The 115,343-nt window shown below is 38.1% G+C and carries 112 protein-coding genes and 2 riboswitches (1 of these 114 running past the window's edge); of the genes, 28 read left to right on the forward strand and 84 right to left on the reverse strand.

Translation table 11 applies throughout. The annotated features are described in order from the left end of the window. Window positions 1-346 precede the first annotated feature (346 nt). Window positions 347-988: a hypothetical protein gene (locus tag JIN86_RS05500; protein WP_202341419.1), complete on the forward strand. Its 642-nt coding sequence runs from the start codon at window positions 347-349 to the stop codon at window positions 986-988. Window positions 989-1,002: 14 nt separating this feature from the next. After that, window positions 1,003-1,488 carry an RlpA-like double-psi beta-barrel domain-containing protein gene (locus JIN86_RS05505; RefSeq protein WP_202341420.1) on the forward strand — a complete coding sequence of 162 codons (486 nt, stop codon included), beginning with the start codon at window positions 1,003-1,005 and terminating at the stop codon, window positions 1,486-1,488. A gap of 97 nt (window positions 1,489-1,585) precedes the next feature. Here the strand turns inward: JIN86_RS05505 and JIN86_RS05510 are convergent, their stop codons facing one another. From JIN86_RS05510 to JIN86_RS05585, 16 genes are all read right to left on the reverse strand, one after another. Further along, window positions 1,586-2,659 (reverse strand): hypothetical protein, encoded by a 1,074-nt coding sequence (locus JIN86_RS05510; RefSeq protein ID WP_202341421.1) that lies wholly within the window; start codon window positions 2,657-2,659, stop codon window positions 1,586-1,588. A 199-nt stretch (window positions 2,660-2,858) separates the two neighbouring features. Continuing rightward, window positions 2,859-3,998 (reverse strand): hypothetical protein, encoded by a 1,140-nt coding sequence (locus JIN86_RS05515; protein ID WP_237497151.1) that lies wholly within the window; start codon window positions 3,996-3,998, stop codon window positions 2,859-2,861. Between the two features lie 731 nt (window positions 3,999-4,729). After that, window positions 4,730-5,785, reverse strand: a complete 1,056-nt coding sequence (locus JIN86_RS05520; protein WP_202341423.1) for a hypothetical protein — start codon at window positions 5,783-5,785, stop codon at window positions 4,730-4,732. 584 nt (window positions 5,786-6,369) lie between these two features. Beyond that, window positions 6,370-6,576 carry a hypothetical protein gene (locus JIN86_RS05525; RefSeq protein ID WP_202341424.1) on the reverse strand — a complete coding sequence of 69 codons (207 nt, stop codon included), beginning with the start codon at window positions 6,574-6,576 and terminating at the stop codon, window positions 6,370-6,372. A 258-nt stretch (window positions 6,577-6,834) separates the two neighbouring features. Continuing rightward, entirely contained in the window at window positions 6,835-7,092 is a 258-nt protein-coding gene (locus tag JIN86_RS05530) for a hypothetical protein (RefSeq protein ID WP_202341425.1), read from the reverse strand. 10 nt (window positions 7,093-7,102) lie between these two features. Next, entirely contained in the window at window positions 7,103-7,429 is a 327-nt protein-coding gene (locus JIN86_RS05535; protein WP_202341426.1) for a hypothetical protein, read from the reverse strand. A gap of 25 nt (window positions 7,430-7,454) precedes the next feature. Next, the gene (locus tag JIN86_RS05540) at window positions 7,455-7,949 is read right to left on the reverse strand and encodes a hypothetical protein (RefSeq protein ID WP_202341427.1); all 495 of its coding nucleotides are present in this window, start codon (window positions 7,947-7,949) and stop codon (window positions 7,455-7,457) included. Window positions 7,950-7,973: 24 nt separating this feature from the next. Then, entirely contained in the window at window positions 7,974-8,147 is a 174-nt protein-coding gene (locus JIN86_RS05545; protein WP_202341428.1) for a hypothetical protein, read from the reverse strand. Window positions 8,148-8,180: 33 nt separating this feature from the next. Next, window positions 8,181-8,564 (reverse strand): hypothetical protein, encoded by a 384-nt coding sequence (locus JIN86_RS05550; protein WP_202341429.1) that lies wholly within the window; start codon window positions 8,562-8,564, stop codon window positions 8,181-8,183. Between the two features lie 32 nt (window positions 8,565-8,596). Continuing rightward, window positions 8,597-9,025, reverse strand: a complete 429-nt coding sequence (locus JIN86_RS05555) for an ArpU family phage packaging/lysis transcriptional regulator (RefSeq protein ID WP_202341430.1) — start codon at window positions 9,023-9,025, stop codon at window positions 8,597-8,599. Between the two features lie 94 nt (window positions 9,026-9,119). Further along, window positions 9,120-9,326, reverse strand: a complete 207-nt coding sequence (locus tag JIN86_RS05560) for a hypothetical protein (RefSeq protein ID WP_004231497.1) — start codon at window positions 9,324-9,326, stop codon at window positions 9,120-9,122. A 112-nt stretch (window positions 9,327-9,438) separates the two neighbouring features. Continuing rightward, window positions 9,439-9,594 (reverse strand): DUF6906 family protein, encoded by a 156-nt coding sequence (locus tag JIN86_RS05565; protein WP_202341431.1) that lies wholly within the window; start codon window positions 9,592-9,594, stop codon window positions 9,439-9,441. Window positions 9,595-9,608: 14 nt separating this feature from the next. After that, complete coding sequence (locus tag JIN86_RS05570; protein ID WP_237497152.1) at window positions 9,609-10,223, reverse strand: Rha family transcriptional regulator; 615 nt, start codon at window positions 10,221-10,223, stop codon at window positions 9,609-9,611. A 21-nt stretch (window positions 10,224-10,244) separates the two neighbouring features. Further along, window positions 10,245-10,616, reverse strand: coding sequence for a hypothetical protein (locus tag JIN86_RS05575; RefSeq protein ID WP_202341432.1), 372 nt, complete (start codon window positions 10,614-10,616; stop codon window positions 10,245-10,247). Between the two features lie 643 nt (window positions 10,617-11,259). Further along, window positions 11,260-11,454 carry a hypothetical protein gene (locus JIN86_RS05580; RefSeq protein ID WP_202341433.1) on the reverse strand — a complete coding sequence of 65 codons (195 nt, stop codon included), beginning with the start codon at window positions 11,452-11,454 and terminating at the stop codon, window positions 11,260-11,262. Window positions 11,455-11,564: 110 nt separating this feature from the next. Further along, entirely contained in the window at window positions 11,565-11,741 is a 177-nt protein-coding gene (locus JIN86_RS05585; RefSeq protein WP_202341434.1) for a hypothetical protein, read from the reverse strand. A gap of 156 nt (window positions 11,742-11,897) precedes the next feature. Between JIN86_RS05585 and JIN86_RS05590 the strand changes: the two genes are divergently transcribed. The 3 genes from JIN86_RS05590 (at window position 11,898) to JIN86_RS05600 (ending at window position 14,592) form a co-directional block, all read left to right on the forward strand. Next, window positions 11,898-12,395 carry a helix-turn-helix domain-containing protein gene (locus JIN86_RS05590; protein WP_202341435.1) on the forward strand — a complete coding sequence of 166 codons (498 nt, stop codon included), beginning with the start codon at window positions 11,898-11,900 and terminating at the stop codon, window positions 12,393-12,395. 19 nt (window positions 12,396-12,414) lie between these two features. Beyond that, entirely contained in the window at window positions 12,415-12,606 is a 192-nt protein-coding gene (locus tag JIN86_RS05595) for a hypothetical protein (protein ID WP_202341436.1), read from the forward strand. Window positions 12,607-12,726: 120 nt separating this feature from the next. After that, window positions 12,727-14,592 carry a recombinase family protein gene (locus JIN86_RS05600; protein WP_202341437.1) on the forward strand — a complete coding sequence of 622 codons (1,866 nt, stop codon included), beginning with the start codon at window positions 12,727-12,729 and terminating at the stop codon, window positions 14,590-14,592. Between the two features lie 10 nt (window positions 14,593-14,602). On the opposite strand, the gene JIN86_RS05605 is transcribed toward JIN86_RS05600, so the two are convergent. The 3 genes from JIN86_RS05605 to JIN86_RS05615 form a co-directional block, all read right to left on the reverse strand. Continuing rightward, on the reverse strand, window positions 14,603-16,897 hold the full coding sequence (locus tag JIN86_RS05605; protein WP_202341438.1) for a DEAD/DEAH box helicase: 2,295 nt from the start codon (window positions 16,895-16,897) through the stop codon (window positions 14,603-14,605). After that, window positions 16,872-17,255, reverse strand: a complete 384-nt coding sequence (locus tag JIN86_RS05610) for a YppE family protein (RefSeq protein ID WP_004225569.1) — start codon at window positions 17,253-17,255, stop codon at window positions 16,872-16,874. Before JIN86_RS05610 ends, JIN86_RS05605 begins: the two co-directional genes overlap by 26 nt. 207 nt (window positions 17,256-17,462) lie before the next feature. Further along, window positions 17,463-17,660 (reverse strand): hypothetical protein, encoded by a 198-nt coding sequence (locus JIN86_RS05615; protein WP_004225568.1) that lies wholly within the window; start codon window positions 17,658-17,660, stop codon window positions 17,463-17,465. Between the two features lie 381 nt (window positions 17,661-18,041). Between JIN86_RS05615 and recU the strand changes: the two genes are divergently transcribed. Beyond that, on the forward strand, window positions 18,042-18,686 hold the full coding sequence (recU, locus tag JIN86_RS05620; RefSeq protein WP_004225567.1) for a Holliday junction resolvase RecU: 645 nt from the start codon (window positions 18,042-18,044) through the stop codon (window positions 18,684-18,686). 2 nt (window positions 18,687-18,688) lie between these two features. Then, on the forward strand, window positions 18,689-21,382 hold the full coding sequence (locus tag JIN86_RS05625; protein ID WP_202341439.1) for a penicillin-binding protein 1A: 2,694 nt from the start codon (window positions 18,689-18,691) through the stop codon (window positions 21,380-21,382). A 158-nt stretch (window positions 21,383-21,540) separates the two neighbouring features. Here the strand turns inward: JIN86_RS05625 and JIN86_RS05630 are convergent, their stop codons facing one another. The 7 genes from JIN86_RS05630 to JIN86_RS05660 form a co-directional block, all read right to left on the reverse strand. Beyond that, window positions 21,541-21,855 carry a YpoC family protein gene (locus tag JIN86_RS05630; RefSeq protein ID WP_004232838.1) on the reverse strand — a complete coding sequence of 105 codons (315 nt, stop codon included), beginning with the start codon at window positions 21,853-21,855 and terminating at the stop codon, window positions 21,541-21,543. Further along, a complete protein-coding gene (gene nth, locus JIN86_RS05635; protein ID WP_202341440.1) occupies window positions 21,852-22,514 on the reverse strand; it encodes an endonuclease III in 663 nt (220 codons plus the stop codon). Before nth ends, JIN86_RS05630 begins: the two co-directional genes overlap by 4 nt. A 12-nt stretch (window positions 22,515-22,526) precedes the next feature. Further along, window positions 22,527-23,255, reverse strand: a complete 729-nt coding sequence (locus tag JIN86_RS05640; protein ID WP_004232835.1) for a DnaD domain-containing protein — start codon at window positions 23,253-23,255, stop codon at window positions 22,527-22,529. 77 nt (window positions 23,256-23,332) lie between these two features. Then, window positions 23,333-24,628 carry an asparagine--tRNA ligase gene (gene asnS, locus JIN86_RS05645; RefSeq protein ID WP_004232833.1) on the reverse strand — a complete coding sequence of 432 codons (1,296 nt, stop codon included), beginning with the start codon at window positions 24,626-24,628 and terminating at the stop codon, window positions 23,333-23,335. A 28-nt stretch (window positions 24,629-24,656) separates the two neighbouring features. Next, window positions 24,657-25,850 carry a pyridoxal phosphate-dependent aminotransferase gene (locus JIN86_RS05650; RefSeq protein ID WP_004232831.1) on the reverse strand — a complete coding sequence of 398 codons (1,194 nt, stop codon included), beginning with the start codon at window positions 25,848-25,850 and terminating at the stop codon, window positions 24,657-24,659. A gap of 16 nt (window positions 25,851-25,866) precedes the next feature. After that, window positions 25,867-26,349, reverse strand: coding sequence for a cell wall elongation regulator TseB-like domain-containing protein (locus JIN86_RS05655; RefSeq protein WP_016994292.1), 483 nt, complete (start codon window positions 26,347-26,349; stop codon window positions 25,867-25,869). A gap of 318 nt (window positions 26,350-26,667) precedes the next feature. Further along, window positions 26,668-28,092 (reverse strand): tetratricopeptide repeat-containing diguanylate cyclase, encoded by a 1,425-nt coding sequence (locus JIN86_RS05660; protein WP_202341441.1) that lies wholly within the window; start codon window positions 28,090-28,092, stop codon window positions 26,668-26,670. 320 nt (window positions 28,093-28,412) lie between these two features. Between JIN86_RS05660 and JIN86_RS05665 the strand changes: the two genes are divergently transcribed. Then, on the forward strand, window positions 28,413-30,287 hold the full coding sequence (locus tag JIN86_RS05665) for a multicopper oxidase family protein (protein WP_202341675.1): 1,875 nt from the start codon (window positions 28,413-28,415) through the stop codon (window positions 30,285-30,287). A 61-nt stretch (window positions 30,288-30,348) separates the two neighbouring features. Here JIN86_RS05665 and JIN86_RS05670 read toward each other — a convergent pair whose 3' ends face one another. Then, window positions 30,349-31,599: an MFS transporter gene (locus JIN86_RS05670; protein WP_202341442.1), complete on the reverse strand. Its 1,251-nt coding sequence runs from the start codon at window positions 31,597-31,599 to the stop codon at window positions 30,349-30,351. A gap of 366 nt (window positions 31,600-31,965) precedes the next feature. Beyond that, the gene (locus JIN86_RS05675) at window positions 31,966-32,574 is read right to left on the reverse strand and encodes an ankyrin repeat domain-containing protein (protein ID WP_202341443.1); all 609 of its coding nucleotides are present in this window, start codon (window positions 32,572-32,574) and stop codon (window positions 31,966-31,968) included. A gap of 214 nt (window positions 32,575-32,788) precedes the next feature. Here JIN86_RS05675 and JIN86_RS05680 point away from each other — a divergent pair, with 214 nt between their 5' ends. From JIN86_RS05680 to JIN86_RS05695, 4 genes are all read left to right on the forward strand, one after another. Beyond that, window positions 32,789-34,507: a PucR family transcriptional regulator gene (locus JIN86_RS05680; protein WP_202341444.1), complete on the forward strand. Its 1,719-nt coding sequence runs from the start codon at window positions 32,789-32,791 to the stop codon at window positions 34,505-34,507. A 131-nt stretch (window positions 34,508-34,638) separates the two neighbouring features. After that, window positions 34,639-36,396, forward strand: coding sequence for an ABC transporter ATP-binding protein (locus tag JIN86_RS05685; protein WP_004232813.1), 1,758 nt, complete (start codon window positions 34,639-34,641; stop codon window positions 36,394-36,396). A 14-nt stretch (window positions 36,397-36,410) separates the two neighbouring features. Next, window positions 36,411-37,088: a response regulator transcription factor gene (locus JIN86_RS05690; protein ID WP_004232806.1), complete on the forward strand. Its 678-nt coding sequence runs from the start codon at window positions 36,411-36,413 to the stop codon at window positions 37,086-37,088. Next, complete coding sequence (locus JIN86_RS05695) at window positions 37,085-38,158, forward strand: sensor histidine kinase (protein WP_202341445.1); 1,074 nt, start codon at window positions 37,085-37,087, stop codon at window positions 38,156-38,158. Before JIN86_RS05690 ends, JIN86_RS05695 begins: the two co-directional genes overlap by 4 nt. Window positions 38,159-38,182: 24 nt before the next feature. On the opposite strand, the gene JIN86_RS05700 is transcribed toward JIN86_RS05695, so the two are convergent. Next, window positions 38,183-38,770: an NAD(P)H-dependent oxidoreductase gene (locus JIN86_RS05700; protein WP_004232802.1), complete on the reverse strand. Its 588-nt coding sequence runs from the start codon at window positions 38,768-38,770 to the stop codon at window positions 38,183-38,185. 121 nt (window positions 38,771-38,891) lie between these two features. Between JIN86_RS05700 and JIN86_RS05705 the strand changes: the two genes are divergently transcribed. Next, window positions 38,892-39,329, forward strand: coding sequence for a MarR family winged helix-turn-helix transcriptional regulator (locus JIN86_RS05705; RefSeq protein WP_202341446.1), 438 nt, complete (start codon window positions 38,892-38,894; stop codon window positions 39,327-39,329). Window positions 39,330-39,743: 414 nt separating this feature from the next. Further along, window positions 39,744-40,550 (forward strand): YqcI/YcgG family protein, encoded by an 807-nt coding sequence (locus JIN86_RS05710; protein WP_202341447.1) that lies wholly within the window; start codon window positions 39,744-39,746, stop codon window positions 40,548-40,550. Here JIN86_RS05710 and JIN86_RS05715 read toward each other — a convergent pair. From JIN86_RS05715 to JIN86_RS05730, 4 genes are all read right to left on the reverse strand, one after another. Continuing rightward, a complete protein-coding gene (locus JIN86_RS05715) occupies window positions 40,497-41,810 on the reverse strand; it encodes an amino acid permease (RefSeq protein ID WP_202341448.1) in 1,314 nt (437 codons plus the stop codon). The two genes, JIN86_RS05710 and JIN86_RS05715, sit on opposite strands and share 54 nt — an antisense overlap. Before the next feature lie 16 nt (window positions 41,811-41,826). Continuing rightward, a complete protein-coding gene (locus JIN86_RS05720; RefSeq protein ID WP_202341449.1) occupies window positions 41,827-42,762 on the reverse strand; it encodes an arginine deiminase family protein in 936 nt (311 codons plus the stop codon). 473 nt (window positions 42,763-43,235) lie between these two features. Beyond that, window positions 43,236-44,264, reverse strand: coding sequence for a spore photoproduct lyase (gene splB, locus JIN86_RS05725; protein ID WP_036219626.1), 1,029 nt, complete (start codon window positions 44,262-44,264; stop codon window positions 43,236-43,238). A gap of 12 nt (window positions 44,265-44,276) precedes the next feature. Continuing rightward, window positions 44,277-44,501: a transcriptional regulator SplA domain-containing protein gene (locus tag JIN86_RS05730; RefSeq protein ID WP_004232790.1), complete on the reverse strand. Its 225-nt coding sequence runs from the start codon at window positions 44,499-44,501 to the stop codon at window positions 44,277-44,279. A 415-nt stretch (window positions 44,502-44,916) separates the two neighbouring features. On the opposite strand from JIN86_RS05730, the gene JIN86_RS05735 reads away from it, so the two are divergent. After that, on the forward strand, window positions 44,917-48,018 hold the full coding sequence (locus JIN86_RS05735; protein ID WP_202341450.1) for a copper amine oxidase N-terminal domain-containing protein: 3,102 nt from the start codon (window positions 44,917-44,919) through the stop codon (window positions 48,016-48,018). Window positions 48,019-48,137: 119 nt separating this feature from the next. Here JIN86_RS05735 and JIN86_RS05740 read toward each other — a convergent pair whose 3' ends face one another. The 7 genes from JIN86_RS05740 to ribE form a co-directional block, all read right to left on the reverse strand. Next, window positions 48,138-48,983: a GNAT family N-acetyltransferase gene (locus tag JIN86_RS05740; RefSeq protein ID WP_202341451.1), complete on the reverse strand. Its 846-nt coding sequence runs from the start codon at window positions 48,981-48,983 to the stop codon at window positions 48,138-48,140. A gap of 13 nt (window positions 48,984-48,996) precedes the next feature. Beyond that, window positions 48,997-49,545, reverse strand: a complete 549-nt coding sequence (locus tag JIN86_RS05745; protein ID WP_202341452.1) for a histidine phosphatase family protein — start codon at window positions 49,543-49,545, stop codon at window positions 48,997-48,999. Between the two features lie 97 nt (window positions 49,546-49,642). Then, window positions 49,643-50,950: an ATP-binding protein gene (locus JIN86_RS05750; RefSeq protein WP_004232783.1), complete on the reverse strand. Its 1,308-nt coding sequence runs from the start codon at window positions 50,948-50,950 to the stop codon at window positions 49,643-49,645. 302 nt (window positions 50,951-51,252) lie between these two features. After that, complete coding sequence (locus tag JIN86_RS05755) at window positions 51,253-52,698, reverse strand: spore germination protein (RefSeq protein WP_004232782.1); 1,446 nt, start codon at window positions 52,696-52,698, stop codon at window positions 51,253-51,255. A gap of 138 nt (window positions 52,699-52,836) precedes the next feature. Beyond that, the gene (gene ribH / locus JIN86_RS05760) at window positions 52,837-53,319 is read right to left on the reverse strand and encodes a 6,7-dimethyl-8-ribityllumazine synthase (RefSeq protein ID WP_004232781.1); all 483 of its coding nucleotides are present in this window, start codon (window positions 53,317-53,319) and stop codon (window positions 52,837-52,839) included. A 15-nt stretch (window positions 53,320-53,334) separates the two neighbouring features. Next, window positions 53,335-53,964: a 3,4-dihydroxy-2-butanone-4-phosphate synthase gene (gene ribB / locus JIN86_RS05765; protein WP_004232780.1), complete on the reverse strand. Its 630-nt coding sequence runs from the start codon at window positions 53,962-53,964 to the stop codon at window positions 53,335-53,337. A 24-nt stretch (window positions 53,965-53,988) separates the two neighbouring features. Then, entirely contained in the window at window positions 53,989-54,627 is a 639-nt protein-coding gene (gene ribE / locus JIN86_RS05770; RefSeq protein WP_004232779.1) for a riboflavin synthase, read from the reverse strand. 206 nt (window positions 54,628-54,833) lie between these two features. Further along, a riboswitch (FMN riboswitch) is annotated at window positions 54,834-54,959 on the reverse strand. Between the two features lie 116 nt (window positions 54,960-55,075). After that, window positions 55,076-55,201, reverse strand: a riboswitch (FMN riboswitch). Between the two features lie 220 nt (window positions 55,202-55,421). Between ribE and JIN86_RS05775 the strand changes: the two genes are divergently transcribed. From JIN86_RS05775 to JIN86_RS05785, 3 genes are all read left to right on the forward strand, one after another. Further along, window positions 55,422-56,546: a YibE/F family protein gene (locus JIN86_RS05775; RefSeq protein WP_202341453.1), complete on the forward strand. Its 1,125-nt coding sequence runs from the start codon at window positions 55,422-55,424 to the stop codon at window positions 56,544-56,546. Then, on the forward strand, window positions 56,543-57,319 hold the full coding sequence (locus JIN86_RS05780) for a YibE/F family protein (RefSeq protein WP_004232773.1): 777 nt from the start codon (window positions 56,543-56,545) through the stop codon (window positions 57,317-57,319). The genes JIN86_RS05775 and JIN86_RS05780 overlap by 4 nt, the downstream gene beginning before the upstream one ends. Window positions 57,320-57,560: 241 nt before the next feature. Further along, on the forward strand, window positions 57,561-58,178 hold the full coding sequence (locus JIN86_RS05785; RefSeq protein WP_004232771.1) for an HAD-IA family hydrolase: 618 nt from the start codon (window positions 57,561-57,563) through the stop codon (window positions 58,176-58,178). Between the two features lie 46 nt (window positions 58,179-58,224). Here JIN86_RS05785 and JIN86_RS05790 read toward each other — a convergent pair whose 3' ends face one another. The 4 genes from JIN86_RS05790 to JIN86_RS05805 all read right to left on the reverse strand — a co-directional run bounded on the left by JIN86_RS05790 (window position 58,225) and on the right by JIN86_RS05805 (window position 61,894). After that, a complete protein-coding gene (locus tag JIN86_RS05790; protein WP_009374105.1) occupies window positions 58,225-59,049 on the reverse strand; it encodes a methyl-accepting chemotaxis protein in 825 nt (274 codons plus the stop codon). A 98-nt stretch (window positions 59,050-59,147) separates the two neighbouring features. Further along, window positions 59,148-60,122 (reverse strand): VanW family protein, encoded by a 975-nt coding sequence (locus JIN86_RS05795; RefSeq protein WP_009374106.1) that lies wholly within the window; start codon window positions 60,120-60,122, stop codon window positions 59,148-59,150. Between the two features lie 303 nt (window positions 60,123-60,425). After that, window positions 60,426-61,034, reverse strand: a complete 609-nt coding sequence (locus tag JIN86_RS05800) for a CAP domain-containing protein (protein WP_202341454.1) — start codon at window positions 61,032-61,034, stop codon at window positions 60,426-60,428. Between the two features lie 230 nt (window positions 61,035-61,264). Then, the gene (locus tag JIN86_RS05805) at window positions 61,265-61,894 is read right to left on the reverse strand and encodes a transmembrane-type terpene cyclase (RefSeq protein ID WP_004232764.1); all 630 of its coding nucleotides are present in this window, start codon (window positions 61,892-61,894) and stop codon (window positions 61,265-61,267) included. A 159-nt stretch (window positions 61,895-62,053) separates the two neighbouring features. On the opposite strand from JIN86_RS05805, the gene pgeF reads away from it, so the two are divergent. Continuing rightward, the gene (gene pgeF, locus JIN86_RS05810) at window positions 62,054-62,818 is read left to right on the forward strand and encodes a peptidoglycan editing factor PgeF (protein ID WP_202341455.1); all 765 of its coding nucleotides are present in this window, start codon (window positions 62,054-62,056) and stop codon (window positions 62,816-62,818) included. Between the two features lie 36 nt (window positions 62,819-62,854). Here pgeF and JIN86_RS05815 read toward each other — a convergent pair whose 3' ends face one another. From JIN86_RS05815 to JIN86_RS05860, 10 genes are all read right to left on the reverse strand, one after another. Next, window positions 62,855-63,967 (reverse strand): Ger(x)C family spore germination protein, encoded by a 1,113-nt coding sequence (locus JIN86_RS05815; RefSeq protein WP_202341456.1) that lies wholly within the window; start codon window positions 63,965-63,967, stop codon window positions 62,855-62,857. After that, window positions 63,964-65,046: a GerAB/ArcD/ProY family transporter gene (locus tag JIN86_RS05820; protein WP_202341457.1), complete on the reverse strand. Its 1,083-nt coding sequence runs from the start codon at window positions 65,044-65,046 to the stop codon at window positions 63,964-63,966. Before JIN86_RS05820 ends, JIN86_RS05815 begins: the two co-directional genes overlap by 4 nt. A 28-nt stretch (window positions 65,047-65,074) precedes the next feature. After that, on the reverse strand, window positions 65,075-66,469 hold the full coding sequence (locus JIN86_RS05825; protein ID WP_004232757.1) for a spore germination protein: 1,395 nt from the start codon (window positions 66,467-66,469) through the stop codon (window positions 65,075-65,077). Between the two features lie 153 nt (window positions 66,470-66,622). Continuing rightward, window positions 66,623-67,996, reverse strand: coding sequence for an amino acid permease (locus JIN86_RS05830; RefSeq protein WP_202341458.1), 1,374 nt, complete (start codon window positions 67,994-67,996; stop codon window positions 66,623-66,625). A 256-nt stretch (window positions 67,997-68,252) separates the two neighbouring features. Next, entirely contained in the window at window positions 68,253-68,462 is a 210-nt protein-coding gene (locus JIN86_RS05835) for a hypothetical protein (protein ID WP_004232753.1), read from the reverse strand. A 45-nt stretch (window positions 68,463-68,507) separates the two neighbouring features. Next, complete coding sequence (locus JIN86_RS05840) at window positions 68,508-70,022, reverse strand: NCS1 family transporter (RefSeq protein WP_202341459.1); 1,515 nt, start codon at window positions 70,020-70,022, stop codon at window positions 68,508-68,510. A 124-nt stretch (window positions 70,023-70,146) separates the two neighbouring features. Then, entirely contained in the window at window positions 70,147-71,409 is a 1,263-nt protein-coding gene (gene preA / locus JIN86_RS05845) for an NAD-dependent dihydropyrimidine dehydrogenase subunit PreA (protein WP_004232749.1), read from the reverse strand. A gap of 639 nt (window positions 71,410-72,048) precedes the next feature. Beyond that, window positions 72,049-73,416: an NAD(P)-dependent oxidoreductase gene (locus JIN86_RS05850; RefSeq protein ID WP_202341460.1), complete on the reverse strand. Its 1,368-nt coding sequence runs from the start codon at window positions 73,414-73,416 to the stop codon at window positions 72,049-72,051. 98 nt (window positions 73,417-73,514) lie between these two features. Further along, window positions 73,515-74,918, reverse strand: coding sequence for a dihydropyrimidinase (hydA, locus tag JIN86_RS05855; protein WP_048389890.1), 1,404 nt, complete (start codon window positions 74,916-74,918; stop codon window positions 73,515-73,517). A gap of 44 nt (window positions 74,919-74,962) precedes the next feature. Further along, the gene (locus JIN86_RS05860) at window positions 74,963-76,207 is read right to left on the reverse strand and encodes a Zn-dependent hydrolase (RefSeq protein WP_009370856.1); all 1,245 of its coding nucleotides are present in this window, start codon (window positions 76,205-76,207) and stop codon (window positions 74,963-74,965) included. Window positions 76,208-76,347: 140 nt separating this feature from the next. Between JIN86_RS05860 and JIN86_RS05865 the strand changes: the two genes are divergently transcribed. The 3 genes from JIN86_RS05865 to JIN86_RS05875 all read left to right on the forward strand — a co-directional run bounded on the left by JIN86_RS05865 (window position 76,348) and on the right by JIN86_RS05875 (window position 80,585). Continuing rightward, window positions 76,348-77,517: a PucR family transcriptional regulator gene (locus JIN86_RS05865; RefSeq protein WP_202341461.1), complete on the forward strand. Its 1,170-nt coding sequence runs from the start codon at window positions 76,348-76,350 to the stop codon at window positions 77,515-77,517. A 172-nt stretch (window positions 77,518-77,689) separates the two neighbouring features. After that, window positions 77,690-79,051 (forward strand): aspartate aminotransferase family protein, encoded by a 1,362-nt coding sequence (locus JIN86_RS05870; protein WP_004232740.1) that lies wholly within the window; start codon window positions 77,690-77,692, stop codon window positions 79,049-79,051. Between the two features lie 13 nt (window positions 79,052-79,064). Continuing rightward, entirely contained in the window at window positions 79,065-80,585 is a 1,521-nt protein-coding gene (locus tag JIN86_RS05875; RefSeq protein ID WP_202341462.1) for a CoA-acylating methylmalonate-semialdehyde dehydrogenase, read from the forward strand. A 92-nt stretch (window positions 80,586-80,677) separates the two neighbouring features. Here JIN86_RS05875 and JIN86_RS05880 read toward each other — a convergent pair whose 3' ends face one another. From JIN86_RS05880 to JIN86_RS05900, 5 genes are all read right to left on the reverse strand, one after another. After that, complete coding sequence (locus JIN86_RS05880) at window positions 80,678-80,995, reverse strand: DUF378 domain-containing protein (RefSeq protein WP_004232735.1); 318 nt, start codon at window positions 80,993-80,995, stop codon at window positions 80,678-80,680. A 182-nt stretch (window positions 80,996-81,177) separates the two neighbouring features. Further along, on the reverse strand, window positions 81,178-81,663 hold the full coding sequence (locus tag JIN86_RS05885) for a methylated-DNA--[protein]-cysteine S-methyltransferase (RefSeq protein ID WP_004232732.1): 486 nt from the start codon (window positions 81,661-81,663) through the stop codon (window positions 81,178-81,180). Continuing rightward, window positions 81,650-82,564 (reverse strand): DNA-3-methyladenine glycosylase family protein, encoded by a 915-nt coding sequence (locus tag JIN86_RS05890; RefSeq protein ID WP_004232731.1) that lies wholly within the window; start codon window positions 82,562-82,564, stop codon window positions 81,650-81,652. The genes JIN86_RS05885 and JIN86_RS05890 overlap by 14 nt, the downstream gene beginning before the upstream one ends. Window positions 82,565-82,578: 14 nt before the next feature. After that, the gene (locus JIN86_RS05895; RefSeq protein ID WP_009370851.1) at window positions 82,579-83,136 is read right to left on the reverse strand and encodes a bifunctional transcriptional activator/DNA repair enzyme AdaA; all 558 of its coding nucleotides are present in this window, start codon (window positions 83,134-83,136) and stop codon (window positions 82,579-82,581) included. A 25-nt stretch (window positions 83,137-83,161) separates the two neighbouring features. Further along, window positions 83,162-83,929: an isocitrate lyase/PEP mutase family protein gene (locus tag JIN86_RS05900; RefSeq protein ID WP_202341463.1), complete on the reverse strand. Its 768-nt coding sequence runs from the start codon at window positions 83,927-83,929 to the stop codon at window positions 83,162-83,164. Between the two features lie 504 nt (window positions 83,930-84,433). On the opposite strand from JIN86_RS05900, the gene JIN86_RS23940 reads away from it, so the two are divergent. After that, window positions 84,434-84,604, forward strand: coding sequence for a GGDEF domain-containing protein (locus tag JIN86_RS23940; RefSeq protein ID WP_152412431.1), 171 nt, complete (start codon window positions 84,434-84,436; stop codon window positions 84,602-84,604). A gap of 145 nt (window positions 84,605-84,749) precedes the next feature. Here the strand turns inward: JIN86_RS23940 and JIN86_RS05910 are convergent, their stop codons facing one another. Beyond that, on the reverse strand, window positions 84,750-86,048 hold the full coding sequence (locus JIN86_RS05910) for an MFS transporter (RefSeq protein WP_048389869.1): 1,299 nt from the start codon (window positions 86,046-86,048) through the stop codon (window positions 84,750-84,752). A gap of 22 nt (window positions 86,049-86,070) precedes the next feature. Next, window positions 86,071-88,104 (reverse strand): CocE/NonD family hydrolase, encoded by a 2,034-nt coding sequence (locus JIN86_RS05915; protein WP_202341464.1) that lies wholly within the window; start codon window positions 88,102-88,104, stop codon window positions 86,071-86,073. 320 nt (window positions 88,105-88,424) lie between these two features. Here JIN86_RS05915 and JIN86_RS05920 point away from each other — a divergent pair, with 320 nt between their 5' ends. Next, a complete protein-coding gene (locus JIN86_RS05920; protein WP_202341676.1) occupies window positions 88,425-89,075 on the forward strand; it encodes a TetR/AcrR family transcriptional regulator in 651 nt (216 codons plus the stop codon). A gap of 80 nt (window positions 89,076-89,155) precedes the next feature. Here JIN86_RS05920 and dinG read toward each other — a convergent pair whose 3' ends face one another. The 5 genes from dinG to panB form a co-directional block, all read right to left on the reverse strand. Then, entirely contained in the window at window positions 89,156-91,927 is a 2,772-nt protein-coding gene (gene dinG, locus JIN86_RS05925) for an ATP-dependent DNA helicase DinG (RefSeq protein ID WP_202341465.1), read from the reverse strand. A 177-nt stretch (window positions 91,928-92,104) separates the two neighbouring features. Further along, window positions 92,105-94,231, reverse strand: coding sequence for a 5'-nucleotidase C-terminal domain-containing protein (locus JIN86_RS05930; RefSeq protein WP_009370843.1), 2,127 nt, complete (start codon window positions 94,229-94,231; stop codon window positions 92,105-92,107). Window positions 94,232-94,458: 227 nt separating this feature from the next. Beyond that, window positions 94,459-94,842, reverse strand: a complete 384-nt coding sequence (panD, locus tag JIN86_RS05935; RefSeq protein ID WP_009370842.1) for an aspartate 1-decarboxylase — start codon at window positions 94,840-94,842, stop codon at window positions 94,459-94,461. Between the two features lies 1 nt (window position 94,843). Further along, entirely contained in the window at window positions 94,844-95,698 is an 855-nt protein-coding gene (panC, locus tag JIN86_RS05940; protein WP_036218973.1) for a pantoate--beta-alanine ligase, read from the reverse strand. Next, window positions 95,698-96,534: a 3-methyl-2-oxobutanoate hydroxymethyltransferase gene (gene panB / locus JIN86_RS05945; protein ID WP_009370840.1), complete on the reverse strand. Its 837-nt coding sequence runs from the start codon at window positions 96,532-96,534 to the stop codon at window positions 95,698-95,700. The genes panC and panB overlap by 1 nt, the downstream gene beginning before the upstream one ends. Before the next feature lie 426 nt (window positions 96,535-96,960). On the opposite strand from panB, the gene JIN86_RS05950 reads away from it, so the two are divergent. Genes JIN86_RS05950 through JIN86_RS05960 form a run of 3 tightly spaced genes read left to right on the forward strand, consistent with a single transcriptional unit; the run spans window position 96,961 to window position 98,716 of the window. Then, the gene (locus tag JIN86_RS05950) at window positions 96,961-97,281 is read left to right on the forward strand and encodes a PadR family transcriptional regulator (protein WP_004232706.1); all 321 of its coding nucleotides are present in this window, start codon (window positions 96,961-96,963) and stop codon (window positions 97,279-97,281) included. Then, complete coding sequence (locus JIN86_RS05955) at window positions 97,274-97,879, forward strand: DUF1700 domain-containing protein (protein ID WP_009370838.1); 606 nt, start codon at window positions 97,274-97,276, stop codon at window positions 97,877-97,879. The genes JIN86_RS05950 and JIN86_RS05955 overlap by 8 nt, the downstream gene beginning before the upstream one ends. Beyond that, window positions 97,880-98,716, forward strand: a complete 837-nt coding sequence (locus tag JIN86_RS05960; RefSeq protein ID WP_202341466.1) for a DUF4097 family beta strand repeat-containing protein — start codon at window positions 97,880-97,882, stop codon at window positions 98,714-98,716. Window positions 98,717-99,255: 539 nt separating this feature from the next. Here the strand turns inward: JIN86_RS05960 and JIN86_RS05965 are convergent. The 6 genes from JIN86_RS05965 to JIN86_RS05990 all read right to left on the reverse strand — a co-directional run bounded on the left by JIN86_RS05965 (window position 99,256) and on the right by JIN86_RS05990 (window position 104,288). Then, window positions 99,256-100,239 (reverse strand): biotin--[acetyl-CoA-carboxylase] ligase, encoded by a 984-nt coding sequence (locus JIN86_RS05965; RefSeq protein ID WP_009370837.1) that lies wholly within the window; start codon window positions 100,237-100,239, stop codon window positions 99,256-99,258. Window positions 100,240-100,393: 154 nt separating this feature from the next. Further along, entirely contained in the window at window positions 100,394-101,566 is a 1,173-nt protein-coding gene (locus JIN86_RS05970) for a CCA tRNA nucleotidyltransferase (RefSeq protein WP_202341467.1), read from the reverse strand. After that, window positions 101,553-102,698 (reverse strand): N-acetyl-alpha-D-glucosaminyl L-malate synthase BshA, encoded by a 1,146-nt coding sequence (bshA, locus tag JIN86_RS05975; RefSeq protein ID WP_004232695.1) that lies wholly within the window; start codon window positions 102,696-102,698, stop codon window positions 101,553-101,555. The genes JIN86_RS05970 and bshA overlap by 14 nt, the downstream gene beginning before the upstream one ends. Before the next feature lie 33 nt (window positions 102,699-102,731). After that, window positions 102,732-103,136 carry a methylglyoxal synthase gene (gene mgsA, locus JIN86_RS05980; protein WP_004232690.1) on the reverse strand — a complete coding sequence of 135 codons (405 nt, stop codon included), beginning with the start codon at window positions 103,134-103,136 and terminating at the stop codon, window positions 102,732-102,734. A 19-nt stretch (window positions 103,137-103,155) separates the two neighbouring features. Then, window positions 103,156-103,953 (reverse strand): 4-hydroxy-tetrahydrodipicolinate reductase, encoded by a 798-nt coding sequence (gene dapB / locus JIN86_RS05985; RefSeq protein ID WP_004232679.1) that lies wholly within the window; start codon window positions 103,951-103,953, stop codon window positions 103,156-103,158. After that, on the reverse strand, window positions 103,953-104,288 hold the full coding sequence (locus JIN86_RS05990) for a nucleotide pyrophosphohydrolase (protein WP_004232678.1): 336 nt from the start codon (window positions 104,286-104,288) through the stop codon (window positions 103,953-103,955). The genes dapB and JIN86_RS05990 overlap by 1 nt, the downstream gene beginning before the upstream one ends. 115 nt (window positions 104,289-104,403) lie before the next feature. Here JIN86_RS05990 and JIN86_RS05995 point away from each other — a divergent pair, with 115 nt between their 5' ends. After that, window positions 104,404-105,273 carry a YitT family protein gene (locus tag JIN86_RS05995; RefSeq protein ID WP_004232676.1) on the forward strand — a complete coding sequence of 290 codons (870 nt, stop codon included), beginning with the start codon at window positions 104,404-104,406 and terminating at the stop codon, window positions 105,271-105,273. A gap of 56 nt (window positions 105,274-105,329) precedes the next feature. Here the strand turns inward: JIN86_RS05995 and JIN86_RS06000 are convergent, their stop codons facing one another. From JIN86_RS06000 to aroH, 12 genes are all read right to left on the reverse strand, one after another. Further along, window positions 105,330-106,010 carry a zinc metallopeptidase gene (locus JIN86_RS06000; RefSeq protein WP_225341019.1) on the reverse strand — a complete coding sequence of 227 codons (681 nt, stop codon included), beginning with the start codon at window positions 106,008-106,010 and terminating at the stop codon, window positions 105,330-105,332. A gap of 54 nt (window positions 106,011-106,064) precedes the next feature. Beyond that, the gene (gene lhaT, locus JIN86_RS06005) at window positions 106,065-106,661 is read right to left on the reverse strand and encodes a lipoprotein heptaprenylglyceryl N-acetyltransferase LhaT (RefSeq protein WP_202341468.1); all 597 of its coding nucleotides are present in this window, start codon (window positions 106,659-106,661) and stop codon (window positions 106,065-106,067) included. A 263-nt stretch (window positions 106,662-106,924) separates the two neighbouring features. Beyond that, entirely contained in the window at window positions 106,925-107,692 is a 768-nt protein-coding gene (locus tag JIN86_RS06010) for a menaquinol-cytochrome c reductase cytochrome b/c subunit (RefSeq protein ID WP_004232669.1), read from the reverse strand. Between the two features lie 41 nt (window positions 107,693-107,733). Further along, a complete protein-coding gene (gene qcrB, locus JIN86_RS06015) occupies window positions 107,734-108,408 on the reverse strand; it encodes a menaquinol-cytochrome c reductase cytochrome b subunit (RefSeq protein ID WP_004232663.1) in 675 nt (224 codons plus the stop codon). Between the two features lie 19 nt (window positions 108,409-108,427). Then, complete coding sequence (locus JIN86_RS06020; RefSeq protein WP_004232660.1) at window positions 108,428-108,934, reverse strand: QcrA and Rieske domain-containing protein; 507 nt, start codon at window positions 108,932-108,934, stop codon at window positions 108,428-108,430. Window positions 108,935-109,088: 154 nt separating this feature from the next. Continuing rightward, window positions 109,089-109,538, reverse strand: a complete 450-nt coding sequence (locus tag JIN86_RS06025) for a DUF2487 family protein (protein ID WP_004232658.1) — start codon at window positions 109,536-109,538, stop codon at window positions 109,089-109,091. 141 nt (window positions 109,539-109,679) lie between these two features. Further along, window positions 109,680-110,237, reverse strand: coding sequence for a ReoY family proteolytic degradation factor (locus tag JIN86_RS06030; RefSeq protein ID WP_004232655.1), 558 nt, complete (start codon window positions 110,235-110,237; stop codon window positions 109,680-109,682). A gap of 14 nt (window positions 110,238-110,251) precedes the next feature. After that, on the reverse strand, window positions 110,252-111,520 hold the full coding sequence (locus JIN86_RS06035; protein WP_202341469.1) for a tetratricopeptide repeat protein: 1,269 nt from the start codon (window positions 111,518-111,520) through the stop codon (window positions 110,252-110,254). Window positions 111,521-111,616: 96 nt separating this feature from the next. Continuing rightward, window positions 111,617-112,903: a 3-phosphoshikimate 1-carboxyvinyltransferase gene (aroA, locus tag JIN86_RS06040; protein ID WP_004232653.1), complete on the reverse strand. Its 1,287-nt coding sequence runs from the start codon at window positions 112,901-112,903 to the stop codon at window positions 111,617-111,619. Between the two features lie 59 nt (window positions 112,904-112,962). Further along, window positions 112,963-114,060 carry a prephenate dehydrogenase gene (locus JIN86_RS06045; protein WP_004232652.1) on the reverse strand — a complete coding sequence of 366 codons (1,098 nt, stop codon included), beginning with the start codon at window positions 114,058-114,060 and terminating at the stop codon, window positions 112,963-112,965. Then, the gene (hisC, locus tag JIN86_RS06050) at window positions 114,057-115,157 is read right to left on the reverse strand and encodes a histidinol-phosphate transaminase (RefSeq protein WP_202341470.1); all 1,101 of its coding nucleotides are present in this window, start codon (window positions 115,155-115,157) and stop codon (window positions 114,057-114,059) included. Before hisC ends, JIN86_RS06045 begins: the two co-directional genes overlap by 4 nt. 18 nt (window positions 115,158-115,175) lie before the next feature. Next, window positions 115,176-115,343, reverse strand: the final stretch of a protein-coding gene (gene aroH / locus JIN86_RS06055) for a chorismate mutase (protein ID WP_202341471.1). The gene runs 201 nt beyond the window's last position; only the last 168 of its 369 coding nucleotides appear in the window; its start codon lies off the right edge, out of view; it ends in the stop codon at window positions 115,176-115,178.

The following is a 115,343-nucleotide window of genomic DNA, read 5'->3' on the forward strand; positions in this document are numbered from 1 at the left end:
AATTCTTGAACTAAACTGCCCCGTTAGTTTAAGTGAAAAGCTTCAAAATCTTTTACTCAATAATTCAACAATAATATCCAATTTTATTGAAAAGGTTTATCAATAATCTGGCCCTTTAATTAAAAAAAGCGCTGATTCTTGTTCCAGAATCGCGCCCTATTCTTGAATAAAGTACAATCCATAAATGGAATAGTGCCCAGTTATAGAATAACAACATACAATGTTTTGGAGTTGTTCATTAGTATTTCATTAGTTGTTAATGCCACTCTATGGAAGGAATTTGAAATTATTTGTAGAAATTACTCTTATACCAACTAAAATTGATTTTCTTTAGAAGGAGGAATTAATGAAGAAATTTTTTTTACTTCTTTTCATTTGTATATTTTTAGCTAGTTGTCAACAAAGTAAAGACCACGATACAACGTTAGATTCGAACAAAAAATCTGAAGTTGCTTTTTCTCCTGACATGGAAATGGGTTTAACGTTAAAAGAAGCAATTGAGATTGCCCAAAAAGAGGCACTTCAGTGGAACAAAGAAGCAATGTTATATAGTGGAAATAGTGTTGACAAAGATACAACGCCAACAGGAATGGAAGGCAGAAGAAAGTACTGGAGCATTGAATTTGGTATACCGAATAAAAAAGACTATTATTTAGTAACTATCCAAAACGGAAAGGTACTAGATAAAGTGCATGTTTCTAATGAATTAAACGCTATGCCTAAAAGTCATTTTATTTCTAGTGTTGAAGAATTTAAGTATGATACACCAGAATTACTAAAAAGGGCTCAAAAAATCACCAAAATTTATCCAGGAGACACTTTTGCTAAGGGATATAATTTTAGTTTTACTAAAGACTCGCAAAAAAACATTCCAATTGTGATGGTTATCGGATGGGACCAGTCCAAGGAAAATATGATTTATTTATTGTTCAACGCAGAAACAGGTGAGCTAGAAGAAGAATTTGAAAGAGAACAATATAAAAACTAAAAGGGGTTGTATTCATGAAGAAAAATACAGTTATCTCGATACTTACTTGTTTTATATTTATTTTTACATTTTCACCGAAAACACAGGCCATCGAAACACAAGATATCGATACACCAGACTTCGAAACACCGGACATCGAAACACAAGCGCTCTCTGAACATATTGCAGGTGTAGTAACTGGTTATACAGGAAATAAAATAGGGCATGGTGGAGCAAGTTATCCAAACGAACAGTATATGACTGTTGCTGTTCATCAAAAATCAACATCAAACCATGATCCAATATTTCCTTTTGGTTCTACTATACTCACAAAAAATGCTTTATATGTAGAAGGTTATGGTAATAAAACTATTTTTAAAGTAACGGACACAGGTGATTTAAATAGAAAAAGAGATTTATATTGGTTTGATGTGTATTTTGGTCTCAAAAATGCTACTAATGATAAAAACGCAAATGAATTTGGAGAAAAAAATAAAAATATTGCTTACACAGCATATTAATGCATGAAAATAAAAATCACACACACTAGACTTGTCTGATGTGTGTGATTTTTTTGTTTTGAGTGCTTTTATAATCAATTCTTTTAATGTAAATTAACTATAAGCTGCTATTTATCTCAATTACTTCTACTGGAACTTGTTTCGGTTTAATATTTAACCAATTCATAAATTTTTTAGGATACTTATGTTTGTTTTCCTCAAACTTTACATCTAGACCACAAAACTCTAATATTTCGTTTACATTTTTTTGATATTTCAAGGCACTATTATCATGAACAGGAGGGCATAACCAAAGTTCCCTACCATGCTGATCTCTTAATATGACTTGGTAAACCTTATCATTACCAAAAAAATCTTTTGTGAAATATCCATGCTCAATAGCAGACTCTCTATTATTAAACAGGATAATATCACTAGGATTGGGAACAATCGATGAATATTCATATAAGAACTTTGTTTTATCATCCATATAAGACACGTAATTCTCTTCATCTTGCAAACAAACTATTTTTCCTTTGTGATAATATAAAGTAGCTTTACATTCTGATTTTCTCGTAATTGCACTTTCAATAGGATAAACTTCAAATTCTCCTTTTTCATTTTTAAAATACTTAACTATGTCATAATCACTATCTTTTACACATTTGGACTTGTCTGATGGTATACCAAGTTTCTCAAGTACTTTTTGTGAGTTAGATGGTCCTACTCCGCCATAACCACAATTCAAATTAGTAAACCAAGCTTCATCGCCATTTATATCTCTTATTATAAATCTTGCTGATTTCAAACTTTTTAAATCGGACAAATCATTTTCTGATACCAGGTAAAACCCATCAAGTATTGCATCAAAATCATCAAAATAAACAAAAATATGAGTTATCTCATCCAAATTATTTATAACTTCATCAATCTTACTCATGGCATCTGTTACTGAACCATGATTAATCAGAACAGGTATTTTTTTCTTCGTTTCAATTGCTCCATTTTTAAGTTTTACAATATCACTCCGCAAAAATAAATTGCCCTGACTTGATTGGTGGATTGGCTCAATGCCATTACTCTTTACCACGCTTAATAATCTTTGTTTGGATATTTCAAGCATTTCAGCTGCTTTAGCAGATGTTATCAGCTGTTGTTCTAATAACATTTTTAGTGGTTTATTGTTAGCCATAAAAAAACTCCTCCTTTTTACGAACATAAATAAGAACAATAATTATATTTATAATTAATTTACATCTAAATCGTGGAGAAGTAAAACATTTCCTATATATCCATTAATTCTTTATGAGTACCATTAAAAAACACGCTCCTGGCATTGGCTGGGACTTGGTCCAGCTCTGACCTCTGGGGCGTGATTGTAAACACTACCATTAAAAAAGTGAAAAAGTTTGTTGTTGCAACTCCTCGGATTCATTACTTCTATCTTCCTCACGGTAAGGATTCACATAGAAAATACAATCCACTATATTTGATGATTCATCCATAATAAGATTTCCTTTATCCACTTGTTTCTTCAAGGCCAATAATACATCAAAATATATGAAGGGGCGATGCATAGTGCCTACAAAAAAATGCTTATTAAAGCCAAAATCATTAGCCATAATATGACTAATTGCTACCGCGCTATGTTGACCGTTCAATACAAGTGAATATGCTACTTCATCGAAAGTAGCATTATAGCCGAGCTGTGCTTTTACAGATTCAATTAGTTTATCTTCTATCATCTTTTTTTCTAGTGACAATTTTTCTATACGATCGTTTTCCTGCTGCTGTCTTTTGATTTCAATTTCGCGTTGAGCCTTTCTTCCAGCCTCTAAAGTGGCCTCAATTTTTTTCTTTTCCTGAAGTAATTCTTTAATTCGTCTTCTTTCTTTCTGGCGCTCTTCAAGGTCAACTTCACGCTGAATTTTACGTTGTTCTTCCTCTAATACTTCCATTTGTTTTTCAAAATATTTATTTAAGCTATTGATTTGTCTATCTAAAAATGGAATATTCATTTCAAAATGCTTTTTAATGCTTCCAGAAACTACTGTTTTATCAGGGATTCTATTGTAGTATTCGTGGTAGTACACATTATTATTTAATTTCCATAAAAGTTCATCTAGTTCATAATCAATTTTATCTAACTCATTTATAACGCCTTCTATTTCATTCACTTCAATATTTAAAAATGCACTCAAATGATCCTTCCCATATTGAATTTTTGTCCGAGTTACTTGATGTTCAACGGTAAACATATATCGTAGTCGTCGACCACAGGCGCATCGCCCATCTAGATTACCTGGACCAAAATCATTGTAATCGGATATCAACCAATCTACGACATTCATCTCATTTTCTTGAAGGGTTATATCTATGGACTTGAGTGCTGTGATTTTTTCCTCTCTCATAACGTTTTCAAATACTGTCCGTCTACTACGTTTCATTTCGTTTTCTAAAAAATTCCGTTGTTCTATAGTTAATACTGATAGCTGTTGCTCTCTTTCCTCTGTAGAAAGCTTTTTATACATAAACATCCCTACTCTCTTTAGCTTAAAAGTGGAACGAATAAGTTCTTGAATGTCACTGTGACTATGTAGAACCAGTTCATTATCCATATTATTACTTATTTTATATATATTACTTACATTATAACAAATAAAATTACGCTTTGTTCTATCGCTACTGGTGGAGAAACAGTATTTTTTTGATTATCTTATTAAGAAATAATGGCCATTATTTATAACTTAAAGGTTTTCATTCTTTCTTTGATAGAGAGAAAAACATAACCAACTTCAACATCATCATCACCGATGAGGAAAGTATAATAGAAAAAATAATAGAGAAAAAACAGCACATAGTAATTAATATAGTATTCATATATTAATAGAGAGCAATTACTAAGCTGGCAAAGCCAATGATAGCAAGGCCTTGACGACTTATTAATTTTTGGAAATGGTTTATCCTCTAAAAATGACGAAAAAGATTGGTTTATTCACACAATCACTTCAATTAATCACGAAATTAGCAATCTTCAAGATAAGTCATCCACATAACTAAATGGATTTAATTTTCAAAAGTCGACTATTCCACAGCTCGAATTGGATTGAAATGCCATCAAAAAAGGTAGGCTCCTGGATATTCTCCTGGTCCTACCAACAAATTTTCTATTCGTCTATTTTTTAAAGATATACATGGTAAAGATACATGTATGCCTGCATGACAAATAGCCCTTTCTGAATACTTTTTTCAGAAAAGGCTCTTATTGAAACTGCTCGGGTACATCCCAATTTGCATCTTTGTACGAGCTGGCGATGAGATAGCGTAACGGCTGCTCTTCTTGGAAAATACATTTTGTCTGAAGCCGTAGGGTCTTGCGGAAGTACGCCCCTAGAACTTGAATATTACCAGTTTGACGTTCAAGCTCTCGCACACTTGCGCTTAATATGTCGGCCATGACAGCTTTCACTGTAGACATTGCGTTTTCATTCGCTTCCACCGCATAATACATTGGCGTAATGATTTCTTGCTTACAAGCATACTTCATATCCTGTAACTCATTGCTTGTATAACATACACTGCTAGATCTTAATAAAGAAGATAATGTATTGTGTGCAGATGCCTGGAATTGGTCGAACTTGGCATCGTGCTTCCTTTCTCTGAAGACATTTTCTACAAATGCCAATTCAAATAAACCTTCTATCTCTTGTTTAACCTGGATCAAACTATTCTTGCCATAGAATACACGTTTCAACCACTCATTAAACACCCTCTTAGACTGTTTTAATTTATTGAATAACGTAATTTTCTTACGTTTTAACCATTGTTTACTCTTACGTTTAGATTCTCTATATAAGCCATTTATAAGGTCCAATAAGCCTAATAAACCACGTACATCACGGGCTTTAATAAAACCTCTTAAAAAGCCACTTCTAAAAATTGCTTTGGGTACAAGAAAATACCCAGGTATCTTAGTATTTACTGCAGTTGGCACATAAGCAGCTACTACTGGCAATTGAATATATGTACGACCATTTATACGGTCAATATGTAATAAACCAATGTCAAAAAGGCGGTGATAACCATTATGTATTGAGCTATAAGGAAGATCATGTTTTTCGCATTCTTCCTTTAAATTCAAATCTTGCTCCAAGATAAGCCCTGCCTCATCACAAAGTGAGCGTAGTAATATGTAAGTAACTAAAGAAGAAGCAGTCAGTTTTTTTTCTGAGCCATATACATACTCATATTCATAACGTTTTAAATACTTTAATTCTTGATCAAAAAACTGCAGTCCATCTACTACTCTTTCATTCATCTTCCTGCTCCTCCTTCCACTATTAGTCTTTAAACATAATTCCTAAAAATAACAGTATAATTAAAATTAATAAGATTCCAATACCGCACAATATTAGCAACGATATTATATTGATTAGTGAGTCAGTATGTTCAATTTCTCTATCCACTGATAATTTATAAATGAACATAAGCTCCCTCCTTGTACTGTGCAATATCTTTCTATTGTTCAGTGAGGTTCATTGTTATCATGACAAGAAAACCTCTAAATATTAGTTAACAAAAAAACTTATTCTATGTTAACATATTATAAATACCATTATTTGGAGGTGTTTTTTTGACTGACAAGAATAGAACATTACTTTGCTCAATTAGTAGTTTGGCATTATTTACTGTAGGGGCATATAGAATCTTTACAAACAACTTAGAAACGATGTCCATACTAGTAGCATACATTTTTTTGGTTAACGGTTTGATAGGTTTTGTTTCCAGTGTTGTAATGATGTCTCGAGTTGAACGAACTTAGCGTTGCTTTTGTGTAACGCTTTTTTTAATGCTACTGAACAATACCTTCTAAGTGTTCAGTAACTTTGATGGTTGTACAGATTAAAATAAGAAAATATTTTTAGCAAGCAATGCACCAGCAACTGCTTTAATTACCATTCTGTCGTACTTGTCTTGAGCTTCCTCGATATTACGCATTAAGTCGAATAAATCATCTGTTTCTAAATTTGCTACTTCTTCGGCTTTTTTCTCATTTGTAAGCTCCGTATTTTCTGCTAAAAATAGGTTAAGTTTCGGACCGTATTTCATTTACTTAGCTCCCTTCCTCTACCCTTTAAAATCCCCAGCATTACGCCAAGCAATAATAAAAGCAATAACTGAAAATGTATAAAATGCTGTTGCAACCGGATGTAACCAATCACCACTAGTGAAAAACTCCATATTCCACCTTCTTTTGCATTATTTAATTAAAAACCCAATGAGGAACACTAAATAACTTAATGTTCCTGGTTCAGCTTTTAATCTTTCAAATAAACATCGGCAATTTTATAAAAAATAGCCGATAAACTAAAAAATTGATAATTCATGCGCTCTCATAATCTGCACTTCTCCAGCAAAATCGACCCTATACTGATTTTTAGGTAAAATCTCCACAATCTCGCCAGGCTTCTTTAAAACAATTGGGCAGTAAGCTGCCTCATAATCACTTTCTTGTGTAATGGCAGCATGTACCTTGTCACCAACTGTAAATGTAGGTTGATCATTTTCTAACAAATCATATATTGTGACTTGTCCTAATGCTTCCATCGCTTCAAAATGGCTCATTACATTCACCTCACCCCATTAATCCAAAGATATTTCGATAAAGTTCTCTTTCTGCTAAATAATGATTGTGTCGTAATTTTTTTTGATGATCTTGTAGTATCATCTCCATTTTCTCTTTGAAGGTTACTACTCTAGGAAACAAGTTATTTTGATTATTTGGAGCAGGTAGAAATAGTTGTAATTCTCTACAACCCGTCCCCATTTCTCCACTGAACCAAAACACGGAGTTGTTAATTTTTACCATATGAAAGGCTGCACCTTTACCCATTTTTCCTATGACAAGGGTATTGTGAGTCCTATTAAAACAATCAATAAAATGTAGCTGTCCATTGCTCATATGAGTAGCCTCCTCTTTTACAGCATCATAAAGTGTTGCTTAATATGCAGTTAACAAAAATATAAAGAATATGCATTTCCATAACGTCCAATGGATCATCGTCTTTTCTATGACGATATAGGTAGTCTGATAAACAAATAAGCGCCCCATAATAATCATGGTTCGTCATGGCACATACAGATCGTTGTAAATCGTCAGAGCGTTCAAAGTCTTTTAATACATCGAGAGAGGGCAAAATAGCTGATTCAAATTGAATAATGGATATTTCAATTAATTGCTTCATAATGGAAATGAGATGGATAATGACCTCTTGATTGGTAGAAGTCTCTTTCAAATTTCCAATTAATAAGTCGCTGTACTCTCTACGAGTTATAAGTACGTCATTTGGCGTTCGTTCTAAAAACGATTTTATGTACGCTACATCAGCTATTGAAGGATGGTAGATTCTCTCATCATCCAGCCATTGATACGTCATAATCTGATTTTCTTGTATTGGACTACGAAAAAATCGTTGAAACATAGCTACGCTCCTTTTGTTGCTGCATCACCGAAGTTTTACTTTTAACCATTTAGAAAAAATAACAATAATAATCGGTAACAGTAAGCAAATGAAAATCGATAAACCATTAATTATGAGATCATGTAAATTAGGGAAATAATGTCCTAATATTAGTGACATCGAGAAGCTTCCCACCAACAGATAAATTATTAATCCCATGCTATGGCACTCCCTATTTGAGCTACCTCACTTCTACATATTTTCTTCCTCAAAATAATCAAATTCATCAATTGGATACCAGTTATCACCGATTTCAATTTTTTTTATTGTCGTTGATTCAGGGAAAGGTCCAATAAAAGATAAGGCTGATTTTTCTTTTACAACAAGATTTTCTAACAGCGTATTTTCCTCTATGTTCCAATGGTTATATTCATAGGAGGAAATCGTCATTTTGTAATAAACCTTATTGGTATCGTCTGCAAGAATTGCATATGCTCCATCATCTTGTTTTTCCAATTGGAGAAACGTTGCTGATATTTTTTCTTCTTTTTCTTCTTTTTCTTCTTCCTCTTCACATCCACTAAGAAAAAATAGCGAGGATAACCCCAAGATCATTAGGCTTGCTTTTATTTTCATATATTCCACCCTTTATAAATGTTTACTTGTCGTCAATACTCACTTCGGATAATCGAATCATCAGCAAGTTGAAGTCCTAACCAATAAAGTGCATCCTTTTTTAAACGATAATAAGCAGTACGACCTAAATTCAGTTCTGTGTAAACTAAGTCGTCACTTAGATATTTACCATCTGAGCTTTTCGACAAATATTTAAGCTGAATCAGCTTACGATGTAACTCTGGCAGAGACTCTAAATTGGAATGAAAGGCTTCCACCCATTCAGCTGCTGAAGCTTTTTTAATTGCCACCGTTTCTGTAGAGCTATGAAAACCATTCGAGTGCATTGGTGTATCAGTCCATCGACTAGTCATGCTAGGTAAATGGCTAGCATTAGCCTGTAACTCCATTTCAAAATACTTTTGCAAACATTTGTCAATTACCCATTTGATTAACTCTTCTTTATCTTCTCGTTTAGCCATTTCAACAGTGACAGCCCTCCTTGAAAAAATAAAAGTAAGTGAAAAACTAAACATTGTACGCTAGTTCTTCACTCTTATATGTAGTGCTTGGCTATTACCAACCCTTAAAACATGCATCAAAAAGGGATTGTCCATATCTCGATAAACTACTCTTCTTGATTGCTGCTGTTTGTTGCACAACTGTTGTCAAATCCCCATGTTTTCTAAGCTTAGATACAACAAAACCCACTTTATGGACCATTCCATCTGAAAATGACATAGTCATTAATGAAACAAGAGTACCTTTTTTTGATTCAGGCATATTATTAACTCTCCCAACTTTTTATTTTTTATATTAGATATAAATAAAAACAACAAATTAAAATAATGAGAAAACATATTACATCTAACATCTCCCTCACACCTTTCCGTTTCTAAGGCGCAGGAATAACACGTGCATTTCCAGAAATGCGCTCGATTATTACCCATTCAACATTTGTTTTTTTACTCAGTAGCCAATCATTCGGCTCTAATCCCAATGATTGAAGATGCTGGCGTTGAGAAACTGTTAGCTTTTTCCCATTCTTCATTGAACACCCCTCCTTTACTCGGAAAACACAACATCCCGAACCTCTTTAATATTTTGTGGACTCTCCAATTTTGGTGATTCCCAACTATTAATAACTGCTAGTGCTTCAACAAATGAACTTCTTGGAATATCTTTATAAGACAACACTTGAAATTGCTGCTTTAGTTCCTTATATAAAGTAGTAAAATATTTTCTCTTAGCATAAGGTGATAGATTTGGATAAATAATAGATAATCTCTCTTTTACCGCACGACTTATAGCTTGTTGTTCACTAAAGATTAATGTATTTTGTCGATCAGCTAGTAATTGATGTGTATGGTTAAATGCAGCTATGTAAAGCTCTTTAAATTGCATTGCCTTTTCACCTGTATAACCCATAGCCAAAATAACAAATCCATCAAATGTTAAGACATACATTGGCATTTTTCGACCTTGTCCATTTACATAATCCGCCTCTCCAATGTTGGCGAGACGAAAAGCTTCTGAGCATTTCAAGTTACGTATATCGCGTAAAACCTTGTCATGCCCTTTTTGAAAGACCTCTGAAATGATCCGACTATCTGTAAAAGCTTTATTATCATTCACGAAAACAATTCCTTGATGACCTTCCAGCAATTGTTGTAGAGTCAAAATTAATGCCCCTTTCTATAGTTAAACTGTTTCTCTTTGTCTACCATCTACGCTCCACATTTCTATCCCATCGATAGTGACTTTATAGTGTTCAATTAGCCAATTTTCATTTGTTGTATCTTTAAACCAGGGCTGCTGCTGGTCTTTAGTTGTAATGGCGTAGAAAGCTTCTTTTGTAAGCAAAACATTGCCAATTTTATTATTTTGATCTTTAGAAATACTGATAATGCCTATTCTTAGAGCTTCCGTCTGAAGATCCTGTTGTATTCTCACAAAACGCGGATTGAGGTTGAAAAAATAGACATCTTGATAGGTCTTAAAATGATCCTCGAAATCTTGCTGTACCTGTAAAACCATATCGATAAATGATCTAATTTGGTTTAACCTTTGCATCAATATTCCTCCCTTTAAAATTGAATAGTCCTCAACAATCATAGGGTACATTCTGTATTTTCCTAGGACCCTCATTATCCATCACCAATTTTTGATATTTAAAAAAAATTTAATGTCCTATTCTCTAAAACAATTTTTATTTATTCCATTCATTACATCAATTTCATCAGTTTCCTTTTACTAACCTGCTATCGAAAATACCTCTTCTCTAAGCAATAAAGGAATCTCTCCCACGTTTTTTAATATTTAACTTGTAATTTCAACATGAGAATAAAGCCCAAATAAAATTGCCGTAAACGGGAGAGAGTAGACACTCTCACTGCCTCTTGATATAATGTTTTGTATCTATAGTCTTTTTTGATAACTGTTTAATCGTTAGAGCGATTAAGCAGTTTTTTTATTGCTCAGTTGTATATGCATTTAGCTGGATCACCTGGGCTTTCCACCCTCTACGATTTAACTTAACAGCAAGGGAAAACTTCAAACCTCTAATTATATTAACCTCCGTATCTATCATATATTTCGTAGCATATGCCTTTTGTAATTCATCTAACCTGTACATTTAAATCTCCCTTTTTTCTATAAGCTACCAGAACAATTCCATATACCTTTTGAATGGGAGGAACAAGAGAAACCAAAAAATTTAAGACAGAGTATCACCTACATATTCTGTAGTTTCTTCCCACAAAGCTTTAATCGTCTTCTTACCCTCACCCCAATCGCGTAATAAAGAAATTGCCTTTTCAGCATCAAGACGTGAAAGTTCTGCTAATTTAGCGGGTAAATTCGCATGTTGACGAATACGCTCTGGAGGGATTGGACAATTTGATTTTGTCATAATTGGATCACCTCCTTTAGAATGGTCTGACGTTGCTACCGTCACAAAGCTATAAGGACCTATGTACCGTCATCGACACGGTATCACAGCACTCCGTATAAATAATTTTCTTACGCAGTTTCATTCTGTTGCTCTTTATCTTTTCTCCCCACTACCTGCATAGTCACCATTGCACCTTTAATCAATGTTGCAAATGTCTGTTGCTGTTCTGGCGTCAACATTTTCAAATATGCGCTTACTTGCTCAACCGCTTCTTTTTCTTTTACAGCAATTATTCGATCACTCATTTCACTCACTCCTTTCAAATTCAATAAAACCTATTAAACAACTCATTGAGTTAAACATAAATTACTTTGAGTTAAAAGTCAATATATTTTAGCTTCAAAATATTGCATTGAGTTAAAAAGTGATATACGATAACCATAAGAAAGGGGTGATATTATTTGAACGAGCGTATGAGATACCTAAGAAAGACTCTTGGTTTCAATCAAAAAGAAATGGGCGACAAAATAAAACTTTCGCAAACACATATTTCTTCTTTAGAAAATGGAGCTAGGGACGCAACAGATAGAATAATTTCTGATATTTGTAGAGAATTCAACGTTAATGAACAATGGTTGCGAACAGGCGAAGGTGAAATGTTTATTCAACCAGAAACTTTTTCATTAGATGAGTACGCACAAAAAAGCCAGCTCTCTGAATTAGAGCTGGACATTATTAAAAGCTATATGGATTTAAACAAAGATGTGCGTCAAGCGATTCTCAAAACAGCACAACAACTTTTTGCAAAACACTCTGAAATAGCCTCTACTGTTGAGGAAAATAATGATCAAGTTGATATTGAAGCAGAATTGGAACGTTATCGACAAGAGTTGGAAGCAGAGAAAAAAGCTCGAATGTTATCAGCTTCACAAAAGCAAAAAAAAGACTTAATAGGATGAAAGGTGAATGAAGGCGTAGATGGATGATGATAAATTGTTACAGCTATTTAACCAACTAACTCAGAGTAATAAAGATTATGTACTTAACATCGTTGAATCTCTATTAAAAAATCAAGATTTATTCAAAGATTTTGTGCCGGATTCTCAAAGAGAAAAAATCATCCAAGAAGAGGAAATAAAAAGAGTAAAAGTATTATTAAATTTAGATTGAATACTTAAACACTTTATGATGATCACACTATCAAAATCATTAATATTTTGCGCAAAATAGTAATTACAGAAAAGAGCAGGCTCATTTGTCTAGCTCTTTTCTTATGAAAGGAGTACCCATATGACTATAAGAGAAACTGAACCAAGAACTTCACTTAGGGCAGCTATCTATATTCGTGTATCTATTAAAAATTTACAAGAAGATCGTTATAGTTTATCTGCTCAAACAACTGAACTAACACGCTATGCAGAAAGTCAAGGTTGGGAAATCGTTGATATTTTTAAAGATACAGATTCAGGTACAAAATTAAAAAAGCCAGGTCTCGAATCACTATTAGATTATGTAGAAGACGGGAAAATAGATGTTGTATTAGTAATTGAACAAGACCGTTTATCCCGACTTGATGCAGTATCTTGGCATTTTTTAAAAAATGTATTACGCGAAAACAATGTAAAAATCGCAGAGCCTGGGCATATTATGGACTTATCAAATGTGGATGATGAATTTTATTCAGATCTAAAAAATATTTTTGCTCATAGAAATAGACGCGACATTATAAGAAAGATGATGCGTGGTAAGCGACAATTTACGCGCGAAGGGAAAGTTTGGGGAAAGCAGCCAGATGGCTATATTCATGTAAAAGAAACTAGCTCTGTTGTTGTTGATGAAAACCGCTCCTGGATCATCCCTTATATAGATGATTTATTATTAGAACAAGGTATAAGTGCCACAGGTGTTGCCTCTTGTTTAAATCAGCTATGTAAAACGCCAACAGGTAAGGAATGGACGGTCAATCAAGTCCTTCAGAGATATAAGAATAAAGCGTATCACGGTGTACTCGAAAAAACTTTTAGTAATGGTGAAACAATAACAGTAGAAGATGTTTATCCAAAGCTACGTTCACTTGAAACATTTGAAGCAATCACTCAAAGGTTAAAAGAAAATTATAAGACAAAACCAGCAGAATCACATTTTTTGCGCAATGTCATCATTACATGCGCATCATGCAATCGTCTAGTAAGTGTGAATAAAACTTCCTCCCATTCAAGAAAGAAAGACAAAACGTATCCTGTATTCACATTGAGGCATCTCAATGAATCAACACATGATGATTGCGAAGCAAAGCCTTATGTAAATACTAAACGTATTAAAAATAGCCTAATAACTGCGGTAAAGTCTATTCTAATAGACGAAAAAACAGCAAAGAAATATATAGATGCTGAATTTGATGATAAGGAGCTTGATAAAATCAAAAAACAATTATCCGAATTGAATAAACAAAAAAATGATGTGAATTCAAAAATGGATAAAATTTTAAAACTTTATCTTGATGGTAAATGGTCAGAAGAAGTATTGGATAAGGAACGAGATCAACTAGATAGCCGACTTAAACATATTGAAAATTCTATAGATGATTTAAAACGCAAGTATGAATTAGTGAAGACTAGCCAATTCAATTATGATGTTGTTGTTGAATTTTTATCAATTGCTGCACATTTTGATAGTTTATTAGAAGAATCCGAACAACAAAGACTTATTGGTTCTATCTTTCCTACCGCAACATTAGATGTTTCTAATAATTTATTAATTATGCACGCTAGGTTGCCACAACAAGTCACACTGGACATTCGCATTGATATTGAAACAATGGAAGCTGTTAAAGAAAGAGAAATGTATGCGGCTGCCAGAGAAAAATATAATGCAATTCAAACATACCTAAACAAAAATAAGGGTGCTTCGCTTGAGCGTATACAGAAACATTTCCACAGTAATTACAGCACACTTATAAAGTATCAAGAATGGTTTGGCCCATTTAAGCATTTAGCGCCTAATAGATTGGGACCTGAAATGCGCCAGAAAAGAATAAAAACAATAAAAAAAGCCCTACAATCACATCCAAATGCAACAGGGCGTCAACTCGAAAAAATCACAGGAATAAACAGAAAAATGATATACAAGCTTATACGCGAAGAAAAATTGCGTTGAAGGCGTACCCTCAACGCTCCTTTTCATTATTTAGTTGGGACACTAAATAGCTTAACAATTTTATAACGTACCCTTTTGATTCATTCAAGCTGTCTTGAACGCCAATGCAGGATGGGCAACCTGCTTCACAGGGACAACTTGATACATGTTGTAGTGTTTTGTCCAAAAGTTCCTCCCATAAATCGTATACTTTTTCACTTAAACCAATACCACCAGGATACTTGTCATATACAAAAAATGTTGGTAGCTCATTATGTGTTGCCTTTATTTGTGGCACGACAGCTACATCACTACTATCACATCGAATGAAAATCGGAATAAAAGCATTAATGGCATAAGCAGCACCGACCATAGCTCCATCTAACTCTGCTTCTGTCCATTTTGTTGGAGCATCAAATGATAGCCAAGATGAGCTAGTATGCATTTCATCAGGTGGTAAATGGATTGTTCCCGACCCGATATTGTCCTGTTTTCCACCGAACTTTATCTTCTTGAAAATCGTTGCTTGTGCTACTAAGCCAACATCGCCAAAGCAGATTGTACCACCTGCATATGAACGGTTACGATCTTCCTCTAAAACTTTCATTTCAACTGCTAGATTGGCATCTGTATAGTAATCTACATCTACTTCACGCACATAGGCTTTCTTTTCCTCCCAGTCAAGCTTCTCTACTTGGAACTGAATACCTTGGTGCAAGTAAATGGCTTCTTCATGCAAGAGTGTCATGGCACTATGTCGATCCATTTCACCAATAACCTTTGTCTGTGCAGGAATGGTAAGATCAATAATGACTACATTTTCTTGTGACGCTGAACGTAAGCTAATATCATGCGCCGGGAAACGATCACTCATCCAATGCCATTTATCACTCGTCTTAAAAACTACCCCTTCCTCTGCTAAATACGCCAACAATTCCTGTATGTCATATTCTCCATACGTATCGCCTGTTGAAAAAGGTAGCTCGAAGGCAGCACATTTCAAATGATCCATTAAAATCAGCATATTTTCTGGATAAATACGTGCTTCCTCTGGTGTACTGCCTAGTAAAAATAGTGGATGATTGACCACATACTGGTCCAACGCGGAAGATTGCGCAACATAAATAATCAATGCTTCATCCTGACGTCTCCCTGCACGTCCTGCTTGCTGCCAAGCACTCGCAATATTTCCTGGGTAACCTGTCATAATACATGCTTGTAATTGACCGATATCGACACCTAATTCTAATGCATTGGTGCTAACTACTGTTTGGATGGTCCCATCACGCAAGCCTTTTTCAATGACACGTCGCTCAGATGGCAGATACCCGCCTCGATAGCCACGTACAGATTCATCGAGCAGCTTATTACGTGTAAGTTCCTTTAAATAGGTTACAATCATTTCTACTCGTACCCGGCTTTTGGCAAAAATAATGGATTGAATGCCAGCCGTGTACAACCTTTTAGCTAAATCACTTACTTCTAATACAGCACTTCTACGTACGCCAAATGTTTTATGAATAATCGGCGGATTGTAAAAAAGAAAGGTTTTCTTACCAACTGGAGCGCCCGAATCAGCAATGAGCATGTGTGATTCATTCGTAAGCAGCTCAGCAAGCTCTTGGGGATTTTTAATGGTAGCCGATGTACAAATAAATACAGGTTTACTCCCATAAAACTCACAAATTCTTTTTAATCTCCGAATAACATGTGCCACATGGGAACCAAACACACCTTTGTATGTATGCAATTCATCAATCACAATATATTGTAGATTTTCAAAAAGTGAAACCCATTTTGTATGATGTGGCAAAATCCCCGAATGAAGCATATCAGGATTCGTCATCACGATATGCCCTGCCTTACGAACCTTTTGCCTAATGCCAGGAGCTGTATCTCCATCATAGGTATAGCTTAGAATCTCCTCACCGCTTTGCTCAATGAGTTCATTCAAATCATTTTTCTGGTCCTGTGCCAGTGCCTTTGTTGGAAATAAATAAATGGCACGTGCATTTTTATCTTCCATTATTTTTTGTAGCACTGGCAGATGATAGCAATAGGATTTACCTGAAGCAGTTGGCGTAACTGCTGTAAAAGACGTACCACGCTGTGCCAAATCAAATGCCTCTCGCTGATGTGTATAGAGCTGCTCAATACCTCTTGCCTGTAGGGCTTTCATTAAAGAAGGATGTAAATTCCTAGGAAATGGTGCATAGTTAGCTGGACGCCCCTCTAATGTTTGCCAATGTAAGATTCGCTCTTTAAGTTCTTCATCATATCTCCACTCATGTAAAAGCTCACTAATCGTTCGTTTCTTCGATAGCATCCTTTTCTCCCTCCTTAACTAATCGTTCAAATATTTTCAATGTATAGGAAGTAGAATGAATGGCATCTAAAAAACGTTTTTTACTTGTTTCTTTATAAAAAGATTGCACAACAAATTGCTCCATCGATTCAACGGCTGAAGCAATTTGTTGCGTATGCATGTATTTCGGTCGATTTTTTTGAATCCATTTATTGGCTTCTTGCTGCCATTCCTTCAAAAGTTGATGGATTACATCTGCATGTGGCTTTACCTCTTGAAAAAAATCAGGTGTTCGATCTTCCTCACGCATTTGCCAAAAACGTGAAACGCACTGATCACATTCATCTATTAATTTGGATGTTTGCTGGATAACTAACAATTTTGCACCTCATCTCTCAACAATTACACATAGCAAATATATTTCGTAGTGACGGCATATACATGGAAAGTATGTCTTGTCCAGCACGCCAGCTATGGAAATATCACTGTTTATGACACCTATTTACCACACCTTTGTGGATAATAATGTATCAATCTTCATGCTATTGCGTTAGTTCAATTGCTTATGAGATAAGTGTACCAAAGTCTATGATTTTTCACTACTAATAGGCGAACAAGCATTCTTTACTTGCCAGTTCTTTTCTGCTAAGCTTACTTTCTGGCTAACCGCTTTAAGTTGCATAAAAAAATGCAAACTATGAGCATTGTTTTCCAGTGACACTCTCGTGAAAAGTAATTGATTGACCAGATCTAACTGCGCAACTAATTGTTCTAACTTGTTCAAAATAACGCCTCCTTTGCTTTAACTTTAGTATTCCTCGTATGTATAGAATTACCTTCAGGCGTGACAAAATAAGCGTAAGTTAGCTGAAAGAAGAAGATTTTCGATAAATTTTTAATAGTGAACCTCTGACAAAAAAAATCGTCAGGAATGAAAGGTCACTGTGTGAGTATATTTTCATCCCAATGACCTACTTAAATTTATCAGTTATTTTGACGATTCTAGTAAGAATAAAGCTGGCGATTTTTCGACGCAAATTATTCCTACTTACCATTTGTTTTCTACTATTCTAGTAACAATTTCATGAATGATGGAGGTAGAGAACAGCTATGAAAACATGGTAAACTAGTGGATAGAAAAGCAGTAAGGTAAAGGGTGAGTTTAATGACAATTCGTTATCCAAACGGGAAATTGTATACCCCAAATGCTTCTGTACAGAAAACAGAAAAAAAGAGCAAAAACAAAGATTTATCTTTTAGTAATCGAGGGAAGACGCTAGAAGATGAAATTAATGAAGCAAACGACTATTATATAAAAAGGCGACTTGCTATCATTCATAAGAAACCTGTTCCTGTGCAAATCGTCAAAGTAGAGTACCCTTCACGAAGTGCTGCTGTCATTCGTGAAGCTTATTTTCGAACACCCTCTACAACCGACTACAATGGTGTTTGGAAAGGGCATTATATCGATTTTGATGCAAAGGAAACTGCTTCCAAAACAAGTTTCCCCTTAAAAAATATTCATGAGCATCAAATGACACATATGCAGCAAGTGACGGAACAAAATGGTGTGGCTTTTATTATCGTTCGTTTTTCGGCTTTTGAACGATATTTTATTGTGCCATATAAAGTTTTACAAAAGGCCTGGCAAGCAATGGAAAATGGCAATCGTAAATCGATACCCTTTTCGATCATCGAAGAAGAGGCATATGAAATTCCTACGAGCTATTATCCGCGTATCGATTATTTACCCATTATCCAACAATTGATTGATGCAAAATGCTACGGGTCTGAAAGTGAGGAGAAATAAGAATGACTGAACGTCGTCGAACACGTGGAGAGCATCAAAAAGCTCTCGCTGAAAAAAATAAAAATAAAAATAAAAAAACGAAACCAGCCTCATCCGCTAAGTCATGGTTTAAACGCATTTTTTTAACAGTCTTAGCAATCGGTGTAGCAGGTTTAATTGGAGGAGCTGCATTATTTGCCTTCTATGCAAGCACGGCTCCAGAGCTCGATGAAGAATTACTGAAAGATCCTGTTTCTTCAGAGTTCTACGATAAAAACGGTGAATTATTTGCAACAATCGGTGCTGAAAACCGTAAATATATAAAATATGAAGATATACCTGAAGATATGATCAATGCGATTCTGGCTACAGAAGATGTACGCTTTTTTGAGCATCATGGTATGGATTTTTATCGTCTAGGCGGTGCAATCCTTGCAAACTTCCGTGATGGCTTTGGTGCGCAAGGTGCATCAACTTTAACACAACAAGTAGTCAAAAACTCATTTTTACAAAACGAGAAGAAATTAAAGCGTAAAGCACAGGAAGCATGGCTTGCCTTCCAATTAGAGCGTAAGTATACAAAAGAAGAAATTTTTGAAATGTACTTCAACAAAATGCTTATGTCAGGTCGTATCTATGGCTTCGGCACAGCCGCACAATACTTCTATGGTAAAGAATTAAAAGATTTAACATTAGATGAAGAAGCATTATTAGCAGGGCTAGTGCAAAGACCAAATGCGTATAATCCATTAAAAAACCCTGAGCTTGCAAAAAAACGACGTAATACCGTTTTAGGATTAATGTATCAACACGGAAAAATTTCTAAAGCCGAAATGGAAGAAGCAAAAAAAGCAGAAGTTCAATCAGGTTTAGCGGATGATGCAACACGTCAATCATTTGCAGGTTCCAAATATGATGCCTTCCTGGATATTGTTATTAATGAATTAGAAAATAATGGTGACGGTTCGGCAATGGCAGAAGGAATCAAAGTCTATACGACACTTGATCCAAATGCTCAACAAGTTGTAGAAAATGTCATGAATGATGATAGTAATTTCCCAACTGAAGAAATTCAGTCAGGTGTGGCGGTCGTTGATACAAAAACTGGTGCCATTCAAGCCGTTGGTGGCGGTCGTAAATATGGTGCAGAACGTGGCTGGAATTATGCCGAGGACTTAACAAATAATCAACCAGGTTCCACAATGAAACCGTTAGTCGACTATGGGCCAGCAATTGAATATTTAAAATGGTCTACAGGTCAAACACTTGTCGACGAACCAATGAACTATACAGGCACAAAGCAAACAATCACAAACTGGGATGGCAGATATATGGGTGCTATGACTGCACGTAAAGCATTATATGCTTCACGAAACGTTCCAGCTGTTAAAGCATTACAGGAGGTTGGCACAGAAAAAGCCAAGGAATTTGTTGGACGTTTAGGGATAGAAACAGAAAACCTCTATGAGTCCGATGCAATTGGTGGTGGTGCTATTACTATCTCTCCTATTCAAATGGCAGCTTCCTATGCTGCTTTCGGTAATAACGGGGTCTATACAGATCCGCATTCGATTACAAAAATTGTTTATCGTGATGGTAAAACGTCTAAAAACTATACACCTGAGTCTAAAGTGGCTATGAATGATTATACGGCTTACATGGTAACAGACATGCTACGTGATGTAGTCGGCAATAAGCCTGATGCCTCAGGAACTGCAGCCAATGTGCCTGGCTTAGATATCGCAGGTAAAACAGGTACAACTAACTATTCAGCAGAAGACTTTAACAAATATAATTTACCGAATACAAGTGTGCCAGATTCATGGTTTGCTGGTTACACAACTAACTATTCCATCGCTATATGGAGTGGCTATGAAAAACACTTTGATCCAATTACAACCTGGGAAGAACGTCGATTACCACAAAACCTATTTAAGACAATTATGCAAGAAATTTCAGCAAATGTTGAGACAGCTAGCTTCAAAAAGCCAAGTACTGTTGTAGAAGCAACGGTGGAAGTAGGCTCTAATCCTTTAAGATTGGCAAGTGACTATACACCTAGCGAACTACGTCAAACAGAGTTATTCGTTCGCGGAACTGAACCAACAGAGGTTTCTGAGGTCTATGAGGCGCCAGAGCTATCTACACCTTATAATGTTTCAGCAAGCTTAGATTTAGGAGCACAGTCGATCAATATTTCTTGGGAACATGATGCCATCCTAAATCCAGAAACCGATGAACCATTACCAACTTCATTTGAAGTTTCTGCCACACGTGAAGGTGGAGAAACGGTTATCCTTGGCACAGCAGACACGAAAGGCTTAACTGTTGCTAACACGCTTGAAGATGGTAACTATACAATCTCTGTCGTAGCCATTGTAGACGGCACACGCAGTGAGCCTGGGACAACAACCTTCCAGATTACAAGTACCCCTGAGGAAGATTTGGAAACGGAAGATCCAGATAAACCAGATATCGATTTACCGATTGATCCTGGTCAAGAGGACAATGATCAAGGTAATAACAATAATGGCAATGGCGATAACAGCAATAACAACAATAATAATGGTAATAACGGGAATGGCAATGGGCATGGAAATAACGGAAATGGAAATAACGGCAACGGTGGAAACAATGGCAATAATGATGGAAATCAGCAGCCAACACCTCCTACCGAGCCTACCAACCCAAATGAAGAAGACCAAAGCTCAGAATAAAGAAAAAAACCGAGAAGCAGTGAATGAACTGCTTCTCGGTTTTTTTATTGATGAAGGCTCTGAGGCTATCCGTCAGTTTTGCGATCTATCCACCACTCTACACGATCTATCCGCCACTTTTCGCGTCCTATCCTTTATCTTATACTTATCCATCCACTTTAGCTTTTACTAGCTTGAATTCGCAGTCGTGCTGTGCGCTTTTTCGTTTCTTTAAATAGCTCATCTAGTTGACGATAGCATGCATATTGACCTGGCTTAGCTTTAATAAAGGCTAGTCGCTCAACACCATTAATCGGTAGCACTTCATCGCCTGCAGCTTGCACAAGTTGTTCAAATAGCTCGATGGCATCTTCCATTAGCCCTTTTGCCAGTCCATTTCTTGCATCATGTGCTTTATGGATAGCGGCTTGTAGAGAAGTCCATTGGGCAAACCATGCATCTACTTTTTCTTTTGCAATGGCTTCACTATTCACGCTTCCTTCACCAGGCCTTTCTTTAAACGCTTTTGCCCTTCACGACAATCGTTGAGTAAAGGGCAAGTACGGCATCCAGGATTTTGGGCCTTACAATGATAACGTCCAAAGAAAATTAATTGGTGATGCGTTTTTGACCATTTCTCCATTGGCGTTTTCTTCATAATCGTTTCTTCCACTTCAAGCACCGAATCTTTCCATCGACAGAGCCCTAGGCGTTTGGATACCCGCTCCACATGGGTATCCACTGCAAGTGCTGGAATATCGAAGGCTACTGAAAGCACAACATTGGCCGTTTTTCGTCCTACACCTGGTAATGTCACCAAGGCTTCACGTGTTGCAGGGATTTCACCACCATACTCATCTAGTAAACGTTGACATAGAGCCTGAATGTTCTTCGCCTTATTGCGATAAAGACCAATAGAACGAATATCCTGTTGCAATTCCTCTAAAGAAACAGCTAAATAATCTTCTGGTGTTTTATATTTTTGAAATAAGGTTTTCGTTACTTTATTGACTAGTACATCTGTACATTGTGCAGATAATAATGTCGCAATCGTTAGCTCAAAAGCATTGTCATGGATGAGCTCACAATGTGCATCGGGAAACATTCGATCCATTTCTTCTAGACAATGCCCCCACTGTTTTTTCGTTAACAAACTGGATGCCCCCTATTCTCTTTCTTCCAACCAATTATAAAAAGGAACTCTTCCCGTTGATTGCGTTTCTTGTTGAACTGTTCGAGCTGGTGCTCTGTTAAATGTCTGTTTCTCACGGAACTGTTCACTTTGCTTTTGTGCGGCTTGTGGTGTCGTAATATTTTTCTTTTTCCATTCTAATAAAATACGATCAATATAACGAATACTCAGTTTCCCAGCAAAGACAGCCTCCTTTAGCGCCTCTTTGATGAGTGCGGGACTATGCTTGTCCTCATCAAGCCAGCATCCAATTTTTTCAAGTTCTAAAGGAGATAAAAGACGCCCCATTTCCTCTTCAAAAAGACGGAATATCTCCCCTTCTTCTTGTTGAAGTGTCACTGCCGTTTGTTGCTGCTCTTTCATATCGATCATTTGTAAAATGCGCTCCCATAGCGGGTATACGGAATACTTTTCATATAGTTTGCCGCCCGCGTCGACATCTCGTGTAATTTCAAGAAAACCCTTTTGCATTAATCGCTGTAAACGGGATGTGATGTCATTATCAGACATTGTGAGACGATTCTTTAGATCGTTAGGTGTTGGGAAGTCATTCTCCTCCATCTGAAAGGCCAATAAGTGCATGACAATCAGTGCCTCTTCATCCTCCATATTTAACTCCTTATAAAACTGAAAAAAAAGCTGAGGAATGGGAATCATTCTCTGCTCAGTCCATGTACGGAGTCGATGATTATTTACATTCATTATTCTCCAGACTCCTTCTTTAAGTAAGTAGAAAAGCCGCGTAGATAGTTCACTACGCGACTTTTGAATTGATTAGCTTATGGATATAAGCGGTTTAGTAAACGTGGGAATGGAATTGTTTCACGGATATGCTCTGTGCCTGAAATCCATGCTACAGTTCTCTCTAACCCTAGACCAAAACCTGAATGTGGGACAGAGCCATGCTTGCGAAGCTCTAAATACCAAGCATAGGCATCTAAAGATAGGTTATGCTCTTCCAGACGTGATTTTAATAAATCGTAGTCATGGATTCGCTCAGAACCACCAATAATTTCTCCATAACCCTCTGGTGCAATTAAATCAGCACATAATACAACATCATCACGATCTGGGTGTGGTTGCATATAGAACGGTTTAATGCCTACTGGGTAACAAGTAATAAATACTGGTTTGTCAAATGAATTCGCAATCGCTGTTTCATGTGGCGCACCAAAATCATCGCCCCACTCAATATCGTCGAAGCCTTGTTCATGTAAAAGCTTAATCGCATCATCATAAGAAATTCGAGGGAATGGCGCTTTAATGTTTTCAAGTGTTGATGTATCACGGCCAAGTCGCTCAAGATCTAATTTGCAGTTTGCAAGTACAGATTGTACGATGTGCGCTACATATTGCTCTTGTACTTCTAAATTTTCTTCAAATTCTACGAATGCCATTTCAGGCTCAATCATCCAAAACTCGATTAAATGGCGCCGAGTCTTAGATTTTTCAGCACGGAAAGTTGGACCGAATGAGAATACTTTTCCTAAAGCCATCGCAGCAGCTTCCATGTAAAGCTGACCAGATTGAGATAGATAAGCATCTTCATCAAAATATTTTGTATGGAACAGCTCTGAAGTACCTTCAGGCGCAGAACCTGTTAAAATTGGTGGGTCCATTTTTGTAAAACCGTTGTTGTTGAAAAATTCGTATGTAGCGCGAATAATTTCATTACGAATTTTCATAATGGCATGTTGTTTACGGGAGCGCAGCCATAAATGACGGTTATCCATTAAGAATTCTGGACCATGTTCTTTTGGTGTGATTGGGAAATCTGTTGCTGCATGTAGTACCTCGATACCAGTAATAGCAAGCTCACAGCCAAAGCTTGAACGTTCGTCAGCTTTCACCTCACCAATCACATACATAGAAGTTTCTTGTGTCATCCCTTTTGCCGTAGCAAAAATTTCTTCGCCTACTTCTTCTTTCACTACAACGCCCTGTACAAAGCCAGAGCCATCACGAAGCTGTAGGAACGCGATTTTTCCGCTTGAACGTTTATTGGCTAACCAAGCGCCAATTTTGACTGTTTCACCGATATGCTGTGGCATATCTTTAATCATAATTTTTTTCATAGAAATCCTCCAAAGTTGACTAGAAGGATTAGTCTTGCCATTTTGATTTTACGAATGTATCAATACGACGGACTGCCTCTTCTAATAAGTCTAAAGATGTAGCATAAGATAATCGCATAGTAGTTGGTGTACCGAAGCCAGAGCCTGGAATCACTGCTACGTTTGCTTCTGTTAAAATATCCGCAGCAAATGCATCTACTGAATCATAGCCAGTGTGAGCCATCGCTTCTGCTACGTCTGGTAATAGGTAGAATGCACCCTGTGGCTTTAATACATGGAAGCCAGGAATAGCACTTAACTGTGGGTAAATTTTTTCAAGACGAGATTCAAATGCCTGACGCATTTCCTCTACCGCATCCTGAGAGCCATTATACGCCTCCACAGTTGCATATTGTGCTGTTGTTGTCGCATTAGATGTTGAGTGTGACGCAAGGTCAGTCATTGCTTTAATAATGTCTGCGTCACCTGCAGCATATCCAATACGCCAGCCTGTCATAGAGTGAGATTTTGCCACACCATTCACAACGATTGTACGTGCTTTCACTGCATCAGAAAGTTGTGCAATTGAAAAATGCTCAATACCATTGTATACAAGCTTCTCATAAATTTCATCTGACACGATTAAAATATCTTTTTCTTCTGCAACAGCAGCAAGTTCTGCAAGCTCTTCACGAGAATAAATCATCCCTGATGGGTTACTAGGAGAATTAATAATCACTGCTTTTGTCTTGTCTGTCACAGCTGCTCTCAGTTGATCCGCTGTAATTTTATAGCTTTGTTCACGTGTACCTTCAACATAAACTGGTACGCCGCCAGCTAATTTCACTTGTTCTGGATAAGACACCCAATAAGGAATAGGAATAATAACCTCGTCGCCTTCATTTAAAATCACTTGGAATAGCGTGTATAAAATATGCTTTGCCCCTACACCAACAATGATTTCATTTGGCTGATAAGTAAGGTTATTGTCGCGTTGAAGCTTATCAATAATGGCTTTTTTCAGAACTGGAAGTCCGCCAGCAGGTGTATATTTTGTATACCCTTTTTCCATTGAATCAATGGCAGCATTTAAAATATTTTGAGGTGTATTAAAGTCTGGTTCACCAGCTCCAAGACCAATCACATCAATACCTTGCTCTTTCAATGCTTTTGCTTTTGCAGTAATCGCTAATGTTGAAGATGGTGTTAAAGTTTTTACACGTGTTGCTAATAAATTTTTCATTCGGGATCTACTCCTCTTATAAATTCGTAATGCGCTTCCACCAGTCGCCATCCTTAAACAGAATATAGACATAGTTGAGCTGGTCGTGGTCGTTCAGATACGTAATTTCCCAAACTGCGCCAGGCTCCTCATAGCCTAATTTCATGTGGAGGACTTTTTGTACATTTCCTTCATTTTTAAAAACCGATAATGCTTGCTTTTCCGTAATACCATCTTCTAATAACACTTCCTGAATGGAATCCTCGTCTAGATTCGTCGGAACAAAGACAGCTTTTTTATCACCGTATTCGTCTACCCCGAACACAGTAACATACGAATGTTTGCCATTATATGTGTAGGACTCCGATACAATTGCGAGGGCTTTGGCATCGAGTGCCAACTGTTCAGCCTGCTCTTCAATTGAACGGAACGGAGCCTCGGCTTTCCAGAGTACTAAAATACTAATGACAAGTGACAACGAAACAATAAAGACAGAAATGAAAATTAACCAGTTTTTCATCTATTCACCTTATGTTTCACATCGAGCTGTTTTGGCATAACACATAGCTGATGCATGTGTGTGTCTATAACTGTGTAACCATTCATTTTGCTTTCCATTTTGTCAACCTGCTTTCTTTCCTCATACCACAACATTATACAACAATTTTGTGCTGTCGTGTTTCTTAATTTCATATATTGTACGTTGCTAGAACAACGTTTTCAAATGATGACTATAGTAAATTTCATTCCACCTCATAGAAGCCTCGTTTTGGGCATAAAAAACATGGTCCAATCACAAGAAAAATTCCTATTTAACTATGTAAATAGGAACCTGTCATTATGATAATTCGTATAGCACACAGCTAGCACGGCCATTCGCTTTTGCTTGGTATAAACAGCTATCTGCTTGCTCAAATAGCTCCTTGTATTGATAGTTTTTCTGATTATTCACACAAGCACCCATACTAACCCTTAAAGGATAACTTTGCTGTTCTTGTTCGAGCTTTAATGAGAGCAAATAGGCATGTGTGTTATGGACCAATGTTTGGATATAGTCCTTTTGCGAATGCCTGAAACAAAGGATAAATTCATCTCCGCCATAGCGAATAATTTTCACATCTTGATCCAGTAAAAAATCCTTCAAGCTGTTAGCTAAAAGCTGTAAAATCATATCTCCAAATAAATGACCATGCGTGTCGTTAAATAGTTTAAAATAATCGATATCCAAAACCGTAATACATACATAGGATTGCGTTGTTTCGGCTGCATTGAGCCATTCCTGTAGCTCATAGTCTAAAAAATGTCGATTTAAAACACCAGTTAATGGATCATAATGTGCTTTTTTCTCAAGCTTTTCCTTTTGACGCTTAAATTCCAAGTTCATTACTTGTTGTAATAAATTTGCAACACTCATTTTTTCTGTGAGATCAATATATTCACGCTGTACATCAAAAATTTCATCTCGCCAATCCAATTGATACAATACATTTAACAGTAAGCGCATCACTTTTTTTGTTATCGGCTTATCTCCATAAGATTGGGCAAGACCTATGGCTTGTTTATAATAGAATACGGCTTCCTCAAGCTTTTGCTGTTTTTCAAATAAAAAACCGTAGCCAAACAATGCCGCTACTTTTTCTCGTTTATGATGATGAATAATTGCAGAGGATAACGTACTGTCCAGCAATGCCTTCCCCTTTTTAAAATCCCCTTCTAAAATATACACATCTGCTAAATTATTATTAATACGAATATCATGTAATTTTGCTAGCTCAGGCATTGTTCTAGCAAGAAATTTATTATATTCTCTAGCTAATAGCCCTGCTTGAAGTGCTTCCTTTGTACAACCCTTCTCTACCTCTAAATAGCACAGATTATTATGACAGCGAACAAGCATGACAGGATCTTGTAGCTCCTGTGCATAGGCGATAGATTTCTTCGTCATTTCCACCGTTTTTTCACGGATGCCCACTAAATCATAGATTAATGACATCACTAAATGATAATGCATTAAATCTTTTGTCGTACCATAATTTTGACAAATGGCCTCATAATCATGAATAAGATTGACCATGCTTAATGTGTCACCTAAAGAATGATGAACTAATATTTTTTGATAGTACAAATCCATGACATATGCATAGTTATTGCTCTCTAATGCGACTAAAAGACCTTGATCAGCAAGCTTTAGTGCTTTCGTTAAATACCCCTTTGTGCGCATCTCCATTATCGTTTTATTTAATTCTTCTAATGTTAATTCCACCGTTTCATCACTTCTCCATGCCCCATATCATCCAGTTTACTTTGTGCTTTCTCAATTATAAGACATATTTATCCACTTCGTCCCCTTTTTCGTAAGATACCAACTATTACCTACAACGCAAAAATCTCTTGTGATGATTGTTTTAAAATCTTACATCTGTTTGCTTGAAAGTGAATATCTTATCCCATCATAATATGTAGTTAAATTTTTTATGTCTTTACACATTTTTCTCCATTTTTGTCCTCGTTACCTGTTGTTTTTACCCATATGATGAGTTTATTAGCTATTTTAGTATCGAAAAGGGACGTGATGTTGTGAGTATGCAAATTAACCCTTCTGATCCAGCAACGATTCCAAAATTTGTAGATGAACTTCCAAAACCAATGATCGCCAAACCAAAATATAGCAGAGGGCAACAGAAGAATGATTATTACGAATTGGTCATGATGGAAGGCCAGCATCGTTTTCATAAGCATTTTCCAAACTCATTAATTTGGGGCTATAATGGGCTTTACCCAGGGCCAACCATAGAAGCTTCAAAAGATAAAACGATCTATGTGAAATACAAAAATCAGCTGCCCTTACAGCACTTTTTGCCAGTAGATTTTACGCTTCATGCTGCAAACGATTCACAAGAAGTAAGAACAGTTACTCACCTACATGGTGCCAATGTGGATTGGCAGAGTGATGGTCATCCTGAAGCATGGTACACAAAAGACTATCGGCATACTGGTCCAAAATTTAATAAGGAAATACATGAATATACGAATCATCAGCCTGGCACTACCATGTGGTATCATGACCATGCCATGGCTTTAACACGTTTAAATGTTTATGCAGGATTAGCAGGCTTTTATTTACTAAGGGATGCCCTTGAGGAACGCTCTAATTTACCATGTGGAGACTATGAATATCCGATTTTGATACAAGATAAATCGTTTAATGAGGATGGCTCATTGTTTTATCCTGACGAACCACCATTTCCTGTGCCTGTTCACCCCTCTATCACACCAGGCTTTGTTGGCAATACGATCGTGGTTAACGGAAAACTATGGCCTTTTTTAGATGTTGAACCACGTAAATATAGATTTCGTTTACTAAATGGCTCTAATCGACGAGGCTATGTCATCAGTCTTTCCAATGATCAACCAATGTTTCAAATTGGTACAGATGGCGGTTTCTTATCAGCACCACAACTTATCCAATCTGTCGAGTTGCTGCCAGCTGAACGCACGGATGTCATTATCGATTTTTCAAGCTGTGCTGGACAGGAGATTACCTTACTTAATACTGATACCGATTTCAGTGATGAACATACAAACGTGATTATGCAGTTTCGAGTAATTTTACCTTTGAAATGTGAAGATACAAGTGAAATCCCAGAAAGACTTGCCGTTTCTATGGATCTACATCCACACCATGCACATATTGAAAGACAACTGCCATTGACGGCGACTACCGATGAATTTGGGCGACCAATGTTGCTATTAAATGATCGTATGTACCATGATCCAGCAACGGAAAAACCTTCTTTAGATAGTGTTGAAATCTGGAACTTTATTAATGCTACACCCTTTATCCACCCTATTCACCTACATCTCATTCAATTTAAAATTTTGGAACGAAGGCCGTTTGATTTAGATATCTATCAAAATGAAGGCATCGTACAATTTACAGGGCCGCCTGAAGAACCAAGAGACTATGAGCGAGGTTGGAAGGACACGGTGAAGGCTGACGCTGGAAAGGTTACAAAAATTATTATGCATTGGAAAGATCATGTTGGGAATTATATGTGGCATTGTCATTTCCTTGAGCATGAGGATCATGATATGATGCGACCCATTCTCGTTATGAAAGACGTCCATGCTGTTCAGCAGCCTCATGCAGCAGTAGAACATCCAGTAACACATCAAGAATCAACAGCTCCCACAAATCCTACAAGTACTACAAGTACTACAAGTACTACAAGTACTACAAGTACTACCCATCATAGCGAATCTTCAGCACCACTATTAAATGAGGTAGAACACTCAGTACTCGAGGAAGAAAAGGAAGCCTTACCTAATGAAGAGGAATCCATTACTATTCATATAGGAGATAATACACGACATATGCCAACGCTACTGTTGCCAACCCTTGCTACCAATACTCCTACCAACAGGCAAAGACCTCGTCGTAGAACCAGAAGATTTTAGCTAGATATCGCTTTACAAAGAAAACTACCAATGAAAAGGTGGTTTTCTTTGTTCTAGCAATTTACTTGGCCTCCAATCGCCATATTCTTTTCGTTACGAAAGCTAATAATAATACACACACAGAGATCATAAGGACTGGTATATAGATGTTGGCTTGAAAGTACTCAAATAGCAACCCATACCCCATCTGTCCAAGTGGTGCCATACACTGTGATACTGCCATCATAATCGCCATGACCTTCCCCAACTGTTCATTTGGTGTTTCTTTTTGGACAAGGGTCATTACGTAAATGGAAATGATCGTCATCATCATGGCAATGATAAGAGTACAGCCAATAAATAAGCTATACGAGGGATAATAGCCAATTTGAAGGGCGCGAGGGAGCACAGCCATAGCCATGGGAATCACCAAAAAGGCTGACACCAAGACCCAAATATAGAGGGTGTGAATACGCAGCTTTTTTGCAAAGTACCCCATCGTTAACGCGCCTAAAATTGTCGCAAAATCAATAATCCCCATTCCTATTCCATACAATGTATCACTACTGTTCATCGTGACACGGAGAATAATAGGCACACCAACGATAAAAAGTGGGGTCAATAGTAAATTCAATAAAGCAGCAAGTAGCGTACATTTTAAAATAAATGTTTGCTTCATCACATAAGTAAAACCCTCTTTCATGTCTTTGATTAAAGTCGGTACCAAATGACCATCATAGCTACGTTTCACAAAGGGGATTGTCATAAACATTTCTACAATAGCCGTAAAGAAAAATAATAAACCACTTACAATGACGAGAAGTTTGAGGCCAATCATTCCATATAAAATCCCCCCTAGCACAGGTGCTGTCACCCCCGCTAATGCCTGGACCCCATTGACGATCCCATTAGCCTGCTCAAGCTTTTGCTCACTAACCAATAGCGGAATACTAGCCATTACAGCTGGCGTGTACATCGCACTAATGAATGAAAGAAGCACCATAACCAACCCAATCCATAGCACAGAATGATTGTCTGTTAGTAATACAATAAAAAAAATCAATACAATGCCACTACTGACAAAATCAAATAGGACCATTAAATTTCGCCGATTAAAACGATCTGCTATTGCGCCACCAAATGGTGTAAGTAAAACAGGTAGGCTTGAAATAGCAAAAAGCACAGCAAAAAGATCTGCCCGTCCTGTTATATCTAAAACAAAAAGTGAAAGAGCAAACCTTAAAAGTGCAGAGCCTAAAATAGAAATAATTTGCCCAACTACCATAATGATAAAATCTTTCGAAAAGCTTTTTTCTTTGACTAGCATTTCCATATGAAAAACACCCCTTATTATCTTTAGACCGACAGTCGGTCATTTAATATGTTAAAAAATTGTAGGTACAAGTTGAGGTTTTACAGCTTCTTGAACTTGCCCTACAAATTAGACTGACTGTCGGTTTATAAATAGTATATGTGAACTCTCCAAAAAAAGGAACATATTTTTATATCTTCCTTTTTGTTCATCCTATTTGCTTTTAAAGTAATGTTTAATTTGCTCAATCATAGCCGTTGTTGTCAGACTAACATAGCAATCTACACTGAAAATAATGGTTAGGCTTCAGCTTGGAGCATCATTTGAAAATCATCACCTGATTTGGCATGTATCATATGTACACTCTCTTTATGTGTAGGAGTACTACTATTTCGCGCCTGCTTCTAGTAGAATTTTTTCAATTTCAGTAAATCCTTTTTCTTTAGCCATTGTTAATGGTGTCACACCATATTGATCCACTAATTGTGTATCTGCTCCATGTTCTACTAATAGACGAACTATTTCTTGTTGCTTTTCTCCCCCATCATTGAGGAGAATGGCTTCAATCAATGGTGTCCAGCCACAAATATTTGTATGGTTGACATTGATGTCTGTAGTTGTTACAAGTTCACGAACTACCTCTACAAACCCCTTCTCACTTGCTGGATGAATCCCTACACCGCCAAAGCGTGTTAAACGCTCTAAATCTGTGTTTGCTTGTAGCATTATTTTCACAAGCTCTAACTTTCCATTTAAACATCCATACAAAAATGGGTTCAAACAAATTTGATCTTGAAGGTCAAAATCTGCCCCTTCCTGAATCAAAAATCTTACTGTTTCTAATTGATCACTCATTGCAGCAAGTAAAATTGCTGTACGTTTGCGCTTATTTTGAGAATTAATATCCACACCTTGTTGTAAATAACCTTTCAGAGCGTTAATATCACCTGCTTCAGCTGCAGTTAAAAATTCTGAGACCACATTTATATCTACCAATTTCATTCCTCCATTTCTCTGACCTATTGTTCATTTCGACTAAAAAGTAATAAACCGCGAGAATGTTACTACTTTCACATTTCCGTCTTACAAGCTTTATTTTATTCTTTTATCCCGTAGATATCATTGTTTAGCAAAACCAAAAAGAATGTAGATCATTTAGGCAATATGTACAATGTTTTGTGATAAGATTATGGCGAAGGAGTGAAATCATTTGCTAACAATTAAAGATATATTAGAGATAAAAGCACTGGAAGGAATTAAAATTGTTGCTGGAGAGCAAGGAATTCACAATGAAATTGCACTTGTGAATATTATCGAAAATCCCGATGCATTTGATTGGCTGACGCCGAATGAATTACTGTTAACGACTGGTTACATCTTCCAAGATGATGAAGCCTTACAAAATAAAATCATCCAAGAAATCTCTAAAATCAATTGTGCAGGCCTTGTTATCAAAATGAGGCGCTATTTACAAAAGACGCCTCAAAACATGATCGATATTGCCAATCAGCATGGATTGCCGTTATTAGAGTTACCTTATAATTACACCCTTTCCAAGGTCATCTCGATTATCAATGAAAAGGCATCTGGCCGTTATGATCTATTAAATAGAAAATCTCTGGACATGCACAATACGCTATTTAAGGTGGCACTTGAAGGAGGAGGCATCGAATCTATTTCCTCTAAATTAGCTGAAACAATTAATAACCCGATTATTTTTTTAGATAATGACTGGAATTTACTGCATTATACAGATCTTGATACGAATCCTGTGCCACTTGCCTATGGGATCAACCTAAAGAAGAATCGTCCAACATTTTCAAAGGATTTTATTGATACCATTCCAAATGATCTCAATGAAATGCAAAAATCCATTACACGAATCTATCAATTAGAAGATCTAGCAGTAACCTGTAGAATTCTCCCTGTCGCAGTGGCCAACTATATTTATGGCTATATTGTCATTTGGCAAACTGTACGGGATCTGAATGAGTTTGATTTCATCGTTTTAGAGCAAGCCTCCACGATTGTGGCACTAGAAAGGATAAAACAGAAGGAAATTGAGGGTGTACGTTTAAAGATTAAACAAGAGTTTTTTGATGATTTATTGACTGGAAAAATCACTTCGCTTGAAACGCTACAAACACTATGTGATCTCCACGGCTTAAAGATCAACCATAAATATTATTGCATCGTCATCTCGATTAGCCATGAAAATTTTCAAAACCACCATGATGTAATCTCTAGAAAATACGAAACCGATAATATTGCAAAAAAATGTATGAATTTAATTTATGAGCACTCTAGCACAATTAATGGGGAATTTGCATGCCTTTATCGCAATAACCAAATCATTATATTAGTTGGACAGCAAGACGACAAACAAGATTTCACGATCAATGAAACTAAGCAATACGCAGAAAACATTCTCCAATTATTAGTACAACAACATACGCAAACCTCCTTCTTAATTGGAATTGGCAAAGAATATAAACATATACGTTTTGTCCATAAAAGCTTTGCAGAGGCACATGAAGCTCTTCGTCTTATGCACCGCTTCGAAGAGCGTGGAGCAGTGGCTCATTATGCAGATCACTCCATTTATCATTTTTTAGATTCAAATATTAATGAAGTGCAGCTAAAGGACTTTTTCTTAGAAAGCTTGGGTTCTGTCTTTGAGCACGATCTATTACATGGGACAAGCTATCTACTAACATTAGAAAATTACTTTATCAATCATATGAATATAAGTGAAACAGCCAAGGAAATGTTTATCCATCGCAACACGTTAATTTATCGGATTGAAAAGATTAAAGAAATCTTAAAAACCGATTTAAAAAGCTATGAGGAGCTGTTACAAATCCAGCTAGCCTTAAGAATCTATCGCTTGCTTGGTAAGTCTTTATACCACGATGAATTCGCAAACTAGTATCAAAAGGTGGTGATCGCATCACCTTTCTTGATGACCATTCATTTCATATTCAGTTCATAAACGCATGCTATAGTAAAGCCATAGAAACAAAATACATTGTTTTCAGACAATGAAGGAGGCTTATTTCTTTGCAAGAAACATCAAATGATATGTCTAAACAAAAAGATTGGCGCCGTTTTATACAATTAGTAAAACGTGCCGAACCACCGATTTGGCTACTTGTCATCGCTTTAGTGATGAGTTTAGCAACGACAGGTGTAGGGTTTATTGTTCCATTATTTACAAAACAATTAGTGGATGGCTTTTCGTTAGAATCGCTTAATTATTGGCAAATCATTATACTGGGTATTGCCTTTATCGCACAGGCTATTGCCAATGGATTATCCATCTATTATTTAAATCGAGTTGGACATCATGTTGTGGCGAAATTACGCGACCAGCTATGGCGAAAGCTGTTGCATTTACCAATCCCCTATTATGATGAACATGATACAGGCGAAACATTGAGCCGTGTTACGAATGACACAGGGGTGGTTAAAGAGCTGATAACAGAGCATTTAGCAAACTGTTTATCTGGCGTTATCTCCATAATAGGTTCTATCATCATTCTTCTATTTTTAGATTGGAAAATGACATTAGTCATGCTGATTGCCGTACCACTGGCTATGGTGATCTTAATGCTGCTAGGGCGACGCATGTTTGTGATTTCAAAAGGGATGCAAGATGAAACAGCGAAATTTACGTCTGTATTAAATCAAGTATTACCTGAAACGCGCCTAGTCAAGGCTTCAAATGCTGAGCAAATTGAATATGAGCGTGGAAAAAAGGGCATTACGAATCTCTTTACATTCGGCTTAAAAGAAGCAAAAATCCACGCACTGATTTCCCCGCTGATTTCATTCGTTCTGATGTCCGTGCTTGTAGCTATTATTGGCTATGGTGGTGTTCGTGTTTCCTCTGGAGAGCTGACGGCTGGCGATATGGTGGCATTTATTTTATATTTAATCCAAATCATTATGCCAATGACGCAATTAACGATGTTCTTTACCCAGCTCCAAAAAGCCATGGGTGCTACAGAACGAATTAGTGCATTACTTGAATACGAGGAAGAACATATTGAAGAAGGCTTAACTGTAGAAAAAGTAGATCAACCCATTTATGTTAAAAATGTTGATTTTTCTTATGGTGAGGAACCCATTTTATCCGATATTAATTTCACAATTGAGCCAGGCAAAGTAACAGCCATTGTGGGTCCAAGTGGTGGCGGTAAAACAACTACATTTTCTCTGCTCGAACGATATTATCAGCCAACAAACGGTAGTATCATGCTAGGAGATACACCTATCGAAACATTCTCACTCCACTCTTGGCGCAGTCAAATCGGCTATGTAGCGCAGGAAAGTGCCCTGCTATCAGGAACGATTCGAGAAAATATTTGCTATGGTATTGACCGTGAAGTGCAAGATGATGAGCTAGAAAAAGTGGCTAAAATGGCCTATGCGGATCAATTTATTAACGAACTTCCAGACAAGTTTGACACTGAAGTTGGAGAACGAGGCATCAAGCTTTCAGGAGGACAACGTCAGCGTATCTCTATCGCAAGAGCGCTATTACGTAATCCGCAAATATTAATGCTGGATGAAGCAACATCAAGCTTAGATAGTAAATCAGAAATTTATGTACAAAAAGCATTAGACAACTTAATGCAAGGACGCACAACACTAGTCATTGCGCACCGTTTATCGACAGTGGTAGATGCCGATCAAATATTGTTTATTGAGAAAGGGCATATTACAGGCTGTGGTACACACGAAACACTCTTTGAAACACATGCTATGTATCGTGAGTTTGCCATGCAGCAATTACGCATTAAAGACGTTGAATAAAGGGGTTTGTTGAGATGACAAAACTATTAGTCGTGGATGATGATGCACATATTCGAGAATTGGTAAAAGTGTTTCTGCAAAATGAGGGCTTAGAAGTGATAGAGGCTATCGATGGTGTCGATGCATTGTCTAAATTAGACACTGAGAAAATCGATATGGTCGTGATGGATATTATGATGCCCAACATGGATGGCTGGGCATTATGCGAGGAAATACGTTCATTCAATACAGATCTACCAATCCTTATGCTAACAGCTAAAGGAGAAACCTCTCAAAAAATCAAGGGCTTTCATTTAGGGACAGATGATTACCTTGTAAAGCCATTCGAGCCTGCCGAGCTAATCGTACGTGTTAAGTCTATTTTAAAAAGATATCGTATCTCCCTTTCTCAAGTTGTAGAGGCTGGTCATGTCAAATTAAATCGCCATACACATGAAGTGGAAATGAACGGCGAGATGATTCTACTTCGTCTGAAGGAGTTCGAGCTATTATTTACACTTGCAAGCTATGTTGGCAAAACCTTTTCCCGTGAACAATTAATCGAAGAAATCTGGGGCTACGACTATGAGGGAGATGAACGAACAGTTGATGTCCATATCAAAAGAATACGAGAACGCTTTCCACAGGAGGCGAGCGGCATTGCCATTCGCACCATTCGTGGTCTAGGTTACCGCCTGGAACTAGGCACATGAGAAAACGAAGATTCTTGTTAAGATTAGTGATGGTCTTTTGCCTGCTTCTTGTAGCAAACACCGTTTTCGCTTTTATTTCCTATCATGTAACTACGTGGCTATATGGTCGGTTAGGGGTAGAGCCTCAGGGATTTTGGCTACAACTAGCAACAGTGATTGGTGTATTTGCACTCTTTGCCTGTTCAGCAGCCATTATCTTTTTCATCGGACTAAATCGACAACGCAACTATTGGGACACGATTGTAGATGCATTAAGCCGTATGGCAAAGGGTGATTTTGATGTTCAGCTGGATTTAAGAGCAGATGAGGAGGATCAATTTGGGCAATTGATTCATGGTATTAATCATATGGCCGTTGAGTTAGGTGAACTGGAAAGAATGCGTCAGGAGTTCATTTCCAACGTCTCCCATGAGATTCAATCCCCTTTAACGTCTATTAATGGCTTTGCAAAGGCGCTGAAAAATATTAATCTACCTGAAGAAAAACGTCAGCATTATTTAGCTATAATCGAATTAGAAAGTAATCGTTTATCAAAAATTAGCGACAATTTGCTCAAGCTAACTTCCTTAGAATCGCAGCATCATCCATTTGAACCTATAACTTATCGACTCGATAAACAATTACGTAATGTAGTGTTGGCACTGGAACCGAATTGGTTAGCCAAACAGATTGACTTTGATCTCGATCTTGATAACCTGAGCATCACTGCAGATGAGGATTTGATGAATCAAGTCTGGATGAATTTGCTGACAAACAGTATTAAGTTTACACCTACCAATGGAACCATCACATTATCTATGAAAAAGCAATTCCACACGATAATGGTGATGGTTCAAGACACTGGTATTGGCTTAACAGAAGAACAACAAAAGCATATTTTCGAAAGATTTTATAAGGCCGATCACTCGCGAACTGCTGGAAATGGCGGTAGCGGATTAGGGCTAGCCATCGTCAAAAAAATAATTGAGATGCATCATGGAACCATTGCTGTAGAAAGCAAAAAAGCAGAATATACAAGATTTTTGATTACTGTCCCCATCAACAGTACGCCAACTCGTGCAAACGACTAACACCGTCTGCATGAGTTATTTTTTCTAGTAAGCTACTTTGCTAAAGTATCGATATACTTTATTTAGTTTTTGCTGTTGCTTCCCCTTTTTACTTTCCATATTACCAAACTCAAAAAACTTCACTTTTTTCATTCCAACAAACTTAAACAACGCCCTTTTCATTAAAATTTTATGTGCATTGTTCAACCATAAAAATGGATAATTGGTTGGCCCCTTCATCGTGGACACACAGACTACAGACTTCCCTTTTAAAAGACCCTCTGGAAATAACCCCTTTGTATCTCGATAAGCAAAATTTGCTGCAAATAATTGGTCGATATACCCTAACAGCATGGCTGGCGGTCTCCCCCACCAGATTGGATAAACAAATACAATTTGATCAGCCCAAGAGAGCTGTTGGCGGTATTTTTCCATTTTCGGATCCCGATACATATCACGACGTCGTTTATGTTCATGGAAAATTAAGCGTGGATCAAACTCTTCTTCATATAAATCGAGTATCTGAATCTCCTCAATGGCAGGATTTTCTCGACACCCCTTTATCACTTCTTGTAAAAAAGCATAATTTAAACTTTTATGGTTGGGATATGTATAAACAATTAACGTTTTCATTGTGTGCCTCCTTATTACTTATCATTTGATAACAAAATAATAGTTCATTTCATTTTAGTTGTCAAATGATAATTGTTTTAAGACAAGTTATTTGTTATCTTGACAGTAAGAGGTGATCCCATTGAATAAAAGTGCTTTATTTCATCAGTTTGTAGCATTTACAGCCACAATCCATCAAGTGACACATGATCTCACACAAAATGTTACCGCTGCGAATCTCACACCGCTACACTATAAAATTCTTGAATATATTAAAGTAAGCCAACCTGTCACACCAACCGAAATCAGTGAATGTCAGCATATGTCCTTACCCAACACTAGCCGTGAACTTCGGAAATTGCAGGAACGGCAGCTAATCGAAAAATTTAGCGACACAGCCGATCGTAGAAAACAGTATGTCCGTTTGTCCAAAGAAGGTGAAAAAATGATGGAGGAAGCGTTTGCCTGTATAGAAGAACGCTTTTTACAGCTTATTCACCACGCAACACAGGATGATCTAAAGGACATCCAGCATGCTCTAACCATTTTAGAGGAAAAGGTTTTTCATCAAAACGACTAAGACTATACTTCTTTGATCACTATTGGCGTAGCAGGGGACGAGATCTTTTTTTGACTGAATTGCTCTTTCTTTGGTTTGAAGTGATCATTTTTTATTCAAAACTGCTCTTTCTCTGGCTAGAGTGCTCACTTTTGAACCGCTACCGCTCTTAAAGTGCTCGCTTCTTATTCAAAGCCGCTCTTTTCTTGGCTTGTAGCTCTCTCTTTTAAATTGCTCATCTCCTTGCTCGAAGTGACCACTTCTAAACCAAAAACTGCTCATTCTTCTTCATGGAATTATTTTTCTTTTCACGCAAAAAGGTTAGCCATAATTTGACTTGAATCATTAAAAATCTTTAGTGTCACGCACCACAGATTGGTAACCACTTTGTCTTTTCTTTAATAGTATAAAGGTGAGTAGAAGGAGGAGTCTCAAGTGGAAGTAGTAGTATTTGATCGGGAGTGGATTGAAGAACAGTTTGAAACACTTCCATTATGGCAACAGTCGGCCTATACAGATTTTGCTGCCACGATTGCGGATGAAGCGAATACGTTTCCGTGTATACCAGCAAGAATGGGCTTTTTATCAAACCATTTGCGCTATAGTTTTATCGGGGATCCACGGGAAGAGCAATCGGTTAAAATGTTAGCACAATGCTTAAAGGACTATACGAAAGCGTCACGAACTTTCGGGAAGTATACAACTCTTACTGTGTTCTTTCATACCCCTCACGATATGCAAGATAGCTTTGAGGTGGCAGATTATCAGCAGTTATTTTGGTCCATATTAAATAATTTAACCAATTTGGATGAGATGAATTGGCCTGAGGGAATACCAATGGAGCCTACTCACCATGAATGGGAGTTTTGCTTTCATGGTGAACCCTATTTTATCTCTTGTGCAACACCAGCTCATAAATTGCGGAAGAGTCGTCATTTTTCCACTTTATTAATGGCCATTCAACCACGTTGGATCTTCGATGATATAAACGACACAACAGCCTTTGGGCGAAAAATCAAAAAGCTCATTCGTCAGCGGATTGCAGACTACGACACAGTCCCAGGACATCCAGATTTAAAATGGTATGGGCAAGAAGATAGTTATGAATGGAAACAATACTTCTTAAGTGATGATAACCATAGTCCATCTAAATGTCCTTTTTTAAGGATGTCTCAGGCAAATGGTTCATTACGTAATGTTTTTTTGCCTTTTCACAACAATCCAGGTCGCCACACTGATTAAGACTATAAAGAGCAGGCTCACGTAAAAACCGAGTCTGCTTGTTTTTTCACCTAAAGTTCCAGATACCGTCACAGCAATGAGCAACATCCCCATACCATTCTTTACATGCCCCCACTTTGTTAACTCCATGAGCTTCCAGTAGGTCACTAAAATAAAAAGCCAATTATAGATCAACATTAAACCCGCCGCTGTAATCAAATATTCAAAGATTTTTTCTGGCATCAAAAAACCAATTACAATTGTGATTACTAGTCCACTCGTTAAAAATAAAAGGGCTGGAAAAGGAACTTTCATTTTTCCTTTCTTTGCAAGTACTGCCGGTGCATCATGATCCTCTGCAAGTGTAGTGAGAATGGTGACCACCGCATAAAGCGAGGCCACCATTGTTGAAAAACCAGCAATGATTAGCACACCATTAAATATATCTGCCACATAAGGGATATGGTATCCTTGAAGCGCTGTAATAAAAGGACTTTCATCGATCGAAAAGTCTTTCCACGTAACGAGTGCTAATGCAAGGGCGATGGCCATGATGAAAATAACGGTAATCACGATCAGCATAATTCTCCCCGCTTTTGGCGCCTCTTTTGGATTTTTCAAATCGATGACCATTAAACCCATCACTTCAATTCCTCCGTAGGCATAAAAGGCATAAAGTAATCCGAGCCAAATACCTTTTAGTCCTTGTGAAAAAAATGCTTCATAATTAGCCTGAAGTGAAGCCATTGTAGTAGATGGTGTACCTCTCATGATGATGACCACTGCTACAATAATGAACATAACGATGGCAGCTGCCTTTAAGGCACCGAAGATATTTTGGAAATTTTCAAAGCCCTTCATGCCTGTGAGAATAACTACTAAACCAATAGCAGCATAAATCGAGGCAGCAACCCACAGGGGCAGCGCCGGAAACCAAAATTTCGTAAAAATGCCGAGCGCCATCAGCTGGCTTCCCATGATTAATAGCTCAGAAATTAAGTACACCCAGCCATTGCTAAATCCTGCCCAGCGTCCAAAGGCTTGCTTGGCATAGGTACGAAATGAGCCTTTATCTGGGTTTTCCACAGACATTTTAACAAGTGCATCATACACGATATACGTACAAATGGCTGCTAATAAAAAAGGAATTAATACCGCAGGCCCACTTTTATGAATGGCCATACTTGTCCCAAGAAAAAAACCCGTTCCTAAAGTACAACCTATACCAAGAAGCGAAAGCTGCCACCAGGCCATACTTCCTTTAGCTGATTTTGAAGTCATTGTTCTCAACCCTTCGTTACGTTCTTACCAATGGCAATGTCATACATCGAATGCCACCACCGCCTTTTTCAAGCTCAGTGACATCAACTTCAAGCAAGTTTTTATTCTTCAGTAGTGGATGCGCCAATAATTGTTGTGGCTTTGCCTGCTTACTTATTATGATTGTTTCTGGATTCAGGTTAATAAAGTTGATGTCTGGAATGGTCTTATACGAGTCAAGCCAGTAAACATCCAAACCATGACGCTTTAAAAATGACTCTACCATATCAAAACGATTGCTTTGAACTGTTAATACCTGAACAGGATAATGGCGTACAAAGCTTTTAGCAACAACCAGATTCGCGTTTACAACATTACAATTCATATCTAAATGCAGCGTATCATTGCTTTTCGGTAAATCAATTACGGCAATTTCAGAAAACCCCTCCTGAAAAATGCTTTCCTTTAAGCTTTCGATAGCTTCTATCGATGTTCTCATTCCAAGATTAATAAGCACAGCATCTTTATTTAAAATTAACAAATCTCCGCATTCGAAGGAATGAAGCGGTTGCAAATTAGTTTTCCATTGTTGTGGAAACCATTTTTCTAATAGTGAATGTGCAAGAGGGTACTCTGGTTTTCTAAGTGAGCTTCCAGCATTTCCAAGTAAAAGTCGATTCCCAATGACACAGGCTAGGTCACGCACAAAATAACGATTAAGCAGCTGTTCACTTAATAGCTGCTGATCATGAGCTAGTTCCCTTGCATAATCAAGTACATGTACCCCTGCGTTTTCGAATGTTGTCTTGAATGCCATGAAATTATCCATTGCCTTCTGATGGTTGACTGCATCACTCCAACCAACCTGCTCTGCTATTGTTAAATCCGTTACATCTACGACGGAAGGTGCACAAAGCATCACCACTTTCAGTTCTCCATGTTCTGACCAACAATTTAGTTGAAATGAATCCATTCAAGTATTCTCTCCTTCTTCACAACAATCTCTGTTAGCGTTACCATTGACTTTCAGATTATACAAGGACCATAATCAAGAAAATTTCCCCAATTAAATGTAGGTATTAAACAATCGTTTGACCTGGTTTGGTGGTCTATTACTGTAAAAAAGATAGAAGGGAGGATGGGGACTTCCTGGTAGTTTGATGAAATTAGGCAAGGGCTTAAAGAATACTGTTAAAAGGACTAGCCATTACGGATTTACAGTTACTAGGTGGTTTTTCACGTACTAATTGTTACCTTAAAGTCAACAGTACGCCGTTACCGCAATTTTTCTATACAAGAGATGGACTCGATCATTTAGTGATTGATTACAATGAATCAGAGACACGGCAATATTTATGTCTTCTCCATTTACCAAACGATTTAAAAGACCATCGATATATCACATAATTAATTTAGAGAGAAAACAAGCCGTTCTCTCTCTAATTGTCATGTAAAATATTCTAATTTTGCTTGAGGGAAAAATTTCTGCATATAACCATACAAATGCTCTTTTATATCTTCCTCTTCCTCTTTTTGATAGATATATTTACCAATGCCGTATTTACCCCATTTATATCGTCTTACCGTCTCGTCGAGCTCTAGCTTTGTCATTGGATAATTTTTTTCAATCACTCGTTTTGCAGGTTTTGTAAAGCGATGTTGAATAAATTCAAAGGTGATGTCATCGCGCACATCCTTTGGCAATTCAGCATCCAATCGCTCAAACATACGATAATAGCCCTCCTGCCAGCCATCATGAAGATAGATTGGCGCAACAATAAATCCGAGTGGGTATCCAGCTCTTGCCACTTTCCCCGCTGCCTCAATGCGCTTTTCCAATGGTGATGTACCTGGCTCAAAGTGCTTAATCACATAATCAGCATTGACACTAAAACGAAACCTTGTACGACCATTATGCTTGGCATCTAATAAATGATCCACATGATGGAATTTTGTTACAAATCGTAACTGACCTAGCTCACTTTGTCCAAAATGCTCAATGGCTCGCTTTAAGGTATGTGTAAGATGATCAATCCCTACAATGTCAGAAGTACAGGATGCCTCAAAGCGAGTGATGTCAGGTGCTCGTTCTGCCATATAGTGGTCGGCCTGTTCTAGGATTTCATCGACATTGACATACGTCCGAATATAAGGTTTGCTACCCATAGTTGTTTGTAAATAGCAATAATGACAATGTCCCATACAGCCAGTCGCAAATGGGATGGCATATTCCGCTGAGGGCTTAGATGTATCAAACTTTAATGTTTTTCGAATACCCACTACTAAGGTCGATTTTGCTACCCGATACTTTTGAAAATCATTGTCTCCAGGAAGGTTTCTCACTTGATTATGGGAAGTTGTATAGCGAATTTCAATTCCCATCTGCTCAAACTTCTCTTTTAGCTCCTGACCTAATGGATACTGGAGGGCATCTGGCTCAAAATAAACAAGCTGAGGGGTAAATGGCTTCATCATGTGAGTCCTCCCTTAATGAAAATACTGGTGATAGGCCTGTTCAGCCGCCATCTCGCTTGCAAAAATTACCATGTCATTTGTGATTGGATAATATGTTTCAAATAAAAATAGAGCTAGCTCCTCTGGTTTTTCTGGATGATAAACGACTGCCGCTTCCTGTATATTCGTTACATCTTGAATATGTGGATTGCGGTAAAAAATATAAACAATATCACCCACATCAAATGGTTGTTGCATCTCTTCACCTTCCTCTGCCTTTCCATTAGTTTGGTGAAAGTGTACAAAAAATATGTCATAAAAAATTTAGTTGGTAAAATACAATACATTTTCGGTTATTTTTTAATAAAATAGCAAGCTAGTGATGGTATAAACAATTATGAGCAAGAAAATTGCCACTACCTAAGCATTGTAACGTCCTTCAATTTAACCTGCTTTATTCAACTCTCCTGCGTCGAATAGTGCGACGATATCCACTCAAAATCCCCTAACTCTTTTCAGTCCAGTTATAAGGAAAGAAAGCCAGAAAAAGTATCCATACTGCGTGTGGTTAAATTTCCCTCAAAAGGCAAAAGGGTGAAACTTTTATGCTGCTCATACGTTAAATTAGGTGTCATGCTAAGTCAATCAAATGGCATGCAGAAGGGTGGAATTTATGAAAAAAATATGGACTTTACTTTTTACTGCGATACTTATTGTACCGTTATTATTGCAGCCGGCAACCGCACAAGCGGCAAAAGCCATTACAATTAATGTGGATGGGGTTCAATTAAAAACCGATCAGCCACCAGCGATGATTCAAGGACGTGTTATGTTGCCACTTAGAGCGATCTTTGAAGCATTGAATGCAAGCGTAAACTGGGACCAAAAGACTCAAACAGTCACAGGGATAAAAGGTGATACAACGGTAGTTCTCAAGATTAAATCAAAGACAGCTACTATTAATAACCAGACCGTAACGCTTGATGTACCAGCACAGGTATTAAAAGGTAGAACAATGGTGCCAGTTCGCTTCGTCAGTGAAGCACTTGGTCAGGATGTTGATTGGAACTCGGAAAAGCAGCAAGTATCTATTAAAACTGACAAAGACACTCCAAGTAATAATAGTATTGCTCCAGTGAGCAATGTGTCAGTTCGAGATGTGAATGATCAGGGAGATGGGCGTGATCTTGAGGTTAACTTCACTAAATCGTCTACAGAATCATACGTAGATCATTATCGGGTTATGGTTGTGAAGGCTTCTAAAAGTTTTAATGTTTCATCAGCTCTGAAAGTCTCCTCTTCCAATTATTCGGTGGTATCGACTTCAAATTCGAATCGTGCCGTAACTTTATCGCAAAGCTCACGAGATGTGGACGGAGACTACATAAAAAATGATCAGTCTTATGTGGTTTATATACTTGCCATTGGCAAAGGTTCTTATTCTAGCGTATTATCAACTTCTTCTCCGAAGATTACACTAACAAACATGTCTACTGTTACTGCGGTAACAAATGTGAAGATTAGCGATATTAACGATTTTGGCGATGGACGTGATGTCTCAGTTAGCTTTACTCGTCCACAAAATGATAGCAATACTTCCAATTACCGTGTGTTTATAGTAAAGACCAAGGATGCTAACAATTTTAGTCTTACCACTGCGAATAATTTATCCAGCAATTATTATACAACAGTGGAAAAATCAGGAAGCAACGACAGTACGTTGATAGCAACTCTGTCCTCCTCAACACGAGATACTTCAGGTGACTTTATAAAGCATAACGAATCCTACACAGCGTTCGTTATGTCTGTAAGTAATACGAATTCGGGCATGAATAAACTCTCGCCTGCTTCATTATCAGTAACGCTTACTGTATCTACTCCGACTATTACACAAGTTGATGATGTTAATGATTTTGGTGATGGACGCGATTTGAGAGTTAGCTTCAACAAAGTGTCTGATGAATCTAATGTTAACTCTTACCGAATTTTTGTTGTAAGAGCTAACAACTATACGAACTTTACATTGACAAAAGCCAACAGTTTATCTAACACTTATTACACACAAGTGAACAAAACAGGCAACAATATTACTCAGGTACTCTCTGCAGGGGCAAAAGATACTGACGGTTATACCATTCAAAATGGCGTTAGCTATCGTGTATTTATTATGGCAGTAAATAACAACTCTGCAAATAATGTGCTATCTTCAGCCTCCAATACGATTTCGCTGCTTAGCAACAATGTGGGTGCAGTGTCGAATATTATTGCCAGCGATGTGAGCGATTATGGTACCGGTCGCGACCTCTTTGTGTCATTCAATAAAGCTGTTGATGAGACACCTATTAATCACTATCGAATTATGGTGGTACCAACAGCAAATTACAATAGTTTTAGTCTGACGGATGCTAATAGCGTATCCAGCAGCAATTACACGACTATTAACAAAACTGGGAAATCCACATATGAGCAAGCGTTATCTGAAAATACTCGGGATGTACGCGGAAATTCTATTAAAGAAGGTACGAACTACCGTATCTATGTATTGACGGTTGCCAATGGAAATACCATAGGAAACAATGCGCTAACTGCCGCAACATCTACGATTACACTAACTAAAAACTTCACTGTGCAAGCTGTAACTAATCTAAATGTTGCAGATATAGATGATAAAGGGGATGGCCGTGATGTGCAAGTAACATTCACGAAGCCTACGGATGAATCGAATGTTAATCATTATCGGATTCTAATGGTACCAACTGCATATTACAGTAGCTTTAATCTTTCACAAGCCAATAGTAGCTCTTATTACATCACAGAAGGCAAAGGTGGAAATTTAGTAGCAAATAGAACATTGGATGGGATTAGGGATGTACGAGGTAATTTTATTACAGAAGGAACTAGCTATCGCGTCTATGTACTGACTGTTGCAAATGGTAACTCTTCAAATGCCTATGCACTATCCTCTCCTTCATCTGTGATTACAATTAGTAAAAGCAAAGCTGTTCAGGCAGTAAGCAATATTAATGTAAGCGATGTTGGTGATTCTGGAGATGGTCGAGATCTACAGATATCGTTTACAAAACCTTCTGATGAATCAAATATAGATAGTTACCGTATTCTAGTTGTACCCGCATCAAAGGCAAATGACTTTGATCTGAACACGGCTATTAGAGCAACTAATTATACAGGTTGGGGTAAAGGCCAGTATAGTATGAAATTGGGAGCTACTAGTAAAGATACAGACGGTAGACTTATAACGAATGGCGAAGAATATCGCGTATATATATTGTCTGTAGGTAGTGGAAATTCTAAGGAAATGTATAGCTTATCCTACCCATCTTCCTACATTGCTTTGGAAGACCTTTCAGCCTCTGGATCAGTGGAGAAAGTGACACTTAGTATTTTGAATAAGGGATATAAATATAACGATATAAACATTAGCTTTGATGTCAAAAATAGTCAAAGCGTAACGGAGTATAGAGTGTTTATGTTACCTAAGGATAAAGCAGATAGTTTCAAATTGGAGGATGCTATTAAAAGTACACATAGTACTAGAATTTTTCCGAATAGCCTTCCCAACGTTAGCCAAGCGCTAAGCACACCTTTAGATGCATTTGGTAATCAACTTGATTCATCTACAGAATATGTTGCTAAGGTTCTGATTTTGGCGAAAGGAACTTATTCGCTATCAAACATATCCAATAATTCCGTGCAACTCCAGAAATCTCCTGATAATATCAATAATGAGGCGTCCCAAGACCCTCAAATTAATTAATTGGTCCATTATTTTTTATAGCAGGTACTCCCTATGGCGTATACATCACCATAGGGAGTACTTTCTTGTTTTGTAATAATGGATTACTTTTTATGGCTCGTATACTGAACGACAACTTCCTATAGTTCCTTTGTCATCTGTACCTGCTCTGTTGTCACCTTTAATCCTTGCTTCAATAAATAGCTCGTTGCTGGATTGCTCGCTAAGAAATTCACTGTCGTCAAATGGACTTTATCTGTTGTAATACTTGCTAAAAACTGCGGGAGTAAATCTACATTACTATCTTCTAGTATTACCAATTGGTAAAGTAGAATACGTTCCACCTCACCACATTCATTCCACAAGGTTTTGTATAGCATATAGCCCAGTGGTTCATTGCTATCATTATAAAACACCCTTGCTTCTCCCTGCTTTACGCTCTGCCAGCTACACTGCCATGGAACATTTTCCTGATAGAAAGATCGATGTGCTAGCTGCTCTGGGCGAATGGCCTCTATTTGAAGGGCTACTGTAGGTATCGCCTTCGCTTCATACTCGCCACTTAAAAATAATAATTGATTGGCAACCACATAGCCATATTTTTTATACAAAGCAATGGCTACTTGATTTTCCTTAATCGCTTCTAACGTGCCCAATTCAACATTTTCTCGCTTATAGATAGCTAGGGTTTCCTCCATTAGTAGGCGCGAGACTCCCTTACCACGATACGCTGGAGAAATACCAGTCCCCCCATTCCAAGCTGTTTTTTGGCCGTCGATGGTACGAAAGCCATTCATCACAATGGCAATTGGTTCCTCTTGATCAAAAACAACGATAGAATGCTCAGGAGATAACCCCTCCCCCACTAGTCGCTGTAAAAACATTTCTGCTGTCATATTAATTTCAATAAAATAACCTTCAAAGCCTTTGTTCCATGCTTTCAATACTTCATCTAATGTGCATTGTGCAACTGTTTTAATCTTCATACTCTCCCTCTTTTCAAATGGAATCTAATGCTGCTAAATTTTCTAAGGTTAGTTTTCTCACAATCTCATAACCTTGTCCTTGACCTTTAGGCTTTATGACAACCGTCCCCATATTCGAAATGATACCCAGCCCCACATCTCTTGGAAAGCTATGACCAATAATTATGTTGTTTATGCCCTCGGGTGGGATGATTTCCAGCATTGTTTTAGAAAACGTTAATATACTGCTTTGCACTACTGTAGGAAGACTGCCACCTAGCATAAAGATTTCAAACAAGAAGGGGTCAATTTGGATATTGCTGTTTGGAAATGCCAAACGTGCTGTTTCAATGGTCCGACAAAAAGGACTGGTAGTGATGGTGGAAAGGATGGGAATTTGCCAATAGCGTAGCATTTGACCATAATAAATTGCCTCCCTACGACCTTGATCTGATAAATTCCGTTGATTTTGACAACTTTGAAATGTACCATATGCTTGATCTACACCAATAGTTGCTGTCCCATGTCTTGCATATAAAGTGAGCCCACCCCTTCTCAATAACGCTAGGAGACCCTTTTCCATTTTCTTCATCTCCTTCATCATATCACTTTCTACTTTGTAATGTATGTGCTATACATAGAAAAAACTCCCCACAACTTTTTGTAGGAAGCTTTTTTTGTTATTTTATTGGAATTCTGACAATAGCAGTCGTTTCTGAATGTTTTGATGAATCAATTGAAATATGACCATTATATTTAGTAACAATTTCTTTGACAATAAATAAGCCTTGTCCTCTTAGTCTACCATTCTCATGTTTTTTCGTTGAAAATCCTTGTTTAAATATTTGATCAGGATTCGCAATATTTGGCCCTGTATTGGTAATTTTAAATTCATACTGTGATTCATCTGCAGTACAGCAAATCTTAATTTTACGTTGTTCCTCAGGTAAGTCAACAGCAGCATCAATCGCATTATCAATTAAATTGGATAGAATCTTGATTAAATCTGTCGTTTTAATCCTATTAAAGTCATTTTGAGAAATCGTAAAATCCATATCAATATGATGATTTTGAGCCGTTAATTTCTTCGTTTGCAATAAAATGGACAAACCTGGATGATCAATATTTAATTTTAATGACTTAATCGCTTGCACTTCTTTCGATAGTGAGGATAAATATTGTTTCGCCTGATCTGTTTTTTCTAATTGTAATAAACCATGTAACACTTGAATATGGTTTGTAAAATCATGACGTAGGGACGACACCGAAGTAATCAATGTTTTGATTTCTGCTAGATACGTGTCTTCTGTAGCGCCAACTTCCTTCGCCACCTCTTTTTGATACCATCTTTGTAAAAATAAAAAAGAACCGATGACAATTAAAATAAGTACACCATTAAAAATAAAATTAAATAGGTTGTCTTCAATGACTTTACCCTTAATACCATTTAGCGTATCTGCACTAATGTCAATGCCTAAATACCCGATAATTGTTCCATTATCATCTTTGATGGGTGCACCAACAGATAAATAAGACCCATGTTTAGAATCATGAATTACCTCTGTAACATAGGTTTCACCATTATAGGCCTTTTCTACATGCTTTGCAGGAACAGTACAAACCACGCCAATACCGAAGCCCTCTTTCATTTCTTTTGGCATGCCTGTAATCATGGCTATAGATACTTCAGGATTATCCACCTTTAAAGTGTAAACAAATAGTGCACCTAATTTGATCCTAGCATCGTTTAAATAATTTCTTACTTTCCAATAATAATCATTTTCCTGTGGATTATTTAAAAATTGCTGATAGGCATCCGTATCAATGGATGCAGCAATAGAATGGGCTGCCTCTAAACTTTGATTGGCAATCGACTCTTCAACGGTCTTTTTTATTTTTACATAGGATGTAAAGACGTTTAAACTTGTAAACAAACATAATAAAATCGTTGATAGAATTAATATTAGTTTTATTTTTCTATTTTTCATAAAAAACGGTACTTCCTCATCTATAAATATTCTAGAATATTATTATATTATAATTAACTCTATTTTTTTGTTTGTAAAGCAAACATTGCTTGTATATCCTACATAAATTAAAACACAAAATCAATTTTTATTTTATTCATACCCAAAATTACACACTGTAACAAATAGTTTAATAATCCCTGACAAGAAAGTAAACTAAAAAGGTAAGCAATAATCTTTTATGTCTCATTTCCTAATTTAAATGGAAAATTAAAAGACTAACAAAAAGATCAGGTATCCACTATACCTGATCTTTAATAAAATTACTTATTTTTTTTTCCTGAAGTACGTGTTCGATCCTGGGGCTTTAAAAAGGCTGGCCGTTTACTGTAGCCCTTTGGAGAAGGCCGTAGTAATGACCTAGCAACATCCTCCTTTTCGAAATCGGCACTAAAGTTAATATATGGCACTCCCAAGACTCTCATATTTGCAGTGTATAAAAGAATGAAAAACACGGATATAAAAAAACCAAATAAACCAAAAAACGCCGAAGCCATAATAATGATTAATCGAAAAATACTCATAGCCGTCACAAAGGATTGATTGACCAATGTAAATGCAGCGATACTAGAAATGGCAATTACAACAATCATTGAGGGGCTTGTAACACCTGCTTTAATAGCAGCATCTCCAATAATTAGCCCCCCTACCACACTAACTGAGCCACTGACTGCACTTGGAAGACGTAAGTTGGCTTCACGAAACAATTCAAACATAAATAGCATCATTAAAATTTCTAGAATAGTTGGGAAAGGCAATCCCGTTCTCGATTCGACAACTGTTGCAAGTAGTAGAAATGGAAGCTGTTCTTGATGATAAGTCGTCAATGCAAGCCAAAAACCTGGCAGCAGCATACTTATTAATATTCCGACAATTCTGAGTAATCGTTCCATCGAGCTAACAATGATTGGGTACTCATTATCCTCTGCTGATTTAAAGAGTAACATAATATTCGTAGGTGTAATCATGGCATAGGACACACCATCAATCATTAAGAGTATTCTTCCTCTAATTAACGCCTGCATAGCAAAATCAGGTCTACCTGTATAATCATGTCTTGGAAGAATGGTCGCTGTCTTTTCAACTGTTTCCATTAATAAGTCGCCATTGATAACAATATCCGTATCAATTTTTTGTAATTGAAGTCGAATTTGTTCCAGCATATCTAAATTTACGATGTCTTCCATATATAATATGGCTACGGTTGTTTTAGAACGCTTGCCAATTTCTAATGTCTCTACACTAAAAGAATTAGTGGGTAATCGTTTTCTTAATAAAGCAATATTAATAAAAACGTCTTCAATAAAGTCATCTCTAGGTCCCTTTACTACTAGTTCTAATGTTGTTTCCCCGGGCTCTCGATTGGGTCTTTTTGAAATATCACTAGAATAAAGTAATTGATTTTCTTCAAAATACAATAAGACATGTCCTTTATAGACCCTAGTTACCGCATCCTCTTTCGATAAAATCTTTTGTAAATAGGGAATGTGTAAATGCTGTTCGATTTCTTCCTCTAGCATGTCCTCAGTGACATTGCTTAACAAAGATTGAACACGTTGAACAACCACAGTTTGAAGAATTTGCTCATTGACCATTGCATCACAAGTTATCAAATGTACTGTATATTGCTGAAAATTATATTGTTGGAAAATCACATCAGCAGAGCGTTGAAATAGTGATTTCAACATTTTCAAATTAATTTGTTCCATTGATGAAATACTTCTCATCTCCTACTGAGCCAGCTCAAGATTAGTACATTTATGAAAACAATCACATTCAATAAATACACTTAAGCATATTTTTCCCATGGTTGTTCAAAATATTCAAAGAAACAAATGTTGTGACGACTATTCAAATTGTCCTGAACCAATCATTTTCTTTAGATTTGCCATCTCAATTGCAGACATTGCCGCATCATAGCCTTTATTACCAGATTTCGTTCCTGCACGTTCAATTGCCTGTTCAATATTTTCGGTAGTAACAATTCCAAAAATAACAGGTACATTCGTTGACAATGACACATTGGCAATGCCTTTTGCAGATTCATTACAAACATAGTCATAGTGTGTTGTAGAGCCACGAATAACAGTACCTAAACCAATAATGGCATCATATTTCTTTGTTTCTGCCAGTTGTTTTGCCATAAAAGGAACTTCAAAAGCCCCTGGTACCCATGCAACATCAATAAATGCAGGATCAACCCCATGACGAGTTAAACCATCCATTGCCCCATCCAATAATTTGCTAGTAATGAACTCATTAAAACGACCCACTACTACTGCAATTTTCAAATCCGTTCCAATTAATTGTGCTTCAAATGTTTGACCCATTGTTTTTTCTCCTTTTTACATAGAAATTTTAGATTTATTAGTGGATAATTGTTTACGATATGCAACCAATGCTTCTATCGATATCATTTTTAAGCCATGATGTGCAGCGAACTTTGTCAGTTCTTCAAACCGAAGCATGTGCCCATCATCCCCCATAATTTCGCAAATAACACCTGCTGGTACACTATCACAAAGCTTCGCTAGATCAATCGTCGCCTCTGTGTGCCCTCTCCGTTGCAGCACTCCTTGCTCTTTCGCAATCAACGGAAAAATATGGCCTGGTCGACGAAAATCAGTCGGCTTAGCTTGCTTTTCTATCATCCTTTGTATCGTTAGCGCACGCTCAAAGGCGCTAATCCCTGTCGTTGTTTCTACATGGTCGATGCTTATCGTAAATGCGGTTTGATGGTTATCCGTATTGTGCTGAACCATTGGATATAAATCTAGCTTTTGTGCAAGCTGCTGCGAAATCGGCGTACAAATTAAACCTCTACCATTGGTTGCCATAAAGTTGATTGTTGCTGGTGTGATGAATTCAGCGAGTGCCAGAAGATCTCCTTCATTTTCTCGATCCTCATCATCAACCACCACAATCATATTGCCGTGCCTTAAATCCTCTATGGCTTCTTCAATTGAATGTAGCATGATGATCAACTCCTATTCTATGATTTAAAAACCATGTTGTGCTAAATAATCTCTTGTAATAGCTGGCGTTGTTTGCCCTTTTTTTAATTGCCCTATAATGTATTTTCCGACTAAATCGGTTTCAATATTAACGATTGCTCCAACCCTCTTCAAACCTAAAACGGTTTCTTTGTAAGTATGAGGAATGAGCGAAATCGTGACACTATTGGCTTCAACATGAAAAAGGGTTAAGCTTGTGCCATCAATTGTTATGGAACCCTTTGGAATACAAAAGTTGGTTAGTTCCTCAGACATTTCGATATCAATATAAACGGCGTTTGCCACTGGACGTTTTCGCAAAATTTTGCCGACTCCATCAACATGACCAGCAACAAAATGACCTCCAAATCGTCCATTAGCAGGCATGGCCCGCTCCAAATTAACAGAATCACCTATTGCCAGCTGCTGTAAATTTGTTGCTTTGACTGTTTCAGGCATAACATCCATCGTAAGCTGCTGTTGTGTGAAATGGGTCACCGTTAAACAAACTCCATTGACCGCTATACTGTCACCAAGCTTGACATCCTCCGTTATCTTGGCTGATTGAATCGTAATTTTCATACTGTTCCGATCGCTTTGCACGGCTTTTATGATACCAATATCCTCTACAAGTCCAGTAAACATTCCATCACCTACTCTACTTTATTAGCACTTCTATTCTTTACTTTTAAAGTTGATCCACCTTTTTTTGTGCCTTATCCTTATCCTTCTCCCTTCTCTCGTTAACAATATAAAAATAAAAACCCCTTTACATCAAAGGGGTTTTGGGAGTATAAGACATCAACAAATAAGCCTATTTGAAAACAATTTTTTCATAGACTGTTATCTCATTCGTTCTTCTCCCATCCAGACTATCACTGTCGGTTTTGGATTTGCACCAAATCAGCTTGCGCTCACGGACTTTGAATTGCTTCATCACCGCCGATTGGGAATTTCACCCTACCCCGAAGAACATCTTCTATTCGATTGTAGCTAAATAAAAAAACTTCCCACAAGGTGATTGGGAAGTTTTGTAATAAATGCATAGTCAAATAAACCTTCTAAATTAGAATCAATTTAAAAAGTTCGCATTTTTACCCTTCTCCCATCCAGACTGTAACTGTCGGTTTTGGATTTGCACCAAATCAGCTTGCGCTCACGGACTTTGAATTGCTTCATCACCGCCGATCGGGAATTTCACCCTACCCCGAAGAATATTTTTATTTAGCTAGTCTTACGATAACACTATTTTATTATATTATCCATCCTTCTTTTTAAATTTTTTTGGAAGCATAAATTTTAAACAGCTCTGACGAGACTTAAAAAATGTAAAAGATGTTATTAAAATGATGACATTTAACCTGTTAATGGAACTTCTTAATCAAAAAAACGTTCCTTTACAAGTGACTATTCAGTGTAGCCGTTTGGAGGTCATTTACTTGACATTTTTAAAAAATATACCTTTTAAACAAGCTATTTTCTATGCCCTATTAGCATTCTGTTGTGGGGTTTCGATTGTTTTCGTACATCATAATGAACAATTTTATGATCGACCGATAGCGAAAATAACGCAAGTGGATGTAACAAAATCAGAACCAATGACAGACATGTATGAAAATAGGGATTTTTTATTTACACAGGAAATTATGGCCATTATCAAAAATGGTCAGCATAAGGGGCAATCCATTCATTTGACGAATGACTATTCTTCGTCTGGTGCTTTTGATCAAGAATACCATGTAGGCAATGAAATCTTTGTCACGCTAGATGGTCGCACAGCACAATCAGTTTTAACAGGAACCATTGTCGATTTAAAACGTGATCAAACCATGGTAATGATTGCATGGATTTTTATTTTTGCCCTACTTATTATAGGTAAAAGACAAGGCTTATTTTCTATCATTAGCCTGGTGGTCAATGCTGTGATTTTATCATTCGCATTAGATCTTTATGTGAAGCATGGGGGCGTAAGCCTATTAGTAGTCAGCGGCATTTGTGCGGTGCTATTTACAATTATCTCGCTACTACTTATTAGTGGATTAAATACAAAAACATATGTAGCCATCGTGTCCACACTTTTAGGCACTATTCTAGCGCTTATCATAAGCTCTATTGTAATGTGGTTGACAGGTGAAAATGGTCTTCGTTATGAAGAAATGCAATTTTTAACGCGTCCCTATCGTACCGTCTTTATGGCAGGTTTATTTATTGGCTCACTCGGGGCAGTAATGGATGTTTCTATTACAATGGCTTCCTCGATTTTTGCTTTATACGAGCAAGATCCTACGATCCCTGTCAAAGCACTTAAATCTTCGGGACATGAAATCGGTAAAGATATCATGGGTACTATTACAAGTATTTTATTCTTTGCCTACCTTTGCGGCTCCATACCTATGATTATTCTCTATTTAAAAAATTCTTCCACATTAGGGCTTACATTGTCCTTAAATCTTTCTTTAGAATTAGCCCGTGCCTTAGCAGGGGGTATTGGTGTTGTCCTTACGATTCCTATTAGTCTGTATACCGCTATATTTTTCATTAATCGAAAGAGGGTTCGAGAATGAATGTTGTCGTCTTATTAGCAGTTATATTGTGCGTGTTAATGGTTCTAGTCGGCGGTAGACAGGGGATACGCTCATTTCTTTCTTTATTCCTAAACTTTGGTGTACTCTTTGTCACCATTTTTTTAATGACAAACCCTAAAAATAGCCCTATCATCTTGACGTTTATTGCCTGTACGATCATTAGCTGTATTAGCCTTTTCTATATCAATAAAACAAATAGTAAAACCATTACAGCCTTTATCTCGACGATGGTGACGATAGTTGTGTTACTACTCTTTATTACCTTTGTAACGGAAAAGTCGATGATCCAAGGGTTTGGCGAAGAATCAACTGAAGAAATCAGCATCTTTTCTCTCTACATTGGTGTTAATTTTGTGCAGATTGGTGCATCAGTCATCATTATGAGTACGATAGGTGCCATTATGGATGTAGCTATTTCTATCGCTACCTCCATGCATGAGATTTTTTATCGTAATCCTTCGATTAGTAGAAAAAACCTATTTGCAGCTGGCTTAAGTATAGGAAGAGATATATTAGGAACCGATACCAATACGTTATTTTTTGCTTTCTTTGGTGGCTATTTAAGCTTGTTAATCTGGTTCAAGGACCTCTCCTATTCGATTGGAGAAATTGTTAACTCCAAAGTTTTTAGTGCAGAAATGACAACCATTTTTTGTGCAGGTATCGGCATTGCACTGATTATTCCGATTGCCTCCTGCATCAATGCCTATTATTTAATTCGTACACGCGAAAAAGCAGAAAAACTTTTATAAAAATTACCAGCACCTATCATAAAACAAAATAATGCCGAGGTGTCTCAATGGACTTTTGAGACACCTCTTTTTGTTGTAGCATTTCCATTGCAATCGCCTCATTTTCTGATAATATTTACCATAAGATGTTTACGTACGCTCAAAATGGTGGTTATTTCAAGATTACTAGATCGCCAATTCCATGTAACATTTTTTAGCATAGAACGTCAATACAACGAGATGAAAAAGGAGAAAGTTTGCAATGAAGCATATTATCTTTGATTTTGATGGGACGCTGGCAGATTCTACTGCTGTGTTTGCATCAGCATGGAATACTTTAGCCCAAAAATATAAATTTAAAGGCATTGAATTGAAGGAAATTGATACATTAAAAAAATTATCAATTTCAGAACGCAGTAAGTTATTCGACTTTCCAATGTATAAGTTGCCTATGATTTTACCGCAATTTTATAAATTATATCGCCAATCATTAAATGATGTTCATCTGTTCGAGGGAATGAAGGAAGTATTAATAGAGATTAATAAAAGAGGCTATAAAATCCTGATTATTTCCTCAAACTCTAAAGAGAATATTTTAGAATTTCTTAAAATGAATGGTATTCATTGTGTAGCAGATGTACTTTGCTCCAACCGCATTTTTGGTAAGGACAAAGTAATGAAAAAGTTTTTAAAGGAAGCGAATGTTGACTCATCTGACGTCGTATACATTGGTGACGAGCAAAGGGATATTGTTGCGTGTAAGAAAGCCGGAGTACCAATTATTTGGGTGGAATGGGGCTATGATGCCAAAGAGGTCGTGCAAAATGAAGAACCTGAATACAGTGTCACAACACCACAGGAAATTTTAGAGATCATTTAATCATGAAAAAGGATAATAGCACTTGTCTATTATCCTTTTTATATAACTATCCTTTGATGTCACTAATTTGCATAAGCTTTTCTGCTGTACTATTAACCCCTTTGTAGGCATCTGTTAATTCATGCATACTCGCAGCAAACTGCTGTGTAAACGCAGCAATTTGATTCGATGATGCATTGACCTGATCGATGGATTGTTTAATGTTTTCTAGTTGCACAGTTATGCTATCAGCACTTTCTGTACTACTCTGAGACATTTTTTGTATTTCAGAAGCGACCACCGCAAAGCCACGCCCATGCTCACCTGAACGTGCCGCTTCTATGGATGCGTTTAGACCAAGAATTCTCGATTTCATAGCTAAATCTTTTACTAAATGGACAATCACATTAATTTGTTCTATATCGCCTGTCATCGATTCTGAGAAATTAGACAACTCTTCCAAACGATTGGATACATCCTTACTGGCAGTGGCTAATCCTTCATTTGTAGCTGTCATTTCTTCTACAGCACTTGAAAGCTCGGTTGCCAGTAGGCGCATACTATCCATTTTTTCATTGGAAATAATGGCACTTACTACGCCAATAACACGTCCTCCTTCAAAAATAGGCTGGGCAGAGGCAATATAGGCCATACCAAAACCTTCTGCACCACGCTCCTCTTTTACAAATTCCCCTGAACTTAACGCTATTTCTGTTGCTGTACCTCGATATTTATGTACTGGATCACCAACCCCAACTTTTAAGTCAACCTTTTTTCCTGGTTTGTAGGCAAGCACTCTTTCCGTATCTGCCACGATGACACAAGCATCCTCTGGGTAAGTTGCTTGGTATAAATCAATCGAATCAATAGTTGCTTGTAGTTTAGGATGCATTGTCATTTCCTCCCTAAAATTTTCTGAACTGTATCAATTTAACTATATCATGCGATCCGAAAAAAGACACCAACGTCTAGTGGTGTCTCATTACAAGATTATGATTTTTTCAATAATTCTACATATTTTTCTGCCGTTCGAATTTCAATTGTTAGAGAATTCGCTCCATAGCTTGCCTTAATTAAAAATGGTACATCATTTGAGTTTTGAAACCTAAAATCTAACGTATCATAAGATACCGTAGCATCTCTTCCTTTTGGGACATATCCTACATCTAACGAATGATGATGGCGCTCAACATATTTGATAGGAATTTGGTCTACTGCATTAAACAAGGTTGAAGAAGTTTGACAGATTCCACCGCCAATTCCCATGACCACCTTCTTATTAATAATTTCAGGTGCGGGTTGATAGCCATTTGCCTCATCTCTGGGGCCTACAATTGTATTAAAAGAAAAATAATCGCCACTGCCTACAATCACATTATGAATGGCTCTGGCAGACAGCTCAATATTTTTATTTCTTCCTAAATCAGCACGATTGAAATAAGTTGTATAAGATGCAACAACCACTTCCTCTAATAAAGGAAGATCCTCAAGATAATAGCCACTTTCTGTTATATAGAGCGGCATTTCTACCTGACCACCAGTCGCAGAAGCTTCGATAATACGCTCCACTAGCTCACTTTCCTTTAAAATAATTTGCGGCTTCCCCTTAATGACTTGCCCGTTTTCATCCAATCGATCAAGCAGCATACGCTGATCATAGCCATTTGATGTGTCCGTTCCTCTCGCCCATTCCCTTGCTAATTGTTCTAGATGTTTTTGATAGGCCTGTGGATCCGTATCGAAGCCAAATTCCTTTGGAGATATTGTTTTAAGTACCTTACTCGTAGTTGGATCAACAACCTCTACAATAGGATCAATCATTTGTTCATATGTAACAGGTTGCTGTACTTCCTCACGTTGTTGAATTTCTTGTTCTAGCTTGTTATGATGGACTGCTTCTTTTTCACAACCTACTAGACCTATCATACAGATAACGCAGCATGTAGTTAACCACTTCTTTTTCAACCATAACACCACCTCTATCTTCATACTACAGAGACATCTTATTCGTCTATTGCTAATAGTGTGTTGTTTTTTGGTTATTTTTATTTGTCAAGACAGCAAAAACACGCTACATTATCCTTACGCCTGACATATCTCCAATTTGATGTTTCAAAAGATGAGCATCAACCTGTAAAGTTGTTTTTACTGCTCGATTTAGGAGAATTTAAAAAGTAATATACGCTTCCAATCCGGTATACTTTAGAATTTAACGCGAAAAAGAGCATCTACTAGCTATCCCAAAAGCCAATAGATACTCTTTCTTTTTTATTTTTGAATAAACATTTGTGTCCAGTAATTACCTTCCCGTACATAGCCTACACCAATATGTGTGTAGCTTTTATTAAGGATATTGGCACGGTGTCCTTCACTGTTCATCCAGGCCGTTACAACTTCCTGTGCGGAACGTTGGCCCTTCGCGATATTTTCACCAGCAGATTTATACGTAATACCGAAGTTTTTCATCATAGTAAAAGGTGTACCATACGTTGGACTTGTGTGGTCAAAGTAATTTTTATCGTGCATATCTTGCGACTTATATTTAGCTACCCTTGATAGCTCCCAATCTTCTTGCAATGCTGGTAGACCTGCTTTTGCCCGTTCTGCATTGACAAGTTTAACAACCTCTTGTTCAACTGTTGCCTGTTCTTTTACAGGGACGTTAATTTTTTGTCCCGGAGAAATTTGATTTTGGTTGGCAAGTTGTGGGTTGGCATCGATTAATTCCTGTACACCCGTTTCTGTTTTTAATGCTATTTTCCATAGAGTATCACCAGATGTCACCGTATAGGATTCGGCGGCCATTGCCGCAACTGGCATTAATAATGAAGTTGCTACTACTGAAGCTAGTGTTGCTTTTTTTAATTTTTTAAACATGTTAATCACCCTTCCTAATTGCTCTACCATTATCCTAAATAGTTTCTGAGCCATAATCATCACAAAATATTTGGAAGGATTTTTACAATTGTATGACAAGCTCGCCATATGTTTGGTTAAAGTCCTTTATCTCGCTATTCTTTCCCATCGGAATTGTCATCAAGTTGCAATATGTTTGTATTGGCATACATTACTAATAGATTCAGTAATCAATTGCTGCACATTATATCCTATTTTGCTAATTGTTTACGCTGTAATCGATAAATTAAGAGAATATAAAGCCAATCATAAAAGAGCGTTGCTACAGAAATAATGGTAATTAATGGTGTGCGGAAGTATAGATAAAAGCCCACCGCTGCAAATAATGTACCCACCATCTTACAAACTGCTATCCCCATTGATTGACCAGCTAAATTCCCTCTTTGCAATAATAAAGCAATAAATAGTCCTGACATCATAAGATTTTGAAAGAATGCTACGTACTTTCCTTCGAAATCTTGAAAGTCATAGACTATACCTAAAATGATCAGCATGCTAAAAATTAAAGTGATCAAAAAGGAGAAATACAATAGCTTTTTTGATAGCATCTTTCGATATTCATTTGGAGCATACCGTAAAAATTGCATCAAAATAAAGACATCCAATACAAACCAAATGAGCGTAATATAGCGTTGCAGGTCATTTTGTGGATAGAAAAAGGCAAAGATAAATTCCCATGAAATATTGGCACAAATAGCGACCATAGGCATACCATAGGTTTTATCTTGCCATCCTTTGTAAATAACAAGTATATATGTAAAAATCCAAAAAAGACCCATTCCTACTTGGCAAATTAGTAATATGTCTTGTTCACTCAACATTCACGCTCTCCCCCCTCTCTAGCATTCCTTCTACTATATGAGGAAATCGATTCTTTATGTCTAAAAGTTTGATAGACGGGTAAAGGAGTAGCTAAATAGTAAAAAACGGCAACCTATACATTCCATAAGCAATCCTATATAGTAAAATGAGGTGATTAAATGAAAATAAAAATGTATATAGATAATGAGCAATTTATCGCAGGAACGACCTTAAAAGATCAGATGGAAGTAGAACACAATAATATGGCTTTGCATAGTTGCCATGATGTTCAAGCTATCATTAACAATCGTCAGCATTTAGCTGCGACATTGAACTGTGATTTGCAAAACTTTATTTGTACAGAGCAAACACATAGTGCGAACTTTCATAAAGTCACATTAGCGGATCAAGGACGAGGAGCTGCGCAAATGGATACAGCGGTGAAGAATATAGACGCGCTTTATACGGTAGAGCCTAACTTACTTTTATGTAGTTTTACGGCAGATTGCGTGCCCGTTATTTTTTATAATGCTGTGAATGGACTTGCCGGTGTGATTCATTCGGGATGGCAAGGAACAGTCAAAGAAATAACACCCAAACTGTTTCAGCATCTTATGAATGAAGAACAGTGTCGACCTGAGGACTTCCATGTTCAAATCGGTATGGCACTGAGTCAGCAGAAATTTGAGGTAGACACAGACGTTTATGAAAAATTTCACAGTCTTGGTTATGCAGAAGAATTTATGTATTACAATGCAGAAACGAAAAAATACCATATTGATAATCAACAGACAGTCAAAAAGCAATGTGAGCTTGCGGGTATTCCCGCGAATCAAATACAAATTGATGAAACCTGTACATTCCTTAGTCCCGATGGCTTTTCTTATCGTCAAGACAAACAAGCTGGAAGACATTTAAGCTTTATTATGCGAAAAACACACTAACAGCAAAGACCCTTCTTATCGAATGGGTCTTTGCTGTTATTTTAAAGTACCTGTACTAATAATGGACGTTTCTACATGGACATTCACGTCTAATTTTCTAATAAGCTCTCTTGTTTTTTTCGATGTCCATTTTCCATGATAATACATTCTAAATTCTTCACTTAAGCCAGCTGGGTCTACCTCTGTTTTATTTAATCGCGCTAAAAATTCACTAATATCCTGTTCCAGCTGTTTATTCACATCTTTTTCCAGATCACTAATCCTTTCAACTGTAAATAAATGTGATTCTCTTTCTCCCTTATATTCGCTTAATGTACCCTTTATTTTTAAGAAAATCGTTAATTTGGGTGATTCCATATTTTTATTACTCTCTTTTTTCACACTGCTCTCGATTAAATCAATCATTACCTTTTCTTCTCCATGTCCTGCATTTAGATCAAGGTGCAAAGGAGCAAGATTTTTCTGTCCACTTAAGGCTTGGATAACTAGTGCTTCCTCAGGTTTAATTAATTCGTGCATCTGATTCCCTTTAAATATGGCAACACCTTTAATCTCTAATTTCTCCCCTCGTTTTTCTACATAGGGTAATACTGTATCCACTACAGGATTTGTAATCGAGTACATAAAATCATGAATATTGGTATTGGGGTTAAAAGCAGTATTAATACTCGGCTCTAATAGATTGTTTAAATAAAAATTAATACTTGGCTTATCAGGATAATCCCCTTTTAAAATCGCTTCCGCATTATCCTTCACAACAGCTATCAATACTTTATTACCTACTTCCGCATTGCGATACAAGTGCTGAACGATTTTTCGAACATTCCCTTTCCGCGCAAAATCTTCGTTTACTAAGACAACGCGCAATTGATTGAAGACTATTTTCTTATCTGATTGCTTTTCTATTTCCACGATGCCGCTTGATACTAAATCTGTTGTGATAGAAAAAGTTTGTGTGTCTTTTTCTGCGTCTGGAGAATATTGGGGGATCGCTACTGTGAGTCTCATCTGGTTCTCATCGATATAGTCAAAAGCCATCGAGTCTACCATCCCAACATCCTCTAGAGGAACTTTTATTTCTTTTTTAGAACAGCCTGCAAGTAAAATTAAAATCAAAAAAGAAATGATGCATAGATGTTTATTTTTCATACCTGCACCTGCTTTTTTCGAATAACATATATCAGGATTAAAAACACTGGCCAACTTACCAGCACATAGCCTACATAGTTACTTGCCATAAATAATTTTTCTTGGAATTCACGCGAAAAGGGCATTTTTACAATAAAGAAAATGATACAGGCGATGATATACAGCGGATAACTTTGCATTTTCTTTTTAATGAAGGTATCCATACCCCTTTTTGCACACCATACATAGGCTGTAATCGAGGATAAGATTAGAAAAACCCAAAGCGTAATGCCAATGATATCGATTCGCTCAATAAAGGTAAATTCTCCTGCCTTAAATAGGTTTAATACTGAAAACTCTACATTCTTTAATTGCCACTCTGAATAATACATGACGCTAATAGCTGTTGTGATAAAGCATAAAAATATACTAATCCAAATACCGATTAAGGAATGACGAAATGCTTTTTTTTGATCGATGATATATGGAAAATAAAACAGAATTAATTCGTAACCAAGGATAGAAAAATACCCTTGCTTTAACGCTTCATAAAATTCCTTAGGCGTAAAATTAAATAGAGGCAAAAAATGACTTGGATCACCTTTTTCAATGGCCCAGCGCGTAAAATAGAATAATCCAATGGTAATAAAAAATGTCATTATACAAAACCGTGCAATAGATTTAATACCCCCACTTACAATGTAAATAAGTAGCAGTAAAAAGCAAAGGACAGGCATGGTGATGGTTTGTTCCTGCAATGCTGTACTTTGAATTAAGTGCATATAATTACTAATAATCCCTGCACTAAAAACAATAAATTGAATAATGACGAGTAGATTTATAAACTTTCCGAGCCATTTTCCCAATAATATTTCATTCATTCGAAATAAATCATCATTGGGAAACTTCGAACAAAGCCATACCATCGCAAATAGTGTCAGGCTAGCAATCACACCAAAGAGAAGAGGCATAAATGATTGTGTATAGCCCATAGGACTTAATTTCTGAGGGAGCGAAAGGATACCGGTACCAATCATAATACTTTGCGCTAAGAAGATGACATGATAACGATTTAACACCTTTCCTTTTGTTGTATTCAAAGTTAACCACCTCATTCTCATTCTGACACTATTTTTTCTGTGCTTTTGAAATACCAGTCTTACTTCTTATATATTTAGTTGGAAATCGGATGACACTATCCAATAAATCACTTGGCTTTCTTGGAATAGCAGGTGTCATATAATGCGTTCCTAAGGATTTGAGACTTAATAGATGGTGGATTAACCACGCAAAGGCGAGCATCTGTCCAAACAAGCCAAATAATCCTGCTGATAAGATAAAAATATAGCGGATGAAGCGGCTAGTATTACTCATTAAGAAAATGGGCGGTAAGAAGGAAAGTAGTGCTGAGGTAGCGACTAATACAATGAGTATATTACTAAGTAATCCAGCTTCTACGGCAGCTGTACCAATTACAATACCTCCTACGATACCAATTGTTTGTCCGACTTTGGCAGGCATTCGGGAGCCCGCTTCTCGCAACACTTCAATAATAAGCTCGATAAATAATACTTCAATCAGTGGAGGAAACGGCACCTTACTTCTTGATTCCTGAAGATTTAGTAATAATTCGTATGGCAAAATTTCTGGATGGAAGGTTAAGGCTGATATATACATGGGTGTAATCATGATCGTTAAGAAAAAACCAAAAAAGCGCAGCATCCTTAATAAAGATGCTGTTGTCCAACGGTTGTAGTAATCCTCAATCGACACGAACATTTCAAAAAAAGATGTGGGACAGACAATGGCTAGTTGACTATTATCCATAAAAATGACGATTCTCCCATCCAGAAGATAACGGCAAATACTATCTGGACGGACTGTCATGTAGTATTGTGGAAAGGGCGATAATGGATTATCCTCAATTAATTGCTTCAACACGGATATATCCGTAAATAACGGATAATCTACCTGGTCAATACGGTTTCTTAAATCATCTAAATTTTCATGGCTCACGATATTATCCATATACATAATCGATATTTTAATATTGGCTTCTGACCCAACAATTCGATTTTCATTTTTTAGCATGGAGCTTTGAATCCGTCTTCTCACTAACGATATATTCGTTTCTAATGATTCTGTAAATGCATCCTGTGGACCAATTACAGTCGACTCTGTTTCCGTATCCGTAATGGCCCTTGTAGGTGCGCTATACGTATCGACGCTTAATAGAGCGTTGGTTTCGTGAAAAAAAAGAAGGGTTTGCCCAGCATTCAATTTTTTAACGACACCTTTCACATCCTTCGGGTCCACATATTGAGCCATTTGATGAATTTGTTTCAAATTATTAGCTAGCGGAATCGTCACCATGGTTTGTAAGGTCATTTTTTCGATGAGTGAGGAGAAATAAATGACCGTCACATCCCCTTCTTCTGTAGCGATCATTTTCAGTTTTACGTCATCGACTTCGTTAATCTCCTGCTTTAATTTAGCGACAATCTGCTCGGGTATCTCGTTCATTTTCGCTCCACCCCTTTTGTTCCGATAAATACCAGCCCATATCATTCAGTTTTTAGTAGTTTGTCTTTTTTTCATCTAATTATGTAAAAATTGTGCTAGCAAAAATAGCCATACAAAAAGGATGCATCCCATTTAGAGATGCATCCTTTTACGCTATTCTATAGAATCTTTGCTGTATCGGTTTTTACCAATACCAAATACGTAGTAGCTGATTGTTACAAGAACTAAGTAAATAATACCCACTATTAATGACACGCGTGTATCATCATTGAACCACATGCCGACTAGTACTATGATTAAAAAGATGATTGTTACATAGTTTGTAATCGGAGCGAACGGCATTTTGAAAGGATGCTTTGCTAGCTGCGCTCCCTTTTCTTTTCTAAAACGAATTTGACTTATTAAAATGATAAACCATGGAATCATCCCTGGTAAAACACTTGCACTATACACATAAACAAATAAGTTTTCAGGGGCAATATAACTTAAAATAACACCAACGACTAAGCCAACTAATACGCCCGCTGTTCCAAATAAAGGCACGCCATTACTAGAAAGCTTTGCGAAAAATTTTGGTGCTTGTCCATTCATAGCCAGTGTATATAACATACGTCCAGCACTATAGATTCCACTGTTACACCCTGACATTGCAGCAGTGATGACGACGAAATTAATAATACCTGCAGCAGCTGTGATACCTACCTTAGCAAATGTTGCAACGAAAGGACTACCAATTGTGCCAAGCTCGTCCCAAGGATACACTGTAACAATGACAAAGATTGCACCGATATAGAAAATTAAAATACGCCAAATGATACTTTGAATCGCATTGGTAATTGTTTTCTGCGGATTTTTTGCTTCTCCCGCCGTAATTCCAATGAGCTCTACCCCTTGATAGGCCGCAACAACTAAAGATAAGGCAAAGAAAAATCCTGTCCAGCCACCTGTAAAGAAGCCACCGTGACTCCACAGATTGGATAAGCCGATTGCTATCCCATCATTGCCAAAGCCAAAGAAGATAAGTCCGACCCCTGCAATAATCATTAAAATAATCGTAACAATTTTAATCATCGCAAACCAGAATTCAAATTCTCCAAATGATTTGACAGAAATGAAGTTCGCCACACCTAAAATCACCATTGCAATTAGACCAGGTATCCAAGCCGGTAATTCTGGATACCAATATTGCATATACGTTCCTACTGCTATAATTTCAGACATCCCAACAATAACCCATTGGAACCAGTTACTCCACGCTGTTAAATACCCTGCTAAAGGATGAATATATTTATAGCCAAATGTGGCAAAAGAGCCTGTACTTGGCTCCATATAAAGCATCTCACCCATTGCCCTCATAATGAAAAAAATAAAAATACCTGCAAAACCATAGGCAAGGAGTACAGAAGGTCCTGTCCATTGAATAGCACTTGCTGAGCCCATAAATAGCCCAACACCAATCGTACCGCCAAGTGCAATCATTTGAATATGACGTGCTTCTAATCCTCTTTTCAATTCCTTATTGGCCACTCCATAACGCCTCTTTCCCTGTTGTTCTTTCTACGATGTTTTTACTTTAAAATAATAATCAATTTTTCTAAAAAAGACAAATGTATTTTTAGGAAAAACAAAAAGTATTGCTATTTTAATAGAATAACGAAAAATAGGTAATAATGAGGATTTAATTGGTGTTTGTACGAAATATGATGTTACTTCAACAATATTTAAATCAGAAAATTCAAAAAACTCTATTCCGTTCAAGTCGAAAGGAATAGAGTTTGCTTCGTTATTGTAATAAAGTTTGTTCGTGTAATTTAGCAGAGAAGTATTTACGTGCATCTGCTGTTAGAATTTGTAGCAAAGTCACTTCTTCTTGACGTGCAAATTCTACAAACATCCCACTTAAATTTTCGTAGACATATTTGATTTTAAAGCCACTATCTAAATAATGATCTACTTTTTGAATTTCCTCTGTGCTTTGTTGGAATTCAGACATGCCATCACCTCACCTTCTTTTGAAAATGTCTTGATGTTGTCTCACTTACTCGGCACCCTTCATCTCTAACAGAGGATCTGGTTGCTCCACCAGTTCATCTTCATTTGGGACCGCCGTTGGAGCTGCTGGTTGGCCAAATATTTCATCTAAATTATGTCCAACTGTAATACCTAAATATTTGACATCACTTGGATCATCTAGCTCAGCTTGTGGATACTTTTTAAACCACCAATACTTCGCTAATACATAATATACAATCGCGCCTACAGCGAACCCTACTAAAGAAGAGTAAGTTGAAAATATATTGGCAACTGCACCACCGATTACCCAGGCGATTAACCCAGCCATATTAAAGCCCTTAAAATATTTAAATTGCCCATCTAATTCATAAAGCTCTTTTACATGTACGCGCCGTTTACGAATTAGGTAGTAATCAGCAAATAAAATACCTACAATCGCTGTTAAAATACCGCCAATGATTAATAGGACATTGACCATGACATCAAATAGACTCCAAGGCTGTGCAAGAATACCAATAATTCCTGCAATAACTACCCCTACCCAGAATGGCACTTTTGGTCCCCCAATATTAGAGAAAATAGTAGCTGCTGGTACAACGTTGGCAGAGGTATTTGTCGACCATTGTGCTAATACAATCATCAGCAATAGAATCCCAAGAACAAAGCCGCTTGCACTTTGCTGTAAGGCATTAATTGGGTCTGCCGAGGCAACTGCCATATAGCAAACTGCACCAATCGTAACAATGAATGTGTTTGTAATGGGCATAACAATTAAAGAGCCTACAAGCTGTGTTTTATTACGCTTGAACCAATTACGCTCATTTTTAGGTGCTTTAAAGAAACGGGATAAGGATGGCATATCAGCTGCTAATGTTGCCCAAAAGCCCATATTTGCCATCACCACTACCATAAAGGCGGTAAAAGCAGCGAAGCCTGTTGTTGGGGTTTCCACCCACGTCCAAATATTTTTTCCCTGAGATGTTGCATTATCTGCCAATGTGTAATACATCCAACAAGAAATTAAAATAATGACAGGGGCTGCTAAATCAGCAAAGCGCTCAATGGATTTAATACCAAGTGATGTATTAAAGAGTTGAAGCGCTGCAAACACAAGGAAGCAGATAAACCAATTATCAAAGTCAAACAATAAATTTAAAATTCCGTTTATCGCTAAGGCACCAAAGTACGTATTCAAACCAAACCAACAGGCAGCTGTAATACCACGTACAAGGGAAGGTAGATGAGTACCGAATGTGCCAAATGGTGCACGCATATAAACAGGGAAAGATAATCCATGCTCTATTCCTATATCACCAATTAACGTCATAAAGACGCCAATTAAACAAGAACCTACCAATGTTGCCACAATCACCATGGGTAAGGATAAACTCATAATAGCCGAACCACCAATGGCAAAAGCCGCTAATACAATTGCCATTCCTATCCAAATTACCGCAAAACCAAATGTTCCAATATTTCTTTGTTGATGTGTCACTGGAAGTAAATCTGGGGATTTTAAATAATTCCCTTCACGTTCCATAATGTTTCTCTCCTTTTTTTCTAATTTCCGTGACAACCTACTTGAAGTGCCTTCCTTCACCCAAAATGCTGAAGGAAGGTGGAATTTCGATTTTAATCTTTATTCAAAATTGAACAACGGTCCTTTATTTTGATAGACTGCTAAGAAGTGATTGGCGTTCATTCCATGTCATTGGCGGAATTGTGGATGGACGTTCAACCATTGAAATGGCTCCATCGACAGGACAAACAATTGAGCATAAATTACAGCCTACGCAGTCTTCCTCACGAACCTTTAACATCGGGCGACCATTCTCCGTATAAAGGTCAATACATTGATGAGATGTATCTTCGCAAGCAATATGACACTTATTGCAATTAATACAAACATCATTATTAATTTCTGCGACAATTTTATAATTTAAATCTAAATCACCCCAGTTTGAATACCTTTGCACAGAGCGACCAACTAATTCCATGACGGAAGCTAGACCTTTATCATCTAAGTAGTTATTCAGCCCATCAATCATATCCTCTACAATACTAAAGCCATGGTGCATCGCTGCTGTACATACCTGCACGCCTGTCGCACCCATTAAAATAAATTCTGCTGCATCCTGCCAATTCGAGATGCCACCAATACCTGATATCGGTACATTGACTAATGGATTACGAGCACATTCTGCAACCATGTTTAGTGCAATTGGTTTAACTGCTGGACCACAATAGCCCCCATGAGCTCCTTTTCCAGCCACATGTGGTACGGTATTCCAAGAATCTAAATCAACACCAGCTAAACTGTTAATCGTATTAATCATACTCACAGCATCTGCTCCACCTCGTGTTGCCGCTTCCGCCGTCACGGTAATATCCGTAATGTTGGGCGTTAGTTTAACAATGACAGGTGTACGCGCCGCTTCCTTTACCCAGTACGTTTGTTTTTCCACCAATTCAGGGACTTGACCAGAGGCAGAACCCATGCCTCGTTCTGCCATCCCATGTGGACAACCAAAGTTAAGCTCAAGACCATCAACCCCCACATCTTCTACTCGTTTCACAATTTCATGCCATTTTTCTTGCTTTGGTTCCACCATTAACGAGGCAATAATTGCGTGATTAGGAAACTTCTTTTTCGTTTCATAGATTTCTTGTAAATTCACTTCTAATGGTCGATCCGTAATTAATTCGATATTGTTAAAGCCTGCTACACGTTGGCCATTATAGCTAACTGCTGCAAAACGGGAAGACACATTTAAAATAGGTTCTCCTAACGTTTTCCAAACTGCGCCACCCCAGCCCGCTTCAAATGCACGTTGTACTTGATAGCCTGAATTCGTTGGTGGAGCAGATGCTAGCCAAAATGGATTCGGCGATTTGATGCCCGCTAAATTAATGCGTAAGTCTGCCATATAAGTTCCCCCTCTATCCGTACTAACAATCTTTTGTCAACTGAAAGCATAGTGTCAGATACAGGCTGTATGACCACCATTTCAGAACATAGGATACTGTATAATCATTCAGAAGAGGGTTAACAGCCTGTAAAAACCCGATTGGTGAATCTAACAATCAGTGAAGGAAGAGCCTCCACTGATTGAAGGTTCACTTTATCCCGTATTAACAGGCTGTATGACCACCATTTCAGAACATAGGATACTGTATAATCATTCAGAGGAAGGTTAACAGCCTGTAAAAACCCGATTGGTGAATCTAACAATCAGTGAAGGAAGAGCCTCCACTGATTGAAGGTTCACTTTATCCCGTATTAACAGGCTGTATGACCACCATTTCAGAACATAGGATACTGTATAATCATTCAGAGGAAGGTTAACAGCCTGTAAAAACCCGATTGGTGAATCTAACAATCAGTGAAGGAAGAGCCTCCACTGATTGAAGGTTCACTTTATCCCGTATTAACAGGCTGTATGACCACCATTTCAGAACATAGGATACTGTATAATCATTCAGAAGAGGGTTAACAGCCTGTAAAAACCCGATTGGTGAATCTAACAATCAGTGGAGGAAGAACCTCCACTGATTGAAGGTTCACTTTATGCAATCTCACTTGGTTTTCTTAAACGTTCATGAATCTTATATGCTGCATCTTTTCCTTGCTGTACAGCGGTCACTACCATCGCTTCACCCTGTCCATTACCAAAGACAACATCTCCACATGCAAATACTTTGTCATTGGACGTTTGCATTGTTGTCTCATCAATGTCTACGACACCATTTGTATGAGCTAAACCAAAGGCTTCAATTAACGATACAAAACGAGTTTGCCCGATGGCTTTAATAACAGCATCCACTTCAATAATAAAATTGGAGCCCTTTACTTCTTCAGGGCGTTGTCGACCATCAGGACCTGCCTCACCAAGCTTCATTTTCACACATTCAATGCCTGTCACCTTTCCTGCTTCATTGCCAATAATTTTTTTAGGTGCAGTTAGCCATTTAAATTCCACACCATCCTGCTTGGCAAATTCATATTCAAATTTGTATGCTGTCATTTCTTTTTCTGTTCTACGATAGAGAATTTGTACATTGTCTGCACCTAAACGCACCGCACTTGTAGCACCGTCTATCGCCGTGTTTCCAGCACCGATTACAGCTACTCGTTTTCCTAAAATATCATTTGTAAGCGGTCCCATTTTTGTTTTTCGAATAAACTCAATGGCATCATGTACCCCTTCTAAATCTTCTCCATCAATGCCCAAATTTGGGACAGCACCCATACCAACAGCTAAAATCACACTGTCATAGTGCGCCAAAATTTCATCTGCAGAAATATCTACACCTACAGCTGTATTCGTTTGAATGTCCACACCGAGCTGTTCAATCTGCTCTACTTCCCAATCTACGACATCATTTGGTAATCGGAATGCTACAATTCCATAGCTTCCTAAGCCCCCAGCCTTCGCTTCAGCTTCATAAATAGTAACTTGATAGCCTAAGCGACTGAGCTCACGAGCTGCCGACAAACCAGCAGGACCTGCCCCTACAATGGCTATTTTCTGTCCATTATGTGGACCTGCCTTAAATAGCTGAGCATTGGTTTCCATTGCCCAATCCGTTGCATAACGTTGTAACTCACCAATTTTAATTGGCTTTGTTGAAGAATTTAAGACACACGCCCCTTCACACAGTTCTTCCGTTGGACAAACTCTTGCACAGCTCGCACCAATTGGGTTTGCTTCTAATATAGTCGTAGCAGAACCCTTCATATTACCGGATGCAATTTTTTTTATGAAATTGGGTATTTGAATACTTGTTGGACATGCTTTAATACATGGTGCGTCATAGCAATACAGACAACGATTGGCTTCCTCAATTGCCTCATTCTTTGTCATCTTACCTTTTAATTCCACAAAATTACGTCTAAGCTGCACGGTCACTGCATTTTCTTGAATCGGAACCATTTCCACATCCCCCTCATGTGTTCATTTTTTCCGTACCCTAATTACGAAACCGATTGTTTTGCTCTCCAGTCAAAACAATCGGTCTATCCTGTAGGAAGCTAAATGTTTAGAGCTTCCGCAGTTACTGTTTTTAATGGACGTTTAATGTATCGTCCACTGCCAAGTACACCTACAAATTCTTTATTTTTAATGACATATTCCCCACGTACGAGTACACTAACAGGCTCACCTGTTACTTCCCAGCCTTCATATGGGTTATAGTCCACATTCATATGATGTGTTTTAGCTGAAATTTGACGCTGTGCCTCTGGGTCAAAAATGACGATATCCGCATCTGAACCAATTGCAATCGTTCCTTTTTGCGGGAATAAGCCAAATATTTTTGCGGCACTAGTAGAGATCATATCAACAAATTCATTGATGGAAATTCTGCCTTTTGCCACGCCCTCAGAGTATAAGATACTGAAGCGGTCTTCAATGAATGGTCCGCCATTTGGAATTTTCGAGAAATCATTTAAGCCTAATTGCTTTTTACCTTTAAAGCTAAAGGAGCATTGGTCTGAGCCAATCGTTTGTAGCTGTTTTGCCTTTAAGGCATTCCATAAATGTTCTTGATGATATTTAGGACGAAGTGGCGGTGACCAAACATATTTGGCTCCTTCAAAGCCTGGTTGCGCTAATGCGGATTGATCGAGCGTTAAATACGGTGGACAAGTTTCACCATAAACATCATAGCCCTTTTCACGAGCGGCAATAATTTCATCTACCGCTTCTTTACAAGTCACATGCACCACATAGAGCTTCGCACCAGCTATATGCGCTAATTCGATAGCACGCTTTGTTGCCTCTCCTTCCAATTCCGCTGGACGAGTTAGTGCATGATAGATCGGTTCCTTATGTCCAGCACGTCTTGCCTCCTCTACTAGCTCATCTATAACAGAGCCATTTTCACAATGGACCATCACTATCGCACCAAGATCCTTAGCGATTTTAAAGGCTTTAAATAATGTACGATCTGTGGCTTGGAATTCTTTTGCATAAGCCATGAAGACTTTGACAGAAGTAATGCCCTCTTGCTCTAATAATTGTGGTAATTCAGCTTCGGTTTCAGGTGTTAGATCACCAATCATCAAGTGGAAGCCATAGTCAATAGCAGACTTTCCTTTTGCCTTGTCGTGCCATTTCTCTACGGCTGTCGATAATTTTTCTTCTCCTGCTGTTAAACAGAAATCTAAAATAGTAGTTGTCCCACCAAAAGCCGCTGCAATGGTGCCTGATTTCCAATCATCATCCGTCACCGTGTTATTGAATGGCATGTCTAAATGCGTATGGGGATCAATGCCACCAGGCAATACGTACTTGCCTGTAGCATCAATAATTTCAGCGCCAGCATCCGTTAAATTTTGTCCAATTTGAACAATTTTACCGTTCTCAATTAAAATATCTGCCTCAAATACATCAGCAGCAGTTGCTACTCGTCCACCTTTAATGATTTTTTTCACTATGCCTCTCACCCTTCATCACAAAATTAGAGAATGCTTGATAGTTAATGCAGTGTATATGTTTCGCCCATACTAAACTTCGTTTGTAGCGTTAACACCGTTTCCAATAAAATATCTGCGCCCTTTGCACAATCTTCAAAGGCTGTTTCCTCTTCTTCACAATGACTCTTCCCTTGAATACTTGGAACAAAAATCATCGCGGAAGGAACCATACTTGCCATATACTGTGCATCATGTCCAGCGCCACTAAACATACGATGAGATGAATAGCCAAAGCTTTGACAAGCTCTTTCTACTTCATTGCAAATCGCACTATCAAAATGCACGGTATCTCTGCCCCATAACTTGACAGGCTGAATATGGCATCCGCCCGCTGTCTCAGGAAGCGCGTTGAGAATATCCTCAACCTGTTGCATGACCTCTGGCTTTTGATGACGTGAATCAATTGTAAATGTCACCTTATTTGGGATAACGGTATGAATATTTGGGGAAACATTCATACGACCAAAAGTAAAAACAAGTTGTTCGTCAATTTTTCCTAATTGTTCATATAGCTCTTTAATGATGGTTGATGCCACAATCATTGGGTCTTTACGCATTGACATTGGGGTTGTACCTGCATGGTTTGATTGCCCACTAATTGTAATTTCATAGCAGACCATGCCTAGCACACCTTCAACCACACCAATTTCCTGCTGTTTTGCTTCTAATACTGGCCCTTGTTCAATATGCAATTCGATATAAGCAAGTGCCTCCTTCAGACGATTGGCTTGCTCTCCCTCATAGCCACTTGCTTGTAAAGCTTGTTGAAAACGAATGCCGTTTTTATCCGTAGATTGGAGCATTTTTTCTTTGTCAAATTTCGAGGTAATGACGCCTGAACTCATCATGGCTGGATCAAAACGCGCCCCTTCTTCATTCGTGAAGTTGACAATCGTAAGAGGAATATCCACTTCGATATCATTTTCCTTTATTGTTCGAATGGCCTCGATCGCTGTTAGTACACCTAGCACACCATCAAATCTCCCACCCTTTTCTACTGAATCTAGATGGGAACCCATGACAATGGGTGGCACATTCTTTTTACCAGGAAGAGTGGCGTAAATGTTGCCCATATCGTCCACCTGAATATCCATTCCTAACGTTTTACAACACTCACAAAAATAGTTTCTTGCTAATACATCCTCATTCGAAAGAGACAAACGTGTGACGCCACCATTTTCCGTGGCCCCAAATTGACTAAATTGTTCAATTAACTCTTGCAATCGTCTACTATTACATTTATACATATGCAAGTCCTCTCTTTCCCAGTAGTTAATAAACATTCTAAAATAGATAAAATTTGTGAGATATGGATAGTAAACTAAAAAAATATGTGCAACTGCACATCATATATGGTAAGTTATGTTCATAATTAAGGGGGGAACATATGGGGACGATTCGTAAAATTGTAGAGGGAGTTCATTTCCCAATGCTCACATTAGTCGCTGGACATAGTGGTACGTATCGCAGAGTTACTGGTATTAATGTTGTGGAAAGCAGTGATTTAATCATGTTTTGTAGACCCAATGAATTGGTCGTCACAACAGGCATTCATTTAGATGCACAGCAAGACTCCTTGGAACATCTTGTGAAACAGGCATACACGAAAAAAGTAGCTGGCTTTATCATTAATACAGGACCATTCATTCCTAGCATTCCAGAAGCTGTCATCTCTTTTGCCAATCAACATGATTTCCCTATTTTTCAAATGCCATGGAATTATCGCATTGCTGATCTATTAAAAACTACCTTTCAATTTATTGCCAATCACCATCAAGAGCTTTCTATCGAAGAAAAGGTTCTTTTCAATCTACTATTTCATTACAAACAAAACACTAACACAATGAAAGATCAACTAGCTCAGCTAGGATTTCCTCAAGGAAGAGAATTAGCGATCATAACTTGTACAACCATTGGCTCTCAAGCAGCTATTGACCGTTATGAGGTCATGATCCAATTCGCTTTTCAAAATCGCTATCAACGCTTCTTAAAATTAAAGCATAAAAATCACCTCATCTTTTTAATTGATAAAGCACAAATCAATACACCTAATATACCCTTCTCAAAAGTTGTGGAAGAAATCTATGAAAAAATCACACTAAAAAATGGTTACTTGGATATTATTATCGGCAAAGGTAATTTTCATAAAGAGCTAGAAAATGTTCGCCAAAGCTATGATGAGTCCTTAACCGTCATCCATTTAGCACAGCTTCATAACAATCGTTATTTGTATAAGTATAAAGAAATCGGTGCCTATAAAATATTGATGGCTGTGAAAAATCAGCCCCTAATGAAATCGTTCAGTCAGGATATTTTAGGACAGCTTTATCGCTACGATGAATTACATGGGACAGACTATGTACCTTTTTTACGTATTTTCGTTGAGGAAAATGGCAGTACAAGCAGGATTAGTGAACGTCAATTTATACATCGAAACACGGTCCTCTATAAAATGAAGAAAATTGAAATGCTATTAGATATGGACTTAGGCAATCCCTTTACGAAGACTAATTTGTATATTGCCTTTTTAATTGAGGATGTCTTAATGCATCAATAGCCTGTCACAACTTTAAATTAACTGAATTATCTTTCTCCTTAAATACTCCTTCTAAAATTCTGGAAGCATACATATAAAGTACAAATAGGGGCGACTGTGCATTTTTGTTGTCCATATCTGAGGAAGACATATGCATGCTAATCAACTACCTGTTTAGAAGGAGTGAAGCTTCGTGACCAATGTAACAAGTCCCAATTGGCAAGTAAAAGATGAACAATTTGTATGGCATTCTATGAAGCCCTACAATCCAAATGCAACAATGATCGTCCAATCCTCTAAAGGAGCATGGATTACTGACATTGAAGGTAAGCGCTATTTAGATGCAATGGCAGGTTTATGGTGTGTGAACGTTGGCTATGGACGTGAGGAGATTGCCAAAGTTGCCTATGAGCAATTGCTAGAAAATACGTATACCCCATTATCTATTGGGCACATCCCTGCTATTCAATTAAGTGAAAAAATTAATGAGCTTTTAGGGGATGATTATGTCGTCTTCTTCTCTAATAGTGGCTCTGAGGCAAATGAGGCAGCCTTCAAAATAGCTAGACAATATCATCAACAAAAAGGTCACGTCAATCGAACGAAAATTATTTCCCGTTACCGTGCCTATCATGGTAGCTCGATGGGTGCTCTTGCAGCAACTGGACAAGCTCAAAGAAAATATAAATATGAGCCACTGGCACCAGGTTTTTTACATGTCACACCACCTGACGCTTATCGTGCCAATGAGGACCATATTCAAAGTAAGGACCCTTGTGCATTACCATCCGTCCAAGCAATCGATCATGTTATGACTTGGGAAATGTCAGATTCCGTAGCAGCAGTCATTATGGAGCCTATTATTACTGGCGGTGGTGTAATTATGCCCCACGACAGCTACTTACAGGGAGTTAAAGCTGTTTGTGAGAAGCATGGCGCACTACTCATTGTCGATGAAGTCATTTGTGGTTTTGGTCGTACAGGCAAAGCTTTTGGATTCCAAAACTACGGCATCCAGCCTGATATTGTGACTATGGCGAAAGGCTTAACAAGCGCTTATATGCCACTGTCTGCTACAGCTGTTCGTCGTGAAATTTATGAGGCGTTTGCTGGAACTGAGGAATATGACTTTTTCCGTCATGTCAACACATTCGGTGGATCACCAGCAGCATGTGCCGTCGCATTAAAAAATATTGAAATAATGGAAAAGGAAAATTTATTTGCCCACTCGGCTGCACTAGGTGCTACATTACTCACTGCATTACAAGAGCAATTAAAGGAGCACCCGAATGTTGGGGATATTCGTGGGAAAGGCTTATTAATTGGCGTAGAGCTAGTACAAGATAAAGACAGCAAAACACCGCTCGACATTACGCTAGTGAACAAAGTAATCACACAATGTAAGGAACAAGGGTTAATCATTGGGAAAAACGGGGTAACCGTGGCAGGTTTCAATAATGTGTTAACCTTATCCCCTCCTCTGATTATTTCCTCAGATGAGAAGAATTTCATTGTTGAAAAATTTGTACAAGCCTTACATTCTATTAAACTGTAGGAGGAATAACTAGATGGTAACGAATACAGACATACAGGATTTAGGTCATTTTATCAATGGACAAACAGTTCTAGGGAAAAGCGGTCAGTTTTCAGATGTATTCAACCCAAGCACTGGTACTGTCATTGCTCGCGTACCTTTGGCAACAAAACAAGAGGTACAGGAGGCGATTGCTGCTGCCCAAGCGGCTTTTCCTGCTTGGCGTGCCTTATCAGTTGGTAAACGAGCTGAAATTATCCTTAAATTCCGCCAACTCATAACAGAAAATATTGATGAACTAATTGATATGATTTGTACAGAGAGTGGCAAAACGATTGAGGATGCCAAGGGCGAAATTACACGCGGGTTAGAATCTGTTGATTTAGCTATCAATGCTCCACATTTACTTAAAGGAGAGTATTCGGTGAACGTTGGTGGTCATATCAATGCCTATTCTCTGAAAGAACCATTAGGCATTGTAGCGGCTATTTCACCATTTAATTTCCCTGTCATGGTACCGCTTGCAATTACAAGCATGGCGGTGGCTGTAGGAAACTGTGTGATTCTGAAGCCATCAGAGCGGGTTCCTTGCTCCGCATTATTTTTATCAGAGCTGTGGAAAGAGGCAGGCTTACCAGATGGGGTTTGGACTGTTATGAATGGGGACAAAGATGCTGTGAATGAGCTGTTATGCCATCCAGCCATTGAAGCGATTTCCTTTGTAGGCTCTACGCCAGTTGCAGAAGCCATTTATGCTACAGCCTCTAAACATGGGAAGCGTGTCACAGCACTAGGGGGAGGTAAAAATAATATGGTGGTTATGCCAGATGCTGATTTAGAGCATGTAGCAAATGCCTTTTTAGGGGCTGCCTATGGAGCGGCCTCCCAGCGTTGTATGGCACTGTCAACCATTATTCCTGTTGGTGAGGATACAGCCAATAAATTAGTGGGTATTCTTGCCGATAAAATTGCCAAATTAAAAGTGGGCCCCTATACAGATGCCGAAGTTGATTTTGGACCAGTCATTACTCAGCAATCAAAGGATGCCATCATTGGCTATATCGATCGTAGCCTAGAAGAAGGCGCAACACCGGTCTGCGATGGGCGAAATCCGGAAATTGCCAAACAATCGAACGGTTTCTATCTTGGACCTACATTACTTGATCATGTAAAGCCTGGAATGGAAATTTATGAACAAGAAGTTTTTGGACCTGCACGGAATGTTGTCCGCGTGGCAACATTAGAGGAAGCTATAGCCCTTATTAATGCCCATGAATTAGGAAATGGTGTAACCATCTTTACAAACAATGGTGCAGCAGCTCGAAAGTTTACCACTGAAATTGAAGTAGGTATGGTAGGTGTCAATGTACCGATTCCTATTCCAGTAGGCTATCATAACTTTGGTGGCTGGAAACGTTCAAGATTTGGTGAGGGGCATATGTTTGGACCTGACCAAGTACGTTTCTTTACAAAAGCGAAAACCATTTCAGAAAAATGGATAGAACAAGGGAATGACGTTACCTCTTCCTTTGCATTTCCAAGTAATCAGGACTAATCCTAAAAAATAAATATTCGCGTAGTCAATAACTACGCGAATATTTCGAAAAAACTGACACACCTACATGGTCACCAGTTTTTACAGTTTACCTACTTGTTCTCTTTTTTCTCTTCCGTTTTTCTTACTTCTGAGAAATCTGTTTCTTCCCCAGCCTCCATGCCATAGCTAGGATTTCTATCCATACGAGTGAATGTATCCACATCATCCTCGTCTTCAAATCGCTTTACAAGAATTGGAATCGAAACTAGCCCAGCAAGACCAACGAGTGCATAAATCCAACGTGATAAGACCGCCGTTTGTCCACCAAATAAATAAGCCACTAAATCAAATCTAAAGAATCCAATGAGTCCCCAGTTGATTGCACCTATAATAACTAGTACTAAGGCGATTCTATAAAGCACGCTCATGTGTACACCTCCTTTATTTTCAATACTCCAAGCTATATTTCTTAGCAGGGAGGTGTCATAAGAAGCGATAAAATGACAAAGACTAGTCATTACAACCGCCGTTTTGACGGTCTTATTTTTTGCAATAACCTCTTTTTTATACTGTGTACAAATGGCGAAATAACGTACGTTGATGAATGGTGTTACTTGGATGGATTTTTATGTGTCTGCTCATGCTGAAGCAGCCATTCTTTGCGCCACATCCCGCCTCCATAACCTGTCAGCGTTCCATTGGAGCCGATAATTCGATGACATGGCACAACAATGCTGATATTATTTTTACCATTCGCACTACCAACAGCCCTTACAGCTTTTTCATTGTTAATAGCAATGGCGATATCCTTATATGAGGCTGTTTCACCAAATCCTACACTCGGTAAAACATGCCAAACAGCTTGCTGAAAATCTGTACCTTGAAAAACATAAGGAAATGAGAACTCCTGACGATCACCTAGAAAATACTCATGCAATTGCTTAACACATTCTAGTAAAACTTCAGGTGTGTCTTTCTGAGGAGCATTGACGACTTGCTCTCGCTCTGCAAAGTTAATGGCATCAATTGCTGTATCACTTCCCTCAACTTCTATAATCCCAATTGGTGATAGATAATCTAATTTATACCGTTTCATACAGTGACCTCCATAAATAAAAGGTGGCATAAGCTTGCCAGCCTTGCCAATGTTCCGCATAGTTCTTTAATTCTTCAATTGTTGGCTTTCGTTCTAAGGCTAATTGTATTTTTAAAGCAGTATGCAGACCAACATCTGCTATAGGAAAGGCTGTCGGTTGTTGCAGACACTTCATCAGCACATAATCTGCTGTCCATGCTCCAATTCCTCGAATGTCCATTAATCTTTTTTTCATGGCTTCGTAGTCCTCTTGTTGACACAACAAATCTTTTGTCAATTGACCGCTTGTGATCATTTTGGCAATATTAATAATGTATTCTGATTTCCGCCGTGTAAATTGGAGGTTGATCAAATTATCTACCTCAATAACAGCTATTCTCTCTGCCGTTGGAAACAGCCAGTAGCTTTGCCCTTCAAAGTAAATATATTCTCCAAATTGCTCGACAAATCTCTTTTTTAACGTATAGGCAAAAGATAAATTTATTTGTTGACCAATAATTGCCCAAACTAATGCTTCAAATAAATCAGGAATCCCGATTAACCGTAATCCGCTATATTTTTTCACAAGTGAACTTAAGATTTGATCGTTTTCAGCCATCTGGTAATACCCCTGCAAATCCTTTGTTATATCAAACCACTCTGCGACATATTGAGCGATGATTGCCTGTTCATGGCTAGCTGGCTGTTTCATTGGGAATGTTACTATTATTTTATGGGCTTGCTCAGTTATTTCACATAAAATAAATTGTTCATCAATCTTCAATAATTTGTAGAGCACATTATCCTTTATATGGTGAAGAATTTCGTGATGTGAGCGCTTTAAGAACTGCAAACACTCTCTATAATTAAATGCTTGTGGTAACTCGATCACTAAAGAACCAACATCGTTTGTCCATTTCATATCATGTCTCCCTGTTACGATAGGTTACGGTATTCTGTAGGCGAACAATTTTTCAGCCGTCGAAAAACTTTATAAAAATTAGATGGGCTTTGAAAGCCAGCTTCATAACATATTTCTAAATTTGTAAAGTCGGTATGTTTTAATAGATGGGCAGCCTTATCAATTCTGATTTTCTCTAAATACGTTCGAGGCGTCTCAGCAGTCTCTTGTTTAAATAGTCGTTCAAGGTGAAAGGGACTGAGGCCAACATGCTCCGCCATATCCTGTAAAGTCACTCTTTGTTTATATGCGTTCATCATAAAAGTCGTAACATTTTTAATCAATTGCGTGTGTGGGGAATGTTCGATTTCAGGCTGACATCGTTTACATGCCCGATAGCCAGCCGCCTCTACCTTTTGGATATCTTCATAAAATTCAACATTCATCTTTTTCGGCTTTCTGGATTTACAGGAAGGACGGCAATAAATCTTAGTAGTTTTAACCGCTGTATAAAAAAGCCCATCATAGGTTTGATCACACGCTATAATCTTTTCCCATTTTTCCTCAAAAGATAAATTGATGGCATTGTCCATGATTATTTCACCTCATTCCCATCGACTAAATATATAACACAGAAGTATCTTGGTCTTTTATTAATTGTGCAGCACGCTGTGTTAAATGCGCAATTATTTTATCTGAAAGTGCATTACCAAAGCTAAAACGTTTCACCCCTAATTCTTTTAACAGCTTGACATTCGTTAAATTAGGTAAAGAAAGAAGATTAATGGGCGCATTTATATTACAAGTCACCGTGCTTATTTCATTGGCATCTGTTAAGCCTGGGATAAATATACCACTTGCTCCGCTCTCAATATACGCTTTTGCTCTTGTTATTGTTTCCTCAAATGGTTGCTCCAATTGAAAGTACGTATCCGTTCGAGCATTTATAAAGAAATCTTTATAGCCATGATTATCTAATTCCTTCCTCATGTTTGTTAATAAATAACAGTGTTCAATTATGCTTCTTAAGCCTGTTTGATGTTTAAGGGAATCTTCAATGTTAATCCCTGCTACTCCCACATCTGCCGTTCTCAAAACATTGTCGATAATACTTTGTTCATCATGGCCATACCCCGCTTCTATATCTGCTGATACGGGTATGTTGACTTGCTCTGTAATGGATTGAATAATTGTTAGATGTCGTTGAAAATCGATTTGTTCACCGTCTGCATAGCCAAGTGAGTTCGCTATGCCCCAGCTTGTTGTGCCGATTGCTTGAAAGCCTGCCTTTTCTAATGATAATGCTGATAAAACATCCCAAGCATTCCCAATAAATAATAGCTCTTGTGAAAAATGTAAATCATAGAATTGCTGAATTTTTGACATAATATAAGCCTCCATGCTGTTTGTTAGACCTTATATTATCAGGAACTATCCTTTTATTTCGTCCTCAATCTTGCTGTTATGATCTATAATAATGTTGTGGCAAATATCTTGTAATAGGCTATTCAATTGTTTACATATAATCTAGTAACTGTAGAATAGGAGCTATGACCCTTACATGGAAAATAAAATTGTCAGAAGAATAAATTTATTCACACTTATTATCCTAGTTATGTTCGCTCTCATCCCCCCTGTTAGTGCAATCAGCCCAACAGATAAGCTGCTAGATCCTCTTGTGTTAGGACAGAATTTAATTCCAAAATGGTCTCCATCGAAGATATATTGAGTGATGTCCATGATCATTCTTTTGTGGCTAGTAATCAATCGTATCCATTCTTCTGGCATACGAGAAATACTATTTGGTTACGTTTATCCATGGATAATATTTGAATAGATAAAAATGAATCCCATTGGCTAGAGGTAACAGATAAACTAGATAGCATTGATATGTATATCATTATTGGAGTGACTTGCTTTGTGAGGGGCGATACAATTCATTCCTTATTATCTAGATGTGACAAGGCTTTATATCAGGCCAAACACCATGGTGGAAATCGTGTGGAATTTTTACTGGATCATACAAAACCGGAGACAAAAACAGAGGCGTCATTACCTTGACGCCTCTGTTTCCCTGTTTACATATTGATTTGTGAATAATCAACTTGTATAAATAGTAAAAAACTATTCGCAGTCTTTTTAGCTATTCATCATTATGTTTAAAAAAGCTGGCTTTGGAAGAAACCAATATTAGTTCTAAACTAAATTAAGTAAGTGCCTGTTCCTTGGAAAGCTTTCGTTGTAAAGCAATTTCTCGGCGTTTTTCTTTCGTCACACGCTGCCAAATGACTACTGTAATAAATCCAATAATAGCTAAGCCTAATAAAATACCAAAGAATACTTTATAGCCCGCTGTGCCACCCCAGTAATCTAAACAGGCTCCTGCAATAATTGGCATAAAGATCTCACCACTATAACCAATTATCATCAGTGGCATGGACACAGTTCCTGTTGATTCTACTGGATAATCGCCTTCTACTAGAATTGCAAAATGCATCGCTTGCAAAGCATACATAGATGTATAGATAATCCCAATGAACACTAAAAGCATAAGAATAAAAGAAGCTTTTCCTGGTAATAAAATGAGCCCTACTAAACCAAATGCTAATAAAATATAGCCGATTAACACCATATTCGACACACCAATCCGGTCTCCTATGATTCCTGCACTAAAACTACCAATAGGACGACAATATTGCGAGAAGTAGCCCAAAGCCGCAGCAATTAACGTAGACGCACCAAATGCGGCCGTTGCATAAGGTGTAATGTAATAATAGCTAATAATCATCGCATAGGACGTAAAGATAAGGATAGTCGCAAGCCAGGTAGTTGGCATCTTCAACACTTTCCAAAGGACTGCCCAATCAAACGTTTTACTGCTCTCTCTATCTTCTGGACTGACAGTTGCTTGATCTGGATCTTTATACAGCATCATAATCATGAGGCCCAACAAAAGACAAATCACAGAATACACCGTAATAACTGCTGAAAGAGCCATTTTATCACTCATATGTTTTGCAAAAAAAGCAAAGATCCCTAAAATCACAGCAGATTGAATAATGTTGGTTACACCACGTCCGCCTTCAAAAAATCCAAACGCTTTTCCTTGTTCATTTTCAGAGCCTAAAGAACGAACCGCTTTTACTAATGCTCCCCAGAACGTCATAATGGACGTGATTCCCCAAGCAGCATGAATCAGTAGAAGTACTGGATAGGGTGGATACAATAATAATGTAAACCCTAATAATCCTGTGGCTACTAAAGAAATGGTTAATAAATATTTCGTTTTCCAACGATCTGCACAAAAGCCTCCAAAAATATAGGAAATTAAACAACAAACACCATACGCACTACCAAGTGTCCCCATTTGTGTATTGGTTAAATGAAATGCATCCAGAAAGACATCATAATAGTAGTTTCTAAAATAAGGCAATGCGTAAATTAATGCACCTGAAACAGCTAAAATAACTAAAGTAGCTGTATTCTTTTTTAACTTAGCCTCCATATGTTTACCCCTTATATGTTATTTACAAGCCATGACGTTTAATTTTTTGATTCCATTCCTTATGGAAGACTTGTTTGTCATTTTCTTTGATGGCCATTTCCCCAACAATTTGGAAGTTTTCCTGATCGGATGTTTTGGTAACCGTTATATCAGCGTCAATCCACCAGCCTTCACGACCAATTTTCATCTTTTGATAGATTGTATACTGAGCTGATAGTGGATCAGCATTCGTTAAGGTTAATTCTCGTTTCAAATTATGTTCTACAGTGACATCAATATCATCAAAGCGATAAATGCCTTCACCAAATACGCCTCCAACTCCATCTGTAATACATGTCCATGTATCTGTTAAAATATCATAGGCTATCGAACGATCGACTCTTCCTTCTTGTAGCGTTGTGATTGGCGTTAATGGTGCACTTTCAGCATTCATATTAGGCCCTACTACTTGCTGACCATGGAAGGTTGGCAATGATAAGGTAGCTGTTTCTAGATTTAATGTCAATGTAGCGTCTTCTGGCATTGGCCAAAACATCGGCCAAAACGTTGTAGCTAGGGATAGACGTAAACGATGTCCCGCTTTAAATTGATGGCCACAACAGTCTAACTGAACAAAGGCCTTCACTTTTTCACCAGGTGTTAACAGGTCTACACGATCATGCCCATTTAAGTGTGTTAGGTTCATCACGCCATAGGATACACGTGTGACAGCTCCATCAGGTGCTACGTCTGAAAGCTGTGCAAACAGCATTGCATGTTGTTTGTCACTTTTTAATTCCACTTCAAATTTTGGATAGCCCACAATATCTAATGCATTCTCTAGCCTATCCGTTTCAAAAACCATTGCCATTCCATCGTCTAATCGTTGGTCTGCTGGACTTTCGCCTAGTACGCCAGCACCCATCCATTCACCAGATAAAAGACCATGATTTTGAGGAGTTTTTAGTAGGACTTGCTCTTGTTGCTCACTGCGATTTTCTACTAGTTTTCCATGTGTCAGCTGATACACCTTAGTTTGTATTGATTCCGCTGCTGGCCACGATTCTAAACCAACCCAATAGCCCTTACTGATTGGTTTCTTAACGGATGGCTCCATGCTCTCTTCAACCCAGACATTCACCATTGGTCCATCCATTACATCGTTGTCTATTCCTTTTAACCAATGATCCCACCATTTCACAGCTTCTTGTAAAAAGCCCATTGCAGGACCTGGCACTCCATCATGTGGATAAACATGTGCCCACGGGCCAATGATGCCTTTTCTTGGAACAGAAAGCCCTTCCATTAAGCTTAAGACTGTGTTTGTATAGGAATCTTCCCAGCCATCTAGCGCAAAAACTGGGATTTCTATGTCTTGATAATTCTCACAAACTGAACCATGTTTCCAATAATCGTCTCTTGTTTGATGCTCCATCCACTGTGCCATCCATAAAGGCATATTTTCTAAGCGCTCCATCCATTTCTCCCGCCAGCTATCGCCAACAATGTGAGGATCAATCGGACGTAACTGGTAGGCTAACATAATAGCACCCCACCAGAAGTTATCGTTTAACAAGCAACCGCCCTTATAGTGAATATCATTGTTATAACGATCATCTGTAAAGCCTACGGTAATAATCGCCTTTAACGCCTTTGGTCGCCGAGCTGCTACTTGTAGAGAATTAAATCCGCCCCACGATTTCCCCATCATTCCGATATTGCCATCACACCAGCTTTGGTTAGCAATCCATTCAATGACTTCAAGGGCATCATCCTGCTCTTGTTTTAGATATTCGTCCTTTAATAAACCATCTGACTCACCTGAACCTCGCATATCCACTCGCACAACAGCATAGCCATGTCCTGCAAAATAACCGTGCATCGGTTCATCTCTCGCTCTCGTTCCATCTGTTTTGCGATAAGGAATATACTCTAAAATGGCTGGTACTTTCTCTCCCAATTTCACATTTGGTAGCCAAATACGACTAGAAAGCTTTGTGCCGTCTGCTAACTCGATCCATGTGTTTTCAATCGTTTCATATGTACACTCAAATTGTGTCACAATTTTTTTACTCATTGTATAATCCTCCCCTTGTGTCTAAGCAAGACTCCTTGTTATACACCCTCTTCGTCTAATTATTCAGAATCTTGATTATTTAGTAATCATGATTATAAAATAATTGTGATTAGTATATCACCTGAAATTCTAATGTACAACTCTTAAAATGATAAAAGCTAATGCTATAATGAAAGAAGGAAATTAAAATTGTTATGCTATAATAAGTTTAAATTAGCTACAACAAGGTAAATATATACATTTAATTAATGATTTTACAGTAATTAATTGTTTGTTAGGGGGATATTACTTTGAAGAAAAAGGAAATACAAAGGAGTCGTATGTGGAAATACTTTGTAGATGCCACTGCGGAAATCATCGAAGAAGAAGGGCTGGAAAATGTCACAATCCGAAAGGTTGCTGATAAGGCAGGTTACAACAGTGCTACTATCTACAATTATTTTTCAGAAGTCTCGCATCTTCTATTTTTTGCATCGATGAGATGCATGCAAGACTATACCAACGAAGTCGCTCGCTACATAGAAAGAGGCAAAGATCCTATTGAGAAATACTTATTGGCTTGGGAGTGCTTTTGCCAATATTCCTTCAAACAACCTCAGATTTTTCACGCAGTCTTTATCATGGATTTAGGGGAAACACCAGAGGCACTATTGGAGAATTATTATAATTTTTACCCCAATGATTTAATCAATATCCCTGAGGATTTAAAAACCATTTTATTTCAACACAGTCTAACGAAACGAGGGCGTTCTATGTTAGAGATCGCTTTAAAAGAAGGCTACTTAACTGAAGGCAATGTTGATGCCATCAATGAAATCACACTATTAATTTGGCAAGGTATGTTTACAAACCTATTGAATAATCGCAAAAGTTATGATGCCAACCAAGCAACGGCAATCACTATGAAATATATTACAGAAATCGTTCGTAATGCTAATCTTTTTGATGAGCAAACTAAAAACAAGCAATGAGAATCATAAACATTGCCACTCTTTTATGGCTTCAACAATATGTAAAAAACCCCTTCTAGCAATGCTAAAAGGGGTTTCTATTATTTTTGCCAATGATTTAGTTCCTTTAACAATTCGGGTAGCTGTAATTTCTTGACATCGATAGGTGGCAATGCCTTAATAAACTCTTTCCCATATGACTTACTAGTAATTCGTCGGTCTAGGACAATAAAAGCTCCTTTATCCTGCGAAGAACGTATTAATCGACCAAAGCCTTGCTTAAACCTCATGATCGCTTCTGGTAGGGAAAGCTCAGTAAAGGAATTGCGGCCTTGAGTAGTTAGGTGCTTTGCCCTCGCCTTAAAAACAGGCTCTTCTGGTGAAGAAAATGGTAATCGTACGACAATGACAGAGGCCAGTGCATCTCCTGGAACATCTACACCCTCCCAAAAACTGTTTGTACCAAATAGAACGGCATGACTAAATTTTTGAAATGATTTTAGAATGCGCATACGGCTACCACCTGTTACACCTTGTGCAAATAGCATGTAATCATCTAATAGTTCACTATCTTGGATAAGCTCGACTGTTTTTCGTAGCATATCCTGTGCTGTAAAGAGTACAAAGCAACGCCCTTCTGTCATTCGAACAGTCCTCGTAATTGCATGGGCAACAGCCTCAATGTATTCTTCTTGACTGACATGCTGAATATCTGGCATATCGGTGACGATAAATGCCTTAGCTCCAGCATAATAGGCTGGCGGAGCTTGTAGTTTCAAGACTTCAACATCATCAGAAATGCCCAACTGGCGTGTAACGAAGCGCTCATTGCCTGGTACTGTTAATGTACCTGATGTCCAAACAATACTTGCTTGCTGACGTAATGGTGCTAATACTTGTTCAATTATCGGCGTTACATTGACAGGCTTCTTAAAGACATGGAGACTGCCTGGGACACTTCGTACATCAAATTCTAACCAAATAGAATTGCCTTCCTGTGGTGACAGAAAAATATCGTCCCATTCTGCAATTTTTATCTTCACTTCGCGAATCCAATATTGCCATTCAGATAATACATATTGATCGTTTTTATCTAGCTGCTCAATCGCATTGTCGAACGACTGTGTAATGGTAGTAGCGAGATCCAGCCATTGCTGGGTTAGTTTGCTTACTTGTGCAAACGATTCTTTCGCAAGTGAAACATCCTCTAAAAACAAGGTACATTTACTACCTGCTTGTTTCCCTTTCATTTGCTGTTGCAATTTTTGAATAGTTCTCTGGATTGTTTCATCAAATGTCCGCTGCAAACGTATAAATTGTGCATCAAGATGCTGTAAATTCCGCATGGCTACTCGCTGTTTTTTCTTCGCTGCCTGGCAAAACTGCTGAAATAAAGCCGTATCTTCCATCGTACCAATTTGTCCAAAAATATACTTCCATTGTGTATAGGAGAAGACTACTTCATCCTGCTGCATAGCAGCCTGAATAAATTGATGCGCCTCGTCAATAATCCAGCCATCTATTTCTGTAAAGAGTGGTGTTTGACGCACTAAATCACTTAAAACCATGGCATGATTCGTTACAATACAGTCAGCAACTGCACTGTTCTTTAAAGCTTGCTCATAGAAATCAAAGCCCTTTGAAGGTTTGTCATTCGGTATTTTTCGGATTTTTTCTAAAAACAGTTGTCCGCCACCAGAAACATTGAGCTCGCTCAACACACCTGTCTCTGTTTTGGTCAACCACACAAGTATTTGTAAAATAGTAAATGTATCATCATAGGATTCATCAGCATATGCCATACATTGCTCAAAGCGATCGAGATCAATATAATGCTGCATTCCCTTCAGCACACACAAATTCACTTTTGTTCCAAGGATTTTTTCGATCTTTGGTAGTTCTTCTTCTACAAGCTGTTCCTGTAAATAGGAAGTATACGTACTGATGGCAATCTTTTTATTGACAGCACGGGCAAATAAGATGGCTGGAAGTAAATAGCCAGCAGTTTTACCAATACCTGTAGAAGCTTCAATCACGCACTCCTGTTGTTCATGTAATGCCCGCCAAATCGTGTCCATCATGTCAAATTGTGCAGGACGTTCCTCAAAATTTGGCAGTGCCTTTGCCATTAAAGCTATTTTCTCATCTACTGATTGAGGGTAGACAATCGTTTCTGTCACATGCTCATGCTTATTTCGGCCATTGCCAATGGCAAAATTACGGTAATAATGTACATTTTCGCGGCCCGTCGTATGCTGGCGCTTAATTTGCAACGCCTCAAAAAAAAGCTGAGAAATATTTGATTTCAAGCGAAATGAACGCTTATGCATCTGTTCAAGTGTAAGCTGCGGTAAACTTAGTAGCTCCTTCCAGCAATGTTTGAATAGCTCAGCTGTCGCGCGTGCATCGTCATCCGCTCGATGTGCATTTGCTAACTCAATATTTAAATCGGCCGCTAAATCCCCTAGCTTAAAACCAAGGGACATAGGGAACAAAATTTTAGCTAGCTCCACCGTATCCATTTTTTTACCTTGCCATTTCGGTAATCCAGCACGTTTAAACTCTGCTTGTAAAAAGGATAAGTCAAAATCTGCATTATGTGCAACAAATACACAGTCAGCCAGTAGCTCATATATGTAATCCGCATGCGCTTCAAATGGGAAGGCATCCTTTACATCCTCATTCGTTATATGCGTTAAATCTTGAATGAAAGTTGGAATAGCTTTCCCTGGATTAATGAACTTCGTATAGGTACGCTCAATTTCCCAATCCTTCATAATAACAATGGCAATTTGAATCATCCGGTCCCCATTGGCTGGTGAATGACCAGTTGTCTCCAAATCTACAATTGCATATTTTTGACTTTCCATCATACATCTCAACTCACAGTTCACATTAGATAAGTTGAATTTTATCATATTATTGGCTCTGCGGCATCCTTTCTCCTCTTTATTGAATCGCCGCATCCATACAAAAACGCAACCTTGGAGAAATCCCCTAAGGTTGCGTTGTGGAATCATTATAGAGTACTTACTCAAACAACGTTAAGCTTATTGTTTTTTTGCTACATCAACAATACGGCCTTCAGTTGTTGTTTTCACTTCTTTTAATGATAATAAGTGTTCTTGGAAGTTTTCCCAGTCAGATAAACCTAAATCTGTTACACGGCCTTCTTCATAAATTTTTCTAAATACGTCATAGCCATCCCCACCTTGCTTAGCAGTAAAGGCGTTTGTTGCTACTGTATATGTTTTATTATCTTCAAATGCTACATACTTACCTGTTGCTTGATCTAAATATTCAAACGATACAATGCGAGATCCTACTTCTTTTGAAGAATCATATTGTAATTTTGCACCTGCGATTTGTAGGAAGCCGCCAAATTGATTTGGTGCTTGTCCCACAGATAGTTCAAATGCTTCTTTTAATTGTGCACCCGTTATATCCATAAGTGCTAATGTGTTACCAAAAGGTAGTACTGTCATAACATGACCTACAGTAATTTCACCTGCTGGAATCGTCTCGCGAATACCACCACCATTTGTAAATGCCATCACAACTTTTTTATCTGTATATTGTTGTGATTTTGCTAACATACCATCTGTAATGATATTACCTAATGCCGCTTCTTGTGTACGTACTAATTCACGTGATCCATCTAATGCTTCATTAAGTTTTACACCAATCTCTTGTTTCATGATTGCATCTACTTTTTCTTTAAATGGTGCAAGTTTTTCTAATGCCGCTTTGTCCTCCGCTACTTTACCAAGGTCGATTAATTCTCCATCATATTCAGTCACAACACCATTTCCATCAAATGTTACATCTAGTGTACCTAGATACTTTACATACTCATTAGCTTGTACAATTAATGTAGCCTCTTTAGCTTCTCCAGCTGTATTTGTATCTACGATAAATGGTTTGTCTAGTTTTGTATGATCGTGTGCGCCTACAATAATATCAATACCATCTACATTTTTTGCTAATAATTGGTCATTATCAATATTGGCATTATCTTCAAATCCAATATGTGTTAAGGCGATAATTTTGTTAACACCCATACCTTCAAAAGCCGCTACTGCTTTTTTGGCCTCTTCAATGTAGTTTGAGAATGTTACTTTATCTGGAGATGCTACAGCTTTTGTTTCTTCTGTTGTTAAACCAAAAATACCTACTTTTTCTCCATCAATTTCTTTCACAATACCAGAGTAAATTTTACCATTTTCAGGTTCACTTGAAATTAAGTCTGTAAATAAACCAGTGAATTTATCATCTGCTGAGAAATCTGTATTGGCATCCACAAATGGGAATTTAGCGCCTTTAACAAAATCCGCTAATGCTTGATGACCTTCAGGAGAGGCACCTAAATCAAATTCATGGTTACCAAATACCATTGCATCAAAGCCAATTTCATTTAATAGCGCTAGATCTGCTTGTCCATGGAATTCATTGAAATATAATGTACCATTAAATGCATCGCCAGCATGTAATGTTAATGTATTTTTCTTAACAGCACGCTGTTCCTTTACTGCTGTAGCTAATTTAGGTAAATTATCTGCATGAGCATGTGTATCATTCACATGTAAAATCGATAATGAGAAGGCATCTTCTGGTTTTTCTGGAGTCTCTGGAGTCTCCGGTGTTTCTGGGTTTGATTTTGTTAGAGCCTCTGCAATGAATGTCGCCAGTTGTCCACGTGTAACTTTTTCACTAGCCTCATGATTTTTTGCACTTTCTAGCTCTGGTAATGTTGGGATAGATGCTAAAATTTTTGCTAAATCACCATGAGTAATTGTTTGGTTTGGACGGAAAGTATTATCTCCATAGCCTGTAATGACATTTAATCCTACTAGAGCTGCAATCGAGCCATAATAAGGATTTGATGCACTAATATCCGTAAATTTTGGATTCTCTACTTCTTTTGTATCCAATTTTAATGCGCCTGCAATCATTTTTGCCGCTTGTCCACGTGTGACATTTGTATCTGGTTTGAATGTACCATCTGGGTAACCACTAATAATCCCTGCTGCATAAAGTGTAGAAATGCCTTCAAAATCTGCATGACTTTCCTTTACATCCGAAAAAGGACTTGCTGCTGATGCTGGTACTACCGCTACCGCTGTTACAGCCAATGCTGCTGCAGTTACTGTTAAAAATTTGTTACGTTTATTTTCCATGACAAATGATACCTCCACTAGTAAAATGATGTACTAACAACTAAATTCTACATAAATATGACGCAAAATACTAGAACATTTGTAAAATTATAATTTTATAAACTAGTTTAATAGTAATAAAAGCAAAATTTTACCAGTTACTTTTATAACAAATTCAATCATAAAAAAGGAGGATTGGCTATGCTTTGCCATCCTCCTCTCTAGTATTAAGTTATACTATTGCTGAATTACATCACAGTTGCCTCTGGCTCGTGTGCGATCATTTCCTTAATTGTATTGCCCTCTCCCATGATGGCTACAGTTGGTTGATGGTCTTTTGCCTCATGATTATCCACATACACATAGGAAATAATAATGACAATATCACCACGCTGCACAAGTCTTGCTGCTGCGCCATTAACACAAATGACACCTGATCCTCGTTCACCAGCTATAATATATGTTTCAAAACGAGCGCCATTATTGTTATTCACAACATGTACTTTTTCGTTTGCCAGCATACCTACTGCATCTAAAATATCTTCATCTATTGTTATGGAGCCTACATAGTTTAAATCTGCCTGTGTCACAGTTGCACGGTGAATTTTACTATTCATCATCATACGTAACATACTATATTCCCTCTTTCACGGTAAAAATACAATTATCGATTAAACGTGTCTTACCTATATAAACAGCTGCTGCCAACAGTACTTGCTGAGTTGTAGCTGTCACTGGTGTTAAATCTGGATATGCTAATAATTCAATATAATCAATGCGGCCATGTGTTCTTGCATGAATATGAGCTTTTGCTTTAGCAAGTGCGCTATCAGCATCACCATTCGCTAAAAAGCTATCGCGAGCCAACTGTAATGCTTCATTGATCGCTGGAGCCTCTTGTCGCTCCGACTTACTTAAATAGACATTACGAGAAGATTTCGCCAAACCGTCCTCCTCGCGTACAATTGGGACAACACGCATTTCTAAAGGGAAATTAAAATCACGTACCATTGTCGCAATAATCGCAACCTGCTGTGCATCTTTTTGACCGAAATAAGCTCTTGTTGGCTGTGTTAAATGAAATAATTTAGAGACAACCTGTAAAACACCATCAAAATGACCAGGACGACTCGCACCACAAAGAATGGAAGCCTGCTCGCCTGCATGTAGACGAATGCCTCCATCTTGAGGATACATTTCCTCCACACTTGGTGCGAACACAATATCAACGCCCACAGATTCAGCTAATGCAGTATCTCTAGGCAAATCACGAGGATAACTTTCAAAATCCTCATTTGGCCCAAATTGTGTTGGGTTGACAAATATACTCATCACAACGACATCATTTTCTACACGAGCTGTTTGTGCTAATGTTAAATGACCTTCATGTAAATAGCCCATTGTCGGCACTAGTCCAATCGTTTTTTGAGCATGCTTAGCTGCTTGAATTTCTGTGGCTAATGCCTGTATGGTTGTGATGACTTTCATCATTTAACGCCTCCATATAGCTGATCTAATGCTTCCTCTTTCATTGTGAAAAAATGCTTTGAAGCTGGGAAAGTACCCGCTTTCACTGCTTCTACGTAACCCATCATCCCCGCGCTTGCTTCTTTGCCCATATCAGCAAATTGTTGAACAAATTTCGGTACATGGTGCAAACCGTAGCTTAGCATGTCATGATACACCAGCACTTGTCCATCAGCCTCAACTCCAGCGCCTATGCCAATGGTTGGAATAACAAGACTAGCTGAAACAATTTCTGTCAGCTGATGAGGGATACATTCCAACACGACTGCGCATGCTCCAGCCGCTTCGCATTGTTTTGCTTCTTCAAGCAGTGTAGCAGCCTGTTCAGCTGTTTTTCCTTGTACCTTATAACCACCAAGCACTCCAGCTGATTGAGGCAACAAGCCTAAGTGAGCTACTACTGGAATACCAGCTGACGTTAATTTACGAATGACAGGTATAACTTCACCTGCCCCCTCAACCTTTAAAGCATCTGCTCCTGTTTGTTGCATCATCGCAATGGCTGTTTTGAGTGTCTCATTGACATCGCCATGATAAGAACCAAAGGGCATATCAACGACTATAAACGTATCCTTTGCCCCTCGTCTTACTGCTTTTGCATGATGAACCATATCCGCTACAGTTACAGGCATTGTAGAATCATAGCCAAGTACGACCATTCCAAGTGAATCCCCGACTAGGATCATCTCAACACCAGCTTCTTCCGCGAATTTAGCAGCTGGATAATCATAGGCCGTTACCATCACGATCTTCTCGCCTGCCGCTTTCATCTTTAAAAAATCTGTTGTCGTTTTCATTTTGTAGTCCTCCTTTTTAAAGGAAGAAAACAGAAAAACCCTTCTAGCCGAAAATAGACAGAAGGGTAGTGTGTCGTTCAATGATAAAAAGACCCCTGAAAGAGGCAATAGCTTACAAAATGAAAGCTATATTTGAACGTATCGTTTTCTTCCGTCCCTGTCTAAAAGATCAAGGCAGATATTTGGTAGTATAGTGTATTGCGTTTTTAAAGGTGCCGTTCACAATGGATACTGCCCTTCGCACATACTATAACAGATTTTCCTAGTAATCTTCAAATATTATTTTCTTACAATATCTTCGTCTAACAACATTGGAAAAAATTTTCTTTTAGAATTGACAATCAATGTTATACGTCATATACTATCCATATACTATATGACATATAATATAAAATGAAGTATAGGTATTACATGTGAGGTGAAAAGATGACATTTCAGCTTGGTTCAGCTTTACTTGATGCTTGTGTACTGGCTATTGTCGAGAAAGAGGACGCCTACGGTTATTCTTTAACACAGCAGGTACAATCAGTCATGGAGATTTCAGAGTCTACACTGTATCCTGTATTACGCCGCTTACAAAAAGCGCATTACTTAACAACGTACGATCAGCCTTATCAAGGTAGAAATAGACGCTATTATCAAATTACAGAGCAAGGACGTATACGATTATTAGAGCTATTAAAAGAATGGCAAATGTATAAGGAAAAGGTTGATTGTGTACTTTTAGGAGGGAATTTAGATGGATAGAGCAAGCTATTTGAAACAGCTACGAGGAAAATTACGTCGGCTTCCTGCGCATGAGTTAGACGCTGCGCTTGCCTATTATGAAGAATACTTTGAGGAAGCTGGAGAGGAAAATGAACATCAGGTTATTTCACAACTTGGCTCTCCTTCACATGTCGCCTCACAAATATTAGCTGATTTCGCATTAAAGGATTTAGAAACCTCCTCGGCAAAATCAACAAAAAAGAATATGTCTGCCATTTGGCTCATTATTCTAGCTATACTGTCTGCGCCCCTTTCATTGCCATTACTTGCAACAGCCATTGCACTCATTTTTTCATTTGGCGCAGTCATTATCAGCTTAATCTTTGCTATTGTCGCAACTGTTATTAGTATTTTTGCCGGTGGCGTTGTGGCAATCATATCAGGTTTGTTAATTTTAACAGAGCATTGGCCGACTGCCCTGCTCTTTATGGGTGTCGGGTTAATCGTAACGGGCTTAGGAGTCCTACTGTTCCCAGTTGTTGCTCGTATTATCAAGAAAACCGTTGTTGTCTCTGTTGAAACATTAGGCAGACTATTCCACAAAATGACAAAGAAGCAAAAAAAGGGGGACTTCTAAATGACGTCAAAAAATACCCTTATTGCCATGACAATGATTGCATTAGGCATTCTACTCGCATTGATTGGCTATTTTTCAGGGGGGCGCTGGCTAATTCTAAAAGATTCAGAGGGTCTTTATGTCCCAAGTAATACTAAATTAATAAGTCAGTCTCATGCTTTAGATGCATTCACAAGCATTAATATCGTAAATGATTATGGAGATGTGGAGATTGTTGCAAGTGATCGTGACTATAAATTAGACACAAAGGTCCATGAGCAAGAAGATGTAACATATCATATTGATAACGGAACTTTAACCATCGAAACAATGGCAAAGAAAAAGGATGGTTTTCAATTTGGGTTCGGGAACCTCTCTTCCCCTTCAATCAAACTCTATGTCCCAAAAGATACAAAAATAGAGGCGATTGTGATAGACAGTAATTTTGGCGATACAGCCATTCATGGGCTACAGTATCAGCAGCTGAATCTCATCCAGGATTATGGAGATATTACTTTCAACAACACGACTGGTGACAGAACAGAGATTAGGCAGTCCTTTGGTGATTTGACGCTTCAGCAACTTACTAGTAACGGCTTCACTATTGAGAGCGAGCATGGAGATATCGATATAGATGGCACATTAAATGGCCAATCAACCATTACCTCTAGTTTTGGCGATACAACGCTCCACTTACAAAACAAACAAAGTGATGTAGGCTATGATCTCAAAACAGACTTCGGTGATGTGACCATTAATGATGAAGAACAAAGTGGCACCGTGACACAAGTAACGAAGGGTGAGCACCAACTGAATGTTTCCTTATCGCATGGTGATATAGATGTGTCATTAAAATAATCAATAGAAAATAAAAGAAGCCGCAAGTACAGGACGTTACTTGCAGCTTCTCATATTGTAGAAAAACAAAACCATTAATAGATTTTGTGAAAGGTGAAAATGGTTTCCGTTGCAGGCTACTTTCTTTCCTGCGGGCGAGCGCCGATCCCACGGGAGTCAAGTAGCCTTCCACTTCAACCTACAAAAGTGTTACCTTTTAGCAAAGGTTTTCAAATAAAGTGAAGGTGTTCACGACTCTTTATGAAGAGGTGCTGATACGCATGACTTCCCCACATTGAAAATAAAAGTCTATCGATTCTCTAATAATACAAATAATGGATTATTTTGTTCGCTACGGCCAGTATGAAAGATAAAGCAAAGACACTTTTGCAGAATAGTTGATTGGAGTGAAGCGGCTCATCGGACGCCCCCTGGAAAGGACGCTGGTGGAACGGAAATCAACCCCTCACCTTGCAAAGTTGCTTTTTCTGCCACTGACATCATCTTTTTGCAACAACATGAGAAGCCGCAAGTATAGGACATCACTTGCAGCTTCTTTTTTATAATATTTTGATGTCTCCTGCATAGATCGTTCGAACCGTTCCATCGTCCTGCGTCAGCTGGAGAACACCATCGTCTGTAATGCCACTGGCAACCCCTTCAAAACGTTCGCGTATCGTCGTTACCTCTATACGTTGACCAATTGTACAGGACAATTGCTGCCATAGTGTCTTTAGACTCGCAAAACCCTCTTTGACGTATAGTTCTGTAAATTGTTCTAAATAGTGTAAGATAGAGGCAACAAGTGCTGCGCGATTGATTTCTTCCCCTGCTTCTAATCGTAATGAAGTGGCAATATCCGCAATATCAGGTGAAAAGTCAGCTACTGCTTGGTTCGCATTTATGCCTATTCCAACAAGTAAAGCTTGCACAAGATCCGCCTCTGCCTGCATTTCCGTTAAAATCCCTGTACATTTTTTGCCATTAATCAATAAATCATTGGGCCATTTAATGGCTGGCTCTACATGTTTATATAATGTTTTAATGGCCATTGTGACAGCTACTGCCACCACAAGTGTATAGGATGAGGCCTGCTGGGGCGTAACATCTGGCCGAACGATAACGGTCATCCAAATACCTGTCCCATGGGCAGACTCCCAAGGACGAGCCATACGACCACGCCCCGCTGTTTGCTCCTCACCAATAATAATTGTACCGTGTGGAGCTCCTTCCTGTGCAAGCTTATGCGCAATCGTTTGTGTTGAATCAACTACATCGTAATAATGGATCTCACGTCCAAAATGCTCTGTCTTTAAAAAAAGCTTAATCTGTGTGGGGCTCAAGCTATTTGGTACGCCTGTCAATACATACCCCTTTTTCTTAATAGTTTCAAATGTATACCCTTCCTCTTGTAATGTTTGCATATGCTTCCAAACAGCGGTTCTTGAGACACCAAGAGAATCTGCTAATTCCTGACCTGAAACCGCTTCTCCATCAGCAGCCAATATTCTTTTTAAAATTTCGTCCTTCATGGAAATTGTCATCTTCACATCAATCCTTTAGTTAACTGTACTCTTGTTATGTAACTTATTTTGTCTTAATCATACTGTAAATTAACGTAAATGACCACCAACGATAGAATTTAATGAAGCCGTCCCCCTTTTCGGGAGACGGCTTTTACCTATCATGTATTCGGCTTTAAGTAAGATCCTGTTGCTCCAGCCAGCTTTTAATCTGTTCTCGATCATTTTGAAGTTCATAATGAAGAATAGCTGTCAGCAGATCCTCCAATGCGGCTTTTACCCACGGCCCACCCTTTTTGCCAGACCATTTCAGTAAATCAGCCCCATTCACCACTAATTCTTGCCTATGTTGAATCGGTAGCTTTGCCTGTAATTCTCGAATAGAATGTTGAGGTATCGAAGCGTCTAATTGGCGAAGTTGGGCAAAATATTGTGCAGCCTCTAGTTCTTGCTCTGTGTAGTAAAAATAATGGCGATTTGTCCAACCATCTTTTAAAGCGTCATAAGCGGTTAAAACGGAATTAATAAACGCCATTTCCTTATTCGATAATCGATAATCGCGCACTACCTCACGCCATGCTGTTCCTTGTAGTAAGGCAAAGTATGCCCAGCCAAGAAGGGCATCTTTTGTTTGGAAATTATGCCATTGTGCAGTTTGAAAATCACCTGTTAAATAGGCCGTTAATCCACTGTCCTCTAGTTTTTGTATACCCCCAAAAACTGTTTGTCCTACCCAAAGCTTATCAAGCTCTGCTTTAATGCGTTCTTTTGCAATAAAGCTCAGATCAGCAGCTCTTTGCTGGATGGCTGCTAATGTATTCGCCTCGATCGTAAAATCAAGCTGTGCAGAGAAGCGAATCGCTCGCAGCATCCTTAAAGCATCTTCTGCAAACCGTTTTTCTGCCTCTCCTACCGCTCGTATAACGCGCTTTTCAATATCTTGTTGTCCACCATAATAATCTACAAAAGAGCCATCACGCCGCATGGCAATGGCGTTCATCGTAAAATCTCGGCGTTGTAAATCCTCTTTTAGAGATCGAACGAAATGGACATTCTGTGGTCTTCGATGATCTGTATATTCCCCATCTGTCCGATAGGTAGTTACTTCCACAGGTCCAGCGGGTACGATAACAAGTACCGTCCCATGCTGAATCCCAATATCTACAGTCTTTTGAAACACAGTTTTTACTTCTTCAGGCAAGGCATTTGTAGCCACATCTACATCATGGGCAGGACGATCGAGTAAAGCATCTCTTACAGCTCCACCAACAATAACTGCTTCAAATCCCGCCTGTTCTAATTGTTCAATGACTAAATAGGCTGCTTGCCATTCTTTATTGTTTTGCATGATTTCTTTCCGCAACCTTCTCGTACAGATTTTCATATTGTTCCACAATTTTGGATGAGTGGAATTTTTCACTTACTGCACGGATGGCCGCTTCTCGGAAGCGCAGTAATTGTTCCTCATCTTGCAATAAATGGGTTGCATACGCCGCAACTGCCTCTGTATCACCTAATTCCACGATATAGCCGTCTACACCGTGCTCAATGACTTCTGGAATACCACCTACATTTGTTCCAATACAAGGTACACCACAAGCCATTGCCTCTAATAACACCAGTCCAAACGATTCTTGCTGTGATAATAATAGCTTAAGGTCACTAATCGCATACAGTTCAGCTAAGTTTTCTTGTTTCCCTAAAAATAAAACATCCTTCATATACGGACTTCCTTTTACTTGATCCATGACACGATGCTTTTCTGGGCCATCACCTACTAATAAGAGCTTTGCTTTCATGTTGGCACGGATTTTCATAAAGGCGTCTACAATGTGTGGAAGGTTCTTTATTTTACGGAAGTTTGATACATGAATGAGGACTTTTTCATCTTCTTGTATACCAAATTGCTCTTTTAAGTTTCCTGAATTTCGTGGGAAGTATTCGCGTTCGTCCACAAAGTTATAAATCGTTTCAATTGGTTTTACTGTATCAATCAGTTCATAGGTTTGTTCTTTTAATGCCTGTGACACGGTTGTCACAATATCAGATTTATCAATCCCATACTTAATGGCCTGTGAGAGCGTAGAATCTTGCCCAAGCACCGATATATCTGTGCCATGAAGGGTTGTCACGATGCCAATGTCTCGGCCGCTCATTTCACGTGCTAGCACCGCACATACAGCATGTGGGATGGCATAATGCACATGTAGCACATCCAACTCTTCATCCTTGATGACGTCTGCCATTTTACTCGCTAATGCAATATCGTAGGGAGAATATTGAAATACTGAATAATTATTAACTTCGACTTCATGGAAAAAGACGGTTGGATAAATTTTATTCAATCGAAATGGTACGCTTGAGGTGATGAAATGAATTTCATGTCCTCTTTCTGCAAGCATTTTGCCTAATTCTGTTGCAATGACACCAGAGCCACCAACTGTAGGATAACAGGTAATGCCTATTTTTAGCTTTTTCATTCGATGATCATCCTTTCTGAATCACGTCTTTTGTTAATTGCGTCTTTCTTGTATCAGTCTCCAATCCACAAAGCCTTCCTGTAGGCCTTTTAGTAATATTTCTGCTGTTCCCATATTTGTTGCCAGTGGCACTTGGTAAACATCACAAAGACGGATTAGTGCAGAAACATCTGGCTCATGTGGTTGTGCTGTTAAAGGATCACGGAAAAATATCACCATGTCCATATCATTATTGGCAATCATTGCGCCAATTTGTTGGTCGCCACCAAGTGGCCCTGAACGAAAACGTGTAACTTCCAAACCAGTAGCTTCGATGACACGTTGTCCTGTTGTGCCGGTAGCATATAGTGTGTGTTCTTGTAAAATATTTTGGTAAGCAATAGCAAACTGTACTAAATTATCTTTTTTACGATCATGTGCAATCAATGCGATTTTCATATAGCTTCCATCCCAATCTTTAGATGATGTTTTCTAAACCATAAACAAGCTGATCCATTTTCATAACCTCTTCTATGCAAAATGCAACACCCGACATAAAAGAATTACGGTTTAATGAATCATGGCGAATCGTTAGTAGCTGCCCATCCCCTCCAAATAATACTTGCTGGTGTGCCACTAAACCAGGTAAACGTACGGAGTGAATGCGCATACCGTCAAAGTCTCCACCTCTTGCACCTTTAATGGTTTCTTTCTCTTCTAGATGTCCTTGTGCCTTTGGCGTACGGACCTCTTGTATTAACTGCGCCGTTTTCACCGCTGTCCCAGATGGTGCATCAAGCTTCTGATCATGGTGCATTTCTATAATCTCTACATCTGGTAAGTATTTGGCTGCTTCTTTTGCAAACTTCATCATTAGGATAGCACCAATCGCAAAGTTTGGTGCAATAATGCAACCTAACTCTTTTTCTTTGGCCATGGCTGATAATTCCTCTAGTTGTGCATCTGTAAATCCTGTTGTACCAATTACTGGTCGTACATTTAAATTCAGTGCTTCCTTTGTATGTTTGTAGACTGCATGTGGATTAGTTAAATCCACTAGTACATCTGGTGCAGTTGCTTCTACAAGATCATGCATTTCTGTAAATATAGGCACTGTATAGCTTGCTGGAAACATATCTAAATCAGCTAAAGTTTTTCCTACTTCCTTATAATCTAGTACAGCTACTAATTCCATTTTGTCATGTTTCATGACCGTATGTACAGCCTCAGCTCCCATTTTTCCTCTTGCTCCCGCAATAGCTACACGAATCGACATCATTCTTCATCCTTTCTAGTCCAACGATCCTTATCTCTAGTTTCAAATTTATGTATGACGCGTAAAAGTGCTTCATCTAGTTTAATACCTTGGGCATTTGCAAAACAGACTAGTACAAAGAAAAAGTCTCCTAGTTCCTCTTCAATACTGTTTGTATCCTCTGTACTCTTTTTCTTTTTCTGTCCATAGACATCCTGAACTTCCCGTGATAGTTCACCTAATTCTTCTGTTAGACGTGCAAGTAACTCAAATGGTGGAAAATAGCCTTCTTTAAATTGTCCTATATAGTCATCGACACGCTGTTGTAAAGCTTGCATTGTTAGTTGATCTGTCATAAAAATCACACTCCTATTTACCATCGTATAAAATTTACACCATTGTTGTCAAAACCAATAAAATGTCAGATAATAGATAACATTACTTCATTTGTTTGGAACTACAGGAGGTCAAATGCTAAAACAGATTAAAATTCGTAATATTATCGCAATTATGCTCGGAGCAGCAGTTTTCAGCTTCGGCTTTGTTCACTTCAACATCCAAAATCAACTGGGTGAAGGTGGACTAAGTGGGATTACCCTCATACTATATTTTACATTAGGATGGGACCCCGCCTTAATGAACCTGTTATTAAATATTCCCATGTTTATTATAGGTTATCGATTACTTGGAAAAAAATCATTTGTCTATACGCTTGTCGGCACTTTATCTGTATCTCTTTTTCTAAAAATTTTCCAAAAATATCAATTTACTATCCATTTAGAGGATGACATGTTGCTTGTGGCACTTTTTGCTGGTGTCTTTGTTGGATTGGGACTTGGGATTGTCTTTCGTTTCGGTGGCACTACAGGTGGTGTCGATATTTTGGCCCGACTCGGACATAAATATTTTGGCTGGAGTATGGGGAAAACCATGTTTGTCTTCGATGCCATCGTCATCATCCTTTCTTGGCTGACGTTCTTGGATGCTCGTTCAATGATGTATACATTAGTAGCCGTATTTGTTGGAGCCCGTGTCATTGACTTTGTACAAGAAGGTGCTTATGCGGCTCGTGGTGCGCTTATCATATCGGAAAAGTCTGGAGCCATTGCTGAAACAATCGCTCTTCGAATGGAGCGTGGTATCACCATTTTAGAAGGACATGGTCATTTTACGAAACAACCTAAAGAGGTGATTTATTGTGTGATTGGCCGCAATGAAGTTGTACGGTTAAAATCTATTGTGCATGAAGTTGATCCGCACGCATTTGTTTCCATCATTGAAGTACGAGATGTGGCAGGAGAAGGCTTCACACTAGACGATCAAAAGCAACCCCTTCATTAAAGCATACGAAGATAAAAAACTTGCTATAGTGGTGTACCACTATAACAAGTTTTTTCTTAGTCGTCGCTACGCATATTAGTAAAAATTAAAATTAAACGTAATAACTCTAGTACAGCTACCGCTGCCGCTGCTACATATGTTAATGCTGCAGCACTTAATACTTTTCGTGCTGGTCGTTCTTCTTCATTTGTAATAATGCCAAGTGAATTCATTTGAACTAATGCTCGCTTTGAGGCATCAAACTCCACCGGAAGTGTCACTAATTGGAAAACAACACCTGCTGCTAATAATATGATACCTAACAGCAATAAATTCGACATACTTGTAAAAATACCAATCATTACAAAAAGCCAAGACATATTGGAAGAAATGTTTGCTACTGGAACGAGCTTACTACGTAATGTAAGCATAGAATAAGCTTCTTTATGTTGGATGGCGTGACCTACCTCATGGGCAGCTACCGCAGCACCTGCAACACTCGCTTCATAAAAGTTACTTTCTGATAAAGCCACTGTTTTGGTTGCCGGATTATAATGATCAGACAACACACCTTGTGTTGGCACAACTCGTACATCATATAAGCCGTTCGCGTCTAAAATCGCACGCGCTACCTCAGCACCAGTCTGCCCCTTCATTGTACGTTGCTTTGCAAATTTTTTATACGTACCCTTTACCTTCATTTGAGCATAAAGTGGAAGCAGCATAATAATCGCAAAATAAACAATATACATGCTCATTGACAATTTTCTAACCCCTTTCTACCTCGATACTATAATTCTATAATTTATACCCTAATTCGGCAAATATTTGCGCCACCTAATTGAGAAAATGGCAAGTAAAATACATGCAATTGATAACCAGAATGTAAAGTAACCAATATAGCTTGTGTAATTGGCTAAATCTCGATACATCGGCATTTGCCCAAATACATAGTCAATGACATCATTATGCAGTGTCCAAACAGCTGCTATCACTACATGCCAATAAGTGAAGACATATTTCTTCATATATAGTACAGCTTGTACAGCCATGGCAAAATGTGAACCAACTAACATCCACCCCTGCCGGCCAATAGAACCTGTTTCAATTAATGTCCAAATATTCATCACATCTGCCCATAAGCCATACTTCACCAACGTAACAAGGGCAAGTACTTCCATCAGTGGCCAGCTTTTCCCCATAATCCAAGCAATCAACACAAAACAAAAGAATAAACTAGCTGTCGGACTATCTGGAACAAAAATATAAAAAATAGGCTCTGTGATGGCAAGCTGCCACCCATACCAATAATAGCCATAAATTGTACCTAGTAGATTAACAATTAGCAGCGCAATCAAGAATGATTTATGGGTCAGAAGGTACCAAATATTTGCTCTTGTTAGTTGCATGATGTTAACTCCTTCCGATAAAAACAATCCATTATTTATGTATAGTTCTGAAATTCTAGAGCTTTACTCTACCTTTCAATTGTAGCTCACCATCAATATGTGTTATTTTATCGTTTTAATTCGCTTACTTGTTTCAGGAATAAATGTTTTTTCGACATCTTTCGCTAAAATTCTTTATACAAGGGAACCTTTTTGTATGGCTTCCAGTCCCAATAGTATAACAAGGTAGAAAAAAAAGAGCCAGTTTCCTGACTCTTTTACTATTACTCTGCTTTTAAGCTTTCGATGAATTCAGCAAGTTTTTGAAGATCTTCATCTGAACCTGTCCATAATCCTGGTGGCATGTTACCGCGACCATTATGAGCAATGTCCTTAATCTCATCAGCTGTTAATCCAGTGTTCATTAGAGATGGTGCACCAGCTCCACCTTCTAAGCCTTCACCGTGACATGTAATACAAGCTGAACCAGCGTATAGTTTATAACCTTCTGATTCTTTATCGAATTCAACTGTTTCTACGATTGCACCCATAGCTTTTTGAGCTTCCCAGTCGTGGTTAACAACTGACTCCCAAGTTAGGTAGAACATAGCAGCTAAAGTTAATAACATAAACGCTGTTGGTAATGGACGTTTAGATGGACGACGTTCTGGACCCTTGTCTAAAAATGGCATTAATAATAGCGCTCCAAATGCAAGACCTGGAATTACAATAGCTCCGATTACATTGTATGGACCAGAAGCAAATGAGTATTTTAAAAGTTGATACATAAATAAGAAGTACCAGTCCGGTAGTGGTGTATATGCTCTAGTTGGATCTGCCGGCCCTTCAAGTGGTGACGGGTGAGCGACAGTTAATAATAAGTATCCAATTAAAAATACAGCACCTACCATCCATTCCTTCAGTAAGAAGTTCGGCCAGAAAGCTTCCGTCTTACCTGGATATTCGGAATAATCCTTTGGAACGTTCGGCATTCTGTGATTCGCTTTAATACGAGAATCGCCGACAAATTTCATTCCTTTTCCGCGATGCATAGTGTCCCCTCCTTTTAAAGATCATCGAACCGTCAAGACAATCACAACGGTCCTGAAATTCCTTGACGACGAATCATGATAAAGTGCGCTGCAAGTAACCCAAACAATACTGCAGGTAAGAAGAATACATGAATCGCAAAGAATCGAGTTAACGTTTGAGCACCGAGAATCGTTGTGTCACCCGCTAATAATACTTTAATCATCCCACCGATAAACGGTACAGATGCTGCAATTTCGATACCTACTTTAGTAGCGAATAATGCTTTCATATCCCATGGTAATAAGTATCCTGTAAATCCAAGACCCATCATTACACCAAAAATACCTACACCAACCATCCAGTTTAATTCACGAGGTTTTTTATAAGAACCTGTGAAGAATACACGAAGTGTATGTAAGAACATCATTACGATAACTAATGAAGCTCCCCAGTGGTGCATACCGCGTACGATTTCACCAAATGCTACTTCGTTTTGTAAATAATAAACTGATTTCCATGCATTCACAACGTCTGGTACATAGTACATTGTTAGGAACATACCAGATAGAATTTGAATTACTGTGATGAAGAATGTTAATCCACCAAAGCAGTAAACGAATGCTGAAAAATGATGTGCAGGGTTAACGTGCTCTGGCACTTCGTGGTCGGCAATATCACGCCAAATCGGTGTAATATCTAGGCGTTCATCGACCCAATCATAAATTTTATTTAGCACTGTTGTCGTACCCCCTTACTTATTTAACTAGAGAATTTGCTTTAGCTGGACCAATCATTAAATAGCCATCTTGTTCTTGTACTTCAAATTCATCCAACGGACCTAGAGGCGGTGTACCTGCAATGTTTTTCCCGTTTTTCTCATAACGTCCTGCGTGGCATGGACAGAAGAATTGACCTGGGTGTGCAGAATCTCCATTCCAGTCAACCATACATCCTAAATGCTTACAAACAGGTGAAAGGGCAATGATTTGATCGCCACTTTTATAAACCCAAGCTACATCTGTAACCTGTGATTTATACCATGCATCCACTTGTTCATATGAAAAGTCCACTTTTACAGGCTCTTCAGTCAAGTCAGCGATTTTATGCTCTGTTTTTACAAAATCTCCACCCTCATGCTTTTGTAGCACAGGATCAATTGCAAAGCGAAGCATTGGCATTAGCATACCTGCCGCCATAAATCCACCTACACCAGTAAGAGTATAACTTAGAAATTGACGACGTGAAACTCGATTATTACTCATTATTTTCCCCCCTCTAACTTAAAGGTCAGTCCAACGGACATACTTTTACAAATAGTAATACTAGGACATATATATGATATATCAAGTCCATAGCTTGGTCAATATAGCATTCTGTGGAAAGCTGGAGAATGTGAACATTTATTGAAACTAATTGTTAAATCTGTGCCCATTTAGTCGAAAGCATTGGAATCACTTGTCGCAACTGATCTTCTAGAATGGATTTTTTCACACTAGCATCCATACTTTCTAATGGAATCGCTGGTAACCAAATCATATTGACTATCTCTCCACTCTTTGTCCAATAATGGTCACAAGTAATGAAGAACACATGCCTAAATCCAGCATTATGTAATTGTGCTTCTAATTGCTGTGGTAAATCATCGTTTTTTAAAGTTGTCATATAAGAAAATGGTGGCATGACTAGTAGACGACCTTTAAACTGTTGCTCTATAAAAGAAGTTAAAGACATGACAAAATCTACCTCAGCGCCACTTTGTTTCATTTTTTCAGAAGAGAGATCAATGGATACAAGTGGAACTATCGCGGTATCAATAAAATCTTTTTGTGCCATAAACGATGTTACATCGTTTGCATTAAAATACATTCAACAAACCTCCTTTTATCGCAAAATAAAAATGTCCTTTTCCACTCTTCGATAGGATACCCAATTAAAAGTGAAAACAATCATTCACTAGTAATGTTACCATATTGAAATGGATAAAGGACATTCAATTTTTACCTATAATTAACGTAAATTAGCCGTTTCCTTCAATGCTTGTAACAAATTAGACAATTCATAAAATCGCGCTTCATCTCCCTGGTCGAGGGCTTCATCAATTTGTGCGAGTAATTTCTCTTCCTGGAATACGAGTAAGCTATTGGAAAGCAGCTCTTCTGCCAGTATACGATCTTTTTCACTGACGAGCAGTGTTTCTGGCATATAAGGGTTTTCTTCAAGAACTGCTAAGTACTGTGCACTTGGTGGTATATTAGGAAAATTCAATTGTATATACATATCTTCTTGTTCATGTAAGCGTAAATCATGGAAAGACTTCTCAGCATCTGCCGTCATCACATTGCCTTTATAGAAACGAAAAGGCACACCTGTTGAGTCTACTGTCGACATCACCATTGCCCTAGGACAATAGTGAGCTTCTTCCACAAAACGGATTCTTTTTAACAAGTCATCATTACTTAATAGGTAATTTAAAATCCATACACACTCACGACGTTTCAATTGATAATTTTTTAAAAACCATCGAACAAATGCTTTTTTATCAACAACTGATACAGAAGCAGTCATACCCACTCCCTCCTTTACTCAAATTCTAAGGTTTCTAACTTCTCCTGCCACTCTGGTTCACCCGGTTGAATGTTGATTAATTGTCCAAGAACCTCTTTTGCCTCTGAACGCTTTCCTTCTTCTAATAAGAAGTAAACATATTTTTCTAAAAATGTTGCGTCTTCCTTAAAATCATTATATGCCAAATGGTAAAATTCGTATGCACGGTCGTACAATTCTAAATTTTCATATGCCTCTGCCGCAAATGGATATAAAGTGCTCCATTCAAAATCATTTTGCTGTAATGTCTCAAATAACTCGATCACATCCTCATGGCGCTCCTGTTGTCCAAACACTGAAATAAGCGCCAGTACCGCTTCCATATATTCAGGATCGAGCGCTATAGCTTCTCTCAGATGTTGCTCAGCTTCTTCTGGCAAACCATTCTTCAATGCCATTTTACCAGCAAATAAATAAAGCGATTTATCATATTCATCACGCTTTAACCCCTCTTGAATGGCAGCATAAGCTTTTTGATTATCCTCTGTCATTGCATAGCTTTCCGCAAGCAATAAATAGGCTGAAAAGTAATCAGGATCTAATTCTTTCAATTCCTCTAGTTGTTTAATAGCCATCTCGTATTTTTGTGACTGGAAGGCTGAATAAGCAGCTCCAAATAAAATATCGGGCTTTACTTCATCTTCAAGTGCTTTGACATAATAATCGAATGCCGTCTCATAGGCTGCACCTGCACGATAAACCTCTGCTAGTCGTTCGACAAGTTGAATACCAGCAAATTCATTTTGCTGCTCATATAAGTGCTCATACAGTCTTGCTGCCTCTAAAAAACGACCTGTTTCAAATAAAAGTTCTGCTTTCGCAAAATGTAATAATGGCTCGTCTGGTAAAATCGCTAATGCTTCATTTATACGCTTTTCAGCAACCTCAAATAACCCTTGCATTTGATAATAATCAGCTAAAACCAATAGCGCTTGTGGATATTCTGGTGAGGTTTCTTCAATTTCTAATAATAAATCTAATGCTTCATCTTCATTTCCAAGCTCCATTAGGACATTGGCACGATCTATTTTTAACTGTGCTTCTTCTGGGAATAAAAATTGTAAATGCTCCAGCACTCGATCAGCTTCCTTCATGTACCCATACTGCATAAAAATTTCAGCAAGTGCGTAGATCTCCTCGGGTAACTCCTTCATTAAAAATGATTCTAGTAGCTGATCGATTAATGCTAAATCCCCTTGTTCAAGTGCTTGCATCATTTCAGTCATCGCATTGTTCACAGTCATTCACCTATTCTTTCGTTGATACCTTTATGCTACAAAACATTTACCTCTGAAACAAGAAAAAACTCCCCAAAAGCTTGGAGAGCCTCTCTTTAATTGTTACTTCACTGCCTCAATATGCTCAAAGAACGATGGGTAGGATACAGCAATACATTGTGCATCATCTAGTGTAACAGCTCCGTCTGTTAGTAAAGCTGCAACAGCACCCATCATGCCGATACGATGATCGCCATAAGTTTGAAGGTTTGCTCCTTTTAAAGGCGTTGGTCCCTCAATAATCATACCATCATCTGTTGCTTCGATCTGGGCACCAAGTTTCTTCAATTCAGTCACAACAGCCGTGATACGGTCAGTCTCCTTCACCTTTAGCTCCTCGGCATCTTTAATGATCGTTTGACCATGTGCTTGCGTAGCAAGTAATGCAAGAATTGGAATTTCATCAATTAAACGAGGAATAATGTCTCCCTCAATTATTGTACCAGTTAAAGAAGATGTCGCGATTTGGATTGTTGCTGTCGGTTCAGCTTGATTATCATCATTCGGCGTTACTGTCATCGTGGCACCCATTTTTTGCAGCACCTCAATAATGCCATCACGTGTTGGATTAATGCCAACATTATTTAGTGTTAGCTGACTATTTTTGCAAATGGCTCCTGCCACTAAGAAAAAGGCAGCGGATGATATATCTCCTGGCACAGAAACATGCGTCCCATTGAGCGCTTGTCCTCCTTCAATGGATACTACGCCATTATCTACTTCTACCTGTGCACCAAATTGACGCAGCATTCGCTCTGTATGATCTCTCGAAACATCCATTTCTCTAACAATAGTTGTTCCTTCAGCACGCAAGCCCGCTAGTAAAATAGCAGATTTCACCTGTGCACTTGCTACAGGCATCTTGTAATCAATGGCTTGTAATTTTGTACCTTGAATGGCTAGCGGTGTATATTGCCCGTCTGCACGCCCTGTAATTTGTGCCCCCATCTGACGAAGTGGATCTATAACACGGCGCATTGGTCGTTTTCCAATGGAGGCATCTCCTGTCATGACAGAATGGACAGTAGAACCAGCTAAAATGCCTAGCATTAAGCGTGTTGTTGTACCAGAGTTACCCGTATATAACACTTCTGTCGGCTCCTGCCAGCCACCCATCCCTGGACTATGAATGGTTACATTTGTTCCTTCCACCTCAATCTGAACGCCAAGTTTCTGGAAGCAATCAATTGTACTTAAACAATCTTCACCTAGTAAAAAGCCCTCTACGGTTGTTGTTCCACTAGCAATGGCGCCAAACATCACAGAGCGATGAGATACAGACTTATCCCCTGGAACAGTTAAAGAGCCCTGTAAAGAAGGCTTGTTGTATTGCAATACTTTTTCACTCATGAACTTTTTCCCCTCCAATATGAAGATAGAAAGCGCCAAAATGCCGACGCTTTCTTATGCTAAGAAATATACGTTTCGAAATTTGCTCGTTTTTGAATACAGGCTGCAGCACGTTCGCGATCATTTTCACTTTGGAAGCTAATGACTAGAATACCGAAAACATCTTCTCGTGATTCAACAATGCGTAGATTTGTAATACTAATTGCTTCATCTGCTAAAAAGCCCGTCACTTCCGAAATAACACCTGGATAGTCAGGAACATCAACATATAGGTCGAATGGTGTATACATAGCCCCTGCACTAATCGGTAATTCATCTCTCAGTTCTTTGGCAACAGCAAAATAGTTTTCAATTTCCTGTGAAGAACCCTCCATCAGCAGTTCCTTAATGCGCGTCATTTCTTTTTCCCAGCCATCTAACTGTGTGAGGAGCTCCTCGCGATTTTGCAGCGTAATATCTCGCCATAAGATGGGATTCGAAGAGGCGATTCGTGTCACATCACGAAACCCTCCTGCTGCAAGAGAACGTGTCATTGGGTATTCCCCATTTTCGCCACCTAATTGATGGACAAGTGAGGCTGCAATAACATGTGGAAAATGACTCACCACCGCTGTCATGTGATCATGCTCACTGGCAGATACACTGACTACTTTTGCATGCGTAAATTTCAGCAAACTTTCAAGCTGTGCCATATGAACAATTTCTTCCCCAGCAAGTGGCGTAAGCATGTAATATGCGTTTTCAAAAAGATGGGCCTTAGCAGCCAGCACACCACTTTTATGAGACCCCGCCATTGGATGTCCACCAATAAACGTTATGCCAAGTTCCCGTAATTCGCTGGCTTTTTGCATAATTAATTTCTTTGTACTCCCTGTATCTGTTACGATAACTTTATTTTTCAATGGCCATGATTTTAATTGTTCCATCCAATCCAGTGTTGCATTAACGGGCGTACCGAAGATAATAACATCAACCTCAGCCGCAACAGCCTGTGGATCTGGAACAATATCATGCACAATATTTAATGTTTTCGCATGCTCACGTGTTTGTGCGTCCATGTCATAGCCAATAATTTTTGTTTCAGGTGCTTTTTGCAAAGCAAGGGCAATAGAACCACCGATCAATCCCAGCCCTATAACAAGTACCTTACGTGTCATGCAAATACCCCTTGTTGTTTTAACACCTCATCAAGTTGGCTAAGCAATGTTGCATTTTGAGCCTCTGTTCCAATTGTCACACGGATAAATCCTGGTAATCCTAATGCATTACCACTGCGCACAATAAAGCCTCTTTTCATCAGCTCTTGGAAAACAACATCACTATCAGCATGGGTATCAAAGAAAATAAAGTTTGTATCAGATGGGAAGTATTTTAAATTATGCTTTTCACAAAATTCTACATATTGTTTTTTGCCTTTTTCATTGGCTTCACGGCAGGCTTCAATATAATCTTGGTCACTAAGTGCAATGGCAGCAACAGCTTGACTTAAGATTGTATTATTGAATGGTGCACGCACAGGATCAAGCTTAGCAATAACATCAGGTTGGCCAATTGCATAGCCAACGCGGAACGACGCTAAGCCATATGCTTTAGAGAATGTACGCAGTAAAAGAACATTCGGATATTCTTCAATGATTGGTAACGTATCCTTGTGGTCTGGATGTGTAACATATTCAATGTATGCCTCATCAAGTACGACAAGGACATCGCTTGGAACCTTTGCAAGAAAGGAACGCAATGCAGCATCAGGAATGACAACTCCTGTAGGATTATTTGGACTACATACCCAAACAATAGAAGTTTGGTCATCAATTGCAGCCAACATCGCCTCTAAATCATGTGCTCCCTCTTGACAAGGAACTTTACGTACTTCAGCACCTTCAATTTCTGCATTGTGCCAGTATTGAGAGAAGGAAGGGTCGGCCATAACCGTGTTTACCCCTGGATACAACAGAGCACGAGTAATAATCGCAATGATGTCATCAGAGCCGTTACCAAAAAGAAGTTGTGTCTCTTTCACACCTAGATGATTTGCCACAGCAGTACGTAGGTTTTGTGCATAGCCATCTGGATAAAGTGCATGATTCACTGCATTATTTTGTAAATAAGCTGTTACCTTAGGTGAGCACCCGAATGGATTTTCATTCGATGCCAATTTAATAACTTCCTTTAAGCCATATTCACGTTGTACTTCTTCAATTGGTTTACCTGGCTTATATGCTTGCATACCGTCCAATTGTTGTTTCCACTTCATCTAAAACATCTCCTCTACTTATTTAGCCTGAGCCAAATCTGGTCTTAATTTCACTGCATCATTGAGATACAAGTGCTTTACATCTTTTTGTGCTACCTCTATGTTTGCATGTATTAATACACGAATACATAACGGTAGCGCTTCTGGCACATCCATTTCATGTGTACACATTACAGGGACATATTG

The sequence above is a fragment of the Lysinibacillus sp. HST-98 genome, from assembly GCF_016757845.1.
In the GTDB taxonomy this organism is placed as follows: domain Bacteria; phylum Bacillota; class Bacilli; order Bacillales_A; family Planococcaceae; genus Lysinibacillus; species Lysinibacillus capsici.

What these genes read in the sequence shown, in the direction of transcription:
- JIN86_RS05970 (WP_202341467.1), bottom strand. Translation starts at nt 101,566, where the DNA reads ATGCAAAACAATAAAGAATGGCAAGCAGCCTATTTAGTCATTGAACAA.
- JIN86_RS05915 (WP_202341464.1), bottom strand. Translation starts at nt 88,104, where the DNA reads ATGAGTAAAAAAATTGTGACACAATTTGAGTGTACATATGAAACGATT.
- JIN86_RS05545 (WP_202341428.1), bottom strand. Translation starts at nt 8,147, where the DNA reads ATGGGATTAATAATTTATCTGTTGGTGGGAAGCTTCTCGATGTCACTA.
- JIN86_RS05730 (WP_004232790.1), bottom strand. Translation starts at nt 44,501, where the DNA reads ATGCAACAACCATTTGATGTGGGTGATATTGTTTATATTTTTTACCGC.
- JIN86_RS05715 (WP_202341448.1), bottom strand. Translation starts at nt 41,810, where the DNA reads ATGACTTCAAAATCAGCTAAAGGAAGTATGGCCTGGTGGCAGCTTTCG.
- JIN86_RS05580 (WP_202341433.1), bottom strand. Translation starts at nt 11,454, where the DNA reads ATGACAAAATCAAATTGTCCAATCCCTCCAGAGCGTATTCGTCAACAT.
- JIN86_RS05575 (WP_202341432.1), bottom strand. Translation starts at nt 10,616, where the DNA reads ATGCAAAGGTTAAACCAAATTAGATCATTTATCGATATGGTTTTACAG.
- JIN86_RS05840 (WP_202341459.1), bottom strand. Translation starts at nt 70,022, where the DNA reads ATGGAACGTGAAGGGAATTATTTAAAATCCCCAGATTTACTTCCAGTG.
- splB (WP_036219626.1), bottom strand. Translation starts at nt 44,264, where the DNA reads ATGATGAAGCCATTTACCCCTCAGCTTGTTTATTTTGAGCCAGATGCC.
- JIN86_RS05625 (WP_202341439.1), top strand. Translation starts at nt 18,689, where the DNA reads ATGACTGAACGTCGTCGAACACGTGGAGAGCATCAAAAAGCTCTCGCT.
- JIN86_RS06045 (WP_004232652.1), bottom strand. Translation starts at nt 114,060, where the DNA reads ATGACACGTAAGGTACTTGTTATAGGGCTGGGATTGATCGGTGGTTCT.
- JIN86_RS06000 (WP_225341019.1), bottom strand. Translation starts at nt 106,010, where the DNA reads ATGAGCATGTATATTGTTTATTTTGCGATTATTATGCTGCTTCCACTT.
- lhaT (WP_202341468.1), bottom strand. Translation starts at nt 106,661, where the DNA reads ATGCAACTAACAAGAGCAAATATTTGGTACCTTCTGACCCATAAATCA.
- mgsA (WP_004232690.1), bottom strand. Translation starts at nt 103,136, where the DNA reads ATGAAAATCGCATTGATTGCACATGATCGTAAAAAAGATAATTTAGTA.
- JIN86_RS05550 (WP_202341429.1), bottom strand. Translation starts at nt 8,564, where the DNA reads ATGAAAATAAAAGCAAGCCTAATGATCTTGGGGTTATCCTCGCTATTT.
- JIN86_RS05920 (WP_202341676.1), top strand. Translation starts at nt 88,425, where the DNA reads ATGTGGAAATACTTTGTAGATGCCACTGCGGAAATCATCGAAGAAGAA.
- ribE (WP_004232779.1), bottom strand. Translation starts at nt 54,627, where the DNA reads ATGTTTACTGGACTTGTAGAGGATATTGGTATCATAAAAGCCGTGCAA.
- JIN86_RS05805 (WP_004232764.1), bottom strand. Translation starts at nt 61,894, where the DNA reads ATGTTGAGTGAACAAGACATATTACTAATTTGCCAAGTAGGAATGGGT.
- JIN86_RS05535 (WP_202341426.1), bottom strand. Translation starts at nt 7,429, where the DNA reads ATGAGCAATGGACAGCTACATTTTATTGATTGTTTTAATAGGACTCAC.
- JIN86_RS05875 (WP_202341462.1), top strand. Translation starts at nt 79,065, where the DNA reads ATGGTAACGAATACAGACATACAGGATTTAGGTCATTTTATCAATGGA.
- JIN86_RS06010 (WP_004232669.1), bottom strand. Translation starts at nt 107,692, where the DNA reads ATGCATCGCGGAAAAGGAATGAAATTTGTCGGCGATTCTCGTATTAAA.
- panD (WP_009370842.1), bottom strand. Translation starts at nt 94,842, where the DNA reads ATGTTACGTATGATGATGAATAGTAAAATTCACCGTGCAACTGTGACA.
- JIN86_RS05860 (WP_009370856.1), bottom strand. Translation starts at nt 76,207, where the DNA reads ATGTATAAATGTAATAGTAGACGATTGCAAGAGTTAATTGAACAATTT.
- JIN86_RS06030 (WP_004232655.1), bottom strand. Translation starts at nt 110,237, where the DNA reads ATGACTGCTTCTGTATCAGTTGTTGATAAAAAAGCATTTGTTCGATGG.
- JIN86_RS05825 (WP_004232757.1), bottom strand. Translation starts at nt 66,469, where the DNA reads ATGAACGAGATACCCGAGCAGATTGTCGCTAAATTAAAGCAGGAGATT.
- JIN86_RS05510 (WP_202341421.1), bottom strand. Translation starts at nt 2,659, where the DNA reads ATGGCTAACAATAAACCACTAAAAATGTTATTAGAACAACAGCTGATA.
- JIN86_RS05800 (WP_202341454.1), bottom strand. Translation starts at nt 61,034, where the DNA reads ATGTTTAAAAAATTAAAAAAAGCAACACTAGCTTCAGTAGTAGCAACT.
- JIN86_RS05960 (WP_202341466.1), top strand. Translation starts at nt 97,880, where the DNA reads ATGACGTCAAAAAATACCCTTATTGCCATGACAATGATTGCATTAGGC.
- JIN86_RS05835 (WP_004232753.1), bottom strand. Translation starts at nt 68,462, where the DNA reads ATGTCTGAATTCCAACAAAGCACAGAGGAAATTCAAAAAGTAGATCAT.
- JIN86_RS05655 (WP_016994292.1), bottom strand. Translation starts at nt 26,349, where the DNA reads ATGAAAAACTGGTTAATTTTCATTTCTGTCTTTATTGTTTCGTTGTCA.
- JIN86_RS05885 (WP_004232732.1), bottom strand. Translation starts at nt 81,663, where the DNA reads ATGAAACGGTATAAATTAGATTATCTATCACCAATTGGGATTATAGAA.
- JIN86_RS05930 (WP_009370843.1), bottom strand. Translation starts at nt 94,231, where the DNA reads ATGGAAAATAAACGTAACAAATTTTTAACAGTAACTGCAGCAGCATTG.
- JIN86_RS05995 (WP_004232676.1), top strand. Translation starts at nt 104,404, where the DNA reads ATGCTAAAACAGATTAAAATTCGTAATATTATCGCAATTATGCTCGGA.
- JIN86_RS05670 (WP_202341442.1), bottom strand. Translation starts at nt 31,599, where the DNA reads ATGGAAATGCTAGTCAAAGAAAAAAGCTTTTCGAAAGATTTTATCATT.
- JIN86_RS05965 (WP_009370837.1), bottom strand. Translation starts at nt 100,239, where the DNA reads ATGACAATTTCCATGAAGGACGAAATTTTAAAAAGAATATTGGCTGCT.
- aroA (WP_004232653.1), bottom strand. Translation starts at nt 112,903, where the DNA reads ATGAGTGAAAAAGTATTGCAATACAACAAGCCTTCTTTACAGGGCTCT.
- bshA (WP_004232695.1), bottom strand. Translation starts at nt 102,698, where the DNA reads ATGAAAAAGCTAAAAATAGGCATTACCTGTTATCCTACAGTTGGTGGC.
- JIN86_RS05950 (WP_004232706.1), top strand. Translation starts at nt 96,961, where the DNA reads ATGACATTTCAGCTTGGTTCAGCTTTACTTGATGCTTGTGTACTGGCT.
- panB (WP_009370840.1), bottom strand. Translation starts at nt 96,534, where the DNA reads ATGAAAACGACAACAGATTTTTTAAAGATGAAAGCGGCAGGCGAGAAG.
- dinG (WP_202341465.1), bottom strand. Translation starts at nt 91,927, where the DNA reads ATGATGGAAAGTCAAAAATATGCAATTGTAGATTTGGAGACAACTGGT.
- JIN86_RS05690 (WP_004232806.1), top strand. Translation starts at nt 36,411, where the DNA reads ATGACAAAACTATTAGTCGTGGATGATGATGCACATATTCGAGAATTG.
- JIN86_RS05720 (WP_202341449.1), bottom strand. Translation starts at nt 42,762, where the DNA reads ATGGATTCATTTCAACTAAATTGTTGGTCAGAACATGGAGAACTGAAA.
- recU (WP_004225567.1), top strand. Translation starts at nt 18,042, where the DNA reads ATGACAATTCGTTATCCAAACGGGAAATTGTATACCCCAAATGCTTCT.
- ribB (WP_004232780.1), bottom strand. Translation starts at nt 53,964, where the DNA reads ATGCTACATTCAATTGAAGAAGCCATAGAGGATTTAAGGCACGGCAAT.
- JIN86_RS05890 (WP_004232731.1), bottom strand. Translation starts at nt 82,564, where the DNA reads ATGAAATGGACAAACGATGTTGGTTCTTTAGTGATCGAGTTACCACAA.
- JIN86_RS05555 (WP_202341430.1), bottom strand. Translation starts at nt 9,025, where the DNA reads ATGGCTAAACGAGAAGATAAAGAAGAGTTAATCAAATGGGTAATTGAC.
- JIN86_RS05780 (WP_004232773.1), top strand. Translation starts at nt 56,543, where the DNA reads ATGAATGTTGTCGTCTTATTAGCAGTTATATTGTGCGTGTTAATGGTT.
- JIN86_RS05530 (WP_202341425.1), bottom strand. Translation starts at nt 7,092, where the DNA reads ATGAGCCATTTTGAAGCGATGGAAGCATTAGGACAAGTCACAATATAT.
- preA (WP_004232749.1), bottom strand. Translation starts at nt 71,409, where the DNA reads ATGGCAGACTTACGCATTAATTTAGCGGGCATCAAATCGCCGAATCCA.
- panC (WP_036218973.1), bottom strand. Translation starts at nt 95,698, where the DNA reads ATGAAAGTCATCACAACCATACAGGCATTAGCCACAGAAATTCAAGCA.
- JIN86_RS05785 (WP_004232771.1), top strand. Translation starts at nt 57,561, where the DNA reads ATGAAGCATATTATCTTTGATTTTGATGGGACGCTGGCAGATTCTACT.
- JIN86_RS05525 (WP_202341424.1), bottom strand. Translation starts at nt 6,576, where the DNA reads ATGAAATACGGTCCGAAACTTAACCTATTTTTAGCAGAAAATACGGAG.
- asnS (WP_004232833.1), bottom strand. Translation starts at nt 24,628, where the DNA reads ATGAAAAAAATTATGATTAAAGATATGCCACAGCATATCGGTGAAACA.
- JIN86_RS05640 (WP_004232835.1), bottom strand. Translation starts at nt 23,255, where the DNA reads ATGAATGTAAATAATCATCGACTCCGTACATGGACTGAGCAGAGAATG.
- JIN86_RS06025 (WP_004232658.1), bottom strand. Translation starts at nt 109,538, where the DNA reads ATGTATTTTAATGCAAACGATGTAACATCGTTTATGGCACAAAAAGAT.
- dapB (WP_004232679.1), bottom strand. Translation starts at nt 103,953, where the DNA reads ATGTCGATTCGTGTAGCTATTGCGGGAGCAAGAGGAAAAATGGGAGCT.
- JIN86_RS05650 (WP_004232831.1), bottom strand. Translation starts at nt 25,850, where the DNA reads ATGAAAAATTTATTAGCAACACGTGTAAAAACTTTAACACCATCTTCA.
- JIN86_RS05695 (WP_202341445.1), top strand. Translation starts at nt 37,085, where the DNA reads ATGAGAAAACGAAGATTCTTGTTAAGATTAGTGATGGTCTTTTGCCTG.
- JIN86_RS05955 (WP_009370838.1), top strand. Translation starts at nt 97,274, where the DNA reads ATGGATAGAGCAAGCTATTTGAAACAGCTACGAGGAAAATTACGTCGG.
- hisC (WP_202341470.1), bottom strand. Translation starts at nt 115,157, where the DNA reads ATGAAGTGGAAACAACAATTGGACGGTATGCAAGCATATAAGCCAGGT.
- JIN86_RS05880 (WP_004232735.1), bottom strand. Translation starts at nt 80,995, where the DNA reads ATGAGCGTGCTTTATAGAATCGCCTTAGTACTAGTTATTATAGGTGCA.
- JIN86_RS05605 (WP_202341438.1), bottom strand. Translation starts at nt 16,897, where the DNA reads ATGCTATCGAAGAAACGAACGATTAGTGAGCTTTTACATGAGTGGAGA.
- JIN86_RS05990 (WP_004232678.1), bottom strand. Translation starts at nt 104,288, where the DNA reads ATGACAGATCAACTAACAATGCAAGCTTTACAACAGCGTGTCGATGAC.
- JIN86_RS05540 (WP_202341427.1), bottom strand. Translation starts at nt 7,949, where the DNA reads ATGTTTCAACGATTTTTTCGTAGTCCAATACAAGAAAATCAGATTATG.
- JIN86_RS05600 (WP_202341437.1), top strand. Translation starts at nt 12,727, where the DNA reads ATGACTATAAGAGAAACTGAACCAAGAACTTCACTTAGGGCAGCTATC.
- JIN86_RS05755 (WP_004232782.1), bottom strand. Translation starts at nt 52,698, where the DNA reads ATGGAACAAATTAATTTGAAAATGTTGAAATCACTATTTCAACGCTCT.
- ribH (WP_004232781.1), bottom strand. Translation starts at nt 53,319, where the DNA reads ATGGGTCAAACATTTGAAGCACAATTAATTGGAACGGATTTGAAAATT.
- JIN86_RS05585 (WP_202341434.1), bottom strand. Translation starts at nt 11,741, where the DNA reads ATGAGTGATCGAATAATTGCTGTAAAAGAAAAAGAAGCGGTTGAGCAA.
- JIN86_RS05895 (WP_009370851.1), bottom strand. Translation starts at nt 83,136, where the DNA reads ATGGACAATGCCATCAATTTATCTTTTGAGGAAAAATGGGAAAAGATT.
- JIN86_RS05850 (WP_202341460.1), bottom strand. Translation starts at nt 73,416, where the DNA reads ATGGTTCCGATTCAAGAAAATGCAGTGACCGTGCAGCTTAGACGTAAT.
- JIN86_RS05815 (WP_202341456.1), bottom strand. Translation starts at nt 63,967, where the DNA reads ATGAAAAATAAACATCTATGCATCATTTCTTTTTTGATTTTAATTTTA.
- JIN86_RS05505 (WP_202341420.1), top strand. Translation starts at nt 1,003, where the DNA reads ATGAAGAAAAATACAGTTATCTCGATACTTACTTGTTTTATATTTATT.
- JIN86_RS05745 (WP_202341452.1), bottom strand. Translation starts at nt 49,545, where the DNA reads ATGGAAAAGGGTCTCCTAGCGTTATTGAGAAGGGGTGGGCTCACTTTA.
- JIN86_RS05595 (WP_202341436.1), top strand. Translation starts at nt 12,415, where the DNA reads ATGGATGATGATAAATTGTTACAGCTATTTAACCAACTAACTCAGAGT.
- JIN86_RS05560 (WP_004231497.1), bottom strand. Translation starts at nt 9,326, where the DNA reads ATGCCTGAATCAAAAAAAGGTACTCTTGTTTCATTAATGACTATGTCA.
- JIN86_RS05500 (WP_202341419.1), top strand. Translation starts at nt 347, where the DNA reads ATGAAGAAATTTTTTTTACTTCTTTTCATTTGTATATTTTTAGCTAGT.
- JIN86_RS05565 (WP_202341431.1), bottom strand. Translation starts at nt 9,594, where the DNA reads ATGAAGAATGGGAAAAAGCTAACAGTTTCTCAACGCCAGCATCTTCAA.
- JIN86_RS05865 (WP_202341461.1), top strand. Translation starts at nt 76,348, where the DNA reads ATGGGGACGATTCGTAAAATTGTAGAGGGAGTTCATTTCCCAATGCTC.
- JIN86_RS05735 (WP_202341450.1), top strand. Translation starts at nt 44,917, where the DNA reads ATGAAAAAAATATGGACTTTACTTTTTACTGCGATACTTATTGTACCG.
- JIN86_RS05790 (WP_009374105.1), bottom strand. Translation starts at nt 59,049, where the DNA reads ATGCATCCTAAACTACAAGCAACTATTGATTCGATTGATTTATACCAA.
- JIN86_RS06035 (WP_202341469.1), bottom strand. Translation starts at nt 111,520, where the DNA reads ATGACTGTGAACAATGCGATGACTGAAATGATGCAAGCACTTGAACAA.
- pgeF (WP_202341455.1), top strand. Translation starts at nt 62,054, where the DNA reads ATGAAAATAAAAATGTATATAGATAATGAGCAATTTATCGCAGGAACG.
- JIN86_RS05700 (WP_004232802.1), bottom strand. Translation starts at nt 38,770, where the DNA reads ATGAAAACGTTAATTGTTTATACATATCCCAACCATAAAAGTTTAAAT.
- JIN86_RS05740 (WP_202341451.1), bottom strand. Translation starts at nt 48,983, where the DNA reads ATGAAGATTAAAACAGTTGCACAATGCACATTAGATGAAGTATTGAAA.
- JIN86_RS05665 (WP_202341675.1), top strand. Translation starts at nt 28,413, where the DNA reads ATGCAAATTAACCCTTCTGATCCAGCAACGATTCCAAAATTTGTAGAT.
- JIN86_RS05515 (WP_237497151.1), bottom strand. Translation starts at nt 3,998, where the DNA reads ATGTATAAAAAGCTTTCTACAGAGGAAAGAGAGCAACAGCTATCAGTA.
- JIN86_RS05750 (WP_004232783.1), bottom strand. Translation starts at nt 50,950, where the DNA reads ATGAAAAATAGAAAAATAAAACTAATATTAATTCTATCAACGATTTTA.
- JIN86_RS05910 (WP_048389869.1), bottom strand. Translation starts at nt 86,048, where the DNA reads ATGGAGGCTAAGTTAAAAAAGAATACAGCTACTTTAGTTATTTTAGCT.
- JIN86_RS05520 (WP_202341423.1), bottom strand. Translation starts at nt 5,785, where the DNA reads ATGAATGAAAGAGTAGTAGATGGACTGCAGTTTTTTGATCAAGAATTA.
- JIN86_RS05900 (WP_202341463.1), bottom strand. Translation starts at nt 83,929, where the DNA reads ATGTCAAAAATTCAGCAATTCTATGATTTACATTTTTCACAAGAGCTA.
- JIN86_RS23940 (WP_152412431.1), top strand. Translation starts at nt 84,434, where the DNA reads ATGTATATCATTATTGGAGTGACTTGCTTTGTGAGGGGCGATACAATT.
- JIN86_RS06020 (WP_004232660.1), bottom strand. Translation starts at nt 108,934, where the DNA reads ATGAGTAATAATCGAGTTTCACGTCGTCAATTTCTAAGTTATACTCTT.